The sequence below is a fragment of the Streptomyces sp. NPDC047108 genome, assembly GCF_040643575.1.
Taxonomy (GTDB): Bacteria; Actinomycetota; Actinomycetes; order Streptomycetales; family Streptomycetaceae; genus Streptomyces.
Map to the genome: position 1 here is coordinate 57,001 of NZ_JBEYUP010000013.1, position 110,307 is coordinate 167,307.

A 110,307-nucleotide genomic window follows, 5' to 3' on the forward strand; every position below is an offset into this window, starting at 1 on the left:
CCGTGCGATCCCCGGAGACGTCATCTGTGCCCGATGGTCTCGGCTGGAACCGGGAAACAGCGACCCTGGCGCTCCTGTCCTTCGCCATGCTGATCGTCTCGCTCGACCAGTACATCGTCGTCGTCGCACTCCCCGACATCGCACGCGATCTCGGCTATTCCACGCAGACGCTGCAGTCCGTCATCAGCGCCTATGCCGTGGCCTCGGCCGGCTTTCTGCTGTTCGGCGGGCGCGCGGCGGATCTGCTCGGCCGACGCCGCATTCTGGCCACCGGCCTCGCGCTCTATGCGGGGGCGGCACTCGTGGGAGGGCTCGCCACCAGCGCCGGAATGCTCCTGGTCGCCCGCGCCGTCCAGGGACTCGGCGGAGCGCTGGTCTTCCCCACCACTCTCGCCCTCATCAACACCACATTCGCCGAAGGCCGAGCCCGCAACCGCGCTTTGGGCGTCTGGGGAGGGGCGGGCGCGGCAGGACTCGTCATCGGTGTGCTGCTCGGCGGATTCCTGACGCAGACCTTCGGCTGGGAAGCGGTTTTCCTCGTCAATGTCGCGCTGGCCGGCCCCGCGCTGCTGCTCGCCTTTGTTCTGATCCCCCGGGACGGAGAACGGGAAAAGGGCCGCAAGTTCGACCTGCCGGGTGCGCTCAGCGTCACGTTCGGCGTCACGTTCATCGTGTTCGCCCTCGTGCAGGGCCCGGGGCTGGGCTGGCTCTCGCCCGGCATCCTGATCAGCGCGGTGGCGGGTCTCCTGCTGATCGGTGCCTTCTTCGTCATCGAGCGGCGCAGCGACGACCCGCTCATGCCGCCCCGGCTCATGGCCAACCCCAACCTCATCACCGGCGTCGTCATCACGTTCATGTTCATGGCGACGTTCGGCTCCGTGCTCTACTTCCTGTCCCTCTACTTCCAGGAGATCCTGGGCTACGACGCTCTGGAGACCGGCGCCGGCTTCCTCATCCCCACGGTCGTGGTGGTGGCCGGGTCGACCGGTGCGGGCCGGCTCGTGACGCGGTTCGGCCTCCGGCGCACGTTGGTCGCGGCCCTCGCCATCGGTGCGCTCGGCGCGGTCGCCCTCGGCCTCGCGATCTCGCCGGACGGCACCTACGCCGAACTCGTCCCCGGCCTGGTGGCGCTCAGCATCGGCGACGGCGTCGTCTTCACCACCATGTTCATCGCCGCCGCCACCGGCATTCCCGACCGCCGACAAGGCATCGCCTCCGGCATCGCCTCCACCGGATCGGGCGTGGGCGCGGCCGTCGGCCTCGCCGTCCTCGTCCTGGTGGCCACCGCGGGGCTCGACGACCTCTCCGGCGAACAGCTGCGGATCGAAACCGCCGACGGAATCAGCACCACGCTCTTCGTCGTTGCGGGCGGCATCGCGCTGACCTTCCTCGTCGCCCTGAGCCGGTGCCCGACCCCCGCCGAGCCGGGGCCGGCGCCCGTCCCGTACCAGGCCCGTCGCTGCTGACCACGGCCATCGCACACCCCGCACCACCGGCTACTCAATATCCAGTGCGGCGCTACTCAACCGGGCTTGGAGCTGATCTGCTGGAGAAGGTGCCCTGCCGGCCCGCGGAAAGTCCGTTCGGGTGACCTGGTGGGAGGTGTGCGGTGGCGAAGTCGGAGGGATCGCCCGGGTGGTTCGCCCGGGTGGTGTGCGGCGTACTGGCTGCGTGCGCGGCGGCGAGCGCCGCGGCAGGAGTGGCGACGTGGCACCGGTACGAGCTGCTGGTGGAGCTGCCGCCCGAGCACAAGCCCTCTGGCACCGAAGCGCTGCTCATGGCGGACATGTGGTTCGGCAACCTGATGGGGTGGCGGACGGCGATCATCATCGTGTCCGGACTGCTCTTCGTCCTCTGGCTCTACACCATGCGGGACGTCGCGGACGGGCTCTGGCCCGAGGGGCAGCGGCGGAGCCGAGCCTGGTTGATCTTCGGGTGGATCGTCCCGGTGGCGAACCTGTTCGTACCCAAGATGTTCATCAATGACCTGTGGGCCGCCGGCCGGCCCCCGCATCGGCGTGAGCGGGGCCATTGGCTGCTCACGCTGTGGTGGCTCTCGGTGCTCGCGGCAACCGGGACCTTCGGCAAGAAGCCGGGATGGGGGCGGGAGGCTGACCGCGCGGGTGAGGCCGCTGACGCGATGTGGCGGGTGCTCATCGGCAACGGCGTGTCCATCGTCACCGCGCTGTTGACGATCGCCGTGGTCTGGCGTCTCAGCGGCATGCTGGAGCGTGCCGTACGAGGCGTCGCGATCTAGGCGTGTCCGCACGCCTCAGCACCGGCTCGCAGGCGCCCTCCTCCTGTCGACGTACGCGTCCCCAACGGGAATTGAGCAGCAGAGCCCCTTGATACGCTGGGCCGATGCCATCGGTGCAGCAGTTCCAAGTCACTTTCGACTGCAGAGAACCTGAGCGCGTCGCTCGCTTCTGGTGCGAGGTGCTGGGGTACGTCGTGCCGCCGCCACCCAAGGGGTTCGCCACGTGGGACGAGTACACCCGCTCGCGGCCGCCTGAGGATCAGGATTCATGGTTCGCATGCACTGATCCTTCAGGCGTGGGTCCGCGACTGTTCTTTCAGCGCGTTCCGGAGGGCAAGGTCGTCAAGAATCGGGTGCATCTCGACGTGCGGGCCGGTGCCGGGCTCGTGGGTGACGAACGCCTGGCCACGCTCGAAGCCGAATGCGCACGACTGGTCGCGCTGGGCGCCGTACGCGTGCAGCTCCTGCTTGCTGATGACGAGAACGAGTCCTGCATCGCGATGCAGGACATCGAGGGCAACGAGTTCTGCCTCGACTGAGGACTCCCCGCGACGGCGAGGGGGAGCCGTTGCCCTCGGGCCTCTGTCGATGAGGTCCGCTCAGGGCACCAGCGCTGGTTGATCCCCCTCCGCGGGGCTCGCCGTCGGCGTCCCCTCGACGTGCTGCGCGGGCCGTTTCGGAAGAGCGAACATCAACAGGAAGATCAGGCCCAGCACGCCGGCGACCCAGGCCAGCGCATGGCGGAAGGCGTCACCGTAGGCCGGGCCGATCTCCGCCGGGCTCAGGTGGTCGCCGATCACGCCGAAGAACACCACGGACACCAGGCCAAGTCCCAGGGCGCTGCCCATCTGCTGAACGGTGTTGATCAGTCCGGACGCAGCCCCCGCGTGCTTCCGCGGCACCTCGGAGAGCACGGCATCCGTCAGCGGGGCGATGATCAGGCCCATCCCCACGCCCATCACGACGAGCGGCATCGCCATCTGCCAGGAGGTGATGCCGATGCCGTAGCGGTCGGACTCCCACATGTAGAGCAGCACCCCGGCGGCCATCACCAACGCGCCCGCCTGGAGTACCCGGCGTCCGAAACGCGGGACCAGCTTCTGTACCGACAGCCCGGCCGCCGTCGACACCGCGATCGAGAACGGCACGCCGGTCAGACCCGCCCGAAGCGGGCTCCAGCCGAGCCCGACCTGCATGTACAGCGTCCAGACCAGGAAGAAGACACCGAGCACGACGCCGAAGACGGTCTGCACCGCGATGCCGGCCGCGAAGCTCTTGACCCGGAACAGCTCCAGCTCGATCAACGGAGACCCGTCGCGCGCGGTCTTCCGTCGCTCGTAGGACACCAGCGCCGCGAGGACGACGAGCGAGCACGCCATCGAGACGTACCCCCACAGCGGCCAGCCCAGCTCGCGGCCACGGGTGAGTGGATAGATCAGCATCAGCAGGCCGAGAGTGACCAGGACGACGCCGACCACATCCAGTTTGAGGGCGTGTGGGGCCCTGGACTCGGTGATCACACGGCTGCCCAGGATCAGGCCGGCGACGCCGACCGGCAGGTTGATGAGGAAGATGGGCCGCCACGTCAGGTCGAAGAGGTTCCACTCCGTGAGCAGGGCACCGAGCAGCGGCCCCGAGACGGTGCCGAGACCGATGACCGCACCGAACAGCCCGAAGATCTTTCCCCGTTCGTGCGCGGGGAAGGTGGCATGCACGATCGACAGCACCTGCGGCACCATGAGCGCCGCCATGGCGCCCTGGAGGATGCGGGAAGCGACCAGCATCTCCGGGTTGACGGCGAGTCCGCACAGCGCGGAAGCGGCGGTGAAGCCGCCGACGCCGAGAAGGAAGATCCGCTTGCGGCCGTGGATGTCGCCGAGCCGGCCACCGGTGATCAGACCTGCGGCGAACGCGAGGGCGTAACCGGCGGTGATCCACTGAAGTTGGCTGAACGAGGCGCCTTCGTCCCGTTGTATCGACGGGATCGCGATGTTGACGATCGTGACGTCGACGAGATCCATGAAGGCGGCGGTCATCACGATCGCGAGGGCGAACCACCGGCGGCGGTCGCCGCCGGTGGGCCGGTCTGTCTCGAATATGGGTTCGGTGCTTGCCATGGCCGAAAAGTTAGTCGGGCATGCGGACATGTCGCGACCTCATTCCGGCGCGAGGTACCCCAACGGTGTGCGCACGGCGATCCACCAGGACCCGGAGGGCAACGAGATCGGCTTCGGCAGCGGGCCGGCCGAGGCCGGGTGGACCGCACCGCGGAGGGCGCGCGGGTTCCGCACCGAATGCCTTCGGCGCGGAACCCGTGATGCCTTGCCTCTCCGACGACGAGGCTGATGGCGTCATGCGCCGCCGCGGCCGGAGGCTGTACGCAATCCGGACAGCGTGGTGGCCAGCGCCTGGCCCAGGCGCGTGGCCGATGCCGGGTTCTGTCCCGTCACCAGGCGGCCGTCGACGACGACATGGGCCTGGAAGTCGGGGGCCGCGGTGTGGCGGGCACCGCGCTCCTCGAGCTTGCTCTGCAGAGCGAAGGGCACCTCGTCCGTCAGCTCGGCCGCCTCTTCCTCGGAGTTGGTGAACGCGGCGACCTCCTTGCCAGCCACCAGGTACGAGCCGTCAGAGAGCGTCAGGTTGACCAGGGCCGCCGGGCCGTGGCAGACCGCGGCCACCACACCTCCGGCCTCGTAGATGTCCCGCGCGATGCCGGCCAGTACGGCATCGTCGGGGAAATCCCACATCGTGCCGTGGCCGCCGACGAAGAGGATCGCCTCGTAGTCGCCGGGTACGACCTCCTCAGGGCGCCGCGTGCTGTCCAACTTGACGGCCATGCGGCGGTCTTCGAGGAACGCGAGCTGCACAGGGTCGGAGGTGTCGCCTCCGTCCATCGGCGGCCGGCCGCCCTTCACCGACACCAGGTCCACCTCGAAGCCGGCATCGGTGAGAGCCTTCCAGGGATGTGCGGCCTCGGGAAGGTAGAAGCCCGTCGCCCTGCCCGTCCCGCCGAGGGTGTCATGGCTGGTGAGAGCGAACAGGACTTTGCGAGCGGCATTCATGGGAACTCCAGGTGGTGCGTTGCGATCGTGGTACGTCGCCGGCGAGTGAAGACCTCCGGCGACGTCAACCTTTGATCCCTTCCGCATCGGAGACCAAACCGGGAGGCCCGTCCGCCCGCTTCCGAACGCGCCTGCCGTCCCGCTGCGTTGGAGGCATGGGGCGCACCGTCTTCCCAGGTCACGTCCGCTGCCGAACGTCCTCCGACCTGGGCGGCGCCCGAAGCGCCGGCACTGCTGTTCACAAAGACACGTGGTGAATGCCGGAGCGGCCGCGCGGCCTGGTACGCCGAGGGCACTCCCGTCCCGCTGCTGCTGCGGTCACGTCGCCTGGCGCTGCGCTCGGACGGCCTTCATGAGGTCTTCGATGGCGGACTGGGTCTCGGCGTCACGTGCGTCATCGATCGCTTCGAGCGCGGCGGCCGCGGCCTCCCGGACGGTGTGGGGAAGACCGTCGGCGGCCGTGAGGCGGTAGGCGGCCTTACGGCGCGCCGCGCGCTCGGCGGGGTCCACCGCGTCGGGGCCGGACAACGGGAAGACGGAGGTCCTGTAGGCGGATATCTCCAGGACCACCATGTCCGCGATTCCGTCGGCGTACCCGAGCGCTGCCGCCTTCCCCTGTCCTTCCTGGATGGAAGCGATCATTTGGCGGCGGGACAGGAACGTGCCCAGGGCCGCGCCACCGCCCAGGGACAGGGCGCAGGTGACGGCGAGGAACGGTCCGCTCCAGACGAAGCCGGTGATGGCTCCGAGGCCCGCGAGCGCGACGGTCCATGCGGCCGCGGTCCGGGAGCTCATTTGCTCGGGTGTGGGGTGCATGGGGGAAGTGTCCCAGCCGGTATCGACGGCACCGGCGCGGGGTCGGCCACCTGACACAGGCAGCGGGCAGCCGCACAGGCGTCGTTGCTGCCCGGCCGAACTCCACGCGGGACGTCAGAGCCGGCTCGATTGTGCCGCCATGGAGCGCGCGATCAGTCCGCACGTCGCCGCCGCCATGCCGGCCAGAACGAGCAGCCACGGCCAGGCTGCGTCGAACCCCAGCACCGCCGCGTCCCGAATGCAGCGGACGCCGTAGGTCACCGGGTCCAGCCAGGACAGCCACCGCACCAGGGGGGCCATCCGGTCCGCCGGGTAGAAGGAGGGACTGGCGAAGAGCAACACGGGGGCCAGCACGTTGATGGTGACCGTGAAGCGTTGGAAGTCCTCGAACAGGGTGGCTAGCAGGAGATACATGCCGTTGAACGCTGCCGAGGCGACCACCGTCGCACACACGACCGCGGCCCAGTTCGCCGCCGGCCAGTCGAAGTCGAAGACCAGAGCGGCAACCCCGAGAGCCGCCAGGGTCTGCACCAGCACCAACGCCATGCTCACGGCGAGCTTGCCCGCCACGTAGCTGCCACGCCCCAGCGGATGGGACCACATCTCCACGTCCATCCGGCCCAGACGCTCCTGGAACATGGAGGTGCCGGACGTGGTGGCGGCAGCGAGCATGGAGGACAGCAGCAGAGCGGGGACGGTGAACTCGGCGTACCCGATGCGGCGCCCCGCGTACTCGACTTCACCGACGAGCTCGGCGAGCGATGTGGCGAAGAGCAGCAGATACACCGCGCTGGGGGTGATGGCGAGGAGCAGGTTGGTCCGGTTACGGGTGAGCAGGCAGTACTCGCGGTACATCGTGGCGCGCAGGCCACTGGGGAGCGCCGGCCACCACCCGGGCCGAACCGGAGTGGGGGCGCTGTGTGCGGCGCTGGTCTCGGCACTCATTCGCTCTTCTCCACAAGTTCGACAAAGGCGTCCTCCAGCGAAGGGGCCCGGAACTCCGTGCTCACCACGTCGATGCCTTCGGCCTTCGCCTCCATCAGCGCGGTGGGCAGCAGTGCCCGGACATCGCCGCTCACCTCCACCAGCCCTTCGCCGGCACTGACCTGCAACCCGCAGGAACCGATGAGTTCCGCCAGCCGGACCGTGTCCCGCGCGGGATGCGGCCGGACGATCGCGCTGTGCCGGCCGTACTTCTCCGCGATGTCGGCCGGCGCTCCCTGCTCCACCAGGCGACCCTGGTCCACGATGAGCACCCACCGGCAGTTGCGCTCCAGCTCCTCGACGTAGTGGCTGGTCCACAGCACCGTTGTGCCGTGCTCACGGCGTAACGCGTCGAGTACCGACCACACCTGGCGGCGTCCGCCGACGTCCAGGCCGGCCGTTGGTTCATCGAGGAGCAGCAGTGGGGGATCCCCCAGGAGCGCCCGGACGACCTGCAGTCGGCGCATCTGGCCGCCGGACAGGGTGAACACCAGCTGGGAGACGGATTCCTCGAGGCCGAAGACTGCGAGGAGTTGCTCCACGCGGTGGTGGATCCGCCGCCAGCGCAGCCCTTTGAAGGCCACCGCGATCCGCAGGTTGTCGAGGACGGAGAGCATCATGTCGAACGGTGCGGACTGGTGGACCACGCCGATGCCACGCTTCGCTCGGCCGCCGTGGGCGTTCGGGTCGTTGCCGAAGACGGTGATCCGGCCGCTGTCGGGCGCGGCGGCACCGCAGATCAGCTTGGTGAGCGTGGTCTTGCCGGCACCGTTCGGTCCGAGCAGCCCGACGACCTCGCCCGGCTCGATGGCGAACGACAGATGGTCCACCGCGTAGGGGCGCCGCATGCCCGCATAGCGTTTGACCACGTCCTCGGCCAGGACCGCGGCGGTCACGACCGCGCTCCGCTCAACGGCGCGCCGGTCAGGTCGGCAACGGCGGCGAGCGTCTGGGTCGTGCCCAAGGGCTGCAGGGGCTCGCCGAGGCGTACATGGAAGTGGGCTGCTTCGACCGGCAGTGCAGGCACGACAGGATCCGGCGAAGCCACGTCCGCCGGGGATCCGAAGGTGTGGCCCACCAGGATGCCCACGGGCCGCCCTTGCGCCGCTGCGAGGATCTCGCCCAGCGCGCTGCCGGGCAGGGCGCCGTACGGGGAGATACCGATCATCAGCTCTCCGGGAACGGGAGGCCACGGCGCGCGCAGCACCTCGAACCCCTTGACGGCTGCTTCCCGGAAGAGGGCCGGTCCCGGCACCAGGACCCGGACGCGCGGAGGGCCGCTTCTCGCAAGGCCCGTGACGTCCGGGCGGCGGGAGGGCACCGGCCCCTCATGCCCGGAGACCAGCCCGAGGTACTGCTGTGGGCCGACGGGCGGATCGAACAGCGGAAGGTTGTCCCCGAGCGCGATCACCGCGGATCGGGTACGTACAGCCACCCGGTGCACGATGATCCGGTTCCCCAGTGCGTAGGCGATCACCTGACCCGGCCGGACCTCGTCGAACGGGTGAGCCGTGACCGTGAGCGTCGTGCCGGGGCCGATGGCAGGCAGCATGCTGGTCCCCTGAGCGCGGATCCGCGCCCGCCCGCCGGCCGCAAGTGCGGTGCGCAGCAGCGGGCCTGGCCCCTCGCGCTCAGTCACGTGCCGCATGCGTACCCGCCAGACCGTCCTCGGTCGTGACGACGAGCCCTTGGGCCACCAGTTCCGTCACGAACTCCCCGACGTCGCGGGCGACCATCGCGTTCTGGGCGGGGCTGCCGTCGGTGAATCGCCCGGCCAGTTCCGTGACGATGGCATCGACGGACCGGTTGTCGGCGAGTAGCAGCCAGATCTGTGCACCGGTGCTGTTGAGGGTGCGGAATTCACCGGCTCGGTGGTCGTATACACGGACCTCGTCACCCGAGGAAATCCAGGTCACTTCCGGATCGATCGAATGGCTCATGGCACTCCTTCAGTTGGCAAGAGGGAGCAGACGACGGCCGCCGCCGGCGGGTTTCCAGTCCTCGTGGACCGGGTGCACGGAGTCGTCACGGACGAGGTACGGCACGAACATCTCGTCCTGGTTCTCGCTGAGCCGGCGCCCGGAGACACCGCACGACCGCCAGAGACCGGAGACCATGGAGTGACGCAGGATCCGGCACAGATGCCGGCCGTTGCGGTGCACGTCTCCGGTCTCGGCCATGTGGTAGGCGCGGCATCCGCCGCCGCACGCGCCACGGATGTAGCAACGACGGCAGTCCTGTAAGTTCTCGCCGGCGAAGACGCTGTTGCCTCGCATGTCGGCAAGCATCGGATGCTCGAAGATCTCGGCCAGACGCTGATGACGAATGTTCCCCGCCTTGTGCTGCTGCTCGGTGACGAGCTTGCACGGGTAGACGTTGCCGAGTGAGTTGACGTAGATCTCGTTGCCGCCCATCCCGCAATTCCCTTTGATGGAGCAGGGCTTGGCGGCTTTGGGCCCTTCGGGCAGGAGGCGGTCGGCCATGGGGTGGGTCCAGAAGAACTGTTCCGTCTTCTGGTAGTCCGACCAGCCGAAGTCGTAGTCATCGGTGACGGCGCGGCCGAGTTCGGAGTGGTACATCAGGCGGACCCGATTGATCTTCAAGTCGTCGACGAATTCACAGAGGCGGTCCAGGGCGTCGACGTTCTCGGATGTCACGACGTGATTGATGGTGGGGACGACGCCGGCCTCGTTGAGGAGCCGTAGTCCCTGCGCGGTGCGGGCGAAGGTGCCCTTGCCGCGGGTGCGTTCGTGAAGCTCGGCGTACCCGCCGTCGACGCTGACCGTCACCAGGCTGAAGATGTCGGCGATCCGTCGCGCGGTCTCGGGCTTCCGGATGGTCGTGCCGTTGGTGATCATATGGACCGCCATGCCGCGGGTCCGTGCGCGTTCGGCGATCTCGAACAGGTCCCGGCGGAGCGTGGGTTCACCCCCAGTGAAGATCATCTGCTGGACCTTCATGTCGGCGATCTGGTCGACCAGGTCCAGGGACTCGGCGGTGTTCAGTTCGCCGGGCAGAGCCTTCTCCGAGGAGGCGTAACAGTAAGGGCACCGCAGATTGCAGCCGTCGGTGATGGCGTAGTAGACGGTGGTCAGTCGTGGTTCCGGAGCCCGGATCGCCGGGCGGTGCCCGGGCAGGTAGACGATCCAGTTCAGCACCAGCTTCGCCAGAACGCGTTCGACATCGACGCCGTGCCCCGCGGGAGGCCCGCCCTGGGCCAGAGCGACGAGCACGTCCAATTCCGGCACGGTCAGCGTGCACCAGGCGGACAGTGCAGGGTTGACCACCAGGCGGTCGGCGTCGTTGCGGAAGTAGACCAGGTCCTCGGGGACTTCGAGCCCGTCCCAGTGCTCCAGTAGTTTCATCCCTCACCTCGCTGATGAAGGGGTGGCGCCGGGCTCAGCCCCGGCGCCACCCCGGAGTTCAGTACCGGTGTGCGACGCGACTACTAGCTGAGGACGGTGCCGGAGCCGGCGCCCGCTCCGCCCATGCAACCGCAGGCGCACCCCATGTCCGCCTCGAAGTCGGTCGGGGTGATCTCGGGCTTGACCCAACTGGTGTTTTCCATAGGTGCATTCCTTTCTGTCGGTGGTACGCGGTGGAACCTGACAGTGAGCGCACAAGGAGCGAACGCCGAAGGCCTCACGACCCCCTGGACCAGGGAAGGCGTCGACTCGCACAGGGCCTCGCCCACCCGGAGACTTCCGGGGGACATCTGGTGAGACATCAGCCTTTTTGTGCGCTCGTCTCGGCGTGCGGACAAGCATCGGCGCCAGGCCGAGAACATGTCAACGGGGTGTGTCGGAATTATGGAGCACATGTGGTGATGCCTGATCGGATTCCACAGGCGACCGTTGCTGCGCGACGTCGTCACCGAAAGGGGGAAAGCGATTTCCTGGCCGGAGGAAACCACGGAGAGGAATTCGGAATTCCCCTTGGGGGTGTCGGCGGTCTCGAGGTTCCTTTCCGGCCTGTTGGCTGAATAAGTGGCAGCACGTACAGGTCAACCGGTCATGTGCCTCGTCACCGTGCGGCGTCCGGCCGGTGCACGGTGAGCCCGCCGTAACGGGACAGGGCGTCGGCCGGGCTGCCGGACTTGGCCCGCAGGATGGGGTCGAGGAAGGCGAGGGTGGTGGCCGCGGTGATCCGGGGGCCTTCGGTCCGGTCCTGGGTCCCGACGACGGCGGGCACCGGCGGCAAGTACAGCGGAGCGTCCGTGAACGTCACGTGCGCCGAACCAGGGACCGTGAGCCGGTAACTCGTCGCCCGGCTCACGTCGAGGGTCTTCGTCAGACGGTCGATGTACTCGGGGTCGCTGTGCTGGTCGACGTCGTGGGTCAGCGCCAGCACCGGCTGCCGGATGGCGCGGGGGGCCGGGCCGTGGGGGAAGCCGTCGATGTCGACGGCGGCCGCGAACCCGCGGTCCCGAGCGGCGGCTTGCAGTGCGGCCGCCCCACCCAGGGAGTGCCCGGTCACCGCGACGCGACCGGTGTCGAGCCGGCCGCGCAGCGGTCGTGAATTCGTTGATGCGGTGGACGATGTCGAGTCGGCGGTAGGCGACGCCGGCGATGGCCTCGACGGTGGCCATCAGCGGGAAGCCGACGGGGACAGTGATCCAAACGCATCCCCGGTCCACGGGCATCCGACGCCGGGGTCGACGCCTCGATCGACCGGCGGCAGGGTGGATAGGGTCGGGAGCCCATCCTCTGCACTGACGTTGGAATCACCGTGTCGACCGGACAGCCGCGCCCCACCATCCGCCCTGCCACCGGGGAGGATCTCGCCGATCTCCAGGCTCTGGCGCGTCGCGCGATCGATACCTGCTACCGCGGGTTCCTCGGCGACGAGGCAGTGGACTGGTTCCTCGGCAGTGGTGCGTCGGACGCGCACGTGAAGAGTCACCTGGAACGGGGTGGCGTGCACTGCCTCATCCAGGACGGCCGGATCGTCGGCCTCTCCATCCTCGACGGCCCTACCGTCGATCTCATTATGGTCGATGCGGATCATCACCGTCGGGGGCTCGGCCGCCTCCTGCTTCGGCACGCGGAGGAAACGCTCCTCGCCCGGTACGCGACCATCCGGCTGGAGACGTTCCCCGGCAATACCAGGGCCATCTCGTTCTACGAGGCGTGCGGCTGGGTGCCCGGGGATCGTCTGGAGGGGGAGGGGCCGGCCAGGCTCGAGTACACCAAGAGCGGCACGGACGGCTGAAGTCTGCCCGGTGACGGGATGCGGTTGCCCGCGCGCACAGGCCGCTCATCCCTTGAGGTACGCCAGCACCGCCAGCACCCGCCGGTTGTCCTCCGGCGACTGCTCTATCCGCAGCTTCCCGAAGACCGACGCGATGTGCTTGGCCACCGCGCTCTCGCTGACGTGCAGGGTCTGGGCGATGGCGGTGTTGGAACGGCCCTCGGCCATCAGGGCGAGGACCTCGTGCTCGCGGGGAGTCAGGGCGCTGATGCGGCCCCGCTTCTCGCTGCGCGTCAGCAGCTTGGCGATGACCTGGGGGTCCATGACCGTGCCGCCCGCCGCGACCGTACGCAGGGCGTCGATGAACTGGGCGGTGCGCGTGACTCGGTCCTTCAGCAGGTAGCCGACGGCGCCCTCGCCGGAGGCGAGAAGTTCGTGGGCGTAGAGCTGCTCGACGTACTGGGAGAGGATCAGGACGGGGAGTGCGGGGCGGCTGCGACGGGCCTGAAGAGCCGCCTTGAGACCTTCGTCCGTGTGCGTCGGAGGCAGCCGGATGTCGATCACCGCGACGTCCAGCTCGGTGCGTGCGAGTGTCTGTACGAGCGCGGGGCCGTTGTCCACCGAGGCGACGACCTCGCAGCCGTGTTCGCGGAGGGTGCGCGTCAGACCGTCGCGGAGGAGGAAGAGGTCTTCGGCGAGGACGACGCGCACGGGATCTCCAGGGTTGCGGTGGTCGGTCCGCCCGGCGGGCTGTGCAGGGCGAGTATGCCGTCGAAGGTGGTCAACCGGCGCTGAATACCCGGCAGTCCGGAACCGGCCGACGGATCCGCGCCGCCGTGACCGTCGTCCGTCACGCTCACCCGCAGCACGCTGCCGTCGTGGGCAAGCACGACATCGACGCGGGTCGCCGCCGCGTGCTTGGCCGCGTTGGTGAGAAGTTCCGACACCGCGAAGTAGGCCGCCGACTCGACGGGTGCGGGCAGGCGCGCCCGCGGCAGGTCCGCGACCACGTCCACGTCCATGTGGCTTTCCAGGGCAAGTGAGCGGACGGCGTCGGCCAGGCCGCGGTCCGCCAGGACCGAAGGATGGATGCCGTGAACCAGGTCGCGCAGGTCCTGCAACGCCCGTTCGGAGGCGGTTCGGACGTCGAGCAGGAGCGTGCGGGCGGCCCGCGGGTCGGTGTCCAGCAGGCGGGTCGCCTCGTCCAGGGTGAGCCCGAGGGACACCAGTCGGGCCTGTGCACCGTCGTGCAAGTCCCGCTCGATCCGGGTGAGTTCGGCCGCGTGGACGTCCAGGGCCGCGGACCGCGTGTCGGCCAGCCGGGCCACGCGGCGGGCCAGTTCTGTGCCGCGCGGAGCGGAGAGGAGACGCTGCGTGAGACGGGCGTGCCGCGTCGTCACGGCCGGCGCCAGACACAGCCCCGCGGCCGCGAGGACAAGGCCCAGGAGCAGGGCGGTGACCATGGTGGCCGTCGTCGTCACCGGTACGAAGGCGTACCAGTTGCCGTCGCCCAGCCTGCGCCATACGAAGGGCTGGACGAGCGCGCCGAACAGCCCGTACTCGGTGAGCGCGAGCGGGACCGCCGCGAGTACGCCTCCCGTCCACGGCTCCAGCCATGCCCAGCGCAGATCGTGCCAGAAGCCGTCGTCCCCGAGGATCGCGGCAGCGCTGCGGCGGGCCGACGTGGCGTGGGGGAGGGGATCGGGCGGGCTGAGGGGGCGCCCGGTCCAGCGGGTGGCGCGGTCCCGGTACCGGTCGGACACACGCCGCAGGAGCCGCGCGGCCGGAGGCAGCGCCCAGAAGCCGACCCCGACCGGCAGGAAGAGCAACGCCCCGTTGACCAGCATCCCGGCACCCATCACCGTGAACCCGGCCAGCCCGAGCAACTGACAGCGCGCGAGGGCGACCCACCGCCCGCGCCATGAACGCCGTGCCCTCATGCCCCCCGCCTCGCGCCCCCTGCAGTTTCCATGATCGTAACTCCGGCGGTCCGCCGTACTCGCCACACCCACGGCACCGCCGTCACCGCGCACGCCAGACCGAACAGGACCATGGGTACTGCCCTGCCGGTCTCCTCGTCCATGAACAGGAGCATGCCCAGATTGATCAGGGCGTGGAAGCCGCCCGCGAGGAGCAGGCGCTCAACTCCCCGTGCCGCGTCCAGGGCCAGGCCCAGTACGACGGACATCGAGGTCGTGGCCAGGAGGAAACCCGCAGCGTACGCGGGGCCGGCGGCCATCGCCTGGACGTGCCACAGGCCCCACGCCACCCCGACCGCCGCCGACGCGGTGAACGGACCGAAGCGGGACCGCAGCAAGGGCTGCAGGAAGCAACGCCAGCCGATCTCCTCGCCGCAGGCGCCGACCAGTTGGGCGAGAACGATGAGGAGGAAGGAGTGGTGCAGGGCGCGCGGGTCGCCGGCTTGGGCGGTGCCGGTCAGGAGGGCGTACGAGCCTGCTGACAGGAGGATGATCAAGGGGGCCGTGGCGAGCAACGGCAGTCCAGGGGTGGCCGCACCCCCGGTGGATCCGGCGAGCAGGTCGCGGGTCCGGGACGGCCACAGCAGGGCTGCGACCGCCACTGCCGATGCCGGGCCGAACTGGGTCAGTTGGACGACCACCGTGGGGATGCCGGTCGCCGGCTGTGCCGCTCCCAGCACTCCGGCCGCCACGAAGGCGACCGCCAGAAAGATTCCCGCCTGTGTCTTCCATCGCTGTCTCGTCTGCATGACCTCGACGATGCCGGGCGGCCGGGGCCCGCGGACTGCACCTTCCTGCCCAACGGCACTGTAGGCAGCACCACCCCTGGGGTGACCCGCCGGCGCGGGACCCCGGTATGCGAAGCAAGTACGCGCTGACGCACTTGCCCTGACGAGGCTTCAGCAAAGTGGCGGATCGGGAGATCGTCCCGTCAGGAGTGCGTGTGGGTCAGGGGAGGATGGAGTCGACGTAACCGCCGTCGACCCGCACGGCGCCGCCCGTGGTGGCGGAGGCGTAGGGGGAGGCGAGGTACACGACGAGATGGGCGATCTCCTCCGGCTCGATGAGGCGCTGAATCAGCGACTGCGGGCGGTACTTGAGCATGAACGCGTGCTGCGCCTCCTCCCAGGGCAACTCGTCGCCGACCAGCTCGCGCACGAACCCTTCGACGCCGCCGGTGTGCGTCGGCCCGGCGATCACGGAGTTGACGGTGACTCCGGTGCCGGCGGCATCCTTCGCGAAACCGCGGCTGACGGCGAGCAGCGAGGTCTTCGTCATCCCGTAGTGGATCATCTCCGCCGGAATGACGACGGCCGAGTCGCTGGCGAGATTGAGCACGCGCCCCCACCCCTGCTCTTTCATCCCGGGGAGGTAGGCCCGGATGAGACGTACGGCGGAGAGGACGTTGATCTCGAAGTAGCGACGCCACTCGGCGTCGTCGATCTCCAGCGGGGGCGCGGAGCCGAAGACGCCGAGGTTGTTCACGAGGATGTCCACCCCGGGGACGGCGTCGAGGACGGCCCGGGCACCTTCCTCGGTCGCCAGGTCCCCCACCGCGCCCGTGACGTCAGCGTCGCCGGTCCCGGCGCGGATCGTACGGACCGCTTGCTCGACGCGCTCCTCGCCGCGGCCGTTGACGACGACGCGAGCACCGGCGCGGGCGAGCCCGGTGGCGATGGCCGCTCCGATGCCCTGGGTGGAGCCGGTGACCAGGGCGGTCCGGCCGGAGAGATCGATCTGCATGGGGGCGCCCTTCTCGGTGGCTGTGCGTCGATGATGCGTTCCCTGCACTGGAGCTGAACACGGACGCCACCGCAACTCGCCACGCGGACCGCTGCCGGTGGGGTCTGTATCAGCACGGGAGCCGGCTCTCGTGCTGCTGGGATGCCGCGGTCACACCCCGCTCCGTTACACGGTGGTCCCGATGCGGGCGGCCAACTCGCGAGGAGGGAACGGGAGATACCGGCGCGTGAGTTCGCCGCGCGGGTGGGCAGACCCCATGCCGTTCACGAGCGTTCCCTCCGGGCCGGGCAGGGCCGGTGTGCGGGGATCCGGTGTGCGGGGATCCGGTGTGCGGGGATGGTGAGAGGGCCGCGTTCGGAAGGCGCCTCCGTCGCCGACGTGACGTCGCCACGTGAGGGTGGCGAAGTGTGCGCGCGTCCATGCCGGGTCGTCACTGCCCGCTTACGGCAGCGTCCCTGGGCGCAAGTTTGCCGGGAACAGGCATCGCTCGGCGAAGGGCGCGGCGTTTCCGCTGCGTCCAGCGTGTAGATGCTGCCTGAAACCAACGTTCTCCGCAGGTCGTGAGGGCGTTTCCAAGAGGAGGACCTTCTCCCTTGCGTCACGCTTCGGAGGCGTCTCACGGCGTTCGGTCACCAGGAGCCGTCTCGGGGTAACGGTCACGTCACGCTCGCTGGCGCTTTCCCGATTACTCGCCGTTATGTGATTTGAGCCACTAAAGAAAAGGCAAAGGGCGTGTTAGAACTGCCCAACTCCGTGCCACGCCAACCGCCGTGACGTGGCACGGAAGGCCGGTACGCACCGGCAGCACGTCCCGGGCGACCAGGTTCGACTCTGCGGACCGAGATGCCCCGGGTCGCCGATCGGACAACGGCGTTCGCTCCATTGCCCGCACTTCGACCGACGCATCGCTCCGCGCCGGTCCTGCGTCACGAGGTAGTCACTGTGTCTCTCGACTCCATCACCGAATCCGTGGACAAAGCCGTCAGCGGATTCTTCGAGCCCATCGCCACCTGGCTCGGGGAAGTGGTCTTCTACGCCGTCCCCGTCGCCGGGACGGAACTGCCCCTGATCGTCGCCTGGCTCGTCGTCGCCGGCCTGGTCTTCACCAGCTGGTTCGGGCTGGTCCAGATACGTAAATTCCGGCTCGCGGTCGACGTCGTGTGCGGCAAGTACGACGAGAAGGGATCTGCGGGCGAGGTCAACCACTTCCAGGCCCTGACCGCGGCTGTCTCCGGCACCGTCGGCCTCGGCAACATCGCGGGTGTCGCGGTGGCCGTCTCCATCGGTGGCGCAGGCGCCACCTTCTGGATGATCCTCTGCGGTCTGCTCGGCATGGCCACGAAGTTCGTCGAGGTCACCCTGGGCGTGAAGTACCGCGAGGTGCACGCCGACGGCACGGTCTCCGGCGGCCCCATGCACTACCTCCCCAAGGGCCTGGCCGACCGCTTCGGCAAGAACGGCAAGACCCTGGGCAAGGTCCTCGCGGTCCTCGCCTCGGCCATGGTGCTCTTCTTCGGACTCTTCGGCGGCAACCTCTTCCAGGTCAACCAGAGCTACGCCCAGCTCGTCACCGTCACCGGTGGCGAGGACGGCGCGCTCGCCTCCTCCGCGGGAGCCCTGCTCTTCGGCGTCCTGATCGCCGTGCTCGTGGGCATCGTCCTGCTCGGCGGAATCCGCTCCATCGCGAACGTCACCAGCAGGCTGGTCCCGGCCATGGCCGGGATCTACATCGCCGCGTGCCTGACCGTCATCCTGGTCAACGTCACCGCTGTCCCGGACGCCATCGCCACGATCGTCGAGGGCGCCTTCAACCCGGAGGGCGTCGCCGGCGGTGTGCTCGGCGCACTGATCATCGGCTTCAAGCGGGCCGCGTTCTCCAACGAGGCCGGCCTGGGCTCCGCCCCGATCGCGCACTCCGCGGTGAAGACCAAGCACCCCGCCAGCGAAGGCCTGGTCGCGCTGCTGGAGCCGTTCATCGACACCGTGATCATCTGCACCATGACGGCGCTCACCATCGTGATCGCGAACCCGGCGAGCTGGGCCAAGGCCCGGACGGACGAGTCGATCGGCGGTGTCACGATCACCTCCGACGCGTTCGGCACCGTGCTGCCCTGGTTCCCGTACATCCTCACCGTCGCGGTCCTGCTGTTCGCCATCTCGACCGTTCTGACGTGGGGCTACTACTGCCTCAAGGCATGGACTCACCTGTTCGGCCGCAGCAGGACCAGTGAGCTGACCTTCAAGGTGCTCTACACGGTCTTCGCCGTCGCTGGGTCGCTCCTCACCCTGCAGACACTGATCGACATGGCCGACGCGGTCCTGTTCATGCTGGCCGTCATCAACATCATCGGTCTCTACCTGCTCGCACCCGTCGTCAAGCGTGAACTGAACTCGTTCCTGGAGTTCGTCCGCGCCCGGAACGCCGGCGAAGCGGACGACGCCGACGAGGACCAGGAGTCGGTGAAGACCACCGTCTGACCGCCCCCCGGCGGCCCGGCTCCGGAGAGGGCCCGCACAGCGCTCGCGCCTTGCGCCATGCGGGTCCTCTCACCCTGTCCGTGCAGGTGAGGTGCGCTCTGGTGACGGCGCCTCCCTCTGGTTAGGGTGTTAAGAACGCGTCAATGCGACGCGGGGTGTGCCGGGAAGTCTGGTCGGCGTCCGAGGGCGAAGTGTGCCCGCTCCATCGACGGCCCCGGAGGCCCTTCCTCATGACAGACGCTCCGCGTCAGCGCACCACGTTCCTCGGTCTGCTTCCGTGGCCGGAACGCAAAGCCGTGGCCCAGGCGCTGCGGACGGAAACGGTGGGCGGTCTCGTGCTGCTCGCCGCGGCCGTGGTGGCGCTGGTGTGGGCCAACAGCCCGTGGAGCGGCGTCTACGAGCAGATCCGCGATTTCCACTTCGGCATCCCCGCGCTCGGCCTGGACCTCTCGGTCGGCCACTGGACCGCCGACGGACTGCTCGCCGTGTTCTTCCTGGTCGCCGGGATCGAGCTGAAGCGAGAGCTGGTGGTCGGCGAGCTGCGCAACCCCGCCACGGCGGCACTGCCCGTGATCGCAGCCGTATGCGGCATGGTCGTACCCGCCCTCGTCTATCTGGCGACCGTCTCGGCCGGAGGGGGAAGCGCCGACGGCTGGGCCGTACCGATGGCGACGGACATCGCGTTCGCGCTGGCGGTCCTGGCCGTGCTCAGCTCTCATCTCCCCGCCGCCCTGCGGGCATTCCTCCTCACCCTCGCCGTCGTCGACGACCTCGGCGCGATCCTGATCATCGCGGTCTTCTTCACATCCGATCTGAACCCCTGGGCGCTCGCGGGCTCCGGCGCCGGACTCGTCGTCTTCTACGTCCTGCAGCGGCTGCGGGTGCGCGACTGGTGGTGGTACGTCCCGCTCGGTATCGCCGTCTGGGCGCTGATGTACAACGGCGGGGTCCACGCGACGGTCGCCGGGGTCGCCATGGGCCTGATCCTGCGCACCACCCGCGACAAGGGCGAGGACGCCTCGCCCGCCGAGCGGACCTCGCATCTGCTGCACCCGGTCTCCGCGGGAGTGGTGGTGCCGCTGTTCGCCCTCTTCGCAGCGGGGGTCGGCGTCTCCGGCGAGGCGCTCGGTGAGGTCTTCACGCAGCCTGCCACCCTCGGAGTCGTCTTCGGCCTCGTCATCGGCAAGACCGTCGGCATCTTCGCCGGAACCTATCTCGCCGCCCGCTACACACGCGCCCGTCTCAACCCCGATCTGGAGTGGGCGGACGTCTTCTCGCTGTCGGTCCTGGCCGGGATCGGCTTCACCGTCGCCCTCCTCATCGGGGAACTCGCGTTCCCCGATCCGTCCGAGGCCGAACACATCAAGGCAGCGGTTCTCGTGGGGTCGCTGATCGCGGCGGGCCTGGCCGCCCTGCTGATCAAGCGCCGCAACGCGATCTACCGCCGGTTGTACGAGGAGGAGACCCGTGACGACGACGCCGACGGCATTCCCGACATCTACCAGCGAGACGGCTCCGACCCCAGCCTCATGGGAAAGGACCGCTAGCCGGCACTCGGCGTGGGTGGACCGGAGCCGACACCCACGGCGCCGGGCGCGGCCGAGCAGCGTCCGCGTCAGGGCCGATCGGCTTGATGGGCTCGTCGCGCTCCACGGCTGGAAGATCGTGGTGTCTGTGGCGGGAGCGGTGTAGCGTTCTGTTCCAGCTGTCGTGGTTCCGAAGTTCTCCGCCCGTGATCAGTCGATGCACGGGCGGTTTTGCTGTTCAGGTCAACGAAGGACCAGGGCGATCACCTCCGGCTTCCGCGCGGTGCGGGAGCCGATTTCGAGTCCCTGTGGAGGGCATGCATGGCTACCGGAACCGTGAAGTGGTTCAACTCGGAAAAGGGCTTCGGGTTCATCGAGCAGGACGGTGGAGGTCCGGACGTCTTCGCTCACTACTCCAACATCAACAGCTCCGGCTTCCGTGAGCTGCAGGAGGGGCAGAAGGTGAACTTCGACGTCACCCAGGGCCAGAAGGGCCCCCAGGCGGAGAACATCACCCCCGCCTGACCTTGACGTGCCCCAGTGGCCCCGCACCCGCCACCCGGGAGCGGGGCCACTGCGCGCAGCCGGAGCCCGGCGTGCGCGAGGCTGCAACTGCCCACGAGAAGCCTGTTACGAGGGGCCTTCCCGCGGAGATAATGGCGCACATGCATGCATCGATGCTGCCCGAGGGCTCCGTCGTCGCGACGGGGACCGGCTCTGCGTGCCCCCTGAGTGCGTCGGACGCCCGAAGCGCGGTTGAACGGTTGCTGGGTACGCGGTGTGGAGCGTCGCTGCGCGAGACCGCGGTGATCGACGCCTTGCTGGCAACGTCCGAGCTGGTGACCAACGCGATCCGGCATGCGGGCGGTGTGACCGGCTTCGTCGCCCACCTCACGAGCGATGGCCGGGGCCTGGAACTCGGGGTGAGCGACGCCAGCGATCAGGAGCCGGTCACCGGCGGGCCACCGGAACCGGGTACGCCTGGTGGCTTCGGCTGGCCGATGATCCTCCGGATCTGCCAGGCGGTGCGGGTCCACCGAGAGCCCGGTCGGGTCGGCAAGACCATCGTCGTCCGACTGGCCTTGCACTGACGAATCCCCTCAGCCCGTGCCAGTTCCGGCAGCAGCGGTGCCGGTGCTGCGGTGGCACCGCCCATGGGCAGCCCGTCTCGCCCGCGCCCGCGGCCGAACGCCGGTCATTCCAGGGCTTGTCCGCGTTTCACGTAGTAGATGACCGCGGGCCATTGGCCGGGGGCCGGGGGAGAGGCCGGGGCGGTGTCGGTGGTGAAGAAGCGGAGTGTGCCGGTCAGGTCGAGCACACGGCGCACGATGGGGCTGATCGCTCGCAGGGAGACGGTCTTGCTCTGCCGCCCCGCCAGCTGCCGTACGGCGAGGAGCACCTTCACGCTGGAGCATGCCCAGAAGGAGACCTTGCTGAGATCGATCTCGATTCCGTGGGCGGAGCAGCTCAACGCGTCGGTGAGAGACCGTTCGAGTGCGTCCTCGCAGCCGTGGTCGACCTCGCCGCGTACCACGACGACGGTCTTGTCCGTGCCGGGGGAGCGGTGAACGGTCGTCAGGCAGGGCGGACCCGCCGTGACGCTGACAGATGCCTCGGGTTGCGTCGGACAGCTGCGCCCCCCAGGCGGGTTCTGTCGCAACCGCCTCTTGCCAGCATCCACCCCGCTCGCCTTCCTTGGAGACCTGCCGCCGCCGGAACGTCTACATGCGCAACGTGGTACACGAAATATATGTCATGTATTTGTTGTCGGCCAAGGGGGTTCTAGGATTACCGCATGGGAGTGCCTGACCCTCACAACGGATGGACGTTCATCACCAACCACGCGCGTGTGTTGGCCGCCATCGCCGACGACCCGAACACCCGCATCCGCGACATCGCCGCCCACTGCCGGCTCACCGAGCGCGCCGTCCAGCGGATCATCGTCGATCTTGAGCAAGAGGGTTATTTGTCCCATACGCGCGAAGGTCGCACGAATACGTACCGGATCGAGCCCGGGAAGGTGCTGCGACACCCGGCCGAAGCCGGCCTCTCCGTCGCCGCCTTCCTCTCTCTTCTCGTTCAGGACGAGGCCCGCCGCAGTGGCGAGCCGGCCCCGCGGGCCGACACCTAGACGCGTGGACGCCTGGACCGGACACCGCATCGAGGCTGCCGGTGCGTGTGGCAGCGACTGCCGCTCCCCTCTCTGTCCGTGCCAACACCTCTGCCCCGTACGTACCGAGGGCCTTCGAAGGACTCCTGCACGCGCACTCGGAGGAGCCCCGCGTCATCATCGACGCCCCGCGGCCGGCGACCGTCCTCGCCGAAACGCGGCCCGCTCCCCGTACGTCTCCCCTCGTTCGGCTACGCCCCGCTTCACCCCGCCCACCTGGCGGACAGCGACGGGATCGTGTCCGTCAAGGGCGTCCAACTGGCCCGACTGGCTTCGGCTTGTCAGGGAGTGTCCGCCGAAGTCCCCGATGAGGGTGGGGCGTTGGGTGCCCGAAGGCGGAGTTGGCCTGGCGCACGTACGGCCTTCGGCGGGCTGTGCCACATTGGTGCGCATGTCGGATGCCGTGTACGGACTGGTCGGTGCCCTTGGTGGGTCTCTGGTGACCGCTGCGGTCGCATACTGGGGCCCGCTGCATCAGCAACGTGAAGCTGCCAAGCAGGCGGAGTTGCAGATCGAGGCGGCCCGCGCCCAGGCGGAAGAGACGCGCCGGCACGAGGAGATTCAGGCGGAGATAGGACGGCTGGTCGACGTGCGTTCGACGCTCCGTGCGTGGCAGTTCGTACTTGACGGGGCTCTCGCGGAAATACAGTTGGGCTGCTTCGACCTGGATCGGTTCAGGGATGAAGAGCGGGAGGCAACGGCGAAGGGGCTGAGAGCCCTGGACGAGGTCATGCGCGATCAGTGGTATGTGGGGATCTCGTCGTACGGGGATCCCTACGAGCCTGCCCAACCGACGCACGGATCCTCGGCGCACGGTCTCCTGGCAGAGACATTGAAGGAGTACGGGGCGTGCGTCCGAGCGCTCGGGCTGGCCGGCCGCCCGGCATTGGGCGAGGAGAAGGAGCAGCTGGAGGAGCTGAGGATTCGGGCCGACCAGGAGCGGGGCAGGATGAGTGAGATCATCGAAAGTCGCCTGGAGAGCATCGTGGCTGACCTGCCTCGCGGTTCCGCCCCGCGCCGCAGTCGGCAGACACCTCCTCGGCCCTAGGCCCGATACCGGTGGTTGCTGGTTCGCAGCCGACCTCGCGCCTGTGGTGGCGTCGCAAACCGCGCGGACGGGGCTACCGTTCGGGCGCCAGGCCCGCGGGATGCTGCTGGGGGCATGACCCATTGCTACCGTTTCCTGAGTCCGGCGCCCGATATCTCGTAAGGCTCGGATGCGGTACGTCGGCACGGGTGACGGGGGCCCGCCCTCTCCGTCCCCGCCCGGGAGCGCCAGGCATGAGCAGCAACGAGACCGTCTCCGTGATCCATCCGGCCGCGGCATCGGCGCCCTGGCTGAGCGCCCGGCCCTGGCCGCGTCGATCTCCTCCGCGGTGCTGTTCGCCTGCGTCGTCGTGAACTCACCGCGCCGCCCTGCTCCGCGTACCGCCCGGGCGCCCGCCCGCCCTGTCCTGTGACGCAGGTCACTTCATCCCGTCTGTAACATCGCGCGTCTCGGGAGCGTGTTCATGGCGAGAGAGGTTGTTCACCAGAGACGGGGAGCGGGGCCAAGAGGCGATGTCGAACGAAGCGGAGTTCGACGCCTTCTACGCCGCGACAGCCAAGCGACTGGTCGCCACGGTCTATGCGATGACCGGCGATCTGGCCGAGGCCGAGGACGCGGTGCAGGAGGCGTACGTAAGGGCCTGGCAGAGGTGGGCCCGGCTGTCGGAGGAAGGGGATCCGCTGCCGTGGGTGCGCACCGTGGCGTCCCGGCTCGCCATCAGCACCTGGCGGCGTACGCGCACCCGCCTCCGCGCTCAACTGCGGCACGGACAGGCACCCGACGTCCCGGGGCTCTCCGAGGACCGGGTGGCCCTCGTCGCCGCCCTGCGTGAACTGAACCCCGACCAGCGGCGGGCAGTGGTCCTGCACCACCTGCTCGACCTGTCGGTGGAGGACGTGGCGCGGGAGACGCGCTCGTCGAGCGGTGCGGTCAGGACCCGGCTCAGCAGGGCGCGTAAACAGCTCGGCGAACACTTGACGAAGATCGACACGTACGACGAGGGGGCCATCGCTCATGGCTGAGGTGGAGGAGCTGCTGGACGGAGTCCCGGTGCGGCTCGCGCCCGCTCAGGTCGTACGGGCCCGGGGCGAGCGCCGACGGGCACGGCGACGGTTGGCCGGGGCGGCGGTGGCGGTGGTCGCCGCGGCGGCGGTGGGAATCGGCTCGTGGGCGCAGCTGGCCGACGACTCGCCTCGCACGGCCGACGACTCGCGTGACACCCCCGTGGTCGCGGCCGGGCCGAACCCGTTCGTCAAGGACGGGGTGGTCAAGGTGATGAAGCCCTCGAAGCTGCCGATGAACGCGAGCGTGCACTGGACGGTGGCCGAGGAGGAAGGCCGCGACGGGCGCATGCTTCCGCAAGTGGGCCTGTACGAGGTCTGCAAGTGGCGTGGCGGTGTCCCCGACCCCGCCGAGTACTTCTTCCAGCAGTTCGACGGCAAGGACGGAGCGCGGGCGCGGTACCGCGTCAGCAGGTACCCGAACGTCAAGGTTGCCGGCGAGGTGATGCGGACGCTGAGGGAAACCCTGAACGACTGCGGCCTCACCAAGGTCGACGACAGCCGCTACCAGGGCCGGGCAGGGCATGACGGCCCGTGGCTCGAACTCACCGTGCGGCAGTGGAAGGGGTGGATCGGTGTGGTCGAAACGCAGTTCCCGACCTGAGACCGGCACCGGCAGCGCTATCAGGAGAGCCGGCACATGAGCACCACTCGAGCCCACGGGATCAGCTCCGCGGCCGTCGCCGGGACCCTCGTTCCGGGAATCCGGGAATCCGGGAATCCGGGCAGGGGCCGGGGCCCGCACCGCTCTCACGGGGGCGGACGGCGGTGTCGTGGCGGTGTCGCCACCGGGGAAGCCGAAGGGTCCGGCGCGCCTCGGCTCGCGGCACCAGCAGCAGGTGAAGTTCGTCAGGTCCGCTCTCGGTTCGAAGAGCCTCCCCCTTCCCGCCGAAGCCCTGGATCTGGGCTTCACCACCGGTGCCACACCGCACTCGGAGGCCAACCACCGATCAGCCGCGTGAACAACGCTTCAGGCCAATTCATCTAGGCCCACCCTCCAGACCACCCCCCAGGACCAACCCCCCACAGGAAGATGCGACATGACACGATCCGTTTCGTGGGCTCCGGCGGCCCGATTTCTCCTTATATGGGGCCTGGTGACGGCCCTGACCGGCGTTCTCGCCGGATGCTCGAGCACGCCCTCCTCGCAGCAGAATCCGGCCTCCTCGGAGAAGCGTCGTTCCTCCTCCGAGGAGCGCCCTTCCGGCAGCCATTCCGCGCCGTCCTCGTCGCGATCACCCGGCAAGCGGCAGCCGGCGCCGTGGGCACTCGACCGGATCGACCAGCGAGGCCCTCGGCTTGACGGCTCCTTCCGGACCGAGGCCACCGGTGAGGGCGTCACGATGTATTTCATCGACACCGGCATCGACGCCCGCCACGAACAGTTCTCCGGACGTGCTTCCTGGGGCACGGATGTCATCCGCTCCGACGGCAAGCGCGACTGCCACGACGAGACGGGTCTCGGTCACGGCACATTCGTCGCCGGCATCGCAGGCGGCCGTACCACCGGAGTGGCCAAGAAGGCTCGGATCGTGGAGGTGAAGGCCCTGGAGTGCAGTGAAGGCACCGGTGGCAGGCTGAACCAGCAGCAGCGGATCGCGAAGGTCGTGGAAGCCGCCGACTGGGTCACCGCCCACGCCGAGCGTCCGGCCGTGGTCAACATGTCGTTGAACTTCCGCCGGCCCGCCCCGCGGCTGAGGGCCGCGGTGGAAGGGATGACCCGCGCCGGCCTCACGGTGGTCGTCTCCGCCGGGAACCACGGCGCGGACGCCTGCACGTACCCGCCCGCGAACGTTCCGTCCGTGATCACGGTGGCCGCCTCCGACCAGCGGAGCAAGCACGCCGACGACGGGTTCGTACGCTCCAACGCCGGGGAGTGCGTGGACCTCTACGCTCCCGGCAGCCGCATCACCTCAGCGCTCGCCGAGGGCGGCACCTCCACCGACGAGGACAAGATCGCCACCTCATGGGCGGCGCCCTTCGTCACGGGTACCGTTGCGCTCCGTCTCTCCGAGCACCCGGACGCGACGCCCGCCGAGGTCAAGGAGTGGATCATCGAACGCTCCACCCGCGGAGCGATCGAGAACCCCCCTCCAGGCACGCCGAACCGCCTGCTCTACGCGGGAGGTCTGTAGCGCCGAGACGTCCTCGGCGACCCGACGCAAGGCGCCGCAGCGGGCCGGACCATGACGGCCTGAACCGCGCAACGAGGATCAGCGCTCGGGATCAGCGGGCTTCCCCGTGCCCTCCCGGTCCATGGTGGCGTTCGCCGTGTGGGGGCACCTGGCCCAGGGTCGGCACTCGGATTCCATGCCCGAGGGGCGGTCGCTCCGGGCGTTCGGAGATGTCACAGACGGGGACGGCTGTCTCGTCCTACGAGGTGGTGCAGGCAAGCCTCGATCAAGGAGTGGACGATGAACCTCGCGCTGTGGATCGCTGCGGGTCTCCTGGCCGCAGTCGCTCTGACCGGCGGCATCAGCAAGGCATGCGTGCCCAAGGAGAAGCTGGCCGCGGCCAAGGGCGGGGGATGGACCGAAGACGCCGGCGTCGGCTTCGTGAAGACCCTCGGCGTCCTGGAGCTCCTGGCCGCGGCGGGCCTGATCCTGCCCGCCGCGCTCGACATCGCACCGGTGCTCGTGCCGGTGACTGCCGTGTGCTGGGTCCTGCTGATGGCCGGCGCGATGATCACCCACGGCCGACGCGGCGAGTCCCCGTTCGTGGTGCTCAACCTGGTCTATCTCGCGCTCGCAGTCTTCATCGCGTGGGGCCGCTTCGGCCCCGAGTCCTTCACCGGCTGACTCTTCGGGCCCGGCCCACCGGTCCCCGCCCGCCGGGGCCGTGTCGTTCACGCGGACACGGCGGCCGTTCCCGGCCGGCCGCGGCGCCTCGCCGTGTGAAGCACCACCGGCAAGGCGTCGGGTCGAAGCGGACCGGTCAGGATGCGCGGATTCAGCGCGGGGGGCCTTCCGCTTCGGGGCGCGACAAGAGCCACGGGGAAGAGACAATTGGGCAACAATCGGGCCACCTTCGCTCGTCCGGGGACGGCACGGGGTGTGAGGGTGAGCTGCATGAAGTCTCGTACCGCCTTGCCTGCCCTCGCTGTCTGCGCTGTCTGCCTCGTGCTCGCTCCGCTCACCGGATGCAGTAGTGGCGGGACGGACCACGAGCCCTCCTCGAGCAAGGGGACCAAGGCCGCCGGGGTGCCCGGCGCACCCTCCGAGAGCCGGGCGCCGGCCTCCGGCAAGGGGTCGAAGGACCCCGAGGACATCAACGGCGACGGGCACCGCGACCTCGTGATCCCCGCCGGCGCGGGCGGCGACCAGCAGAACCCGGGCGGCGACGGACGGATCGCTGTGGTCTACGGCTCGGCCAAGGGCCTCGACCCCTCGACACGCGCCGTCTACGGGCGTCGCGACCTCGGCCTGCCCGAAGCGGGGGAGGGCGCCGGCGAGCCCGACGCGGTCCCCGCGGAGGGAGTGGTCCACGCCGATCTGGACGGTGACGGCTTCCCGGACTTCATCACGACCGTCGAGGGCAAGCGCGCGGATGACGGGCACGTCTCCGCTCCCGCCACCGTCCCGTACGTGACCTGGGGCGGGCCCAAGGGACCCGAGGCGGGCGCGGAGGCTGCGCCGGTGCGGTTGCCGCGGAGCGCCTCGAAGCTTGGCGTGGAGTCCGTGGTGAGCGGTGACTTCGACGGGGACGGGCATCACGACCTCGCGTCGCTCGCGCAGAACGAGTCGTCCATGGTGCTGCTGTACGGCCCGTTCGAGCGGTCGGGTGCGCCGTCGCGTACGGACACCGACCTGCCCTGGTCGGACGGCGAGTTGATCGCGGACGACATCGACCCGTCCGGCAAGCCCCGGGCCACCTCACTTCTGCTCCACGGCGTGAGTGACGGTGAGCAGTCCGGCAACACCCTCTACACGGCCCACCGCGCCAGCGGCCTGTCGAAGAACGGGAAGCGACTGCGCTCCGGGAACGCGCACACGTTCGGAGACTTCGACGGGGACGAACTGCGCGACGTGGCCGTCGGGGACGACGGCAGCCGCAACGACGAGCCCGGCTACGAGACCGAGGCACCCGACGTCGACGGCTCACTCGCCGTGTACCCGGGTGACGGCGGCGAACCGATCACCCACCGGCTGCCCGAGGCGTCCAAGGAACCAGGCAACGACTTCGGGCCCGGCCCGTTCGCGGCCGCCGACCCGGACGGCGACGGCCGCGACGGCATCCTGGTCGCCACGTACGAGGGCGCCACACTCATCGACGGCGACGAGCGCACCACGGTCCTGCGCGAGGGGCCCGCGAAGGCGGACGGCGAGAAGACGCCCGCGAAGTGGCGGCACGCCCGGCCCGCGGGAGCCGCCGACTTCGACGGCGACGGCAAGGACGAGCTGATCCTGCACTGGGCGCCCGGCATCCTGTTCGGCCTCTACGGAGAACACCCCACGCACTGGTGGATCACCAACGGCACGACGTCCCGCGACCAGACGTCCTTCAACACGACGGGATTCGCGCGCCGAGCCTCGTGAGGACTGCCCCGACAGCGCCCGTGCTGCAACCGGTCGTCCTCCTCCTCGCGGACCGCGGGAGCGGCGGAACTCCCATGCGTGGGTGCTCGTACGCTGTCCGGCGGCAGCTCCCGATCGGGTGTTCGTTGCAGGGTGCTGCACCAGAGGCGATGCCCGGCTGGAGGCCCAGGTGAAGAGCCCCGACTTGTCCCGTGGTGCTCGTCTGGCCGCCCACGGTGCCGTTGCCACATCGCTGGCGCTGTGCAGCGATCGCAGGCTGCACGATCTGGTGGACGCCGCGACACCGATCGGCTCCGGGATCGGTGGGAAGACAGCGCTGCTGGAGGTCGACGGAACCTCGGTCTTCGTCAAGCAGGTACCCCTGACCGATCTGGAGCGACGACCGGAGAACATTCACTCCACGGCGAACCTGTTCGGGCTCCCGGTCTTCTGCCAGTACGGCATCGGCAGTATCGGCGGCCCAGGGTTCGGAGCCTGGCGCGAGCTGGCCGTGCACACCATGACGACGAACTGGGTGATCGCGGGGGACTACGCGGGTTTCCCCCTGATGCACCACTGGCGGGTGCTACCCGGCCCTGGTCTGCCACTTCCCGAGGAACTGGCCGATGTTGAACGGGCCGTCGCCTACTGGGGCGGCGCTTCGGAGGTACGCCGCCGGGTCGAGGCGCTCCAGCAGTCGTCGGCAAGCCTCGTGCTGTTCCTGGAGTACATCCCGCAGAACCTGCACGACTGGTTGGGCGTTCACATAGGGGCCGGTGGCGAGGCGGCCGAGCGCGCCTGCGCGATGGTGGACGCCGAACTGGAAGCCGGCGTCTCGTTCATGAACGCCCGTGGGCTGCTGCACTTCGACGCCCACTTCCAGAACATCCTCACCGACGGCCGGCGGCTCTTCTTCGCCGACTACGGCCTCGCGACCTCCTCACGCTTCGAACTCACCCAGGACGAGGCCGACTTCTTCGACCAGCACCGCACCTACGACCGGTGCTACACCGTCACGCATCTGGTGAACTGGCTGGCCTTCGCGCTGTACGGGCACGGACCGGCAGAGCGCGCGGCGTTCGTGCGCGCCTGCGCCCAAGGGGTGCCCCCGGGGGACGTTCCAGCGGCGGTCGCGTCGATCCTTCTCCGATACGCGCCGGTCGCCGACGTCATGGGCGACTTCTACCGCCGATTCCAGCAGGAGAGCCGGGCAACCTCCTACCCGCTGGAGGCGATCCGCAGGATCGGACAGCCAGGACGGTCCGGCTGATGCGAGGACGGGCTGCCCTCTGCCACCCACGGCCAACCTTCGGCCGGTTCTCCCGCTCATGGCTCCACGACACAGCCCGAACCGCCCGCACGCCGGGCTGACTCGGCGCCCGAGGAGGCCGAGTCGGAGACTTCGGCACTCACGCGCCCGCACCGGACGGGATCCGGAGAGCCGTCAGGCTGCCACCGCCAGAGCCACCGCGACGGGCAACAACGCACACTGCCCGACGAGGAGAGCCTTACGTGCAGGGCGGTCCACCACCCGCGCGGGCAGGAGCAGTACTGCGAGGCCGAGCACCCCGGAGCCGAGCAGCATCCAGATGCTGATGTCGTAGAGGACCGTGGACCGACCGCCAAGGGCATCATCAATGGCCATGATGAAGATCACCACGAACAGGACAGGCAGGAGAGCGAGACCCGTCCCGGAGGCGATGCGCAGTCTGCTCTTGCCGCGTGTGCGCGGAAGTACACACAGGACGGCGAGGGCCGTCCAGGAGGCCAGGTGCCGGCCGCGTTGGCGGGGTGTGTACGGGGCGGCCTCGGGGCCTGTGTCGTCGGTCGTCACAGCAGGGAGTCAAACACCACGAGGGACGGGCCTGGTATCCGTACTCCTACTCACCGAGCCGGCCACTGTGCTCTGTGGCTCGTCGTGATGCGAGGTCCAGGGCGTGCTTCTTCTTGCTCTCGCCGCGCGCACCCGATGCGCGTAGCCCTGCCCCTTTCAGGGCCGGCGGGCCGGCCGAGGCGAGCCGCATCATCCGGCTCTGACCAAGGCCGCCTCGGAGGGCGCTCCGGCTTGGCTGGGTTGCCACTGATGGCGCTGCGGATCGGGGTCGTAAGGTACGGCCCATGCACCAGCGCGAAGACGACGACGAGAAGCTGATCGGCATCCCTGCCGACGACGTGGAAACAGCCGACGAAGAGCCGGAGGACGAGCCGGCCGACGCATGGTTGATCGTCGACGGCGACGGCGGCAGCAGCTGGTAGAGCCGGTGAAGGAGTGGGCGAACCGCGATCTCCCCGGGATCAACGCCTCCCGACCTGGATGAACGATTCCGGAGGCAGATGCAGCGTGGACTTGACGACCGCGGCGAACGCGGCCTCCTCGTAGTCGCGCATGAGCAGATGTTTGCGCTCGAAGCGAGTGCCGAGCATGAACTGCCGGGTGATCAGATGCATGTCATGCACGACATGGAGCAGGTCACCGTCATCGCTGCGCATACGTTGCCCGTTCCACCACCAGAGCTTCGGTTGCAGATCCGGATGCGACGCCCCTGCGACGCCGTTGACGATGGCCTCGATCCACAGCGCGAACGCGGCTGGGTCCTTCTTGCGGACGGCGCAGCTCAGGCCGAAGGCCTGGAGCAGCGGATTGGGGTCGGTGGGCTTGATCCGGAACAGCGCGCGTGTGGCCAAGGTGTCGATGGACGTCCAGCCGAAGGTGTCGGTGACCTTCCTGACGAACGCGTGGTAGTCCTCGAAGCGGCACAACAGGCCGATGGATTCGAGCGCATCGACCATCCGGACGAAACGCCAGCCGGGGTGGATGTCCTTCCACCGCATGTCCTTCCGCCGCCACGTCCGCTTGCGCAGGCAGGGAAAGATGTCGGACCAGAACGCGACCTCGGTCAGGGCGAGTACGGTTCTCACCACGTGGCCGGTCGGGGCGTCCGGAAACTTCTCGCGCACGAGCTGGTAGGCCGGACGGTAGTCGCCGACAAGCGTGCTCTCGTCGAAGGCGTCGTAGTCGGCGCACGCCTGTAGCGTCGCAGCGCACTCGGCGACGCGGTGCGCGCCGAACGGTTCACCGTCCACCAGCGGCTGGACGGGTTCGTCCATGATCAGGCCCCGGACGGTGGGTTTGGTGTTCGGGAAGCGCAGAAGGGCGGTGGGGTCGCTGCGCATCCCCTCGAGCGTCATGAAAGCCGACGCCAGTTCGGCCGGGTCCTGCCGCGCGTCGAATCCCTCGAGTGCGGCGACCATGTCCTCGCCGGCCAGCCAGCGCCGGAACATGGACAGCGAGAGCATCCCCCACTTGGTGTTCAGGTCGAGGTTGGCGCGCAGCCATTCGAAGAAGGGCATCGGCAGAGTGCGCGGTGGCAGAGCGGGCATTCCGTAGTCGTCGGTGAGGCCGTCCACGATGCCCTGGCAGACTGCCCGGACCACGCTGGTCTGGGCCTCCTGGGCGCGTACGAGGTACATCCCGTACGGCGTGCAGGCGTATTGGAACCAGTGCGCGAACTCGTGCAGTGCGGTCTTCGCGTAGGCCTCGGCCGCATGGCCGGCGAACGACTCGTCCAGGATGGTCTCCAAGGTCACCCCGGACGGCACGCGGATGTCGACGACGCAGCCGCGCAACTGGAACGACGAGCCGTACAGCCCCAGCGGGGAGGTCGGTGACCGCTCGGTGAGTGTCCGCAGGCGCTCGACCTGCTTGGCGAGGATGGCCAAGTTGAAGGACAGCACCCGGAGTTCGTCGTCGCTCAGTGGACGCCCGGCCATGTCAGGAATCGCCGTCGTCGGTGACGCGAAGATCGGCCAGGCGCTGGGCCAGGTACTCGTGCATGACCTCCAGACAACGCTGCACTTCCGCCTCGCTCAGGCCGTGCAGCGGATTGGGCTCGGGGCGCTCACGAAACCGGTTCACCACGGCCTTGATGCCGCTGTAGGCGGCGTTGCCCAACACGCCGGAGGCCACCGCCAGCCCCATCCAGGTCAGTGCGTCCAGGTACATCGCCGAACGCTTCGGCGGTGCCGTGGCATCCAACCGGATCGGGGTGATCACGCCGGCCGCGGGCGTCTCTCCGTACTGCGCGAGGTACGCCGCTTCCATGGTGCATCGCTCCACCACGTAGGGCGCGGTGTTGCGTGCGCCGGGGGCACCGAACAGTTCGGTGTACGGATGGCCTGCGGTGCAGAAGCGCATCCCCCACAGGGCCGTGCTCAAGTCACCGAGTTCCGTTGCCCGTCGGGTGACGCCGAGGAGCCAGTCTTCGTAACTCCCGTCCTGACAGCGTGGGCACAGATAGCCACCAAGAAGCGTCATGGCAGCCAGGCTACCGTTGGTGCCACCAACTCACCGCGCATCCACGGGAGTTGTGAATCGGGGCTCCGGCTTCGCAGCGCCCAGCCGCGCTGACGAGCAGCCCGCGCACAGGAACTAGAGCCGCACACCTGCACCGGCGTCAACCGGCCTCCGGCGCAGCGGGATTCCGCGCCGTGAACCAGGACGCGACCTGTGCCCGGGAGGTGAATCCGAGCTTGCTGAGGATGTGCTCCACATGAGCCTCGGCCGTGCGCGGTGCGATCACCAACCGAGAGGCGATGTCCTTGTTCGACAACCCTTCGGCGACCAGCGCGGCGATCTCCCGTTCCCTCGGCGTCAGGCGGCTCTCTTCCTCGCCGGTGGGAGTCGCCCCGGTGGGAGTCGCCGTCCGCGTCGGCGGCGTGCTCTCGAGCGCGTAGTTCACCGCTTCCTCCGCCGAGATCCGGTAGCCGCGCCGGAAGGCGAGGTCGTAGGTCTTGTCGCCGATGGCCGCTCGCGTCCTGTCCATGTACTGGTGGCGGATGTCCTTCATGGGCGCGTAGTGGTCCGGGGACGATCCGATCGCGTCCCAGAGGGCGGCAGCGGCACCGAACAGCGTTGCCGCGCGCTCGTGCCTGGCCTGCTGGGCGTTGACCCAGGCGAGGGTGTCGATGACGAAGGCCGCCCCGCCCTTGTTGCGCATCCGGACGTGGATGTTCAGTGCCTCTTTGGCCGCCGTCTCCGCACGGCGCGCGTCGTGGTCGACCTCGAGGAACGCCAGGGCCCACAGGGCCCAGGAGCGCCAGAAGGCCTCCCCGCGTTCGGACGCCTCGGCGAGACACTCATCGATCTGGGCCAGGCCTCGCCGGCGTTCGCCCCCCAGGCCCAGGGCGAGACCGAGCATGCCCATCGCGAACAGCTCGCCACGGGCTGCCTTCGCGGACCGGAACCCGCAGAGAGCGTCGCCGAGCAAGGACGCGGCGTCCTCCAGCATGCCGGTGAAGAGAGCAGCCATGCCGTTGATGAGTGTGACGAACGCGGTCCTGCCCGTACCGCCCAGCTGCGAGGCGAGTCGGTCGGCTTCGGCCAGCCGCGGCGCGGCAGCATCGAAGTCTCCCTGCAGCAGCCCGTACCAGGCGTTGAGGCACAGCGCGGAGACGCGTTCGGGCGTGGGCTCCGCGGATGCTCCGAGCGCTTGGTCGAGCCAGTAGCGCGCTTCCGTGTTGATGCCGCGGATGCTCCAGTACTCGTCGATCTTGGTCGCCATGCGGAGGGCGACGAGGGCCTCGCCCGGCTCTGTGATGCAGAAGTCGAGGGCCACCCGCAGATTGGCGTGCTCGCGCCGCAGACGGCGGACCCAGGTCTCCTGCTCCGGTCCGATCCACTCCGCCTCGAACCGGTCGAGCAGCCCCGCGTACCAGTCGCGATGGCGCCGGCGTACCGCGGTGTCCTCGCCCGCCGCCCGGAGGCGTTCCAGGCCGTACTCCCGCATCGTCTCGAGCATGCGGTAGCGGACCACGCCGTCGGCCTCGTCCCGCATCAGGACGGACTTGTCGACCAGCGAGCGGATGGTGCCCGGTACGTCTTGGGGGTTCACTCCGTCGCCCCCGCTGACGTGCTCCACCGCCGCCAGATCGAAGCCTCCGGAGAACACGGACGCGCGGGCCCAGATGCGCTCCTCCGGTGTCGAGCACAGGTCGTAGCTCCAGTCGACCATGGCACGCAGCGACTGCTGGCGCGGCGGCGCCCCCCGTGGCCCCGCGGTGAGCAGGCCATAGCGTTCGGAAAGCCGCTCTTCGATCTGCTCGAGGGAGAGGGCGCGCAGCCACACCGCTGCGAGTTCGATCGCGAGCGGGATGCCGTCCAGCTCACGGCACAGGCGTGCGAGCGCCGCGCAGTTCTCGTCGTGCATGTCGAACTCGGGAAGGACGGCCTTCGCGCGATCGGCGAACAATTGCACCGAGTCGTATTGCTTCAGAACGCCCGGAACGTCGTCGCCGGAGCCCGGTACGGACATCGGCGGGACCACCAGCGTCGTCTCGCCGTAGATGCCCAGCGACTGCCGGCTCGTCGCCAGGATCCGTACCTCGGGACAGGTCCGCAGAATGCGGTCGACGAAAAGCGCGCTGTCATGGATCAGATGCTCACAGTTGTCGACGACGAGGAGCAGCTGGCGCGATTCGAGAAAGGCGGTGATCGTGTCGACCGCGGGGTGCGACGGCTGATCCTGCAGACCGAGTTGCTGGGCCGCCGTGTAAGCGAGGAGGGACGGGTCCCGCAACTCCGCGAGTTCGACAAAACGCACTCCGTCACGGAAGCTGCGCCGTGCGGCATCGGCGACGCGCAAGGCCAGGCGGGTCTTGCCCACCCCGCCGGGGCCGGTGAGCGTCAGCAGTCGCGCGTCGGACAGCAGTCGCTTCGCCTCGGCAACCTGACGTCGGCGCCCGACGAAGCTGGTGAGCTCGGTGGGCAGCCGGGAACCGTCCCGAGTGCCCGGTACAGGCTGGAATGTCATGTCCAAGCGAGCCTTTCATGCCATTCCGTATCAGCCTACGCGGAAGCCGCATTCCCGCCACCAGCTCTTACGTAGACGCCTAGGTATTTCTCCCGTCCCGGGGGGAGCGCCGCGCGGAGCAAGGTGAACGCGGTCCTGTCGTGGACCCTGTCGAGCTCCTGGAAGCCTCCCTATGCAGCACTTCAGTCTCACGCTCACCTCCGAGCGCTCGTCGGTACGCGAGGCGAGGGCGACGATCCGCCTGCACCTCGACGCCTGCGGTCTGACGCCCTACTCCGACATCACGGAGCTGCTGGTGAGCGAACTGGTCACGAACGCGCTGTGTCACGGCTCGGGAGCGATTCGTCTGTCCCTCTCGATCCGGCCCCGCACCCTCCACTGCGAGGTACGGGACGGGAGCCCGAGGATCCCCGGCGTGCGCACGGCCCGGCACGACGAAGAGAGCGGCCGGGGCCTGTTCCTGGTCCAGGAACTCGCCCATGAGTGGGGGAGTCAGGTCTCGGACACGGGAAAGGCGGTCTGGTTCAACCTTGAACTGTCGTCGCCCGCCGGGCGAGGTGAGAGCGCTCCGTCATCATCCGATCGCCCCTGGTGAAGTACACGGAACGATCTTGTGGGAAGGACCTCGCCGTCATGCTGATGGAGCGGGACGCCGAACTGAACCGGGCCGCCGGGGCGCTGCGGCGCACACAGGACGGTCGCGGGGCGTTCATCGTGATCCGTGGACCGCTGGGGATCGGCAAGTCGGCGCTGCTGCACGAGATCGGTGTACGAGGTGCGTGGCTCGACGCCACGGTTCTGCGGGCGGGCGCCGCCCCCGTCGAGCGGGACTTTCCTCTGGGGGTCCTGCGTCAGCTCCTGGAACCGGCTCTGCGGCGTGCTCCGGAGGGCAGGGGCGAGCGCTGGACGGCGGAAGGGGCCCGGGGAGCCTTCTCCCCACTGGGGGACGACGCCTTCGGGAGCTGCTGGGCGGGCCCGGTCGGCGCGGCGGATCCGGTCGGCGCGGTGGACGCGGTGGACGCGGTGGACGCGGTGGATGCGGTGGACGCGGTGGATGCGGTCGATGCCGGGACCTTGCTCAGGTCGACCCGGCTGGTCGAGAACATCTCCCGTGACCGACCGCTGCTGCTTCTGGTCGATGATCTCCACTGGACGGATGCGGCGACGCTGCGCTGGCTGCGGCACCTGGCCGAGCGGGTGGACACCATGCCGGTCGTACTGGCCTGCACCGTCCGAGACGGCTGCCGGCATGCGGGGCGGGCGACGGTACGTGAGCTGACGCGCTCGGCGACGCACACACTCCGCCCCCGGCCGTACGGGCTCCGCGCCTCCCAGGCGGTGATCCGGGTGGGGACGGGGGAGCCCGCCGACGAGGAGTTCGCCGCCGCCTGCCACGCCGCCTCCGGTGGCAATCCGGCGCTGATCGCTTCGATCGTCGAGGAGTCGGTGGTGCGGCGGCTACGGCCGCTGGCCGCGAACGTCGAGTCCCTGGCCGGGCTGAGGCTGTCGTCCCTGCGCGTTCGTGCGCAGCAGTGCCTGGAGGAGCAGAGCCCGCAGGTGCTGCGGCTCGCGCGGGCCATGTCCGTGCTGGGCGAGGACGCCGATGCGGAACTGCTGGGTGCGCTGGCCCTGTTGGACGCGGGAGATCGGGACGACAGCATGGCAGCGCTGACCCGACTGGGATTGGTCACCCATGGTGCTCCGGCGCGGTTCGTGCATCCCGTGGTGGGGGAGGCGGCCCTGGAGGGGATGCCGGCCGCGGATCGTACGGCAGCGCACGCCCGTGCGGCGGAACTGCTCCACCGGGCCGGACGCCCCATCGAGCGCGTGGCCGACCAGCTCATGGACGTGGGGGCGCCGCAGGACGCCTGGGCGCGGCAGGTGCTGCGCGCCGCGTCGGAGAGTGCCCTGCACCGGGGTGAGGCCGAGGTGTCCGCCCGCTACCTGCGGTGTGCGCTGCTGGACAGCTTCCCGCACGGTACGGACGGCTCGGACCGTGGTCACCTGCTGGTCGACCTGGCCACAGCGGAACGCAGTTTCGCCCCGCTGGCGGCGGTCCGGCACATGACCCAGGCCGTACCCCTGCTGGAAACGCCCGCCGACCGTGCGGAGGCCATGACCCGCTTGTCCCCGGCCGTGCTGGCTTCGTCCCTTCTCCCGGTCCCCGACCTCCTGCGGCGGGTCGCCGACGGCCTGGGCGACGAGCGGCAGTTGCGCGGACGCGAGCGGGAACTGGCCCTGCGGCTGGAGGCGCGGATGCGTCCCATCTGCAGCCCGGACCCGCTGCTGCTGTCCGACTCCGTGGTACGCCTGAAGAGGCTGGGTCCGGATCCCGCGATGGACACCGGCGGGGAACGCGAGTTGCTCGCGATGCTGCTCGCCTCGGCCACCTGCGCCAACGCCCTCCCGGCGGCCGAGATCGGCGGCCTGTGCGAGCGCCTTCTGCAGCGGGAACCGGCCGACCCCTCGCATGTGCACACGTCCATGCCCATGGTCGTCGCGACCATGGTCGCAGCCGACTCCGCCGACGCGCTCGTACCCTGGCTGGAGTCGGCGCGGGACGAGGCCGCCCTCGGCGAGAACCCCGTCGAACAGGCCCTGATCCGCAGCGAGCAGGCCCTCGCCGCCCTCGCCCACGGCCGCCTCCACCACGCACGAGCCCACGCGACCGAAGCCTTCGAGATGACAGGCTCCGAACACGACGGCGTCGGCGTCACCGCCGCCGTCTCACTCGCCCTGGTCGCCATCCACGCACGCGACATGACCCTCGCCCAACAACTCCTCGGCGGCCGGTACCGCGCCACGGACGAGCGCTACCTGTGGGCCCTGCTCACCGTGCTCGATGCCACTCTCGCGATCAGCCGAGGCGAACTGCGCACCGCACTCGGCCATCTCTACGACGCCGGGCACCGCATGGAACAGTACGGATGGCGCAATCCGGCCCTGCTGCCCTGGGCTTCCCACGCCGCCGTCGTCCACCACCATCTCGGCGAACACGAGCGTGCCGCCGACTTGAGTCGTCGCGAGGTCGAACTCGCCGAGCTCTGGGGCGCCCCCTCCGCGCTGGGCCGGGCTCTCACCGCGCAAGGCCGGGTCACCCACGGCCCGTCGGGCCTCGCCGTGCTCCGTGACGCCGTCGACGTCCTGGAAGGATCGGCCAACCAGTTCGAGATGTCGCGCGCCCTGCTGGCACTTGGCGACCGCATCGGTGCCGGCACGACGGAAGGCGAGTCGGCGCTCCGCAGATCCCACACCCTTGCGATGGCCTGCGGAGCCACCAGGGTCGCCGGCCAGGCCGCCTCCCGGCTCGGAGGCGCGGTGCCCAGCCGGCAGGACATGCCCGCCCGCTCACGCCTGACGCCGGCCGAACTCAGAGTGGCGAAGCGGGCCGCTGTGGGGCTCAGCAACCAGGCCATCGCCGACGGCTTCGGCATCAGCTGCCGCGCCGTCGAGAAGCACCTCACCAACTGCTACCGGAAGTTGGCCATCACCGGCAGATCGGTCCTCGCAAGCGCTCTGAGAGGACCTGGCCCGAACTGAGGACCAGTGAATGCCCCGGCCATCGGATCGGGCGGCATTGAGGCCATGGTGGGACGTCAACGAGACGCACCTGCGCGACTGGTACCGGCCGCGCGATCTGCTGCCGGGCCGCATCGAGACCGTCATCGGCGCCGGCAGCACCCTGCGCGAGACCGTCGACCGCATCATGCTCGACACCGGCCTGGCCCGCCTGCCCGCGATGGACGGCTGACCGGGGCGCGGCGCGCCGTTACGCAAGAGGCGCGCCCGTGACGGCTGTTGAGTCGCAGAGGTTTCCCCGGATCGTCCATGCCCTGCCGGCCGCCGCGGAGTTGCTCGTCGGCTGCTCACTCCGCCCCCTTCGTCACACTTCCGGCCGGCCGAGACTTTCCTGAGGAGGCTGCCGGCGACGGTGGCGGGATGCGGCGTTCTCGGCGGGGATGCCGCATCGCCGATGCGGCGTGACCGAGGGTGATGCTTTGTGGCGGTATGTGTGACGGGGGTCGCCTTTTCCGGGTCGGGAGTGGCAAGCTGCACGGAACGGATCTCAGGGTGTATATCGCCGCATGGGGTCCCTGTCTCCTTCATGTGGCTCTGCTGAGGTTGGCACACATTGTTGAGAAACTTGATCAAGCTCCGAGGAAGCGGTGCGCTGCGCGAGTGGGGTTGGTTCACCCCGCCTCCGCGCCGGAGCGCGAGGCACCGCGCACAGAGCGCGTCCCCGCATGGGCAGTGGACGTCCGACCTGGTTCCCGAGCGGAACGGCGGCTCGAATTCCCACGAGGCGCCCCACCTCTCGCACGTCGCGGACCCCTCGCCGGATTTCGTGCCCCAGCCGCGGACCCACGAGGGTCGCCCGGCGTGGTCGGCTCAGGACCCCGCTTCTGCCGACGCCGGGTACCGCACGGCCGACGCCGTGCAGCAGCCCTCAGAGGCGCCCGGCCCCGGTGACCCCGCACCACCCCCCGTCGATTCCGGGGCCGACGCCGGAGCGGCCGATGCCCCGGCGGAGAGCAGCTCCGGCACCCGCTCCGCATCCCCCTCGCCGGACGCGATTCTCATCCGCCGCACCCTGGCCGAGATCGAGCCCGTCGCGGACAAGGTCATCTCGTACTTCTACGCGATGCTCTTCGTCCGGCACCCCGAGGTGCGCGCGCTCTTCCCCGCCGCCATGGACACGCAGCGTGACCGCCTGCTCCGCGCCCTGCTCACCGCCGCCGAGCACGTCGACGACGCGGACACGCTCACCGAGTACCTCGTCGGCCTCGGCCGCGGTCACCGCAAGTACGGCACGGTGTCCGACCACTACCCGGCCGTCGGCGAGTGCCTGCTGCTGGCGCTCGAGCGCTACGCGACCGCGACCTGGGACGCGGCGACCGTGGCCGCCTGGGTGCGCGCCTACAGCGCGATGTCCCAGATCATGATCGACGCCGCGGCCGCGGACGAGGCCAAGGCTCCCGCCTGGTGGGAGGCCGAGGTCGTCTCCCATGAACAGCGCACCTCCGACATCGCGGTCGTCACCGTGCGGCCGAGTCGGCCCTACCCTTTCCGGGCGGGGCAGTACACGATGCTGGAAACGCCGTGGTGGCCGCGTGTCTGGCGCCACTTCTCCTTCGCGTCCGCGCCCCGGCCCGACGGTCTGCTCACCTTTCAGGTCAAGGCACTCCCGGCCGGCTGGGTGTCCAACGCCCTGGTCCACCGCGCCCGTCCGGGCGATGTCATCCGCCTCGGCCCGCCCGTCGGCTCGATGACCGTGGACCACGACACCGACAACGGCCTGCTGTGCCTGGGCGGCGGCACCGGGATCGCGCCCATCAAGGCGCTCGTCGAGGACATCGTCGAGCACGGCCGAAAGCGCGCGGTCGACGTCTTCTACGGCGCACGCACGGGCCATGAGCTCCACGACGTCGATGCCTGGCTGCGGCTGGAGCAGGCGCACCCATGGCTTCGCGTCCGCACCGTCGTCGCCGAGGGGCCCACGCCGCCCGGGGCCCTCAGGGGTCTGCTTCCCGAGACTGTGGCACGGTTCGGCCTCTGGGAGACGTACGACGTCTATCTCGCCGGCCCGCCCGGCATGGTCAGCAACGGCATCGACACCTTGGGCGGTATCGGCATTCCGCCCCACCGGATCCGTCACGACTCCATCGCGGAGCTGCACGCTTCCGTGCGTGGTCAGGGCACCTGAAGCGAGGAGGCCGACGGCTGATGGCCGCGCGGGATCCACGTTGATGCGGGTCGCCAACGGGGCGACGGGCACGGTCCACGGGGGCGTTCGCTCCTGCGGGGACGCCGTGAGGACGGCACATTCGCACGGCGTGAGGACGGCACGTTCGCCACGCCGTGAGGGGCTTCGGGTCACCGTGCGGGAGGCGTGCCTGGCGCCTTCCCCCGGCCGATGCTGTGTCCGTTCGGGGCCTGCTGGCCGACCGTGAGGCGAGCGATGCCTGGTGGGGTGTTGCCGTGGATGCTCACCGCACCGCCAGGGTCCGGTCTCCGGGGGCACCGAACCGACGGCTCTCCGCCGGTACGGGCACGGGAGCGCCGGCCAGGCCGAGCGTCCCGGCCACAACGACGTAGGCGAGTTCGCTGCGACAGCCGCCGCTGCCGTGGACACCGGTGAGGCCGCGCATCGCCTCGGTCAAGATCTCGTGTTCATACCGCAAGGGCCGAGTGGGCCGTGACCGTGGTCATCGCTCCAGGTGCTCCTTGAGCGCGGTGAGCGTGGCGCGCATGGACGCTTCGTTGTGGTCGGCGCGCGGTCCGGTGCGCAGGAAGGCTTCGCTCAAGCGGCCCGTGAGCATTCCCAGCGGACCCACGCGCAAGTCGTGCCAGGTCTGTTCGACGAGGGTGCCCTGTTCGGTGGGGGTGAAGGTGAAGGACCATCGGGCGAGGGGTACGCCTCGTTCGACGTGCCAGGCGAAAGCCTGACCGGGGCGGGCGTCGGTGATGGTGCAGCGGGTGTTCCAGCGGATTCGGCCCCTGCGGTTGACACCGACGAATCGAGCGCCCGTGGCCGGTTCGGCCGGCTGACCGATCCATCTGGCGCCGGTGCACTCCGGGCTCCACTCGCCCATCCGCGTCACGTCCGCGACCGCGGCCCACGCCTCGTGGGGCGTCACTGCCATCTCCTGGCGCACGCTGACGGTGCGTCGCTTTCCCTCTGGAGTCCGTGCGGGATCAGCGGCCCCGGGGGTACGGGGGCGGGCCACTACCTGGGCCCGCTTCGCCGGCAGGAAGGTGACGTGCCGCATCCGGTGCTTCTCCGGAGCGGGGTCGGGTGCAGTGAGTTCCGTCCGCTGCAGGACTTCACGGATGATCACTTTCATCTCCAGAAGCGCCAGTTGTGCACCCACGCAGTACCGGCGGCCACCGCCGAACGGCATCCACGCCTTTTGAGCGCGTGCTGCCTCGTCCCCCAGGAAGCGTTCCGGCCGGAACTCCGCGGGGCCGGGGAAGGCCTCGGGGTCGTGATGGATGAGGGTGATCAGCGGTGCGGCGAACCAGCCGGCCGGTATTTCGTACTCCGCGAGCCGCAAGGGTGCGTCGAGCAGCCGTGGCGCGTCGTACACGACGGTTCGCGCGCGCAGCGCCTCTTTCACCACCGCCTCCAGGTATCGCTCCTCGCCGATCTCCAACTCCTTGCGGAGGGTGGCCAGTGCCTGAGGTGTGCGGAGCAGCCGCTCGAACGTCCACGCCAGCGCGGTGGCCGTCGTCTCGTGCCCTGCTTCCAGCAGCGTGATCAGCTCATCGCGCAACTCCTGGTCGCTGAGCGGCTGGTCATGTTCGTCGCGGGCCTGGAGAAGACGTGACAGAACGTCCGTGGCGCCGGGGACGGGGTCGGCTCGGCGACGTGCGATCTCGTCGAAGAGGATGTCGTCCACGGCCGCACGGGCCTTGTGGAAGCGGGTCGAGGGCAGGAACGGGATCCGCAGAGCCAGCGGCCGCCGCGTCCATTCCCGGACCTGAGGGGGCGTCATCAGCATCACGGCCGATCCGCCGAGGTCGACCAGCTCGGGAATCGCCGCCCGCAGTTCGATGAGCCGTTCCGTGTCGCGAATGCCGAAGACCAGCCTCAGGATCACCTCCAAGGTGATGTCCTGCATGCGGTCGCGCAGCGCGAAGGTACGGCCCTGCGGCCAGCCGGCGATGTTCTCGGCGGCGATCTCGGCGATCTCGTTGCCGTACTGGGCGATGGCTTTGCCGTGCAGAGGCGGGCTGAGCAGCCTGCGATGCCGCCACCACGGATCGCCGTCCAGACTGAGCAAGGAGTTCTGGCCGACCAGATGCTCCATGAACTGGCGGCGTACCTCACCCGCCCGGCCACCACCCGCATCGACTTCGTACACACGCTGGGCCAGCTCAGCGGTCGTCACGAACACCTGCCGCGGAAAGCCCAGGAACTTCACCCGGAACACGGGCCCGTACCTGCGCCGGGCTGCTTCCATGACCCGCCTCGGAGCTACGACGACGAGCGCCGTCTGCAGGGAGGCTGGAAGGCGAGGGCCTGGAGGCAGGCAGGCGGATGTCATCGGCTGCTCCTGTCACGGGACGGCTCTGAACGCTTGTACTGTACGAATGTGCAACACGTTTGTATAGTCTGTGGACATGCCGAGGAATGAACCCATCACGCAGACCCACCGAGACAAGCTGCTCGACGGAGCACTGCTCTGCCTGCGCGAGAAGGGATACGCGAACACCACCGCTCGCGACATCGCCGAAGCCTCCGGTGCCAGCCTCGGCTCGATCGGCTACCACTTCGGCGGCATGGAAGCCCTGCTGGACGAAGCGCTCGGACGGTGCTTCGACGTCTGGATCCAGCGCGTTCAGCAGGCGGTCTCCGGCACGGCAGCCGATGGACCGCGAGCCCAGCTCGAAGCCGCACTCGTCGCGCTGATCGACTCGTTCGAGGACCTGCGCCCCCTGGTGATCTCCTGCGTGGAAACGTTCCCGCCGGCCATCCGCTCCACCGCACTGCGCGAGCGCCTGGCCGCCGGATACGCCGAGGCGCGCCGCGCCGGCAACGCCATGACGGCTGAATCCTGCGCCGAGTTGGGGATCGAACCGCTCCCCGGCGCGGAGGCCATCCCGTCCCTGATCATCGCGATCTGCGAAGGTCTCATGCTCCAATGGCTCGTCGACCCCGACAGCACCCCCAGCGCGCACGAAGTTCTCGACGCCCTGACGGTCCTTGGGCCCTTCCTCGCGCCGACGGCCTGATCAACAGCCCATCCGCGCGGGGGTAGCCGCTGCGTCCCGTACAGGCAGGGTGGTCGGCGCTGGTCGGGGGTCGGCATGATGGTTCTGAATTGCCCTACCAGATGGGCGCGTTGAAGGCCCATCGCTGCACGGAGGAGAACTCATGGCGCGCATGCCCGCGTATCGCCTCGACCCCTCTGGCCGCGACATACGGAGCGAGGCGGCGCACCTGCGATCCCTCGGGGATCTCGTCCTGGTCGAGTTACCCGGTGAGATTCGGGCCTGGTATCCCACCCGGCAGGCCACCCTCGAACGACTCGTCACCGACAGCCGGGTGAGCAGGAACCCCCGGCACTGGTCGTCATGGCCGGAGGCGATCCTCGCGAATCCGGCCGCGCACTGGATCCTGCCGTACATCGGTGTGACGCACATGATGAGCACTGAAGCGGAGGACCACCGGCGTCTGCGGAACCTCGTGGCGCCCGCGTTCTCAGCCCGTCGTACCGCCCTGATGAAGCCCGTTGTCGAGCGCGTCACCGAGGACGTGCTCGACGCGATGGCCGCCCGTCCCGCCGGTGAGCCGGTCGACCTGCGGGAGGCCTTTGCTCACCCGGTGCCGATGCGCGTGATCTGCGAACTCTTCGGTCTCGACGATGGCGAGCGGGAGCGGGTTGCCGCGTTCATCGAGGCCATCATGAACACGTCCGGCGTCGGCTCCGAGAGCGGTGAGGAGATCCTCGCCGCCGTCCGCGGCACATTGAGTGGTCTCGTCGAGCGTAAGCGCGCCGCTCCGGGCGACGACATGACCACGGATCTGATCGACGCCCGCGACAACGAGAGCCGCCTGAGCGAGGGAGAACTCGTCGACCAGCTCCTGCTCATCCTCGGTGCCGGCCACGAGACCACGGTGAACCTCATCGCCAACGCCGTCGTAGCGCTTCTCGACCACCCCGACCAACTCGCGTCGGTCCTCCGCGGCGAGGTGCCGTGGAGCAACGTCGTGGAGGAGACGTTGCGCTGGGCCGGCCCGGTCGCGTCCATGCCCCTGCGGTTCGCCACCTCGGACCTCGAGATCGGGGAGAACCGCATCGCCAGGGGCGAGGCCGTCCTCGCTGCGTGGGCCACCGCCGGATGGGACCCTCGAGCTCACGGCCCGGAATCCGACCGGTTCGACATCACCCGGAAACCGGGCAAGCACCTCGCATTCGGGCACGGCGTTCACCGCTGCCTGGGAACCGCCCTGGCGCGCACCGAAGCACTCACAGCGCTCCCCGCCCTCTTCGAACGGTTCCCCGACCTGCGCCTCGCCGTCCCGGGCGCGGAGCTCGACCGCTTCCCCTCCTTCGTCACCTTCGGCTACCGCTCCCCGCGGGTGCGCCTTACGCCCCGTGCTCCACACACTCGTCACACCGGGCACTGAGGCCGCAGGCTCTGAACGAGGTCGCGCGGCAGGCCGTGCGTGTCGTGGAGGTAGCGGAAGTCTTCCTCCTTCAGCCGGCCTCGGAACCGGGGCCGGGCCAATACGCGGCGACCGTGCTCCAGGAGCCGACCGAACCGGCGCTCCTCCTCGAGCAGTTCGCGTCGGAGGTCGTCCGGATCCGACTGCTGGCGGAAGTGGTGCAGGGTGTGTTGGATCAGTTCGTGCGGGAGGTCTCCGAGACTGTGTGACGGGTCGTCCCGCCACAGCCGGGTGAGCACGCGTCGTACCAGCCGGCGGAGTACGTATCCGCGGCCGGTGTTGGCCGGGTGCACGCGGTCTCCGATGACGACGAGGGCCGACCGCAGGTGGTCGCAGACGAGCCGAAGCGAGGCGTCGTCCAGCTGCCACAGATCGAGGAGGGGACGGCGCCAGGGGACGAGGACGTCGCAGTCGAACACCGACGTACCGCCCTGCAGCACCGTGGCCAGCCGTTCCAGGCCGAGCCCGGTGTCGACGTTGCGCTGGGGGAGGGGCACGAGGGAACCGTCACCGAGGCGTCGGTGGCGCATCATCACGTGGTTCCACACCTCGACCCAGCGGTCGTCACCGGTCGGCGTCGACTCCGGCGGGCCATCGCCCGTCCACAGGAAGATCTCCGAGTCGGGGCCGCACGGGCCGACCGGCCCGTTGGACCACCAGTTGTCCTCGACGGTGAGCTCCACCGGAACTCCTCGCTCCTGCCAGAGCTTCAGTGAATCGGTGTCCGGTCCGGTCCGGTCGTCGCCGCCGAAGACCGTGGCGTGCAGCAGACCTGGTTCGATGCCGAATCCCTCGGTCAGCAGTCCGTACCCCCAGTCGAGACTGAGCGGGCCTTCGTAGTCGCCGAGGGACCAGGTGCCGAGCATCTCGAAGACCGTGAGGTGGGTGGTGTCGCCGACCTCGTCCAGGTCCGTGGTGCGCAGGCAGCGTTGCACGTTCACCAGTCGCCTCCCCTGGGGGTGGGGGCGTCCCTCCAGGTACGGGGTGAGGGGATGCATGCCCGAGGTGGTGAAGAGGACCGGGTCGTCGGGCGAGGGCAGCAGTGTTGAGCCGGTGATCCGGCGGTGGCCGCGTTCCTCGAAGTACTCGGTGAAGGTGCGGACGATCTGCTCGGTGTTCATGGGTGGCTCCTTCGCGGGGAGAGCGGAAGAGGCACCGGACAACGGTCTGCACGATCGACCTGAAGAGGGGGACCACGGCGTCATCGGCGGACCGTTCCCGGTCGCCGATGGCAGGAGTGCGTCAGGCGGCGGCAACCGGCGAGCTGGTCGCTCGCGCGGTCGCGGTGGTGCTTCGGCCTGTGACGTTCATGGGGCGACCGTAACGTGACCGGGTAGATGAGACACCCGATTTTCTGCCGGGCCGAAGGCGCCCACCCCGGCAGCGGCCGACGGATACGGCCCCGGGAGGCGCCCCATGGCGCAGCCGGCGGGAACCGGTCGGGCAGGGACGGCGTCCACTCCGGCATCACGTACCGGCACGTCGACCCGGGGCGGCGGGGGGCGTCGCGTTCGGCGGCGGCTGATCAGGAGAGGGAGGACGCGGTGTCCGGAGGTTGTGATCGGCGGCAGGTGATCGCGATGCTGCGCGAGCACCCGGAGCGCTACGCGTCCGAACCGGCGGAACCGCATCCGGGGGCAGCCGCGCTCGTGCTGCCGAACGGGGCGCCCGCACCGGACTGTCTGCGGGAGTGGGCGGCCTTCGACAACCGCTTCCCGATGCCCGGGCGCCGCACCGGCATGCCGGTCGCCGGCACGGACGGGGTGCTGCTGGTGGAGCCGATGGAGACCGTACTGCGACGGGTGTGCGTCGACTCGGTCGCCGAGGAGCTCGATGACGAGGACGTCCCCGGCCTGGGCGCGTACACGGAAGGGCTCTTCGCCGAGTACGTCGAGGAGTTCCCCGGCTACGGTGTGGTCCTGGTGGAGGAGTATCCCGACCCGCTGCTGTGGATCGCCCCGTCGGGGAGCGTGACCCTCATCTGGTACGAGCGGGACGAGTTCTGGCGCCGGGCGACCTTCGACCAGGCGGTCGAAGGCTTCCGCGACTTCTGACAGCCCTCGGTGTCACGCCCGGCCCCCGGTGCCACGACGCGTCACCGGCGATCGACAGTGGTTCGCAGCGGCTGCCCTCCGCGCGGTGGCCGTGGGGTCGCCGTCGCCGCGGCGAACGGGCCGGCCCGCGGCCGTCGCGTCCCGGCGCGCAGCGGGGGACGCGGTGCCGTCTCGCCCGTCACGGCGGTGTATCTGGTGCAGTCCGGCCCCGAAGCGGAGGCCCGGCGGAATCAGTAGAGGGCCGCGCAGAGCATGCCGCCATCGACCACCAGGTTGTGGCCGGTGATCCACCGGGATGCGGGGGAGACCAGGAAGAGGCAGGCGTCCGCCACGTCCAGCGGCTCACCCACACGCTGGAGCGGAACCTTGGCGCGCCATCGGGCCACGCCCTCGGGCCAGTCGTGTTCCAGATCCGGCCGGTTGATCAGTCCCGGGGAGACGGCGTTGACCCGGATGCCGAACGCCCCCAGCTCCTGAGCACTCGACCGGGCCAGCATGACGACGGCCGACTTCGCGCTGTTGTAGTGGCTGTGCCGGAGAGCCGGACTCAAGGCCGCGATCGAGGCGATGTCGACGATGGCACCTCCGCCCGCCTTCCGCATCGGACCGACCGCCTCCTGGGTGCAGTGCAGGACCGACGTGACGTTGCTGGTGAACATCGCATCCCACTCCCACCGTTCCATCGCCGTCAGCGCCTTGGTGGGGAACGTCCCGGCGGCGTTGACGACGATGTTCAGCCGTCCCCACCGGGCTGTGGCGCTGTTCATGAGAGTGCGCACGTCGTCGGGGTCCGACAACTCGGCCCTCACAGCCATGGCTCTGCCGCCCGTCGCCTCGATCGAGGCGGCGGTCTCTCTCGCGCCGCCGCGGTTGCCCCGATAGTGCACCGCGACGGACGCGCCGGCTTCCGCCAGCCGGCGGGCGACAGCGGAGCCGATGCCCTGGGAGGCACCCGTGACGACAGCCACCTGACCCGCCAGGTCCAGCAGACCGCCCGTACCCGGCCGAGGAGTCCCCGCCGCGGTGTCAGTCCGAGACATGGTGGAATCCGTCGAACGTACGGCCTTCGAGGACGCACACGTCACGCAGCGAGCGCGCGTAGAACTTGACGTTGGTGTGGTCGGGGAAGGTGATGTAGTACGGCTGGCAGTACGGCCCTTGGTCCTGCCTGCCGGTGATGTTCCCCCGATGCGCGTTCGCGAACTCTTCCAGCTTTTCGCCGATCACCACGCCGATGTGCTCGAGCCCCATTTTGTAGGTGCTCTGGTGGACAGGGGGAATCAACTCGATCATGGAGACTCCGATGCCGGGCGCGGGAAGCAAGGGCTCGGACAGGATGATTTTCGAGATCCGGCGGCCGTTCCAGATGGTCTCCGCATTCGATGTGGCATGGCGTTCCAACGCCTCCCGGACCTTGACGTACTCGTCGTTCGTCTCCGTTCGGAAAGCGAAATGACTCAGCGCATATCCCGCAATATCGATGCCCATCGCGCGCAGGCGCTGCTCCTGAGTGCTGAAGAACCCGGAAGGGTTCCCCAGGATGCGCTCGACCGCGCTGCCGAACTCCATGATCGCTCCGATCTCCCGAACATTGCTCACCGGTGACGGGACGATGTTCCGCGGCCTTGCGCGGGAGGCGCTTCCAGGATCCTGCGCGTATCCGACATGCAGCCGCCTTTCCGGCGGGCGGATGGCAGTCCGCACGATGTCCGGGGAAGGGCCCGAGCGGACAAATCGGGAAGGGGTCATTCTCCGGTCGCGCCCGGTATCGTGCACGGGTGACCGGATTCCAGCCCGATCCGCTATCGGTCAGGACGCTGACCGACGTCGACGGCGTACGGGTGGCGGACGTGCGGTGCCATGCGGCGGTCTCACCACCGGGTGCGGAGGAGACCGACGGCCTGCGCCGCGTCGCCTTCCCTGTGCGGGGAGTGTTCTCGTGCGTGAGTTCCACCAGCACGCACATCGCGGAACCGGGCTGCGCGATACTGCTCGAGCCGGGGGAGTCGTACCGTTTCGGCCACCCGGTGGGCGGGGGTGACGCCTGCGTGGTGATCGGACTGGATCCCGGGCACTGGGCGCAGATCGTTTGCGCAGGTCACCCGCTCGCACGCACAGGGCGCCTCGTGATGCCCGCGCGCCAACTGCTGGACACGCTGATCTTCCGGGCCTCCGCCTTGCGCCATGGCGACGACCCCCACGCCATCCGCGAGTTGGCCATGATCCATCTCGGAAACATCACCTGCGCACACCAGGCGACCGACGGTCGGACCGCGCCGATTCCCCCCTCGCGGCACAAGGCAGCCCACACCGCGGCCGCCTTCGTGGCCGAGTACTACGCCGAGCCGATCCCCAGGCTGCTGGACGCCGCCGCGGCAGCCGCGGGATGTTCGCCGTACCACCTGGCGAGAGCCTTTCGCTCGGTGCACGGCGTGACCATGCACGCCTATCGCGAACGTCTGCGGGTTGCCGCCGCCCTGCGGGCCCTCGCCGACGGCGCGGACAATCTGGCCGACCTCGGCACGTCACTCGGCTACGCCAGCCACGGCCACTTCTCCGACCGTCTGCGGCGTTCGGCAGGCGCACCCCCGTCACGCGTGCGCTTGCTCCTGCGGGAGGCAGCGGCCCCCGCGCATCCCTGACACCGCCAGTCCGGTCGATGGTGGTGGGCGGGCTTGTCGCGCCGGAGCGAGGTCCCGGGGACTATCCTCTCGGCGCGAGGCAACCTTGGCGTGGTTGACGCGTGTATCTCGTGAGGGTGGGTTGTCTTCCCGCTCCGGCTCGGTCCGTGTTGCCATTCGAGCCCCTCGGCGTACTACCGGCCCGCCACCATTCCCCCTCCGGAACTCAGCCTTGTGTGAGGTATCCGCCATGACAACGTGCCACGACGCGGGCAAGCGACAGCACCGTCCCGCCCGCCGCTCCCATCGCGTGCTGCGCCTGGTCTCCGGCATCGGGATCGCTCTCCTGCCCCTCGCGCTGTACGCATGGGTGGCCCAGTCCATGTACATGGCGGACGCCTACGGCGCTTCGGCCCGCCCCGACAACGGCGGGTGGCTGGCCGTCGCCTCCGGGGTGGTCGGTATCAGCGCACTGGTCCTTCCGGCGCGCGCAGGCACATGGAAACCGCGCGTCGTGCTCATGGCCGGCCAGTTCCTGCTGTTGGCATTCGCGTTCGTCTCCATCGCCGTGGTGTAGCGGTCAGCCGCCGAGGTGACGGTCGGCGTGCGGCTTCCTGCCGGACTCGCCGTTCTGGTACGCCTGATCACCCCGTCGAGTGGCATTGCTCGTCCGACGCGACCCCCGTCGAGCGCGGCGGCCGTTTCGCATGATCATGCGTTCTGACACGGCATCACGTTCATGATGGAGGACACCCTGCTGGGTCTTGCGGACGGCTAGGGTCACCACCCATGACAGCAGAGTCACCGGCGCAGACTGTGCAACGCTTGTTCCCGCTGCTCGCGGAGGGAAGGAGTGCGGACGCGGCGGCACTGTTCGCCGATTCGGTGTCGTTCTCGATCCCGCACCCGCCGGGCATTCCCTGGGTACCGGAGGTCGACTCGGCGGTGGGCATGCGGACGTTCTTCGAGCTGCTGCAGGCTCATGTGCAGACCAAGGAGTTCGACCTGCGCCACGTCATCGCCGAGGGCGACGATGTGGTGCTCATCGGGCGCATGGTCTCCGAGGTCAAGAAGACAGGCCGGGACATCGACACCGCGTTCGCCCTGCACACGACGGTCCGGGACGGGCGGATCACCCGCTACCACCTCTACGAGGACAGCTACGCCGTCGCCCAGGCCTACTTCGAGGACTGATCGTCCGGCGGGCTCGCTCGGCCTGCCGGCAAGAAGTCGTACGGCCGTCACCCTGTGACGGATCGTGCGACGGGGATCGGTAGGGGGCCCAGCAACACCCCTGCTGGCATGCCAGCCACCTTGGAAGCGCCGGACCGGCCCGAGAAGGCTGGTCCCATGACGATCAACGCCCGTAAGGCTCTCCTGGCCACCCTCTCCGTGACTGCGGTTGCCGCTGCCCTACCCGCGAACCTGGCATGCACAGCCGAGGACGAGGATGTGCATGCTGCGCGAGGCGCGGGTGCCACTGCTCCCGTTGCACCGCGCATGAAGTGGTCACCCTGTTCCCAACAGGGCGCTCTCCGCGGTCAGGAGTGCTCCACGCTGAAGGTCCCGCTCGACTACCGCCATCCGGACGGCCCGCACGCGACGCTTGCGGTGTCACGTCTTCGCAGCCAACAGCCCGACGAGCGACGCGGGACGCTCCTGCTGATCCCCGGCGGCCCGGGTGACTCCGGGGTGGCGCTGTTGTCCCGGATGGGGACGGATCTGCGTCAGCGGATGGCGGGTGCCTACGACATCGTCAGCCTCGACCCTCGCGGGATGGGCGGCAGTACCAAGGCACGCTGCGGCCTCCCGGAGAGTGCCCGTCAGCAGATGGCTCTCAATTCCTGGCCGGCGCCCGGCGGCCGGATCGACGAGAACATCGCCGGGGCCAAGAAGGCTGCCGCCGCCTGCGCCCGCAACGGGGGCCCCGTGCTGCGCAGCTTCTCCACCGCCAACGAAGTACGCGACATCGACCGCTTTCGGCAGGCACTGGGAGAACAGCGGCTCTCCGCCCTGGGAATCTCGTACGGAACCTATGTCGGCGCCGTGTACGCGCAGAAGTACCCGCAGCACACGGACCGGTGGGTGCTGGACAGCAGCGTCGACCCGACGCGCAGCCACCCGGGCTGGCTGGCGAACGCCGCTCCCGGAGTCGACGCCCGGTTCGACGACTTCGCCGTATGGGCCACCGACCCGTCCCGCGAAAAGGAAGGGTTGCGGCTGGGCAGGAAAGCCGGGGAGATCCGGCCGTCCTTCCTCGCGATGGCGGAAAGGCTCGACAAGCACCCCAGGAAGTCGACCGTCGACGGCATGCCGCTCACCGGCAACATACTGCGGCAGATGCTCTGGAAAGCGCTGTACGACGACGCCACGTTCCCGCAGATCGCCAAGCTCATGCGGTCGGTTCAGCAGCCGGACGGAACACCGGAGTTGCCGCCCCAGTTCACGCGCGCCATACCGGACGAGGCCGTGGCATCGATCGCCGGTCCGATGTGCAACGACGCTCGCTGGCCGCATTCGGCTGCCGCCTACCGTCGCGCCGTGGAAGCCGACCGGAGCCGGTACCCCCTCACCGCCGGAATGCCGCGCAATGCGCTCCTCTGCGCGTTCTGGAAGGACCGGCCGGCGACGAAGCCCACCAAGATCACCGGTGATGGCCCGAAGAATGTGCTGATGATTCAGAACCGAAGTGACCCTTCGACGCCCTACTTCGGCGCGCTGAAGATGCGAAAGGCGCTCGGTGACCGGGCCCGCCTCGTGACCGTCGAGGCAGGCGGGCACGGTGTCTACCTCAACAACGGAAACGCCTGTGGCGACCGCAGGGTCACCGAGTTCCTGACCAAGGGCTCACGCCCGACGCGAGACGTGCGCTGCCCCGGCTGACCCCGCAACGCACCGAGGCGCACCCGCCGCCGGCAACGTCCCGAGACGGGCGCAGCCGAAGTCCGTTGCGGGTGGCCGGGGCACTTGGGGAAGAGTCCGGCGGTACGGAGTTCTTCTGCGCGGAGCCCGAGGTCCACGCGTGGGAGTTCGGCGGACGGCGGTGACGTGGCCTGTTCGCAACCGGGCGCGCCCAGCACCTCGGCACGGCTGCCGAGCGCGCCCTCTGCACGCAGATGACCGGCTGGATGCACGTGGATCATGCCTGCCTCGCCGGGCAGGTCTTGATGAACGCTTACTCAACTCCGTGACGGGGCGCGGCGTTTTGCGTCACTCTCGATGCCGGGTGCCTGCCCGGTTCTGCGCCTCGCGTCGTTCCCCGTACGTCATCGTGGTGAGCCATTGGCCGCCGCTGCTCGTTCGCGGGCTCAATGGGGTGGAAGGCTCACGGGTGCGCGCTCCCCGTCAGGCCGCTCGGTTCTCGGGGCGTCCGGGTCCGGTAGGAGTGCCCGAGTTCCGGGCCGAGTCCGAAGTAGTGGCGGAAGTTGTAGACGAGGGGACTCCAGGCGGCGGGGTCGATGTGGTCGGTGCCGGGTACGACCACGCGGGAATCGGCGTGGACCTTGCATACGACGGCCTCGACGATGTCGAAGGCACCGGTGAGGTCCGGCTGCACCCGTTCGGCGCGGGCTTCCAGCTGGATCGGGCACTCCGCGACGCGCGGCGGCCGGACCAGGTGGGACGCTTCCCCGGTCAGCCCGGCTGCGCCGAACTTGTCAGGCTCGAAGCGGCACCCCTCGGCCTTGGTCGAGGGGACCGGATTCCTGCCGGTCAGGGGCGCCAGCCGTTCCACCGCCTGCCACTGGCCGGGAGCGGGCAAATTGATCACCAGGTCGCGCCGGCTGCTGAGGTTGTACGCGCTCTGCCCGTCGCGGCCGAGTCCGATCACCACCGTGCGTCCCAGCGCCCACGCGGAGGAGACGGGGGCGAGGTTGAACGAGCCGTCCTGGTTCTCCGTCGACAGGAGCACCACCGGAGTGCCGAAGTACAGAATGCTCGGCTCGATCTCCAGATGCGTGACGGCAGATTCCGCAGGCAGGACAGGGGGCGGTGCTGGCTTCATGGCGGGCAGCCTAGAGTCCGGTCGTTTCGGTAGCGGCCGAAGTGTCGCGGGCGGCGATGGAGCGTGTGGACACGCAGCGTGCCCGTGGGACCGGCGTCGATCCGGCAGCCGTGTGAGAGCGGCACGGCCGCCACCCCCTCCGGCAGCCGTGTGAGAGCGGCGCGGCCGCCACCCCTCCGTACGTCTGGCCGGTCCGCACGCCGGAGGCCTGATCGAGAGCCTCGCCGCGATGGCGCCCCTGCGTACCGCCCGCGCCCCCGCCCCTCGTCTGCGGTCGGCCCCTGACGGACTCTCACCTTGACGCCATATCGTTTTTCGATAGCATCGAAAAACGATATGGAAGAGAAAGGCGGAGGACCTGTGCTCACCACCACCCCGTGGACTCGGCTCAAGAGCCGCACACTTGAACTCGTCATCGGGCTCGGCCTGTTGCTGGTGCTCATCACCGGAGTCGTATATCCGCTCGACGACACCGTCGGTCCGGCGGCCGACGGCACCCGCCAGTTCCAGGGCCGAACCATCGCGTTGCTCCCGCTGGGCGGCAGTAGCCTCTACCAGCTCAGGATCCCTGACCCTGACATCACCGAGCGGATACTCCTGATCCTGCCGAGGCTGGCGGAGGGCTTGCTCCTCATCGTGGCCCTCGCCCACCTGTTCCGGTTGGCGCAGACCTTCCGCACGGGTGACTACTTCACTGCCCGCAACACGCGGCGCTTGCGCGTCATCGCCCTGACCCTCGCTCTGATCGGGGCCGCCGTCCCCGCGTTGAGTGTGGTCACCACACAGCTCCTCATCGACGGAAGCCCCTTGATGCCGGCCGCCTGGATCACGACCTACTACCCGAAGCTCAGCATCGTCCTCCTGGCCCTCCTCGTCGCCGCCGCGGCCGAGGCGTTCCGCCGTGGCACCCACCTGCGCACCGACACCGAGGGACTGGTCTAGTGCCCCCGGAAGAGCCGCACCACATCACCTGCCACCTGGACCGACTGCTCAAGGAACGGCAGATGACGCTCATCGAACTGTCCGAACGGGTCGGCGTCACCGTCGCCAACCTCTCCATCCTGAAGAACGACCGCGCCAAGGCCATCCGCTACAGCACCCTCAGCGCCATCTGCCGTGAACTCGACTGCCAGCCAGGAGACCTGTTCTCCTGCGCCCGCGAGGCCGTCGAACCAGGGACATCCTGAACGCCCCCGTGCCGAGACAGCAGCAGCGCGGCACGTCGCCATGACTCCGAAGAGCGGGCCAGGTGCACACGGATCCGGGGCAGCACGGCCCGGTCGCGGTGACGCGCCTCGGCGGCCTGTCAGGTGCGGCTCGGCGCCGACTGGGGCTCGGAGAGAGGCGTTGCGGCGCGGCGGGGGAGCAGCAGCGGGGTCGCCAGCAGGAGGACCCCGGCAAGGCCGATGGCCGTACGCGGACCGAGCAGGCTGCCGAGCACGCCCCAAGCCGCGGTCAGGAGCGCGGTCGTGGCCTTGGTCGTCACCGCCCAGGCGGACAGCGTGCGGGTGACCCGGTCGGTCGCGGTGCGCTCGAGGCGGCAGGTGGCGTGGACGGGGTTGAAGACCCCGCAGCAGAAGATGAGCCCGAGTTCGACGGCCATCACCCACAGCAGCCCGCCGGTGCCTGGCCCCAGGAAGGCCAGGCCGGCGGGCCAGAGCGCTCGCAGCGTCCCGAACACGACCAGGACCTGGTGCTGTCCGGAACGGGTGACGAGCCGTCGGGCCAGCCGCGCACCGAGCAGCCCGCCGATCGAGGGAGCGGCGAAGGCGAGGCCGTACTGCCACGGTGCGAACCCGAGTTGGCCGAGCATCAGGACGGCCAGCAGTGGCGAGATCGCCATCACCAGGCCGTTGAACAAGGCGGTGTTGAAGAACAGCGGACGCAGCGTCGTGTCGGCGAGGATGTACCGCCAACCGTCGAGCAGGTCCACCGCCCGCAGGCCCGCGGCCTTCCGGCGCTCGGGCGGCCGCTCGTGCCCGCCGATCGCGCGGATACCGAAGGCCGAGAGCAGGTAGCTGACCGCGTCGGCCACCACCGTCGCCACCGGACCCAGGAGCCCGATCGCAGCGCCGCCCAGCGGCGGTCCGACGATCGTGGTCGTCCAGGCCGTGGATTCGAACCGGGCGTTGGCGACGAGCAGGTCCTCGGCCGGCAGCAGCGTCTTCAGGTACGCGCCGGAGGCGGCGCGGAAGGTGATGTCGGCCGCCGCGACGACGACCGAGACCAGCAGGAGCTGAAAGAAGGTGAGCCCGCCGAGCGCGTACGCGGCGGGGATCGTCAGCAGCGCCGTGAACCGCACCAGATCCATCGCGATCAGCACCGGCCGCTTGCGGCGGAACTCCACCCACGGGCCGAGCGGCACGGCTACGGCCGCCCCCACCGCAGCCCCCACGGCGGAGAGCGCGGCGACCTCGGCCGGTCCGGCGTGCAGCACCTGGATGGCGATCAGCGGGAACGCGCCGAAGGCGAGCCAGGTGCCGAGCGCGCTGGTTCCGTACGCTCCCCAGAGCCACGCGAACTGCCGCCCTGGCCGAGGGGCGGACCGATGTCCCAGCCGATGCCCGCGCCGCATGCCCCGTCGCCCCTCGCCACTCACCCGCGCAACCGATCCGCCATCGGACACGTCAAGCGACGGATGACGCTACCCGCAGGGCCTGACACTCCGGCCGAAGCCCTCTAGGAGAGCACAGCTCCGAGCCGGTGAGGCAGATCCGTAGAGTCCGTCCGATCGTGGACCGGGTGTGCCGTTGACCGGCGCGCGGAGGGCGCGGATCCGAGCCATCCCGAGCACCGTGTCCCCGTGAACGACCCGTGGCAGTGGTCCCCCACACGGCATGTCGGAGGCGCCGCATACGATCAGCCGGTGCCTGCCCGTCAAAGGAACCCTCGGTGACTGCCGTCCTCCCTCCGCCCCGCACCTCGACGGGTCTGCTGACGTTGCGCCGGCTGACCCGCACGGAGTCCGGCGACCGGCTGCAGGCCCTGCTGTGGAAGCCGTGCGCCGACTGGCGCATGGTCAGCAGCGCGGTGCTCGGCGGAGGTATCGCGGACCGCGCCTGGGTGCTCAACGCCCAGGTCTCCCACGGCTACCGGCGCACCGATCCGGAGCGCCATCTCGCCGACCTGGCCCGTGACGCGGGCGCGCACGGACCGGGTGTCGGGCTGATGACGGCCGCCGACGTCGGAGCATTCGGCCGCGGACAGGACGGCGGTGCGGAGGCGGTCGTCACCGCCGGGCTCGGGGTCAGGGGGTGGGCCGCCTCACCGGCCGAGGGCACCTCCGCGCCGGCCGGGCCGGGCACGATCAACATCATCGCCGCGCTTCCGGTGCCGTTGACGGATGCCGCACTGGTCAACGCCGTGGCCACCGCGACGGAAGCCAAGGTGCAGGCCCTCATCGACACCGGCTACGACTGCTCGGGCACCCCCACCGACGCCGTGTGCATCGCCGCGCGCATTCCCCGTTCCGGTGAGGAGCCCCATTCCTTCGCCGGACCACGCTCCTTGTGGGGTGCCCGCCTGGCCCGGGCGGTCCACTCAGCCGTATGCGCTGCCACACCTGAGCCATGACCACAGGCGCGCCCCGAGAGGGAATGCAAAGGGCTTGGGAAACCCTAGATTCGACGATCCGGCCTTGACCCTCTCCTGCTCCGCGGCAGTAGCGTCGGCGAAGGACCATGCGTGTATTTCCTCCATTCCGCCGCGGCCGCAGGACCCAATCTCGGCACGGAGTTCTCGGCGTTCCGCGGAATCAGCCCCGCCGGCCCAGGAGATATCGGTGACAGACACTCGACCCGCGCACGAGTCGGCTCCATGGGACCCGTCCATGCCCGAATCCCCGCCCCGGCCCGTACCCAAGCCGGGGTTGATGGGGCTGAAGGACATGCGCGAGGCCACCAGGAACACCCCCCGCTTTCTGGTCGGCCTGCGGGACCGGCACGGGCCGGTGGCCCGCGTCCCGATGGGAAGAACCAACGCCTTCCTCATCAGCGATGCCGACCTGGCGCAGGACGTGATCATCGCCTCCAGCCGCCGTTTCGCGAAGAACCGCCACTCCGGCCTCGAACGCATCGTGGGCCAGGGCCTGGCGACCAGTCTCGGAGCGTCCCACCGCAGACAGAGACGGCTCATCCAGCCCGTCTTCCACCATCGCCGCATCGAGGGATACGGATCCGCCTTCGCAGCCATTGCCGATCAGGCGTCAGCCGGGTTCACCGAGGGCTTCCGATTCGATTTCCACGAGGCCATGTACGAACTCGCGCTGGGCATGGTCACCCGCACCCTCTTCGACGTGTCCATCGACAGCGAGGCCGCCGCCCGTATCCGAACGGCCTTTCCCCGTGAAGGCGGGCCCGCGCGCTGGGAGTTCAGTCCGCTCGGGAAGATCCTGCTCCGCCTGCCCCTGCCTGCGAACCGTCAGTTCACCCGCGGCATCAGGACCATCGACGACGTCGTCCACTCCATGATCGAGGACCGCCGCGGGGGCTCCGGTGAGGGCGAGGACCTGCTGTCCGTGCTGCTCACCGTCACCTACGCGGACACCGGCGAGCACCTCACCGACCACGAGCTGCGCGACCAGGCGGTCACCCTGCTGATGGCCGGGCACGAAACCTCGTCCTCCGCCCTGACCTGGGCGTACTACCTGCTCGGCACCCACCCCGAGGCCCGGACGCGGATGCACGAGGAGATCGACGCGGTCCTGGGGGACCGGCTGCCCACCGTCGAGGACCTGCCCCACCTGACCTTCACCGACGGGGTCTACTCCGAGGCCCTGCGCCTGTACCCGCCCGCCTGGGTCCTCGCCCGGCGGGCCCTGGAGGACTGCACGGTGGGCGGCTACCGCATCCCCCGCGACAGCCTCGTCCTGGTCAGCCCGTACGTCATGCACCGTGACGTCACCTGGTGGCCCGAACCGGAGCGCTTCGCACCCCAGCGGTTCCTGCCCGAACCCGACCCGTCCGACCCGCTCACGGGCCACGCTCATGCCGAGGACCGTCCCAAGCTGGCCTACTTTCCCTTCGGCGCCGGGCCCCACCAGTGCATCGGCAACGCCTTCGCCCGGTTGGAAGGCGTGATGGCACTGGCGACCCTCGGCCGGCACTGGGAGTTCGTGCCCGCCGGCGATCCGCCCGGGGTCATCAGCGACTTCGCCCTCCGCCCGCGCGGCGGCCTCGACATGGTCGCTCACCGGCGGCCCTGACCGGGGCCCGAGTCCGCCGGCCCCCACCGCGATCGGCCCCCGGGGAGCCGGTGGTCATGGCAGAGGGCGGGCGGTCACAGCAGAGCCTCCAGGGCCTCGGCGGCTCGTACGGGACCACCGGCTCGTTGCATCAACTCCGGCATACGCCCCACGCGTTCGCGTATGCCCTCGTCCGCCGCCGTCCGCTCGACCGCCGCCAGCAAGGTGCCGGCCGTGACCTCCGCGGGGGGCAGCAGCGTGGCGAGCCCCAGCTCCACGGCCCGGTTGGAGAGAACCCGGGTCTCCGGTACTTGCGGTATCACGACCGGCGGTGTGCCCGTGTACAGCGCGTCCATCAGGCTGCCGAGCCCCGCGCCGGTGACGAAGACCGCGGCCTTCCTCAGCGCCGCCAACTGCGGGATCCACTGGTGCACTTCGACGTTCGGGGGCAGCGGGCCCAGCTCACCCGGGTCCGTGCCGTGGCCGACGGTGATCACCGCGTGCCAGGGCTGCCCTTCGAAGGCGCGAACGCAGGTACGGAAGAACTCGGGCTGGTGGTTGTAGAGCGTGCCCATCGAGAGCACGACGAGGGGCAGCCCGTCCTCCGCGTCCTCCCAGACACCCTTCGTGTACGCCGTGGAGTGGCAGGAGCCGACGAACGTCGTCTCCTCCCCGAACGTGTCCCCGGCGGGCTGGAACTCGCGGGGCGCGTAGACCACGCTCCTGTCGGCGCGCCAGTCCACCAGGTACTCCGGAGTGGCGTCGAGGCCCAGATCGGACGCCAACTGCTTCGCCCGGCTGAGGAGTTCGACGACGGCCGGGTGCTCGAACGGCACACCGGACTGCTCCGCGACCGCCAGCACCTGCGAGTAGTGGTCATTGGACGCCATGGAGGGCGTGGACTGCACCGCGGGACGGTCCCAGAGCTGTTCCAGGGCCCTTCCCGCGGGTCCCGTGATCATGTCGTAGAAGATCAGGTCCGGCACGTCGTCGGCGAAGAGCTGCCGGGCAAGCGTCACCAGCTTCGCGCTCTCCTGGAGAAACAGTACGGCCGACCAGGCCAGCATGTCGGGGGAGAGCGTCCGGTACCTCCCGGGACCCAGGACGTCCGTCAGCAAGGTGTCGTAGGTCAGCGCGGTGGCGCCCGCGGCTCGTACGGCGGGCGCGAAACTCTCCGTCGTCAGGAAGCTGACGCGGTTGCCTCTTCGGACGAGTTCCTCGGTGACCGACAGCGCGGGATGCATATGTCCCTGTGCCGGAATGTTGAGGATGACGATGTGGCCGGGCATGTGGGCCTCCTGGGGCGGATGCGGCAAGGACTGCTCAGTCGGACACCGGACGGCTCGAGGGCTCCGGCCCCGACGTGCTGGGTGAGTTCGGGCGGCCCGGCCGGCGTCCGGCGGCGCTCATCGCGGACCCACCCGGACCGGGACGCTGATGTGGCCGCGGATGTTGCGCGTACGGCGCAGATGCGGCTCGCCGGTCATCTCCAGCCGGGGCATGCGGGTGAACAGCCGGCGCAGGGCCACTTCGGCCTCGAGCCGTGCCAGCCCGGCTCCGAGGCAGTAGTGGGCACCGGACGAGAACGCCAAGTGGTCCCGGTTGTTGGTGCGTTGAGGGTCGAAGCGGTGCGGGTCGGCGAAGACCGCGGGGTCGCGGTTGGCCCCGGCGACCACGATCGCCAGCATCGCTCCCGCCGGCAGGGCCGCTCCGCCGAGCGTGACCGGCTCCCGCGCGCAGCGCATCAGCACCTGCACCGGCGGTTCGAAGCGCAGCGTCTCCTCGACCACCTCGGCGGCACACCCCGGGTCGTCGACGAGCACGGCCTTCGTGTGGGGCCTGCGCATCAACTCGACGGCCGCACCGGCGATCACGTTGACCGTGGTCTCGAAGCCTGCGATCAGCAGCGTGCCGACGAGCGCGATGAGGGCGCGCTCCTCCACGGGCCTCCCGTCCGGTTCGGCCGCGGCCAGCCGGCTGAGGACGTCGTCCCCCGGCTTCCCGCGCCGTTGCCCGACGAGGGTACGAAGGAAGTCCGTCATCTCGGCCAGGACGGACCGTACGGCACGGCGTTCGCCGAAGGTGCGGATGCCGTCCAGCGTGTCCGACAGCACCGTGCCCCAGCGGACGAACGTCGCGTGGTCGGCGTCCGGGATGCCGAACAGCTCGCAGATCACCTGGATGGGGATCCGCCGTGAGAAGTCGCCCACCAGGTCGAAGCGTTCGCGGCGTTCGACCTCGTCCAGGATGCCGCTCACCACCTTCTCGATGCGGGGCGCGAGGTCCCGGACGGCGTGCGGGGCGAAGAGCGGACTCGCGGCGCGGCGCAGGGCGGTGTGCTCGGGCGGATCGAGGACGAGCAGGGACTCCTCGAGCGGATGGATCAGCCGTTCCTCGTCTCCGGAGAGGACGTTCCAGTCGATGCCGCCGCGCTGTGTGGCCGGCCCCACGCCCAGCCGGGGGTCGGACAGGGCCGCCCGGCTGATGGCGTGGTCGGCGGTGAGGTACAGCCCGATGGGATGGCGGCTCATGGGGCCTCGCGCCCGGATGCGTTCGTACTCCGGGTAGGGGTCCGGCATGGCGCGGGGTGCCAGAACACGCATGAGCGGATCGCCCATCAATGCCAGGGTGCGCACCGTGGCACGGGTCCTGAGCGTGATGGCTCCCGCACGAATCTCCTTGCCGGCCCGCCTCGTACTGATGCGCATGAACCTCTCCCGTATTGCCGTGGAGCCCCGTGTCACCGCGCCGAGTCCGGTGTTCGGATTCCGCTGATGAGGTCGATGCGTGCCGTGCCCGCGACATCGGGGTCGAATGCGGGTGGCACCGGTCGGCCGCACTCATGGGCAAGATCGGCGATGCTGTGGCCGTCGGCGGACCAGCCGTGCGCGGCCAGCCAGGTAAGGGGATCCGCCGTCCGCTCATTGCGCCACAGCGAGGCGAGCATGTGCATGGTGTCGGACTCGGCGGTCCCGGACAGCGCGGCCCGGGTGCCCTCCGAGTCGAACATGGCCAGGCTGCCGTACTCGAGAGCCAGCCGGCTGGACGGCGCGCTGAGCTCGTCGATGCGGGCGAGCACGTCGTCGCCCTCCCGCTCGGTGAGGTAGACGATGATGCCCTCCATCAGCCACGCGGTCGGCACGCTCGCGTCGAAGCCGTGCGAGCGCAGTGCGCTCGGCCAGTCGTCACGCAAGTCGCCGACGACCGCGGTCCGTTCGCAGCCGGGCATCGGGACCCGGCCGTCGACGATCCGGTGCTTGAAGGAGAAGACATCGGGCCGGTCGAGTTCGAACAGCCGGACTTCTGCGGGCCAGTTCAGGCGGAAGGCCCTCGCGTCCAGGCCGGCCGCGAGCACGACGACCTGACGGCAGCCCGCTTCGACCGCCTGGAGCAGACAGGTGTCGAAGTACCGGGTACGGAGCGCGAAGTAGTCGCCCGTCGCCATCCGTACCAGCTCTCCCTGGGCGCCCGTCCAGGCCGCGAGGCCGGACCCCGCGGCCACCGTGCACTGCACCGCGACCTGGTCGTCGAACAGCCGGTCAGGGCGCCCGCTCTCCAGCGCGCGGGCGGCCGCGACCCCCAGCGCGGTGGAGCCGACGGCTGACAGCGCGCTGCCCGTCGCCGTTCCCGCGTCCCGTCCGCCGTTCTCGCCGTGGCCGGTGTCCGGAGCCTCGACCCAGGCCCTGCGGAAGGCCTCGCGATCGAAGGGGATGCCTTGGCGCCAGATCCGCCGGATGGCACGGGTGGTGGTGATGTCCACGGTCGGGTCGCCCTCGACGAGAAGGAGGTCGGCCCGGAGCCCGGGGGCGATCCGGCCGCGGTCGTGCAGGCCGAACAGGCGGGCCGGTGCGGAGGTTGCGGCCTTCAGCGCCTCCTTCGGGGGGAGGCCGGCCGCGGTCAGCAGTTCCAGTTCGCGGTGCAGCGCCGCTCCGTGGACGACGGGGCAGGCCCGCCCCGGGCCGCTGTTGGCGTCGGTCCCCGCCACGAGAGGCACTCCGGCGTCGTGCAGGCGCCGTACGGTCTCGAGTGCGTGGCCGAAGTCCAGGCCGGGGGAGGGGACGGTCACGGAGAGGCCCTCGGCACCGCTGCTGATCGCCGCGACGGCGTCGGCCGGGAGGTGGTCGGCGATACGGTCATCGGCGATCAGGTCGCGGCCCCCGCGGGCGCCGCTGGACATCTCCATCATGGCCAAGGTGGGTATGAAGAAGCGGCCGTCCGTCACCGCCCGGCGCACCAGAGCCTCGGGGATCGGCTCCTCCAGCGGAACGTGGGTCAGCGCGTCGACCCCCGCGGCCAGCGCACCGCGGACGGTCTCGGTATCGGCCACATGGGCCACCGTCAGCAGACCGGCCGACCGTGCCGCCGCCGTCACCGCCGTGGACGTCGCTTCGTCCAGCGTCGGCAGGTCGGCACCATGGTGTCTTCCGTCGTCGAACATCAGCTTGAGGTAGTGCGCGCCTTCCTTCTGGCGCGCCGTCACGTACTCATCGGCGTCCTGCGGTCCCGACAGCGACGGGATGAACGGCATCGAGGCCACGGGATGGCCGCCGGTCGGGCAGGCCACCGTCCCGGAACTGCGCAGGTCGGCGACGTCGTCGGTCCGCGCCGCCGTTTCGCAGAGCCAGGCGGTGAGGTCGGGCGGGAAGCTGAACATGTCGAGCTCGGTGGTGACCCCGAAAGCCAGGGCGAGCCGGAGGTTGGACAGGGTGCCGACGACGTGCGTATGTCCGTCGATCAGCCCGGGCAGGAGCGTGTGGCCACTGGCGTCGACGATCTCGTCCGGTGCCCGGGAGCCCGCGGTGGCCTCCAGATCGCCCGGGGGTGCCACGCCGGTCACGATCCCGTCCTCGACGAGCACGGAGACCCCGTCCAGCACGCGCTCCCCGTCGAAGACTCGAGCGTTGTCGATACGGATCATGAATGGCACCCTTCGACGACGACCCGCCCCCGAGAGAATCGGGGACGCGACGGCACATTGCTGCGAAACCGAGGGCTCGCAGAGCGATCGCAACCTTTTCGCCGCTCACCCATCGGCCATTCCTGACCCGTGAAGCCGTCTCGGCACATCCCGCGGTCCTGCGCCGCGGGACGATGCGGAACGGATGATGCGGAACGGGGTAATGCGGAAAAGGAGGTCACAACCCTTTCAGCGGTCTGCAGCAGCCGTGAAATCGATGCTAGGGGCCGGGCCCGCGGTGTCGGGCCGGAGTGGGCAAGGACTGAAAGAACAACCAGTAGGCGAGCTGAAAGAACAACCGGGGGAGCGGGCTGAAAGAACAACCGGTGGGCGGGCTGAAGAGAAGGACCATGGACGGCCCGCATTCCGGGAGTTTCGTGTTCGGAGGTCAGCCGGCTGTGCTCAGTGGGAGAGTTTCATGTACTCGGTCACGGCATCGATGCTGTAGTCGATCATCTCGTCCGCGAGCCCCGGATGGACGCCGATCCAGAAGGTGTGCCCGGTGGTGATGTCACTGTTGGCGAGGGTTCCGCTGACACGGCAGGTGCGTCCCTCGTAGGCGGGGTGCCGCGTCAGGTTCCCGGCGAAGAAGCGGCGTGTGGCGATCTTGCGGGACTCGAGGTGATCGATGAGCGCGGCCGGTGCGAACGGTGCGTCCGGCCTGACGGTGATGGCGAACCCGAACCAGCTCGGGTCGCTGCCGGGCGTCGCCTCCGGCAACAGCAGGTGGGGCAGCCCGTCCAGGCCCTCACGCAGCCGTGCCCAGTTGCGCCGCCGCGCCGCACCGAAGGCGTCGATCCGGCCGAGTTGCTGCAGCCCGAGCGCTGCCGAGACATCCGTGGCCTTCAGGTTGTAACCGACGTGCGAGAATATGTACTTGTGGTCGTAGCCGTGCGGCAGCGAACCCATCTGGTGCTCGAAGCGCCTGAAGCACCGGTTGTCCTCGCCGGGCTTGCACCAGCAGTCGCGGCCCCAGTCCCGCAGTGACTCCACGATGCGGGCCAGCGCCAGGTTGTCGGTGAGCACGCACCCGCCCTCGCCCATCGTGATGTGGTGCGCCGGGTAGAAGCTCTCCGTCGCGAGGTCGCCGTACGTGCCGGTGAGCCGTCCCCGGTAGGTGCTCCCGAAGGCGTCGCAGTTGTCTTCGATCAGGAACAGGCCGCGATCCTGGGCCAGTTGGGCGATCTCCTGCACCCGGAACGGATTGCCCAGTGCGTGCGCCATCATGATCGCCCTGGTCCGGGGGCCGATGGCCCGCTCCACACGCTCCGGTGTGGTGTTGTACGTGCCCAGTTCGATGTCCGTGAAGACCGGCACGAGGCCGTTCTGCAGGATGGGGTTGACGGTCGTGGGGAAACTCGCGGCGACCGTCACCACCTCGTCGCCCGGGACCAGTCGGCGGTCCTCCAGCTGCGGCGAGGTGAGGGAGCCGACCGCGAGCAGATTCGCCGAGGATCCGGAATTGGTGAGGTGCGCCTTGCGCAGTCCGAAGTACTTGGCCAAGCCGTGTTCCAGCTCGCGGGCGCTGCGACCCGCGGCGATCCGCAGATCCAGGGCGGCCTCGACCATGGCGACCCTGTCGTCCTCGGTGAGCACGGCACCGGCGGCCATGACCGGCGTGACACCTGGCACGAACCCCGTCGAGACGTTCTTGCGGTGGTAGTCGCGCACCAGGTCCAGAATCTCGGTCTTGTCGTTCCCCATGGGCTGACGGCCTCCTGTGTGAGCCAAGGGGGGACGAGCCGTACGGTCGGCTCACGGCTGAAGAGGTCCCCACGCCCGTACCGATGCGATCGATCGGGTCCCAGATCAGCACGTGAGCCCGGTGGCGTGCCAGCGATGCCGGGCAAGTCTAGGGATCCGTATGCACTGCGGCGCGGGGCCGCCCGGGGAGGTCTCCACGCCGGTCAGGTCTCCGACGGCGCCGGAGGGCGAGGACCGCATCCACGGGCGTGCCTCCCGTTGCCCCCTGGCCGGCAGACTTCTCCGCCCGGCACGGCGAGGTGGGTGCAGTCGTGGTGCGCAGCACAAGAGTTGAGTAGGTACGCGCGGCAACGGCCTCCGATCGAGTGCGGTCCTTCGACGAGGGTTCCCGAGCCACGAGGCGACACCTCGAGGCTCGTTTCCGCGCCGACCCATGAGAGGCACGCACGTATGACACATCCCTGGGCCGACACGCCCCATCCCGCCCACCCCGCCCGCCCTCCTTCGATCCCCGCCACCGCCACCGAGCCCCCGCCGTACCCGGCCGCGGCCGCAGGTCCGGCCGCGGCCGCAGGTCCGGTCTCGGCCGCCGGCCAGGGGCCGGGGCTCGCCTACCATCGCCTCGCCCGTACGAGCGCCCACTACCGGTGGTGGCGCCCCCTGGTGGGGACCGGCGTGGTCATGGTCGGCGCCATGCTGGTGACCGGCGCCCTGATGGGATCAATCGAGGTCGCCGGGAACCTGCTGAACCGCCCCGAGGACTCCGAAGGATTCTCCAGCTGGGGCGTCATCGGTGACGCCGCGGTCTGGCTCCTGCCCCTCGCGGTCCTCATCCCCGTCGTGCTCCTCGCCACCCGCTGGGTCGGCCGACGCCCTGCCGGCACCGTGTCATCGGTCGCCGGCCGGGTGCGGTGGAGCTGGCTGGCGGTGTGCCTTGCCGTGGCGCTGCCCGTATCCGCCGGCACCCTGGGACTCAGCGCATTGCTCTCGAGCGACGCGACCGGAACGCAGGACGTGGAAATGGCGAGCCTGTCCTCGCTCCTCCTCGGCCTCGCGATGGTGCTCGTCGTGGTGCCGTTCCAGGCAGCGGGCGAGGAGTACATGTGCCGGGGATGGCTGCTGCAGGCCGTGGGCGCCTGGTGCCGCTCACCGTGGATCGCGATCGTGCCCCAGGCCCTCCTCTTCGCCGGCGCCCATGGATGGGGGACCCCCTGGGGCTTCGCCGACCTGACCGCCTTCGGTCTGGTAACGGCCTTCCTGACCGTACGTACGGGCGGACTCGAAGCCGGTATCGCGCTGCACACCCTCAACAACGTGCTGGGGATGGGCATCGCCGCGCTGACCACCGACGGACTCGCTTCCGATGAGACCGCCGCCGACCTGGACTGGCTGACCGTGGCCATCGACGTACCGATGATGCTGCTCTACGCGGCCGTCGTACTCCGGCTCGCCCGGCGCCGGCGCCTCGGCACCGTCATGGTGCCGGCTGCGCACCACGCGCCTGTGCCCACGGTCCACGCGCCTCTGCCGGGGGCCGCACGCTGATCCGCGAGGGCCGTTCCGCCCTTCGGCCGGGCGGCCCTCGTCGTCCCTCGGGGCGCGGGGGCCCGGGACTTTCGGACTCGCGGCGCGGGGGAGGGGCCCGGGCTTGGGACTCGGGGCCGTTCGTGCGCTCGTCCGGAGAACTGGACAGGAGGTTCACGGTCCCGGGGCCTGGCGGTCAGGGCCGGTCACCCGCCGCCGCCGGCCGACTGCCCGACCTTGTCCAGCCGCACGGTCCGCCGCACCGCGGAAGCGGGCCACTGCGCGCCTGTGAGCCGGTGCATGTCACGGCGGATCCGTTTGGCGCCCCCGGAGCCGGGACAGATCCCGCCGTCCAGATCGATCGCGGAGACCAGGCCGGCGAGCATCCGGCTGCGCCGGTCGGGGAACCGGACCTTGCCGGCGGAGCGGAGACGAGCGACAGCAGGCGTGGACCAATCGGCCCCGGCCGACGGATAGATGTGGTAGCCGAAGAACAGAAACGCACGGCGCTTCTCGATGCGAATCGCACCGCGTTGTGCCAGGCGGTACGCGCACTCCTGCTCGATCGGCCCGGCCGAGCCGCGGATCCAGCGCTGGATCCGCACGCCCCTGCTTTTGCGGGGATCGGGCAGGCTCGCCAGAGCGTCGTCGAGCAGGGGGTCGCCGATGGGCACCGGATTCGCCAGTGCGATCCGGCCGTGATCCTCGACGATCCGGCCGGCCGCCTCGAGCTCCGCGAGCACGGCCCCGGCCAGACCGTACTGCAGAAACCGCGGTCTGCAGCGCGGTCTGCCCGTGGCCGGATCGAGGGCAAGGAGCAGCAGCTCCTCCGCGAGGGTGACGCGTGCGTCCATGGCCGCTCCCGCCGTAAGCATCCCGGTGATCAACGGAGAGGCTACGAGTGGTCGGCTCGGGAAATTACTCGAGTTTCGCCGCCGATCGGACGGTGGGCCCGTGCCCCCGCAAGAAAGGCGGGCAGGGACTGATCAGCGAGGGGCCGCGGCGGTGAGGCGTCGCAGCGCCTCATGGGCGGGTGGGCCCCAGGTGGGTTTGCCGCCGGGGCGGCCGTGGACGCCGGCGTCTCCGATGCGGATGCCGGCGAGGGCTCGGAGCACCGCCCAGCCTCGGGCGCGGCGCAAGGTCGCGGCGTCCGGGGTTGGTTGGTAGGCCGCATGGAAGTGGTCGGCGGCGTTCTCCGGCAGCAGCGCCCAGGGGGCGGCGAGGTCGCAGGCCGGGTCGCCCGCGCAGAGGTCGCCGAAGTCGATCACGCCGCAGAAGGTGCCGTCCGTGGTGAGGACGTTGGCGGGGTGCAGGTCTCCGTGGAGCCAGAGTGCGGGGCCCGCCCAGTCGGGTGCGGCGGCGGCGTCTTCCCAGACCGCGCGGACGGCGTCCGGGTCGGGGACCAGCCCCAGTTCGGTGGCCGAGGCGAGCTGCCTGGCGAACTGCTCCGCATGGTGAGCCAGGGGCCCTCCGCGATCACGTCCGCTGGGCGCCCCGGTGGGAGCCGGTTGGTGAAGAGCCGTCAGGAAGGCGGCCAGGGCGTCGGCCGCTTCCGCGCCGCGCGTGGCGGGGGCACGGTCGGCGGGCCGGCCCGGCACCCAGGTGGTGACGATCCAGGGTCGCGGAAACCGTTGGGAGGGCTCGCCGAGGCGCTGCGGGACGGGGATCTGCAGCGGGAGTTGCGGCGCGAGGGCGGGCAGCCAGGCATGCTCCTTGCGCAGGAGCGCGTCCGCGGACTGCGTCGCCCAGGGCAGCCGGACGGCGAGGTCGTCGCCGAGGCGCCACAGCTGGTTGTCCCAGCCCCGTGCGCCGAGTCTCAAAGGGCGACCGGCCAAGTCGGGGTGCTGGTCGCGCAGAAGATCCCGGATCAGCTCAGCGGTGATCTCGATGTCGGTGTGGGTCATGCGCAGCAACCGTAATCGGGCCACTCCTGGCGTCCGGCGCCGCCGGCGCGTTCCCGCGTCGGGAAGCAGAAACACCTACCAACGGCATGTGTTGTGGCGGGCATGGAGTCGCGGTCGCCGATGACGGTTCATCACATAGCGGAAGACGATGCCGTGTTCCGGCTCGGCGGAGGACGAAAAGGGACCGAAGAGGAACGCGCGGCTGTCATGTGCACCGGCGGGCCTGGCGCTGCGGCGGCGTCTACCGAGTCGGCTGGGGATCGTCACCACGCGACAACTGCCGCTCGTCGAACTCGGCTTGTTCGGCCGCGCTCATGGCTCGCCACTGCGCACGATCGAAGACAGTTGCGTCATCAATCGAAGTCGGTACCGTACGACGCTGTTCGCGGTCGGCACGAACCGATCGACCCGATCGACGGCGAGGGCGTCGACCGACGACCCAAGCGATCAGTAATCCTGCCTGAGCCACCAGAAGCAATGCGGCAGCAAGGCGCATCGAAGTCCCCCGTCCTGCATGTGTGTGAATGCCATGAAACCGCATGTGGCCGACTCAAGGGAGATGTGTGGCCGGAGTGTGAAGAAAGCGAGGGGCGTAGTGGAGCACGAGAGCGGGAGCGAGTGCGTGAGCATCGACTACTCATGATCCACTCGCTCGTCAGGAGAGGCACCCGCCACCCGGCCGCATGCAGTCACTGCGGTCGGCGTCAGTACGACAGGCCGTTGCTTCCTCCGTTCCGTGCAGGCCTGAGTTGAGCGACGTGACGCTGCAACGGGCTGGTTGGTCAGCGGGAGATGGGGAGTGGGGCACAGCAGCAGCGTCGTGAGATGTGCGAGGCGATGCCGTTTCATGCCTCCACCTTCTCCCGCTCCCGATCCGCGCCTGAGTAAGCGGGCAACGGGCTTGAGTGTCCGCCACTCAAGCCCGTTGCCACTTTCGGTGGCACGGATTGCGCCGGGCGCGGCAACGGTGATGACTGCGGCGCCACCGGACGTGTCGACGAGCGGAACGGTCCGGCTGCCCTCGCCGCTCGAGGCGTTGGGTGACCGTGCTGGTGGGGACCACCGCGCCTCGTGAGGGGGCATCGCAGAGGCAGTCGAAGACCTGCCCGCCGCGGTGGAGGCAGTGGTGAGAAGACGGCGGTGGTGCGGCCAGGGGGCTGCGCCGTCAGCGGGTAGGCGGCGCAGCCGGCGGCGTCCACCTTGCCATGCGCCGGAGGACCGGTCCGCCGGCGCGAAGGCCGGTACTGAAGGAACGCGGCGCGTACGTGCGTCTACGCGGTTCCGAGGGCATCGCGAAGGAACGAGGCAGCCTGGTCCACGGCTGCTCGGGTGGCCCTGGTCCGGCTGAGAGAGTTGATCATCATGAAGTCGTGCACCGCGCCGTCGTAGCGCACCGTGGTGACCGGGACGCCTGCCGCGCGCAGCTTGGCGGCGTAGGCCTCGCCCTCGTCCCGCAGCACATCGGCCTCGTCCACGATCAGCAGGGCGGGCGGCAGGCCGTCGAGTTGCTCGGTGGTGGCGCGGTTGGGGGGAGGCGGTGATCTCCTCGCGTTGCCTCGGGTCGGTGGTGTAGGCGTCCCAGAACCACTCCATGGCCTTGCGGCTGAGGTAGTAGCCGGTGTCGAACTGGTCGTAGGACGTGGTGTCCATGGCCGCGTCCGTGACCGGGTAGTACATCGACTGCTGCACGAAGGTGACGTCTCCGCGGTCCTTGGCCATCAGGGCGAGCGCGGCTGTCATGTTCCCGCCTACCGAGTCTCCGGCCACAGCCATGCGCCGGGCGTCCAGCCCCTTGGACGCTCCCTCGCGCGCGATCCACTGCGCCGTGGCGTAGCCCTGCTCTATGGCCACGGGGTAGTGGGCCTCCGGTGACGCCGCGTACTCCACGAAGGCCACCGCTGCACGGGCACCGACCGCCAACTCCCGTACCAGGCGGTCATGGGTGGCGGCGTTGCCCAGCACCCAGCCGCCGCCGTGCATGTACAGCACGACGCGCAGTGTCCCCGTGGCGCCCTGTGGTTTGACGATGCGCACCCGTACGTCGCCCACGGAGGCCGGTACGGTGATCCACTCCTCGTCGACCGGCAGCTTGTCGACCGGCGCGGCCTGCAGGTCGTCGAGGACCTTGCGTGCTTCGACCGGCTCCAGCTCGTACAGGAACGGATGGGTCGAGGTCGCGTCGGCCAGCTCCTGCGCCGGGCGCTCCAGGACGATCGAGGCGGAATGAGCAGTCATGACAACGCTCCTAGCAGTGCTGAGAAGCCCAACGTGATGAGGGAGCGCGCGTGGTGACTGCCCTGGGGGCGTCGACGCCGCCCCGCGCCCGGGCCCCGGGCCGAGCCCGGTCAAGCCCTCGATGGGGCGCTGTGACCATCCTAGTCGCGGGCCTTGCAACTCTCGACTTCGGACGCCGGACGCCGGACGCCGGAAGCGGAGGAGGGTTCGCGAGCTGCAGAGGCAGGCGTGTGTCAGCACGGCTCCCCGCTCCAGCCGGTTCACTGCACAGTTTCCGTCTCACCGATATCCGTGGTGTTGATCTGCGGGGCGGGACGCGGCGGGAGAGCGGGTGTCGTTGTGGCGGAGCGCGTGGGACAGCTGCTGGCGGGTGGTGACTCCGAGTTTGGCGTAGGCATGTTGAAGGTGGTTGTCGACGGTGCGGTTCGAGAGGTGAAGCGTTGCGGCGATGGCCTTGCTGGGGGTGCCGGAGGCGGCGAGGTGAGCGATCTCCCGTTCCCGGCGGGTGAGTTGGGCGGTGGCCTGAGGCGCGGCGAGCAAGGGCGTACGGGCGCCGGGGCAGCGGGCGGCCTCGGCTTGAGCGTGGAGGGTGGCTGCGGTGGCTCGGCGGGTGTCACCGGTGCGCTGCCAGGTGGCGGCGGCTGTGGTGGCGGCTTCGGCGGCGAGCAGGTGGGCACCGAGGGCATGGAGCTCTTGTGAGACGGCAAAGAGTTGTTCGGGGTCGTCGACGGCCAGGGCGGCTGCCAGGTGAGCGCGGGCGGGGGCGAAAGCGCCGTCGCACGCGTGCGCCAGTTCCGTGAGACGGGCCGTGACCTTCCCGGCTCCGCCCAGGCGTGCGACATCGGTCAGCAACAGCATCTCGGAGGTCACGTGTCCGGTCGTACGAGCCTTGTCCGCTGCCCGGGCGAGGATGTCGCGGGCGCGGGCGAGGTCGCCCTTGGCTGCGTACAGCCACGCCTGGCCGAGGTCTTCCTCCCCGGTGCTGTGCCCCATCGGGGGATAGGCGGACATCTCAGCCAGTGCCTCCTGGACGGCGCCGAGATCGCCCAGGACCGCCGCGGCAGCAGCCAGCCCCGCCCACGCATCGAACAGCGGCGTCATGTGGTTGCGGGCCCGGGCCTCTGCGACCGCTTCGGCGTGCCAGCGCCGGGCGGCTGCGACGTCACCCGCCAGCCACTCCACCCGCCCCAGGAAGTGCATCGCCCACACGCGGGAGGCTATGTGGGCTCTTGACATGGTCTCGGCGAGCACGCGTTCCGCGGTCTGACGGGCTTCGGCCAGCTGACCGGCGTCCGCAAGCGAGAAGCTCACCGGGTTCAGCTGACCGACCGGGTCCGATCCGATCTGCTGCTCCTGTATCCGCAGATGGCACGCGTACGCGTGCATACCCCACGCAACGGCTTCGTCGGTTCGTCCGAGGTACGCCAGCCCACCCGTGCGACACAACGCGGCAAGGGCCCAGGCGTCCGGGTTCGGTGCCTGCTCAGGGTCGGTCTCCAGATCCTTGAGCAGCTCCACGCCCCTGGCGGGCTGACCGGACACGGCACGTATGGCCCCCTCGTTGAGCGTCAGCATGCGCCGTGTCTCAGGTCCGGTCACCCGGCGCAGCGCTGCCTCGTTCACCCGGAGGGCAGGCTCGGTGCGGGCGGCGAACCAGAAGAGGTTCCAGGTGCGCGCCAGCGAAGCGGCGACCTGGTCGGGTTCGGCGTCGGCGCGCTCCTCCGCCTCGGCCAGCATGACGTCCGCGGGCTCCCACCGGCCCAGCTGCGTCAGAGCCTCACCGTGCAGCAGGCAGCTGATCCGGGAGTGCTCACCCTGCGGAACCGCCTCCATCAGCTGAGCGACCTGGGGGTAATCGTGGACATGACGGGCCAGGACCGCCGCCCTGATCAGCAGTGCCAGGTCGGCGGTGCCGGTGGCCGCCAGCTGCCACAGCGCCAGATGCATGGTGTCGCCCCGACGCCGCGACCCGTGTGCGGAGACCCGTTCCACGTGCTCGAGCAGGAGGGCGCGTCGGCGCAATGCCGGAAGACCGGCCCGGAGCGTTTCCCCGTAGAGCGGATGGGCCAGTACGAGGGCATGGCGGCGGCGGTCCCTCAGGACCTGGACCAGCCCGGACTCCTCCAAGGCGGCGAGATCCCGCAGACCGCACATGGCCTCGGCGTCGGCCAGCGACACCGGCTCACAGAGGGCGAGCAGCCGGAGCACGTCGCGGGTTGCCTCGGGGGCCGCGTCCAGCCGCTGGGCGATCAGCTCCGACAGCCGCGGCGTGCCCGGCAGCGCGCCCTCTCTCAGCTCCCAGATCTCCCCGTCACTGGCCAGCGTCCCGGCCTCGAGCGCGCCATGGACCAGCTCGCTCAGATACAGCGCGTTACCGCCCGACGCCTCGAACAGACGGTGCACCGTACGCCGGCCCACCGGACCACCCAGACCGGCCCGCAGCAACCACTCGGTCTCCCGCGGGTCGAACGCGTCCAGGTCCACCCGGTGCACCCCGTTCCCCCACGCCAGAGCCTCCACCGCGTCACTGACCGGCTCGCCATTGCGCACCGTCGCGATGAGCCGCACCACCCCGGCTTCGGTCAGCTGCTGCAGCAAGACCGCCGATGCCCCGTCCAGCAGATGCAGATCATCGACCAGCACCGCCCACCGCTGGTTTCCCTTCGGCCCGCTCAAGGCCGATGTCACCGCCGCGAACACTCTCACCGGATCCGAAAGGTCTGTCCCGGCCGGGACCAGCTGGGCCACCGCCCCGAGGGGCACCCTCGCCGCCGCCGAACTCGCAGTGGCCCTCGCGCCCCGTACCCCACCGTCGGCGACCGCGCGGCGCAAGAACTCGTCCGCCAGCCGGGACTTGCCGACGCCCGCAGCTCCGAACACCACCACCGCCCGGCACTGCCCCTCCGCCCACACCCGCTCGAAAGCCTCCAGCTCACCGTCACGCCCTACCAGAGGCCACCCTCGATCCGGCTTCTCCAAGGCCACCGCAACCTCCCACGCGCAGACGGGCGGCCCACACGGCAACCAATGCGCAAACCACCCAATTACTCATAATACCGACATGGACCTGGATGCCTGGTGGCGTCAGGAGCCGGGCTTCCGGCGGTCTGAACGCGATGCGCCGGGCCGGGTCGGTCGCTGTGATGCCGCGTCGCCGCAGGGAGGGCTCGGTTGAGGCGGAAGCTGCAGGATCTTGGCCCCGCTACGGGCCCCACATCCCCCGCCTGAGCCACCCGCACGGGGCGGCGCACACCTCCGCGCTGGGGGGCGAAGCGGGGCGCGGGATCCGGGAGTAGGGGGAGTGTGCGCAGGGCCGTACGGCGCGAGGTCGTCTGCGCCAACTGCGCCCCTTGTTCGCACAGTTGGAGAACGGCCCGTCCGCGCGCTCAAGACTGCTCGCATAGCGTCGCCCCGATTCCCAGTTTAGTTAAAGTATGGAATCATCTGCTGCGGGTCCTCACGGCGGCCAGGTCTGCGCGTTCCGACCCGAACCGTGACGATGAGCGGTTCAAAGGGGAGTCGGGCGGCATGCGCGGCGGCCGCGTCGCTGGCACCGGGCGCGGAGGGGGAGTGCGAGTGGGCGAAGAGGACTGACTGCGCCGCCAGGCGGGGGTCTACGGGATGGTCCGCGGCTGTGGCTGCTCGCCGGATATCCCGCAATCGGACTCGCTCAACTCCGCCATCGGCGCAACCGCGACCCGCAGTGAGCGTCAGATCATTCCGTCATTCATTTCGTCGTTTTCGAACGGCCTTGGAAAGGAACCGCGATGAGTCGTTGGTGTGCCGAACGCCCACCGGGGAGGGTGACCCGTCGACTGAGACGTGCTGCGGGTGGTTCAGCACTCGTGGTGCTCGCCGGGACGCTGATCGTTGCGCCTGACGTGGATGCGAGGGCAGGTGAACGTTTCGCGCATGGCGCTTTGGCTGTGGCGCGTAACGGTGATGGACGTCTGGAAGCGTTCGCTTCGGATGCGAACGATCACATGTGGCACCGCCGGCAGGTCTCGGCTGACTCCCAGGAGTGGAGCGAGTGGAAGCCGTTCGGCGGCGCGCTGCGTTCGGTGGCGGCGGAGGCGAATGAGGACGGTCGTCTTGAGTTGTGGGGTGTGAACAGCTCGGGGGAGACTTTCCACCGGTGGAAAACAACTGCGAACAGTGACAGCTGGAGTGCCTGGGAGAAGGTTCCCGCGTCTCCGTTGAAGTCGGTCGCGCTCGGCCGTAACGGGGATGGCCGTCTGGAAGTCTTCGCCACGAACGCGTCTGCCGAGACCTTCGCCATGTCGCAGGTCCGTAAGAACACCAACGTGTGGTCCGGTTGGAAGCCTTTTGGGGGAGCCCTGCGCTCCCTCTCGGTGGAGCGACGGGCTGACGGACGTCTGGAGCTCTGGGGCATCGACAACTCGGGCAAGGCTTTTCACCGCTGGAAGACCAAGGCGAACACCGGCGACTGGAGTGCGTGGGAGCACATGCCGGCGTCCCCGCTGACCTCGGTGGCGGTGGGGCGGAATGCCGACGGCCGCATGGAGACATTCGTTACCCGAGACGACGAATCCCTCTTTCGCGCAAGGCAGACTTCTGCTGACGCCAACACATGGTCCGAGTGGCAGAATTCCACCGGCAGGATGCGTTCCGTGGCCGTCGAGGGCAACAAGAACGGCACCATGACGCTGCTGGGCGTCGACAAGGACGGGGCGCTCCACCAGGACGTGCAGAAGAGCCCCTCGGCCGACGACTGGTCGGGATGGCAGAAGCTCCCCGGTGCTCTCAACGCCAGGACCACGGTAGAGATCACTTCCGATGACCAGGTCGACGCGTTTCTGGACGCGATCAAGGTGCAGGATGCCGAGGTGAGGATCAGCGCCGGTGTCAACCTGGACCTCAGTGGCCTCCAGGACCTTCTCATCGCTCCGGGGGTGCAGATCATCGGTGAGCGGACCAAGGAGTTCCCCCGCGGGCCGCGCATCTACACGACAACGTTCCCCGAGGTGTTCCTGAAGATCGGCCGGGACTACGAGGGGTACCACCTGACAGCGGACAACGTGCGGATCAGCGGGATCCGGATCGACGGCGGACTCGGAACGCGCCAGGCGGAGGAGGAGGAACCGCACTCCATCGGCGTGCAAATCGCATCCAGTCGAGGCGTCACGATCGACCACTCCGAGTTCTACGGGTGGAGCAACATGGGTATCCAGGTCCGGGACGAGCAGAACCGGCTCGATATCGACAGGCGGCAGGAGCTTCCGCACATCACGGACAGCTACTTCCACCACAACCAGCACCAGACCGGCGACGTCTTCGGCGGTGGACACGGTGGCGGCTACGGCGTCGAGGTGACGTACGGCGGCACCGCTCTGATCGAACGCAACATTTTCGACCACAACCGGCATGCCGTCGCGGGAGACGGCAGGGAGGGTAGTGGTTTCCTGTTCTACCGCAACATCGTCGAAGCCGGCGGCGGATGGAACACCAACGTCTACCACACCCACCAGATCGACATGCACGGGCGTGACAACTGCGGAGTCTTCGGCTCCTACAACTGCGGTCTCGCCGGAGAGTACATGGACGTCGCCTACAACTGGATCAGGTACACGGCCGGTACCGGAGTCAAGCTGCGAGGCACCCCGACCATCGGCATGACCGTGCGTCACAACCTTTTCGCCCACAAGAACAAGTGGACGGATTTCATCCTCCGGGACGGCGCCTTCGACCAGACCGAGAAAGGCCTCAAGGAGTCGAACAACAAGTTCGGCGTCACCGCCGAGCCGATGATGACCTCGGTGTGCGACTTCAACGGTGACGGGACGAAGGATCACTTCCGAGCCAACGGCGTGACCTGGTGGTGGTGGGATTCACAGGGAATTCAGCACTATCTGAACCAGTCCCCACTGAAGTACAAGGACATCACGGAGTACCGCGACTACAACGGGGACGGCCGGTGCGACGTCATCGCCGGCAGCAAGATTTTCATCACCCCCGCCGATGACTAGACGCTGAGCCTTCCGACTTCGGCCACCGATCGAGTGCCATCAGGAGGGCCGGGGGAACGGGTGGAGACCCGGGGCTGCTGTGCAAGGTCACGCCTGCTGGCACAGCAGCCCCTCTGTCCCGGTGGAAGACCTTCGCTGTCTCCTCGGCTTCGAGGCCCGCACCGCGAAAGCCCGCCACCCCAGCCTGAATGACGCGTCTCGACAGCCCGCGCGGATGGCAAACGCCGCCTTCCACGTCTGTGGCGAAGCCGATGAAGCGGTGGGCCTCGCCGGAGTCGGTGCGGTAGATCGCCAGACCCCCGGGCTCGCTGTGGTGGAGGGTGGGGCCGGCCTCCAAATCGAAGCCGGCGCGGCCGCGGCCGCCTGGGGTTCAGCGCCCCTTGTGGCTACCGGTAGATGCTGCCGGTGCTTCGGGAAGCATCGACGGCCTGGCACTGGGTGCTCGCGCGTCCTCCGGAGAGTGTGAGGTCGAGGTTGTTGGGGTTGCCGCAGTTGTTGCTCTGGCGGCCGTCCTGGGCGGTGTTCTGCTGGAAGAGGGACCCGCCGGTGCTGGAGCCGCCTTCCGCGGTGGCGCGGCCGCCGATCTCTGTGGAGCGGACGGTTGCGGAACGGTCGAGGGTGCCGCATCGGGTCTCGGCTCGCCCGCCGGTCAGTGTCACATCGCCCTCATTGGGGTTGGCGCAGTTGTTGTTCTGCCGCCCGGACTGGGCGATGTTCTGCTGGTCCTGGTCGACCTCGAGTCCGCTTGAGCCACCCAGGGCCTGCGAACCGCCGCCCTTGGACCACGTTTGGCGGGCGTAGGAGAGGTCCTTGTTGCTGCAGTGTCCGTTCACCGCACTGCCCGCCGCGTCGATTCCCACACTGTTGGGGTTGGCGCAGTTGTTGTTCTGCCGTCCCTCTTGCGCGATGTTCTGCTGGTCGATATCGGCATCCCCGGATCCGCCTTCGGCCACGGCGCCTCCGCCATGGTGCCTGGTTTCCTTCCGGAGGGAGAGGTCCGTGTTGGCGCAGCCGCCGCTACTACGGCTCCCACCGAACGATTCGATGCCGAAATCGGTCACGTTGGGCGACGCGCAGTTGTTGTTCTGCCGTCCCTCCTGAGCGATGTTCTGCTGACTCAGAGACCCAATTGCTTCACTACTCGCCGAGCCACCGCTTGCCTCCGCGCCGTCACCACTGTCCCGGGTGTGTGTGTTGATGGATCCGTCCGTGTTTCCGCAGCGTCCCTCGAGTCGGCTTCCCGAGGCGATGATGAAGGGAGACTGGGCGTCGCCACAGTTGTTGTTCTGCCGGCCTTCCTGAGCGATGTTCTGCTGACGAATCCCTCCGGCTGTCGACCCTCCTTCGGCCCGGGCACCGCCGCTGTCGACCCAGGCGTGCTTGCTCGCGGAACGGTCCTTGTTCCCGCAGCGCGCCTCCAGCCGGCTGCTGTCGAAGGTGTCGAAGAACAGAAGGTTGGGGTTGGCGCAGTTGTTGTTCTGCCGCCCGGTCTGGGCGATGTTCTGATCTTCTCGAGAGCCCGCCCCGCCCTGGGCGGTGGCCCCCCTGCCCCTGGTGTAGGTGTGCTCGCTGAACGAAACGTCCTCATCCGTGCACTGGCTCACGAGCCGGGACCCAATGATGCCGTCGACGGGATCGTCGACATCGTTGGGGTTGGCACAGTTGTTGTTCTGCCGACCACGCTGCGCGACGTTCTGCTGAGTCAGGGAACCGTCGAGCCTGCTGCCACCCATGGCATCTGCGGATCCGGTGTGAACTTCGGAGAATTTGTTGAGCGAGCCGTCCGTTGTGACGCAACGCCCACGAAGTCTCCCACCAGCAAGGTCAAGAGCAGAGTCGGCTTCGTTGACGCTGGAGCAGTTGTTGTTCTGGCGGCCGTTCTGGGCGGCGTTCTGCTGAAAGAGGCTGCCTGTGGTGGAACTGCCGCCGTCGGCGGTGGCCCGTGGATCGTCGGCGACTGCCGGGCCACAGGCCATGGACACCAAGCCCCCTGCCGTGGCGATCGCAATGGCTGCTGCTCTCATTGTTCCGCGGTTCATCACGCCTCCAGCCGACGGGCTCCGGAAAGGGTATTTCGCTCGGTACACCCAACGACCCGAGCAGTTGAGGGACATGGAGCGGCGGCAGGTATTGCCCCGGATAGCCGAAGGCCGGGTCAATGGCTGCCTTGCTCGTCATGACCGAAACGTAAGCGGCGGGCCCCGCTGCGGCGGCGGGCCCTTGGTGTCGCCTGGAGGACGGCTGCTGAGTCGCGTGTGTCGTCTGCCTGGCATGTGAACGTTCAGCCCGAAGAGCATTCCTGTGCGCTGTGATGCTGCGGCGCTGAGGTGACCGTTATGGAGTGATCGGCCCGCTGATGGGGGACGCGTGGCCAGCACCCGCTGAAGACCGCCCAGGCCGACGTCACGCGATCGGGACACGCCCTGGGGCCGCCGCCCGGCGTCCAGCTGAGCTGCGATGCGCATGATGGTCCGGGAGTTGTCCTCGAACAGGTCGCCTGCATGCCGCAGCCTGGGTGACTTCGACGTTGACTGCAAACATCATCGATGATCAGTCAGTCTTCCGGCAGCACGTTTCTAGCTGGCGCACCGGGCCTCGAGGGCACGCAGTTCGGGCTGCTCGATGCCGATCTCGTGGGAAAAGACGATCTGCGGGTTCAGGCGTGGACGCAGTCCTGAACGACCTGGCGGGCCAGCCGGCGCTTCGATTCACGGAGTTCGTCCTCGATGGCATCCAGCCTGGCCGCATCGAGGGTGACCTCAGCGGGCTGTGCTGCCCCAAGGGACAGACGCGCAACACGCAGGCTGTTGGATGGAAGGCCGTGCAACTTGGCTGTGCTGGCTGATGAATCAGAGTCTGCAGCTGTCACGTTGGTGGGTTCGGCATTGTGGAGCCTCTCCCGTTCGCTGTTGGGCATTGCTGCGACGTGTGCGGCAACCTTGGCCCAGAAGTCCGGATCCGTGTTCTGCGCAGCACGGGTCCGGCTGAAAGTATGTGCGGCAATCGCCAGTCGGTTCATCTCGACGTTGACGACATCGGCGAGCTGTCGGTCACGTAGGGCGGAGACAGCCGCCTGGGTGGAGCCTATTCGGGCGGCCACGGCATCCGCGTCGAACTCCGCGCGTCGCGCTCCCGGCAGCGTGAGCCGGACCAGCAGCCAGGCCGTGCCCTTCACCGCCAGTCCTGGAATGGCCAGGGCCCAAGTCCCCAGCTTCCCACGGGCATTGAAGCGAACCATGTACTCAGCCATCTTGTCGGCATGCTGGAAGAGCAGGGGGTTGGGGACGGCCGACTTCGCCGTGACGTGCCCTGGCTCCATCAGTTCCGCCCCGCCGGCCAGTGAACCCAGGGCGATACCGACCACGGCCCCACGCCGGATATCACGAGAAGCGAAATGCCCACATTCATGCGCGATAGCAGCGACCCGCTGCTGCGGTGCAAAGGTCAGCCAGAGGGGGAGGCCGAGCTCCAGCCGCCGCCTGCGCCGGATGCCGTAACTGGAGACCCGTACGGCAAAGTCCGTGGTGACCTGCACCGCATCGAGACGCCGCACCCCGGCCGTATCGGCTATGTCATCCAACAGCCCGTACAGGACCGGCGCGTCCACCCGCCTCAGCGTGGGCAGGTCGGGATCAAGTCTGCCCAAACGAGGCCGCAGTAGGACAGCTAGTGCGAGCAACATCAGTCCGATCAGCGGCTGCACCACCGTCTTCAAGCCGAGGACGACCAGCAGCAGACCGCCGATCAACGACCCCGCCATCAGAAGATGCACCAGACACGCGACGCCATAGGCGGAAACCGTCGCCAAGCCCGCCCGGTCGGGCGTAGCTACCTCTATCCCAGGGGAAACCCTCGGTCCTCGCATAGAATCTCCCCCGGTTGATCACTGAACACAGGTAAGAACCGACCGTCGAGAAAGTCAGCGGCGCTTTCCGAATCCGTGCCATACAGCGTGCAGTATGCCTGCCTCAAGGGAATTCGTGACCACGCGGGCATTCAGGACTTCTTCTAGAAGTGGTGCGACCGGTCTCTCGCCCGGTCGCACTCCAGACGGCGTTCATTCAATCTGCGATCACTCCTGCTGCCCACTGTCATCGTCTATCGATGTCGGTCCGTCTCGCGGACGGCCGGAGACGGCTCGGCGGGGAAGGTCGCTCAGTCACGGCAGCTGGCGCAGTCCGATGACGTTGCCGTCCGCGTCCTTGACGGAGGAGACCATCAGGCCGCCGCCGACGTCGTGCGGCTCTTCGTCGGACTCGGCGCCGGCGGCGAGGAGGGCTTGGTGAGCGGCGGCGATGTCGGGCACGTCGCGGAAGCAGACCGGGCCGGTGAAGCCCCGTTCCTTGGCGTCAGGAACGAGTCCGATCTGCTGGCCGTCGAACTCGAAGCCGACGTAGTACGACGAGTCCGTCGACGGCTCGACGCCGAGGAACGTGCCGAAAAGCGCCTTGGCCCGGTCCAGGTCGGCGACGTGGTAGATGACCGTGTTGATACCACTGCTCATGGCGTATCCACTCCTATATCTGAGAGAACTGCTGCGGTTGCCCTGCGTTTCCGCGGGTGATCCCACAGTAGGCACGGAGAGCGGACGGCCGCGTCTCCGAAACTCACCCATCAGCCGGTGCGCCTGAGTCGCGGGAGGCAGCCCGATGGCGGCCGAGCTCATGGTGATGGGCCCAAGCTCACGACTCCCCGGTTGCCATCCTGAAGCCTGAGCGCCCCTGCCGGAGGCATGTCCGACGTGGGACAGGCTGACGTCTCCTGGGTCGTCCTGGCCGACCCGGCGGGCAACGACTCCCGCGTCCTCGGCTGGGCTGACGCGGAACTCTGTCCGCTCCCTCATGGCGGTGCGGCAATGCGCGGCACCGGGCCCCGATCTCCCCGGCCGCAAAATTCACGCACCGTTTCGTCCGGCCCCGGTTCCATGGTCTTCGAGCGCCGACGCGGCGACTAAGGCACGGTCACTATCGACACGGGCGAATAGCCGGGAGGTGACGAGGCCGAAGAACAGCCTGGCCGCGCCTCGCCATTGCGAATTGTCTGTTGCCGACGAGGAAGATGGTGAGTATTGAGACACCCAACCCCGTTGCGTAAAGCGACATTTCATGGCTTGCTCCATGTGTCGGTACGGTCGGATTCATGGAGTGGAGTTTTCAGACGGCCGAAGAACTCGCGGCTGCTTTGCGCGCGAGCGAAGTGACCTCGGCGGAACTGACCGACGAGGCGATCGACCGTATCGAGCGGGACGACAAGGCGATCAACGCGATCTGTGTGCCGGACTTCGACCGTGCACGGGCCGCCGCGCGCAGTGCCGACCTGGCTCGCGCCCGCGGTGAGGATCGGCCGCTGCTCGGCATTCCGGTGACGGTCAAAGAGTCCTACAACATCGCCGGGCTACCCACGACCTGGGGCATGCCGCTCCACCGGAACTACGTACCGGCAGAGGACGCGGTGCAGGTGGCGCGGCTCAAGTCCGCAGGCGCGGTGGTGCTCGGTAAGACCAATGTGCCCTTGGGTCTGCAAGATGTGCAGAGCTTCAACGAGATCTACGGCACCACCAACAACCCGTGGGATCACGGCCGCACGCCGGGGGGATCCTCCGGCGGATCAGCGGCGGCCCTGGCCTCCGGATTCGGAGCGCTGTCCATCGGCTCCGACATCGCCGGTTCGTTGCGCACCCCCGCACAATTCTGCGGTGTCTACGCACACAAGCCGACACTCGGGCTGGCGGCAACCCGCGGCATGGTCCCGCCGTCCGAGCCGGCTTTGCCGGTCGACCTCGACCTCGCCGTCGTCGGTCCGATGGCGCGCGCCGCTCGCGACCTCACGCTCCTGCTCGACGTCATGGCCGGACCGGACCTGCTGACGTCCGGCGTGGCACACCACGTGACGCTCCCGCCCGCGCGCCACGAGCGGCTCCGCGACTTCCGGGTCCTGGTCCTCGAAGAGCATCCGCTCATTCCGACCGGGTCCGCGGTACGAGCGGGCGTGAACCGGGTGGCCGACGCACTGGTCGACGGCGGCGCCCGCGTCGAACGGAACAGTCCGCTGCTCCCCGATCTGACCAAAGCCGCGACGCTCTACACGCAGCTGCTGTTCTCGTGCTCCGTTGCGCGCTCTCCCGTCGAGGCGTACGAGCAACTGCGAAACCGCGCTGCCGGACTGAGCGCACACGACCAGAGTCTCGACGCGGTGCGGCTGCGCGGCATGGTGTTCAGCCACCGGGACTGGATCGAGGCGAACAACCGTCGCGAGCTCCACCGCCACGGCTGGCGGCAGCTGTTCGCCGAGTTCGATGCCGTGGTGTGTCCGATCACGCCGACCCCCGCGTTCCCGCACGACCACAACCCCGATCTGCTGGAACGCCGGATCGACATCGATGGCGTCGCCTACCCGTACCTCGACCAGCTCGTCTGGGCCGGTCTGGCCACCATGCCCGGCCTACCCGCCACCGGCATTCCAGCGGGCCGGTCCCCCGAAGGCCTGCCGGTGGGAGTGCAGCTCATTGGTCCGATGTTCGAGGACCGCACCCCCCTGAGGCTGGCCGAACTGCTCGAGCAGAAGATCGGCGGCTTCCAGGCAGCGGCAACGCTGACCCGTGCCACTGAGCCCGCGGAGGCCTAGGAGATCATCGCCGACGCGCCGCCTCCCCACGTCTGGGGCAGCCCCGTCTACGGCGGCTTCTCCGGATCTGGCTGTCCGCTGTACGTCCGGCATGCCGTTCGGGTGTCGTGCTGTCGGGTTCGTGTCCGGCACACGTTTGCTGTGTGAGGGATGAGTTTGGGCAGCGGACCGGGTCTTCCCTTGTATGACTCGCACCATCGCCGGCATCTCGGTCTCCCCGGGCGGCTTCGTCACCGGGCCCGGCCCCCGCCCGGGCAGCGGCAGGACCTCGACGTCGTCCTCATCGGGTGGCGCCATGGTCGGTTCGGCGCTCGAGGCGGCCGGGTTGGTCGAGGTGCTGACGCCGTACATCGCGCACCCTGGTGCTGGGTACCGGGACGACACCGTTGACCGGCGAAGCGCCGCGCACGCTGGTGCAGCGGAGGGTGACCCGGACATCGTCCGGGACGCACCTGACCTACGACGACGTTCTGGGGTGATCTGATGACCACGGTCAATGCCAATGGGATTGCCATGGGTGTCGAGTCGTTCGGTGATGACGACGCGCCACTGGTCCTGCTCGCGGGTGGGACGACGATGCTCTCCTGGCCCGACGCGCTGTGCGAGGCTCTCGCTGCCGGCGGACGACGCGTGGTGCGCTACGACCTGCGCGACAGCGGGGAGTCGAGCACGAGTGACCCGGAGGCGCCCGCCTACACCCTGCGCGACCTCGCCGCCGACGCGGCGGCCCTTGCCGCCGCGCTCGGCGGAGGGCCTGCGCACCTCGCGGGGATCGGCGTCGGTGGAATGGTCGCCCAGGTGGCCGTGCTCGACCATGCGGGCGCGTTCTCGGCGCTGACCCTGGTGGGCACCCGCGCGGTTGCGCCTGGCCCGCCTGACGACGACCTCCCCGACCATGACCAGGCGACCATGCGCCGGCTGTTCGCGCGTCCGATGCCCGACTGGACCGACCGCGAGGCGGTTGCGGAGTTCGCCGCCGGCGGCGCGGAGATCCGCGGCGACGACCCCGCCGTCGCGCGCGAGATCGCTGCGCGCATCTGGGACCGCACGCCCGGCACCGCACCCGCGGTCCAGATGGCCAACCAGATGGGCATGGTGTTCGCCAGGATCGACTGCACACCCCGCTGGCGCGAGCGCCTGCCCGAGATCGAGGTCCCCACGCTCGTCGTCCACGGCCACCGCGACCGGTTCTTTCCCGTTGGCAACGGCGAGGCGATCGCGCGCGAGATCCCCGGGGCGCGGCTGCTCGTCCTCAAGGAGGCCGCCACTGCGATCCCCGATGCGGCGGTCGGCGAAGTCGCCGAGGCGATGCTCACGCTCGGGTAGAGAACGCGAGGGCTCTTCAAGTACGGGTCACCCCTTACAGAGGGCCGAGCGCCGTTGTAGGAGCAGTCGACGGAACGCTCGAAACGGCCAAGTGGCGCGCTCGGTCACAAGGGACGAGAGCTGAGCCACCGTCAGTTGTGTCAGCCCTGTAGTGGCCCCTGCCTTCGGCCGGTTGGTCTTCACGGCCACCGCGACGAGCGAGCGTCCGGTTCCGAGGCCGTTGGCGTAGGTCTGGCGGCGTGCGTCGTCCGCTGTGAGGCGCCGGTTCCAGGCTTCAGCGAAGTGGGACGACGCGGTCGGTGCCGAGGCTTGCTCATCCATCGCTCGCTCTGGAGACGCTTGACGACGCCAGTCTCATTGAGTTACAACTCAGTGAGTCAGAACTCAGTGAGGAGGATGATGTCGAGTCGCGTGGAGCAGAAGGAAGCCACAAGGCGCCGCTTGATCACCCAGGCCGTCCGGCTTGTGGGTGAGCAGGGCTTTGCGCAGACCCGCACGGTGGATGTTGCGAGGGCTGCCGAGGTGTCGCACGGCACCGTCTTCGCGCATTTCCCTTCACGGGAGGACCTTGTCCTGGCGGTGGCCGGGCACATCGGCCGGGAGATCACTGACCGTCTTCATGAGCTGGCCGGCTCGGGCAGTGGACTCCGGAGAGTCCTTGAAGCGCATCTGCGGTGCCTTGAGGAGTACGAGGGCGCCTACCGGCAGCTGGTGGTCGAGACGCCTTCGATGCCGAAGGATTTCCGCGCCACCTGGGTGGGACTGCAGTCCGCGGTCGCCTCCTACCTGTGCGCCGCAGCCGAGGCCGAAGCGTCGCAGGGCCGGATCCGGACGCTCCCCGCGCATCTGGTGTTCAACACCTGGATCGGCTTGGTGCACCACTACATGATCAACAAAGACCTGTTCGCCCCTGAAGGATCCGTCATCGCCGTCCACGGCCCGACGCTGATCGAGCACTTCATGACCCTGCTGCATACCTGAAACCGACCAAAGGGAGACACGCCATGTCCCGGCACGACACCCGAACCTGCATCAGCTGCGGGATGCCCATGCGCACCGTCGAGGAGCACGCGGCAGCTGACCCGTCGAAGGACTACTGCCGCCACTGCGCACACGAAGACGGCCGTATGAAGAGCTACGACGAAGTCCTGGCCGGCTTCGCCGGGTTCCTCCAGCACACCCAGGGCCTGCAGGAGCAAGTGGCTCGCGACACGGCCGCGCAGATGCTGACCAAGCAGCCTGCCTGGAGCGATCGCTGACCCTGGCGGCAACGACCGTGTCCTGTCCCCCCCCAGGAGGGGGCGGCCACTGCTCTGCTCATCATCCCGCGTGGGTGCCGGGTGGTTGTCGTGGGGGTGAAGGGTGTCAGCGGTGAGGGCCTTGCGCGCGCATCGTCCTCAAGAGGCGCCGCGTCCTGGGTGGTCCATCTCGTAGTTGTTCTGCTCGCCCCCGCTGCCTGACCGTCAGGAGACGACTGCTCCTGTCCATCTGCGGCGTGGCTTCCCTTCAACAACGAATCGGGGCCGCGCGGCCTCTACGGTGAACCGTATGGAACAGCGCATCACCCTCGTCACCCTCGGCGTCCGCGACCTCTCCCGTGCCCGGCGCTTCTACGAGGCACTGGGCTGGCGGGGACAGGAGGTGGAGCGAACCGTTTTCTTCCAGGCCGGCGGCCTCGCCCTGGTGTTGTGGGACCGCGACCTCCTGGCCGCGGACTGCGGCCTGCCGCCCGGATCGTCGGGGCGGGGCGGCCCGGACGCCGTGGGGTTCGGCGGCATCGTCCTGGCCCACAACGTCCGTTCGCGGGCCGAAGTGGACGATCTGCTCGCAGCGGTGGAGGTGGCTGGTGGAAGCATCACCAAACCAGCCGCCGTCAATGCCATCGGGTTCTACTCCAGCGCGTTCACCGACCCGGACGGGCACGTCTGGGAGGTTGCCCACAATCCGGGCTTTCCCCTCGCCGCGGATGGCTCGCTGACTCTGCCCGACTTCGGGGCCGACCCTGGCCAACCCGAGGGAGAAAGCGGCTCCTGAGGCACGGGGACATCTGCCGGCCCCGGGGCATCCGCAGCGAAGTGGGGGAGTCGACACCCCATCACCCCATGGGGACTTTCACCCACTTGCACTCGTCCTACGCCGGTGACGCCGGCTGGCGCTTCGCTCAGCCTGGCCTCAGCGTTCGTAGGACACCTCTGCGCCCGCCCCACGGTCACCAGCCGCGACGTCGTCCTGCTCGCACGCCTTCAGCGTGATGTGCCCGACCTGGGCGATCCACCGGGCCGTTCCCTCTGACGGTCAGCCGGCCCGCGGACATCAGTCAGCTTGCCGCAACGGCTCGACGAGGTCAGCCCGCCAATGGGGCGATGGATCTGATCCCAGCTCGGTCCAGTACTCCCGGGCAGCCTTGATGCCGCCTTTGCGCACCGTCCAGAACGAGGCGACGCGATGCACACCCATCGTTTCGTGCGGAACTTCCACCTCGGAAACCACTTGATCGCCGTCGGCGACGACTCTCAGCACGCGGATCGACCACCCCTCCGGATACTCGGCGTTGATCCGGACGTAGTTCGCCCGTCCCACGATCCGCTCGCCGCTGACAGGCCACTCGACCACCAGGTCCGCGGCAAGCAACTCACCCACCCCGTCCCAGTCCCGGGCCTCGATGCGCGCCCACAATGCCTCAACGATCTCCGAAGGCTCCATGACCGCATCCTGACAGCCCCCACCGACAAACCAGGAACGATCAGTCTGCGCAGGTCCCGCGCTCCCTCCCCTCCCACCACACTTCAACACGCTCTGCGCCGCCCAGGACCATCGAGGACAGCCGGCTCTACGACCAGCTCGCCGAGACCTTGAGCAAGAGATCGCCGAGCTGAAGCCGGGGGACAAGCTGCCCTCCGCCCACACACTGGAGATTCCGCCGGGCAACTCGATGGGGTGGTCATGCGTGCCAGGGGCTTCCTCCCCTCCGGTACCTGCTCGTACCGTTCCACCCCGAACGCTGCGTACGCCGCAATCCGCGTCGAGCAGCATGAGTTGGGAGAGGCGACCACGACGTGCACGGCGAATCCGACTGGAGCGAACGAGCCATCTGCCGGACGACGGATCCGGACGAGCTGTTCGTGGAGGGCGCGCAACAGAACCGGGCCAAGGCCACCTGCGTAGGTTGCCCCGTGCGTACCGAGTGCCTTGCGTACGCCCTCGACCATCGCATCGAGTTCGGTGTCTGGGGTGGCATGACCGAGCGTGAGCGGCGGGCTCTGCTGCGCCGGCGGCCCACGGTGTCGTCCTGGCGGCGGCTGCTGGACACGGCACGGGCAGAACACGGGAAGGCCCACCCCCGCGCGGCGGAGCCCGCCCCGGCCTCCGCGGCGGGCTGAATCCCGCGCGGCTCAGAGAACACGGGAGGCGTGGCCGCGCGAACGTGCCGCCTTCATCCTTGCGCGCGGGAGTGAGGTGCGTGCGCGGCAGATCGCCGGGTATGCGCCGGGTACGGTCGTGCCAGCCATGCCCGGTCGTGCCAGCCACGCCGTCGATGAGCGCACGCTCCGAAGGAGAAACGGTCCATGACACAGGGCGAACCGGCCACAAGGAACCCGGACAAAGGCTATGTAGCGCTTCTTGGCTGGAGTCTCAATGCGGTGGAAGCCCTCGACCGGTTCGACCGGCGATACGTGGTCGTGGCGCCGGAGTGGGCCGAGAAGTACTGCGTCGAGCACGACATCCCGTACGTGCTGTGGGATTTCGAACGGCTCAACGACCGCTCCATGGAGATCGCCGAGACTCTGCAGAAGATGGGCGTCGACGTCGCGATCCCGCTGTTCGAGGAAACGGTCGAATGGGCAGGGGCCATCAATTCCCTTCTGCTGGACAATCCGCGTCTGTACGGCCAGTCCCTGCTGCTCCGGGACAAGGCACTGATGAAGCGCCGCGCGCAACTCGGCGGCATCCGGGTCGGGATCTTCGAGGAAGCCCACGACCGGGACGACGTGATCCGCTTCCTCAAGCGCGTCAATCAGACCCTGCTCAAGCTGGACGGTGACCCGAACGACCCGATCCATCTCAAGGCGTTCGACAAGGCAGGGTGCCTCGGGCACCGCGTCATCCGTACCCCGGACGAGGTCGACACGATTCCGGACGAGGAGTTCCCGGTTCTCATGGAATCGCACCTCGATGGCTGGGAGTTCGCGGTCGAGGCGTGGGTGCACAACGGGAAGATCAAGTTCCTCAACATCTCCGAATACGTCACTTTGGGATATTCGGTGTTCGTGCCGGCGACCCCGGAACTGGAGCGGTACCGCCCGCAGATCACGGCGCAGATCGAGAAGCTCATCAAGACGTTCGACATCGAGTTCGGCTTCGTGCACCCGGAGTATTTCGTCACCAGTGACGGCGAGATGTACTTCGGCGAGGTGGCCTACCGGCCGCCGGGCTTCAAGGTGTTCGAGCTGCTCGAGCGGGCGTACGGGTTCAACGCCTACCATGCCCTCGTGCTGGCCTTCGACCCGAAGACGACCGAGGAGGAGATCGACGCCTTCTTCCCGCGCGAGGTCGTCGACGCGTCCGGGGTCGCCGGCTGCTTCGGTGTCTACCCGCGTCGCCGCGTCGTCAGCCACCTGGAGATCCCGGAGGAGACCGAGGACGACGACTACTACGAGTCGCACGACCTCTCGACCCCGCTCGAGGAGACGGTCACCAAGAGGACCGCGTTCGGCACCCACTGGGGTCTGGTGTACTTCTTCGGTGAAGACCCCTACCGGATGCGCGACCTGTTGAAGAAACAGGAAGAGCTCGACTTCTACGTCTGACGACCCCGCGGACGCAGGAGACCAACCCGAGGAAGACCCTTTGAAACCGACCGCCGACGCCAGCGGTGAGGTCACGACGCTGGACAAGCGCGTGACCTCACTCGACGACGCCATCCAGGCCATGGCCGAAACCCGCGACTTCGGCAAGCACACGAAGCTGCGGCGGGTCCTGGAAGCACTGCGGCGGGTGCTCATGCAGCCGGGCGGCGCCGCGGCGGTCCAGGCCAGGGCGCAGGCCCTTGAGGAAGCCGGACTTTTCCGGGAGACGGACTGGGCGTCACCGGAGATCCTCATCCCGTCGCTGGTCGGCCCGAGCCTGCACAGCGCAGACGCGGACACCGTGGTCATGGAGGCGACCAGCGAGCTGCGGATGCTCGCCGTCGTCCGCGGCGACTTCGCGCACCCGACGCTGCCCGCCGAGGACGCCCGCCAGTTCTTGTCCCAAGTACTGGCAACGAACCTGGAGTTGCTGTTCACCGCGCCCAGCGAGGCGGAGCGGACCCAGCAGGGCCGGACCGCACAGCTCGTCCGGGACCTGTTCCGCCACCTCGTCGACGAGATCGGCTACGACAGCGTGATGGACAACCTGGTCGACGAGATCTGGCGGATCCTGCGCCAGCGTCCGATCCAGGTCGAAGCCGTGCAGGCCCTGATCACCCGGATCGCGACCTACCGCGCCGACCCCGACGTCGCGCTCGGCGTATCGTCAGGGCAGGGCATCGACCGGCTCATCACGAGCCTGTTCGGGACCACCGAGGCATGCCGGGACGACCCGGGCATCGACGTCTTCCGCTCCCGACTCGAGGCGATGGACACCGTCGGGCTGCAGTACGAGGCGACAGGGTTCGCGCGGGCGATGCACGACACCGGCCTGGTGTCGCCGTACCACGCCGAACTGCTCCGGTTCCTCCTCCACGAGAGCGACTACCTCCTCGGTGAGGCCCTCGGGCTGTCCGACACCGGCCGGAACTGCCTGCTGCGCTACAGCCAACTGGTACACCGGCTGATCGAGGTGGCCGTGCACCCGCAGACCGCGCAGAGCATCTACGGGCTGGCGCTGCTGCTCGACCGCGGCATCCTGTACGAGCCGCCGGTGGTGCCCGCGCTGTGGCGCCAGCTGGCACTCGAGCTCTCCCCGGCCGCGCGGGAGCGGTTGACGACGGTTTTCGGGGATGTGCCGGGACCGGAGGCGCGGCTCGTCGCGGGGGTGCTCTCGATGCTGGGCCAGCCGCTCGGGGTCGGACAGGGCGACAACCCCACCTGCCAGTCGGCCCGCGCGCTGTCGATGTGGTCGTACAACGACCCGGACTACCTGCTGCAAGTGGTCGTCTGGGCGGCCCGCGACGACGAGATCCTCATGCACTTCGAGGGCCGGCCGATCTCCTCGAAGGACAGCGCGACCGGACTCGCGAGCACGCTGCCGATGGACCTGGACCCCGTGTCGCTGCTCGTAGTACCGCACCTGGACCGGATCTACGCCGAGATGGGACGGCGCTGCGCAGCGCGGCCAGGGGACCCGCACCGGTGGGTCAACCCGGAGTTCCACGGCTGGTGGGCGGCTCGTGGGTTCCACATCAACGTCGACGTCGCGACGGGAAACCTGGTCGACCTCGATGACTTCCTGCGGCAGTTCCACGCCGGTTACCACCCGTCCTACAACGGCGATCAGCCGCTGATCCATCCGCAGCCGGCCGGTGTCGCCGTCACGGACAGCGCGGCCCGATACGTCGGCTGGCACGCGATCACGATCCTGCGGACCGCGCCGGACCCACAGGACGTCATGCGGGTGTATTTCTTCAACCCGAACAACGACAGCGGCCAGGACTGGGGCGACGGCGTCGTCGTCTCCACCGCCGGCAACGGCGAGCGGTTCGGCGAGGCCTCACTGCCGTTCGACCAGTTCGCCTCGCGGCTCTACATCTTCCACGCCGATCCGCTGGAGCGCGGCGAACCGGAGCGGGTGCCCGCCGAAGACGTCGCGCGGATCATCGGCTACATCGAGCGCAGCTGGGGCAACGACCGGCTCCCCGCGGGGACGCTGCAAGCCCTCGACAGGCCCACGAGCTTGTGACCCAGGTGGAGAGCCGGGGCTCGAGGCGGAGATCGTCCCCGTACGCCCGACCTCGACCAGCGCTCTGAACGCGTCCCTGTACGGACTGGGTCGCATGACCCTCGGCGACGTCCCGGTCATCGACCTCCCCGAACCGCACACTCAGGGGCGGTTGCGGTCGCGGTGGCGCGCCACCGCGGCGTTGTTCGCGCAGCGGACGGTGCAGTAGGCGCGTCGTCCGTTGCGTGAGGTGTCGACGAAGGCCAGGTTGCAGCGGCGGCAGCGCCCGAGGCGGTCGGCGCCGGACCCGCACACGATGGAGGCGAGACCGCCGGCGGTTCGTGCCTGGATACGGGCTGCGGCATCGGCGTCCGGGGCGTCGTAGTGCAGGTGCGGATGACCGTCGTGCAGGGAGATGTGAGGCGGTGTGCAGCCTGCGGCCAGGAGCGAGTTGACGGCGCGGCAGCGGGCTGCGAGGGACTGCGGGCCGAAGCAGGGGGCGAGGTGTTCGCTCCAGGCTTCCACGGCGGCCGCCTGCGGTTGGTTCAGGTGCGAGGCCACCACGTGATGGTCGTCGAGCAGGGGTTTCAGCGTGTCGGGCGTGAACGGGGCGGGCAGATTGACGAGCCCGGCCGCCAGCAGCGCGGCTTCGACGCCGTAATGGTTGAACTGCATAAGGCCATGACATCAGGGTTGACCGTGCGTCGCGCAAGCTGCCGGACGGGACAGCGTCACCGGAGGTGTGTCCGTTCCGGGGGAGTGGCGGGTCGCAGGCGCACCGGATTCTCCTGACGGCCCTACCTGGAGCAACGCATGTCTCGTGTGACCCTTGAAGACCTTCGTGAGGCCCGGAGGAGGATCCAGGGCGTTGCGGTGCGTACGCCGTTGCTGCCCTGTGCGTGGGCCTCGGACGGCGAGCGGTCGCTCGTGCTGAAGCCCGAGAACCTGCAACGCACGGGTGCTTTCAAGATCCGCGGTGCCTACAACCGCCTGTCCGCGCTGTCGCCTCATGAGCGTGCCCGGGGAGTGATCGCCCAGTCCAGCGGCAACCACGGGCAGGCACTGGCCTGTGCGGCGCGGATGCTGGGCGTCACGGCGACGGTGGTCATGCCGGACACGGCGCCGGCGGTGAAGATCGAGGCGACTCGCGCGCAGGGAGCTGAGGTCGTGCTCGTAGCGCCCGAGGACCGCGAGAGGGTCACCGGGGAACTGGCGGAGGAGCGGCGACATGTGGTGGTGCCCCCGTTCGATGACCCCTACGTCATTGCAGGGCAGGGCACCGTCGGCCTGGAGATCGCTGAGGACGCCGCGGCGCTGGGGCTGGAGTTGGACACGGTCCTGGTGCCGGTCAGCGGTGGCGGTCTGATCTCCGGTGTCGCGGCGGCGGTGAAGCTCTCCGGGCCCGGGGTCCGGGTCATCGGCGTGGAACCGGAACTGGCCGCGGACGCCCGGGAGAGTCTCCACCGCGGAGAGCGAGTCAGCTGGCCGGCCGCCGAGACGGGCCGGACGATCGCCGACGGTCTGCGCATCAGCTCCCTGGGCGTACTGCCCTTCGACCACATCCAGGCCTACGTGGACGACATCATCACGGTCCGCGAAGCCGACATCCGGGCCGCGGTGGCGGTACTCGCCATGCAGGGGCACCTGATCGCCGAGCCGTCCGGCGCCGTCGCGTTGGCGGCCTATCTGTACCAGCAGAACGCCCTGCCGCCCGGCCGCGTGCACGCCTGCGTGATCAGCGGCGGCAACATCGACCCCGCACTGCTGGCGGACCTGCTCGCGCACGGAATCACGGCTTGACCTGCCGGCTCGGGACCCGGGCCTGGTGCCGTGCCCACGGCGGGTGAGGGTCTTCGTGCGCGGCCGCGGCCGCCCCGGGAAGTCTCCGACGCACTGATTCGGACCGCGAGGATCCGGCGGTGCCCGCCCCCGCGATCGGCTCGCCGGTCCGCACCGCCTGTTGGGCAGTCCCTGTACCCAGTTCAGCCGAGCCGGTGCCGTCTGCGCCCCGCGGCTCCCTGGAGAGCGGGAGCCCAGGGAGGTGTCACGTCCGGCGTCATCCGGTGGCAGCCGATTCGCGGTGGGTGGCGAGATAGGCCACGGCGCTGATCACGGGGACGGTGGACAGTACCCACCAGACCCGGTGGTAGCCGCCCAGGATGGTGTCGCTGGCGGGAGTTCCGAGGACGGCCACGAACAGGCTGACGCCGAGGAGGGCGCCGAGTTGCCGGAAGCTGTTGTTGATGGCGATGCCGACACCGAAGCGTTCGGGTGGCAGCGCTTTCGCGGCGGCGCTGTTGAGGGTGGAGAGGGCCAGGCCGACCCCGATGCCGTTGAGTACGAGGGTGGGCAGCCAGTGCGCGGCCCAATGCGGTGAGGAGCCGGTGCGCAGGGCGAGAACGGCGGCGCCGGTGGCGTAGAAGAGGGCGCCGGTCACGAAGACCACGCGGTAGCCGAATCGCTCGGCCAGCCGGCCGGCTGAGGGGGCCACGAGCGCGGTGACGAGAGCGCTGGGGCTGACGGCCAGTGCGGACTTCAGCACGGAGTAGTGCCAGACGTTCTGCAGGAACAGCAGGCTGGAGAGCAGGACGGCGAAGAAGGCCACGGAGAAGATCAGTGTGGCGATGTTGGACGCCTGGAAGTTGCGGATCCGGAACAGGCTCAGATCGAGGGCCGGCCGTGAGGCGTGCCGCGACCGGCGGATCAGTGCGGGGATGAGGACGACACCGGCTACGGCGGCGGCCAGGACGCGCGGATCGCCCCACCCCAGGCGCGGACCGTAGATGACGGCGAAGCTGAGCAGAGCGGGCGCGGCGGCGCTCATGGCGACGCCGAGGGGGTCGGGGAAGCCTCTGCTGCGGATGTTGCGGGTCTCGGTCAGCAGGCGTGCGCCCCAGGCCGCGGTGAGCAGACAGATGGGGACATTCACCAGGAAGACCCAGCGCCAGGTGATGTATTCGACCAGGAGCGCGCCCAGGGTCGGTCCGATCGCGGTGGCGACGGCCGCCATGGCGCCCCAGGTGCTGATCGCCGTGGCCCGGCGCTCACGGGGGAAGGCCGGCAGGAGGAGCGCGAGTGATGCCGGGACGATGACGGCGCCGAAGACGCCTTGGGCGGCTCGCGCCGCGATGAGGACGCCGAGGCCGGGAGCGAGCCCGCACAGGGCGCTGCTGAGCGCGAAGCCGACGAGACCGATCTGGAAGAGACGCTTGGGACCGTAGGTGTCGGCCAGTTGCCCGGCCGGGATCAGGAACGCCGCGAAGACCAGGGTGTAGCCGTTGAGGACCCACACGAGGCGGGCGATGCCGGCGTCGAAGCTGTGGCTGATCGTGTCGAAGGCGACGTTCACGATCGTGGTGTCGAGGAAGACGATGAACACGCCGAGGCTGGTCAGGGCCAGGATGCGGCGGGCCTCCCCTTGCGGGACGGACGCGGAGCGGTCGACCGGCGCCGCTGCTTCCGGGACAGGCTGAGTGGACATCGGAGAGCGACTCCTCACACGGCTATCGGCTATCGGCTTTCGGCGGGCTGCGGGCCCCGTCTGCAAGGCCCACGACACGGGCGCGGCGACCGGCCCGCCCGGGTAGGGGTCAGCTCCACATACGGATGACCAGGGCGAACAGTGCGGTGAAGGCCACACCCAGGAAGATCAGGTACTGCGGGAAGAAACGCCGCCAGCGCTGGGTGAGCACCCCGATCAACGTGAGCACCAGGCCGACGACGACGATGCGCTGACCGCGAGCGAGAGCGGAGCGCAGCACCCAGTCGCCCGCGGGGACCCCGGCGCGCCCCGCCTCGGCCGCGTACACCTTGTAGGGGATGCCGCTGGCGGGCTGGTGCCGTACGGCGGCGGCGCCCTCCTGCCGGATCTCCTGCCGCGCCGCGGTGTGCATGCGTGGGGTGGTCAGCGGCTGGGGCAGGCCGACTTGGGTCGCGGAGTACAGGGCGAGCGCGACCAGACCGCCGACGACGCTCGCCGCTGCGGCGCCCGCGGTGAGCCGCGCCCCCGCCCTCGGCGCGGCGACACACAGGACGGCCAGCGCGACCTCCGGCAGCAACGGCCAGCTCAGCGCTTCGGCGAAGGACCAGGCGCCGACCAGACCCAGGCCCCATCCGGAGACCGCCAGCCGGGCCGCCCGACGCCGGATCCGGCTGTCGCGAGACCGGCACTCGGCCAGGAGCGCGAGGACCTCCCTGCGAGCGGTGCCGGCGTCGGCATCCGCGAGTGGCCGCCCCACGCGCACCTGGACTGCGTGCGGACGCAGCCGTCCTCCCTTGGGCAGCAGTTCGAAGGTGCCGGACAGGGCGACGGGGACCACCGGCACATGGTTCGTGGCGGCCAGTTCGACGGCACCCCGGTGGAACCTGCGGACCTGGCCGTCTCCCCGGGTGCCTTCGGGAAACACGACGACCGCGTGTCCGGCCCGCAGCAGGGGACCGGCGACGTCCTGGAGGTCGCGGTAGCCGCCGCCGTGGCGGCGCACGGGAAAGGCGGCGGCCAGGACCGAACACACCATGCGGCGCATCCCGTTCCGGAACCAGTAGTCGGCGGCGGCCGCCACCCGGGGGGCGTGGGCCGCGTCAAGTGCGGCGAGGAGCGCCGCCGTGTCCGTGTGCGAGGAGTGGTTGGCCACCACCACACAACCGCCGCGCGGCAGCTTCCCGTTGACCGTGATACCGCCGGTGAGGACGAGGAAGGTCCGCCAGAACCGCCGGCGGAGCCACGCAGCGACCAGTAGCCGCACCGCGGGTCGTGCGCTCCGCCCGGCGGTCTCCGCTCCGCGCGTGGTGGACCGCTCGGGCCGCACCAAGCCCCCCGAACGCCTCACCGTGGTCAACCGTCCGGTTGCCGCATGCTTCGTCATGGCATGGCTCCCAACAGGAGAAGGGTGACGAGAAGGGAGTCGATGCGGTCCAGGAGCCCCCCGAACCCGGGCAGCCAGCGGCCCGCGTCCTTCACCCCCGCGCCTCGCTTGATCATGGACTCGAGCAGGTCACCCAGTACGCAGCCGCAGAGCACGGCCAGCCACCGCAGCGGGGTCCAGGCGTCCATGACGCCCAGCGCCAAAGCGGACAGGGCGCCTGAACCCACAACTCCGCCCCAGGTCTTGGCGGGTGAGAGGCCGGACAGGGGCAGGCTCAGGGGGCCGGAGCGCCCCAGTGTCCGCCCTCCACACCAGCCGCCCACATCGGCGAAAGCCACGCTGACGCAGATCGCGATGGCGGTCTCCTCCAGGGACACCAGTCCGGTGAGGGCGACGGGCAGCCAGAGGAGACCGAAGGCCGTCCTGGCCGCACGGGCGGCACCCTGGGTGAGGTCCTGGCCGAGCAGAGGCGGTAGTACGGCCGCGCAGAACAGGGCCCCGGCCATGGGCAGGGTGAGCAGCCCGGGGCGCAGCCAGGCGCCGAGCGGCAGGAGTACCCCGGCGCAGAGGAGCACGGCACCGTCGGCGGAGCGCAGGCCCACCATGCGCGCGTACTCCACGGATCCCACCACGCCGAGCCCGGCCGCGAGCAGGACGGCTCCGGGCGGGCCGAAGGCCAGTGTCCCGCAGAGGATCAGGGCAGTGACGCACCAGGTCCGCCAGCGGCGGCGCAGTTCGGCGTTGTGGACGAAGACAAGGACGAAGCCGCTCACCATGAGCGTCCCGGCGAGGAAGGGGACGGCACGCGCCATCTCCGGCGACAGCGGAACTGCAGAGGGGATCATGACCGGCCGCCCACGGCATCGCGACCCTCACCGACACGGCCGTTGCACAAGGCCCCCACCTGGAACAGCCGCAGCCCGGCCGTCAGTACGGAACCGGCAACCACCACTACGGCGGCGGGCGCATACCAACCGGTCGCCGCGGCGACCGCGATGACGAGGCTGCGTTCGGTCTTCCCCATCGGGCCGCCGTTGATTCTCCGCACCCCGGCTGCCGCCCCGGCGATGGAGATCCATGACGGTGCGGAACCGGCCAGCATGGCACCGAGAACGAGCGGAAGCGATGTGTGCGGCAGAAGGCCGAGAATCATCACGAGATCCGCGGCTCGATCACCGACTTCATTGAGGACCGAGCCCAGGCGTGTCTGCTTTCCTGATGCCCTGGCAATGGAGCCGTCAAGATTTGCGCAGGCCAACCGCGCCGTCAGAAATACCACAACGGGTAGGACGGCCCAAGGGGCGGGCAACATGGCAAGGGATATCGCAGCGGCCCCCGCGCACAGTATTCCGGCGAAAGTGACCACATCGGGAGAAACACCGCCCCGAAGCAACCGCCGCTGCAGCACTGCCAATCGGCGGGTGAACCACGGTTTGAGCGCGTACAGCCCCTTCACGGTCGGACGCTTACGGGCGCGGAGTCGAGGGGCGCGGAGTCGAGGGGCGCGGGGGTGGCGCCGGACGCCCGGATGGCCTCTTCGAAGCCCCGCGGCGAGAGAAAGCTGACGCGGTGGCCCCTGCGAACCAACTCCTCCGTCACCGCCAGGGCGGGTCGCATGTGACCCCAGGCCGGGATGTTGAGCATCAGGATGTGGTTCGACATGGCGAATCCTCCTGCCGAGTTGTGGTTCCGGACCGGGCGTGTGCGATGCGTACGGCGGGACGCTCGGTCCGTGGTGCACTGCGATGACGCGGGTGACGCGGATGACGTGGTCACCGCCGCCATTTGCCTCGGATTGTGCTGCGGGGATCCGGCTCCGCGAGTCCGTCAAGTGACTGCACGGCGCGGTACGGGTGTCGCTTCAGCCGGACTCAGTCGTCCGGCATGGCGAGGCGGTCCGGTGTCGCGTCGGGCACTCAGGCCGGGGCGCGGAAGGCGGCGGCCCGATCGAGGGGTGCTGGTGGTGCGTGTCCGCTGGCCGGGGGCCTGTCGTGTGGCTCGTCAGGACCTGCACGCTTGGAGTGCACACGCCGCGTATACATGGCGTGTATACGCGGCGTGTATAGTCACGGGTCATGTCCATCGGTCACACCCTTTTAGGGCTCCTGGAGGCCGGCCCGCGCCACGGCTACGACCTCAAGCGGGCTTTCGACGAGAAGTTCGGCCACGACCGGCCGCTGCACTACGGCCAGGTCTACTCGACGATGTCCCGGCTGCTGAAGAACGGTCTCGTCGAGGTCGACGGGATCGAGGCGGGCGGCGGTCCCGAGCGTAAGCGCTACGCGATCACCGACGCAGGCATCACCGACGTACAGCGGTGGCTGACGACCCCGCAGAAGCCGGAGGAGTACCTCCAGTCCACCCTCTACACCAAGGTCGTCCTCGCCCTGCTCACCCGGCGCGACGCCACCGGGATCCTCGACACCCAGCGCTCCGAGCATCTGCGCAGCATGCGGATCCTCACCGACCGCAAGCGCCAGGGCGACCTGGCCGACCAACTGATCTGCGACCACGCCCTGTTCCACCTGGAAGCCGACCTGCGCTGGCTGGAGCTGACCACCGCCAGACTCGACAACCTCCGTAAGGCTGTGACCCCATGACCACGTCACCCCCCGATTCCCTGCTCGCCGCGCACGACCTGCGCAAGGCGTACGGCCCGACCCACGCGCTGGACGGCGCCGAGTTCTCCATACACCCCGGCGAGGTCGTCGCCGTCATGGGCCCCTCCGGGTCCGGCAAGTCCACGCTGCTGCACTGCCTCGCGGGGATCGTGCCGCCCGACTCCGGGTCGATCACCTACAACGGGCGTGAACTGACGAAGATGAACGATGCCCAGCGCAGCGCGCTGCGCCGCTCCGAGTTCGGATTCGTGTTCCAGTTCGGTCAGTTGGTGCCGGAGCTGACCTGTGCGGAGAACGTCGCCCTGCCGTTGCGGCTGAACGGCTCCTCCCGCAAGGACGCCGTGCGGACCGCGCTCGGCTGGATGGAGCGCCTGGAGGTCGACGACCTGGGGGCCAAGCGTCCCGGCGAGGTCTCCGGCGGCCAGGGCCAGCGCGTCGCCGTGGCCCGTGCGCTGGTCACAGGACCGCGCCTGCTGTTCGCCGACGAACCCACCGGCGCGCTGGACTCCGTCAACGGCGAACGCGTGATGGAACTGCTGACCGAAGCGGCCCGCGCGACCAACGCCGCCGTCGTCCTCGTCACCCACGAGACACGCGTGGCCGCCTACTCCGACCGCGAGATCGCCGTCCGCGACGGCAAGTCCCGCGAAATGGAGCGCGCCGTATGAGTCCTCGTCAGTGGGCCAGAGACCTGGCCATGGGGGCCCGTTTCACCGTCACCGGCGGACGTGAGGGCTGGGTCCGGATGACGCTCACCGCAGTCGGTGTCGGCCTCGGCGTGGCACTGCTCCTGCTGTGCACCGCACTGCCCAACGTGTTCGCCGCCCGCACCGAGGTGGAGGACGCCCGCTACGACAACACCTTCTCCGAGAAGGCCCCGCCGAAGGCGGACGACACCTTCCTCATCGCCGCCACCGACACCGCCTGGCACGACGACGACATCCGCGGCCGGCTCCTCGAGCCCGAGGGCAAGCAGGCACCGTTGCCCCCGGGGGTCGACAGCTTCCCGGGCAAGGGCGAGATGGTGGTCTCTCCCGCGCTGGGGGACCTGCTCGCCTCGGACGACGCCAAGCTGCTGCGGAAGCGGCTGCCCTACAAGATCACCGGCACCATCGGCGAGAGCGGACTCATCGGCTCCCACGAACTGGCCTACTACGCGGGCGCCTCAGGGCTGAAAATCACCGACTCCTCCCCGGTGCACCGGCTGGCCGAATACGGCAAGCCGGACGAGACACCTCAGAAGACCGACCCGGTACTGCTGCTCATGGTCCTGGTCGTGTTCGTGGCGCTGCTGACACCGGTCGCCGTGTTCATCGCCGCCGCCGTCCGCTTCGGCGGCGAGCGCCGCGACCGCCGGCTGGCCGCGCTGCGCCTGGTGGGCTCGGACCGCCACATGACCCGGCGGTTCGCAGCGGGCGAAGCACTCGCCGGATCCGTGCTCGGCCTGGTCATCGGCACCGCCTTCTTCCTCTTCGGCCGACAGACGCTGGGCTCCACCGAGTTGCTGGGCGTGAGCGTCTGGCCCAGCTACCTCGACCCCACCCCCGCGCTCGCCGCGCTCGTCGCCGTGGCGATCCCGGTCTCGGCCGTACTCGTCACACTGCTCGCGATGCGCGGCGTGGTGGTGGAACCGCTCGGCGTCGTACGCGCGGCCAAGCAGCGCCGCCGCCGGCTGTGGTGGCGGCTGGTGCCGCCACTGGCCGGCCTCGCGATGCTCTACCCGCTGATCGGCAAGGGCCGCAAGAACGGCGACTTCAACCAGTACCTCGTCATCGGCGGCGTACTGCTGCTGCTGATCGGCATCACCGCGCTGCTCCCCTGGGCCGTGGAAGCGGCCGTCGTCCGCCTCGGCAAGGGCGCGCTGTCCTGGCAGCTCGCGGTACGACGACTGCAGCTGAGCAGCGGAACAGCCGCACGCATGGTCAACGGCATCGCCGTCGCGGTCGCCGGGGCCATCGCCCTGCAGATGCTGTTCACAGGGACGCAAGCCCAGTACACCAAGGCCACCGGCAAGGACCCCAGCCGGGTCCAGATGCAGGTCGAATTCAGCGACCGCAAGCCGCTGCCCGGTGTCGAGCGCGACTTCACCGGCACCAAGGGGGTACGGGCCGCAGTGGCCCTGGCCGTCTCGGAGTACGGGGACGCGCGTCGCGACCCGGAGAACAGCAACGGCCTGACCGTGGGCAGCTGCACCGCCCTGCGCGAACTCGCCACCCTTCCCTCCTGCAAGGACGGCGACGTTTTCGTCACGCGAACCAGAAGCCACTACGTCTCTCCCAGCAACGCCGCCGAAATCGCCCTGGTGAAGCCCGGCCGGCAGCTGTACGTCGACCCGTCCTACGGCGACGCCGCCGAACGCGGCGTCGAGGCGCCCTGGACCGTCCCGGCGAACGTGCGCGTGGTGGACGCACGCGAGGACGCAGTGCAGGACTCCAACAGCCTGCTGGTCACCCCTGCCGCCCTGCCCGCCAAGGCCGCGCCCGCGTTGTTCTCGGACGGGGTCTATCTGCGCCTGGACCCGTCGGTGCCGGAGTCACGGGAGTACATACGCAACGCCGTCGCCCGGATCGACCCCCTGGCAAGCACCTACGGCTGGTCGTCGACCCAGGAGGACGCCAAGTACACCTCCATCCGCACAGGCCTGTTCGTCGGCTCCTTCTTCGTGCTGGCACTGATCGGCGCGAGTCTGCTGGTCTCCCAGCTGGAGCAGCTGCGCGAACGCAGGAAGCTGCTCTCCGCGCTGGTCGCCTTCGGCACCCGGCGCCGCACGCTGAGCCTGTCGGTGCTGTGGCAGACGGCCCTACCGGTCGGACTCGGCCTCGCACTGGCCACAACGGTGGGTATAACCCTCGGCTCGGTGCTGCTGAAGATGACCCGTACCCCGGTGGCCATGGACTGGGCGAGCGTCCTGACCATGACCGGCGTGGGCGCGGCCGTGGTCGGGGTGGTCACGCTGCTCAGTCTGCCGCCGCTGCTGCGGATGATGCGCCCGGAAGGCCTGCGCACGGAATAGCCCCTGACAGATCCCCCGAAGTGGGCTCCTCCTGCCAGGAGGAGCCCACTCCTGCACGCAGGCGCCCGGTCGGCATCAGCACAGTCACCGTCAAGGCAACCTCGGCGCACAGCGGGATCCGCAGCCGAGGCGAGCACACCATCGGACGGCGTCGGCCGGGAGCCTGCCGTACTCCTCGCCTTCGTCGGCCTGGCGGCGCTTGCCATCGGATACCGCCGTCTCGTGAAGAACAGCCGATGGTCCGGCGCGCAGATCCCCTGCGAACCTTTTCGATACGTCAGGCGCAGAACAGGGCAACCCCCGCCCGCCTGGGGGCCGCCGAGCCCAGCCCGGCCGTCGAAGCAAGCTGACACCAGGCTCTCGGGAAGTCCGGAGCAAGACATCCCCGAGGCCTTTGGCGACCCTCGGCGGGGGAGTGCAGGTGATGCTGCGGGAGACTGCATCGGGGCGTCGTGGGGTCACGGGCCATCGAGGGCCGGTGTACGGGTCGCGGCCCACGCACTACTGGTCCGGTTCGATGGTCATGCCGAAGTCGTAAAGTTCGGGACTGCCCCGGGCGGTACAGGTGTCCGGCCGACTAGACGATTTCGATGCTCAGTTGGAAGCCCAGTTCTTCAAAGCCCAGTGATGCTGCAACGCGGCGGGAGGCGAGGGGCCGGGCCCGCCACTGAGGTAGCAGCCCGGTGGCGAGGGCGTGTACAACCGCCGCGGAGGCTGTGATCCGCGCCAGTCCTTGTCCGCGCTGCGCCGGTGCGGTCAGTACGCCGATGTGAGCGGTGAGACTTGGCCAGCCCCGATAGCCGGCAGCGGCGACCACTTGGTCATGCTCGCGGACGACGAAGGCGGGCGAGGTGATCTCGTCCATGCCGGCTTCCCCGGCGTCCTCCTCGCCGGCCGATTCCTCCAGCCGCCGCAGGTCCGGGTGGCCGGCCGGTAGTTGCTCCAGCGTCCGTGTCCCGGTTTGCACCGGGCGGAATCCGTCTGCGGAGACATACGACAGCGCTGCCGGTCCGAGCGTCCTCGCTATGGGAAGCACCGTGCGGACTGACGTTCCGTCCACGATGGCTTGTGCCGGCAGTCCGACCAGTGCATCGCGAACGAACGTGGCGGTGCTCTCGGTCGGCACGGTCACGATGGCTGATTCTCCCAGAGCCACCATCCCGACCCATCCGGCTGGGCACAGACCTGATTCGGGGGAGACCGCCACCTTCACACCACCCGCCGGCGGGAACGACACCGGCACGTGCGCCAGGTCCTCCCACAGCCCCCGCGCTCTGGACAGCAACGGATGTATCGACATGGCCCGATCATGACAGCCGGGGCCGGGACGCCGCGGCGTCCCGGCCCCGAGCGTCGTCCTCGCCGACGACTCGGTGGGGTGGGTGGGGGTCTTGAGGACCCGGGAGTGATGCTGCCGGTGCGGGCGCTGGACGGTTGGTGGTGGTGGTGCGGCGGCTTGGTCGTGAGGGGTGGCCGAGACCCGGAACGGTGGGTTAGGTTAGGCAAACCTAAGTTGCTCTCTGTTCTGGGGGTCCGGATGCGTTCCTCGAGTGCTCGTGCCATGGCGCCGACAGTGGCTGAGCGGGTTCGCTCGGTTCTGGCCGCTGCGCATTCGATGACGGTGGTGAGTGACGGGTTGTGTGCTGAGGTCCGCCGGCTCGATGGGGAAGGAGCCATGGGCCACTTCCACCTGCATTCCTCGATCGAGGATGGTGGGATGCAGGCTGTTGAGCGTGTTCCGGTTCGGCTTGAGTTCACCGATATCGCCCCGACTCCCGTGCGTGACCGGTTGCGCGCCCGTGTCACCCTGACCGGACTTCTGGCAGCCCCCTACGACCACGGTTCCACCGAGAGTACGTGCATGGAGTTCGGCCAAGCGCTCCTCGAGAACGCCGAGGAGCGCTCTCACGTCACCTATCAGGAGCTGGAGGCGGCCGAGCTCGACCCGATCGCAACGAGCGAGGCGAGCATGCTCACTCATCTCCTCGACGACCACCGCGACTTGGTTCCCCTGCTGCTCCGCCTCGTCCGTCCGCGTCCGGATTCGGACGTCCTGCGGGTGCTGCCGGTGGGTGTCGACCGTTACGGGCTGACTCTGCGTCTGGAGCGCCTTCGCACCCACCGCGACGTCCGGCTGCCGTTCCGCAGGCCTGTCACCCACATCGACCAGACCGGCCCTCAGATCCGTGCCCTCCTGTCCGCCGCGCGTCGTCTCTCCCACACCGGCCGTCTGCTGGCCTGAGCGGGCGCAACTCGCCCCCAGGGCAGGCCCATTGAGCGGCAGTTGAGAACAGACTGCGGTGGGTGTGGTCGTCTCACCGGCATCGAAGGGTGCAGCCCCGAGTGCGCTCCTCTGACCTGTGACGTTGCAGGAGCTGGGACGACGGTGCCGCGGTGGCCCGGGGTGGCGCGGGGTGGTGTGTGCCGGATTCACCGCGGCCGTGACGCCGAAGACCCCTGCGGGGTGATGTTGTTGTGCAGTGGGGCGTCAGCTATGGGTCAGGTGGGGTCTTACTGGTTGTGCCGTCCCTCGGGCAGTCGCCGCAACTGGAACTCGTCGCTGCGTGTTCCGTTCAGGAGTAGGTCGAGCCGTCCGGTGAGGATGTAGGGGCCTTGGGGGCTGGCGGTCAGTGTCGTGGGGGCGGGGTCGGGCCACGGCACGGAGCGCAACTCCCGCGCGCTGGACCAGCCGTTGGTGGAGCCGAGTTCGATGACCCGGTTCTTGCTGGTGTTGTCGATGGCGTAGAGGGTTCCGGTGCGGGAGAGCAGCAGACCGTCCGGGCTTCCGATGGGCGCGCTGAGCTCTACACGCCGGAACGTCTGCGGTTGGTCGAGCGGGATCTTGACGAGGGCTCCTTCCGCGGACAGGGCGGCGATGAGGTAGCCGTCGGGGTGCAGGACGATGCCGTTCAGGCCGAAGCCCTCGGTGGTTCCGGCGAGCCGGTCGTCCTGGACCAGGACCGATGCGCGCCCGTGCGGTGTCACCTTGTAGATGGCGCCGCTGAGGGAGTCGGTGACGTAGGCGTTGCCGGCTGGGTCGAGGGCGATGTCGTTGGCGAAGTGCTGGCGACCCGGCAGTAGCCGGCCCAAGTCGGTGTAGTGGAGGCGGCGACCGTTTTTCAGGTCGTAGATGCCCAGGCCGGCGAGGCGGTTCTCGGTCTGCGGGGTGCTCCGGTCGGCGACCCCCAGGTCGGCGTTGGTGACCAGGATGCGTCCGCGTCGCTGGTCGACGGTCAGGCCCATGGTGGTGACGAGCTTGAGGTCCTTGACCAGGGTGCGGGCTGAGCCGTACGGGGTGACCAGGGAGGCGGTGCCGTGTGTGACGGATCCGACGAGGAAGGCGTCGCGTCGGGCGTCGTAGGCGATGCCTTCGGGGTGCAGGGAGGGCGCCGAGCCGTGGATCACGTCCGGGTGCCGTAAGGATGTTGCGTCGGCTGCGGGGGCTGCTGAGGCCGGGGACACCACGCCGGCGATGGCGGCGGCTAGGAGCACCCCCACCGCCCGCCTGCTCCAGGCTCGTTGACGCTGGGACGAATGGATCGCACGCATCCGATCTCCTTGTGTAGACGTCCTGGGTAAGAGCGTGTTTCTCACCGCGCGGTTCCGCTCCACCGCAGAACGACGCCGGACGAGGCGCCGGGTGTGTTGCCGGGGGCCTGGGACGCGCGGTGCGCCGCAGGTGGTTCGCCTACGCTGCGCAGCGGGTCGTCTCCGTGGGCTTGGCGGCGCCTGTTGGGGTATGCCTGCGGCGGCCGTCTGTGTGGCCCTGACGTCACCCCGTGCTTCCGCCGGGCACGCTCGTCCGGTCACATGCATCGACGCATCGTAGAGGCGCAGTCAGTACGTGCGGGTGACGTCGCCTACTGCGTATGCGTCCCACCGCATGGGCCGTCTGCTCGGACTTCCGGCTTCATTGCATGGCGCGGATCGGGGTGCGCCCTGCACCGGCGACGTCGGGGCTCTCGCTGATGGAGCGTGGAGCGTGTGCACTAGGTTGGGGCTGCATCGATCAAGAAGAACTCAAGAGGGGGATCCGTGGCGTCCGTACGCCTACCTGCCGTAGCCGTTCTCGCTGCCGTCGCCTTGCTGGCGGGATGCAGCGGTGGCAGCGACGAGAGCAAGGATTCAGGGAAGATCGCCGGAGCCGAGGAGTCGGGCAAGAAGCCGTCGCCTACGGAGTCTTCCCAGTCAGACTCCGTCGACCGGCCGAAGATCAAGGTACCGGGCGATCTGTCTTACGTCTTTGACTGGCAGAAGACCGGTGACAAGGACAAGGACGCCGTGCTCGCCGACACCGAGCAGATGATCAGAGCCGTGGACATGGCCATCGCTCGCCAGAGCCCCACCCATGCGGCCTACCGCTTCTACACGGAGGGGACAGCGGCGGCCGGAAGCGAGCAGTTCATCCAGTCGTTCGTGGACAACAAGATCCGTATCACCGGGACCAAGCGGTTCTATAACGCCAAGGCTCAGGTCAAGAAGGACAAGACCGCGTCTCTCGTGTACTGCGAAGACCAGCGCAAGGCGTACAACAAGAGCCTCAAGACGGGGAAGACCAGCGTGACGGAACCGTCCAAGAACGACTTTGTCATCTACGCAAGCCGACTCCGCGCGAACGATCAAGGCGTCTGGATCACCGAAGAGTTGACGTCCCAGAGGGGTAGCGCCGAATGCCAGGCCTGAATCTCAGACGCCCTCTGGGCATGGGCACGGCGGCATCCGTGACAGTCGTTGTGCTGGCCGCGGGCCCGGCCTGGGCCGGCTACGGCGACGGGGGAGCCACGAACGGGGGAACGCACACCTCCGGCGACGCCGGTGAAGACGGCACGGTATCGGCCACCGCAGGCGGCATCGTCTACGACCACTCGAAGAACGGCTCCGGGAACAACGCAGGTGCTCCTGCACCGGTCGGGAACTGGTCGCCACCGGCATGCTGGTACGCGCCCAAGTACACGCCGAAGCAGTTCAAGAAGTACAAGGAAAAGATCTGGGAGGTGGACTCCACCAGCCCCCAGTGGGACTTCGAGGAGCGCAGGCGATACGTCAACGGCGGACCGTACAAGAACTTCAACCTGGCCAAGTCCGGCAAGGGCTACTGGTGGGACTCCTACTCCGCGTCCAACTACCCTCCAGGGTGGGACAAGTGCAGCAAACCGCCGTTCTGGGTCGACAAGGGTGACCCGCCTCCGGCCGACACCCCGGAAGCCGTCACGCCCGAGATCCTCGCCCAGCTCGCCTATGCCGAGATACGCCTTCCCGATACCAGACTTGAGCTCAACCCCGAGGGCGGGACGAAGGTCAACCTGCCCACGTGGGCGTGGCTGGACAATGCCGCGTTCAGGCCCGTCTCGGTGACAGCGTCCGTCCCTGCCCTGAACATCCAGGCGACGACCACAGCCGAACCCGTTTCCCTCCGCATCGAGCCGGGTACCGACGACGCCCAGACCTACCCCGCCTCCGGTGAGTGCCGCATCGAGGACGGCCGCATCGGCCAGCCCTACACCAAGGGCCATGCGAAAACCGATCCACCGTGCGGCGTGAAGTACCTGCGTTCCAGCGGCGATGGCACCTACCCGCTCAAGGCCACCATCACCTGGAAGATCCACTGGACCGGCACCGGAACAGGCGGCGGCGGGCTCCCCGACGGGCACTTCGGCACCACCCAGGACATCACGGTGGGCGAGATCCAGGCGATCAACCGCTGAGTCGTCGCCACCTGCGCGATGGGGGAGGGCTGTGGGTCGTTTCGGGCACAGCCCCTCCCCGCGGTGTACTCCACCAGGCCCTTCATGCCGGGGTAGGCGGAGCAGACCGCTGAGCCGAGTACTCTCCGTCGATCTGGGTCACAGGTCGTGAGTGTCCGCGGGTTTGGGGGAGGCTGATGTGAGGGCTTGTGGCGATTCTGGGGTGGTTGATGTGCGTGTGCGTCTGGCTGTTGAGGCCGATGTGGCTGCCTTGGTCCGTGTCCGTGATGATGCGGCGCGTTGGATGTTGGCGCGTGGCGTCTCTGGGCAATGGCGGCCGGGTGAACTGGATGATGGTCACTTTCGCCGAGTGATGGCGTGTGGGGAGGTCTGGCTCGGGGAGGTGGGTGGGCGGCTTGTCGGTGGCTGGGAGTTGTGGTGGGAGGACGAGGCTGCCTGGGGTCGGCAGCCGCCGGTGGCCGGTTACGTGCACCGGCTCATGGTGGACCGGAGTGCCGCGGCGCCGGGGACGGGGCGGCTGTTGCTGAGGGCTGCGGAGCGCCGGGTTGCCGCGGTGGGACGGACGTGCGTGCGCCTGGACTGCTTGGCGGGCAATGCGCGGCTCAACAGCTACTACCAGGACGCCGGTTACCGCGTCGTGGGCCACAAGGAGGGCAAGCCTCAGCCGGGTGGTGCGCCGAAGTCCTTCACTCTGCTGGAGAAGGAGCTTCGGCGGGCGGGGGAGGCCGGGGCGTGACCGTTGTGAGGTGCCCGGCGGGCTCTGGTCGGCGTCGTGCGGCTGATGGGTCACGGCGGGGAGCCGCAGCGTCGCCGGGCGTTCCCGTGTCGAGACCTTCTGCTCGAGCACGCTTGCGACGAGCGATTCCATCACCAGCCCCGTACGGGCCAGCCGCAGCCCAGGATGGCGGTGCAACGTGTGTGCGACGATTCGGTGCTGTGGCCGGGACGCGGTTGGGTCATCGTCGGTGCCGAGCAGCGTGGGCGACGTTTCCAGGGCCTTTCGGTTCCCGGTCTCCGGGCTTCACCTTTCAGCGCGTCGGCATCTGGTCCGATCCGTAGGGTGACCGGCCCCTGCGGGGTCCGGGAAGCGCGCCAGAGCGCGCCGCGGTCCCAGGGGAAGGCGGGGTCGCGGCCGCCGCGCTGCAGCACCCTCAGGGTGCGGCGCAGATCGTAGGGCCCGGTGGGGCCCAGCGGCGGACCGGCATCCCCGTCATGCTACGAGCTGCGATCGGGTCTTGCTCCGCGATGTCCGCCGGTCTGGACGGTCGCCAGGCCAGTGCTCATGGTGACCTCACGCGGGGGCGCCGAGCGGC

95 protein-coding genes and 3 pseudogenes are annotated in these 110,307 nt (G+C 69.2%); 51 read left to right on the forward strand and 47 right to left on the reverse strand.

Going from position 1 to position 110,307, the window contains the following annotated elements; genetic code table 11:
• The first annotated feature begins 2 nt into the window (after nt 1-2).
• The 3 genes from ABZ822_RS23270 to ABZ822_RS23280 all read left to right on the forward strand — a co-directional run bounded on the left by ABZ822_RS23270 (nt 3) and on the right by ABZ822_RS23280 (nt 2,796).
• Nucleotides 3-1,466, forward strand: a complete 1,464-nt coding sequence (locus tag ABZ822_RS23270; RefSeq protein WP_360857369.1) for an MFS transporter — start codon at nt 3-5, stop codon at nt 1,464-1,466.
• A 143-nt stretch (nt 1,467-1,609) separates the two neighbouring features.
• The gene (locus ABZ822_RS23275) at nt 1,610-2,257 is read left to right on the forward strand and encodes a DUF4328 domain-containing protein (protein ID WP_360857372.1); all 648 of its coding nucleotides are present in this window, start codon (nt 1,610-1,612) and stop codon (nt 2,255-2,257) included.
• Between the two features lie 104 nt (nt 2,258-2,361).
• The gene (locus ABZ822_RS23280) at nt 2,362-2,796 is read left to right on the forward strand and encodes a VOC family protein (protein WP_360857375.1); all 435 of its coding nucleotides are present in this window, start codon (nt 2,362-2,364) and stop codon (nt 2,794-2,796) included.
• Nucleotides 2,797-2,856: 60 nt separating this feature from the next.
• On the opposite strand, the gene ABZ822_RS23285 is transcribed toward ABZ822_RS23280, so the two are convergent.
• The 11 genes and pseudogenes from ABZ822_RS23285 to ABZ822_RS23335 all read right to left on the reverse strand — a co-directional run.
• Entirely contained in the window at nt 2,857-4,374 is a 1,518-nt protein-coding gene (locus tag ABZ822_RS23285; RefSeq protein ID WP_360857379.1) for an MFS transporter, read from the reverse strand.
• A gap of 234 nt (nt 4,375-4,608) precedes the next feature.
• Nucleotides 4,609-5,319 (reverse strand): type 1 glutamine amidotransferase domain-containing protein, encoded by a 711-nt coding sequence (locus ABZ822_RS23290; RefSeq protein ID WP_360857382.1) that lies wholly within the window; start codon nt 5,317-5,319, stop codon nt 4,609-4,611.
• A 318-nt stretch (nt 5,320-5,637) separates the two neighbouring features.
• Nucleotides 5,638-6,114 (reverse strand): hypothetical protein, encoded by a 477-nt coding sequence (locus tag ABZ822_RS23295; protein WP_360857385.1) that lies wholly within the window; start codon nt 6,112-6,114, stop codon nt 5,638-5,640.
• A gap of 135 nt (nt 6,115-6,249) precedes the next feature.
• Nucleotides 6,250-7,080, reverse strand: a complete 831-nt coding sequence (locus tag ABZ822_RS23300; protein WP_360857388.1) for an ABC transporter permease — start codon at nt 7,078-7,080, stop codon at nt 6,250-6,252.
• On the reverse strand, nt 7,077-8,015 hold the full coding sequence (locus tag ABZ822_RS23305) for an ABC transporter ATP-binding protein (RefSeq protein ID WP_360857391.1): 939 nt from the start codon (nt 8,013-8,015) through the stop codon (nt 7,077-7,079). Before ABZ822_RS23305 ends, ABZ822_RS23300 begins: the two co-directional genes overlap by 4 nt.
• On the reverse strand, nt 8,012-8,758 hold the full coding sequence (locus tag ABZ822_RS23310) for a S24/S26 family peptidase (protein WP_360857394.1): 747 nt from the start codon (nt 8,756-8,758) through the stop codon (nt 8,012-8,014). Before ABZ822_RS23310 ends, ABZ822_RS23305 begins: the two co-directional genes overlap by 4 nt.
• Nucleotides 8,751-9,059 (reverse strand): PqqD family protein, encoded by a 309-nt coding sequence (locus tag ABZ822_RS23315; RefSeq protein ID WP_360857396.1) that lies wholly within the window; start codon nt 9,057-9,059, stop codon nt 8,751-8,753. Before ABZ822_RS23315 ends, ABZ822_RS23310 begins: the two co-directional genes overlap by 8 nt.
• A gap of 9 nt (nt 9,060-9,068) precedes the next feature.
• Nucleotides 9,069-10,484 carry a StsB family radical SAM/SPASM domain sactipeptide maturase gene (gene stsB / locus ABZ822_RS23320; RefSeq protein ID WP_360857399.1) on the reverse strand — a complete coding sequence of 472 codons (1,416 nt, stop codon included), beginning with the start codon at nt 10,482-10,484 and terminating at the stop codon, nt 9,069-9,071.
• Between the two features lie 83 nt (nt 10,485-10,567).
• A complete protein-coding gene (stsA, locus tag ABZ822_RS23325; protein ID WP_360857402.1) occupies nt 10,568-10,687 on the reverse strand; it encodes a StsA family sactipeptide RiPP in 120 nt (39 codons plus the stop codon).
• A 455-nt stretch (nt 10,688-11,142) separates the two neighbouring features.
• Nucleotides 11,143-11,628: an alpha/beta fold hydrolase gene (locus tag ABZ822_RS23330; RefSeq protein ID WP_360857659.1), complete on the reverse strand. Its 486-nt coding sequence runs from the start codon at nt 11,626-11,628 to the stop codon at nt 11,143-11,145.
• 4 nt (nt 11,629-11,632) lie between these two features.
• Nucleotides 11,633-11,737, reverse strand: a pseudogene (locus ABZ822_RS23335) (LysR family transcriptional regulator); the annotation flags it as partial.
• 110 nt (nt 11,738-11,847) lie between these two features.
• Between ABZ822_RS23335 and ABZ822_RS23340 the strand changes: the two are divergent.
• Complete coding sequence (locus ABZ822_RS23340) at nt 11,848-12,330, forward strand: GNAT family N-acetyltransferase (protein ID WP_360857405.1); 483 nt, start codon at nt 11,848-11,850, stop codon at nt 12,328-12,330.
• A gap of 45 nt (nt 12,331-12,375) precedes the next feature.
• Here the strand turns inward: ABZ822_RS23340 and ABZ822_RS23345 are convergent, their stop codons facing one another.
• The 4 genes from ABZ822_RS23345 to ABZ822_RS23360 form a co-directional block, all read right to left on the reverse strand.
• Nucleotides 12,376-13,020 (reverse strand): response regulator transcription factor, encoded by a 645-nt coding sequence (locus ABZ822_RS23345; RefSeq protein ID WP_360857409.1) that lies wholly within the window; start codon nt 13,018-13,020, stop codon nt 12,376-12,378.
• Nucleotides 12,972-14,249: a sensor domain-containing protein gene (locus ABZ822_RS23350; RefSeq protein WP_360857412.1), complete on the reverse strand. Its 1,278-nt coding sequence runs from the start codon at nt 14,247-14,249 to the stop codon at nt 12,972-12,974. The genes ABZ822_RS23345 and ABZ822_RS23350 overlap by 49 nt, the downstream gene beginning before the upstream one ends.
• A complete protein-coding gene (locus ABZ822_RS23355) occupies nt 14,246-15,037 on the reverse strand; it encodes a CPBP family intramembrane glutamic endopeptidase (RefSeq protein ID WP_360857415.1) in 792 nt (263 codons plus the stop codon). The genes ABZ822_RS23350 and ABZ822_RS23355 overlap by 4 nt, the downstream gene beginning before the upstream one ends.
• 199 nt (nt 15,038-15,236) lie before the next feature.
• The gene (locus ABZ822_RS23360) at nt 15,237-16,031 is read right to left on the reverse strand and encodes an SDR family oxidoreductase (RefSeq protein ID WP_360857419.1); all 795 of its coding nucleotides are present in this window, start codon (nt 16,029-16,031) and stop codon (nt 15,237-15,239) included.
• Between the two features lie 942 nt (nt 16,032-16,973).
• Between ABZ822_RS23360 and ABZ822_RS23365 the strand changes: the two genes are divergently transcribed.
• The 4 genes from ABZ822_RS23365 to ABZ822_RS23380 all read left to right on the forward strand — a co-directional run bounded on the left by ABZ822_RS23365 (nt 16,974) and on the right by ABZ822_RS23380 (nt 21,126).
• Nucleotides 16,974-18,509, forward strand: a complete 1,536-nt coding sequence (locus tag ABZ822_RS23365; RefSeq protein WP_360857422.1) for an alanine/glycine:cation symporter family protein — start codon at nt 16,974-16,976, stop codon at nt 18,507-18,509.
• Between the two features lie 230 nt (nt 18,510-18,739).
• On the forward strand, nt 18,740-20,056 hold the full coding sequence (gene nhaA, locus ABZ822_RS23370) for a Na+/H+ antiporter NhaA (RefSeq protein WP_360857425.1): 1,317 nt from the start codon (nt 18,740-18,742) through the stop codon (nt 20,054-20,056).
• 300 nt (nt 20,057-20,356) lie between these two features.
• The gene (locus tag ABZ822_RS23375; RefSeq protein ID WP_360857342.1) at nt 20,357-20,560 is read left to right on the forward strand and encodes a cold-shock protein; all 204 of its coding nucleotides are present in this window, start codon (nt 20,357-20,359) and stop codon (nt 20,558-20,560) included.
• A gap of 131 nt (nt 20,561-20,691) precedes the next feature.
• A complete protein-coding gene (locus ABZ822_RS23380; protein ID WP_360857428.1) occupies nt 20,692-21,126 on the forward strand; it encodes an ATP-binding protein in 435 nt (144 codons plus the stop codon).
• A 104-nt stretch (nt 21,127-21,230) separates the two neighbouring features.
• Here ABZ822_RS23380 and ABZ822_RS23385 read toward each other — a convergent pair whose 3' ends face one another.
• On the reverse strand, nt 21,231-21,716 hold the full coding sequence (locus ABZ822_RS23385; RefSeq protein ID WP_360857431.1) for an STAS domain-containing protein: 486 nt from the start codon (nt 21,714-21,716) through the stop codon (nt 21,231-21,233).
• Nucleotides 21,717-21,830: 114 nt separating this feature from the next.
• Here ABZ822_RS23385 and ABZ822_RS23390 point away from each other — a divergent pair, with 114 nt between their 5' ends.
• The 9 genes from ABZ822_RS23390 to ABZ822_RS23430 all read left to right on the forward strand — a co-directional run bounded on the left by ABZ822_RS23390 (nt 21,831) and on the right by ABZ822_RS23430 (nt 30,098).
• Nucleotides 21,831-22,166, forward strand: coding sequence for a helix-turn-helix domain-containing protein (locus tag ABZ822_RS23390; RefSeq protein WP_360857434.1), 336 nt, complete (start codon nt 21,831-21,833; stop codon nt 22,164-22,166).
• Between the two features lie 430 nt (nt 22,167-22,596).
• Entirely contained in the window at nt 22,597-23,253 is a 657-nt protein-coding gene (locus tag ABZ822_RS23395; RefSeq protein WP_360857437.1) for a hypothetical protein, read from the forward strand.
• A 512-nt stretch (nt 23,254-23,765) separates the two neighbouring features.
• The gene (locus tag ABZ822_RS23400; RefSeq protein ID WP_360857440.1) at nt 23,766-24,275 is read left to right on the forward strand and encodes a SigE family RNA polymerase sigma factor; all 510 of its coding nucleotides are present in this window, start codon (nt 23,766-23,768) and stop codon (nt 24,273-24,275) included.
• Nucleotides 24,268-24,918: a hypothetical protein gene (locus tag ABZ822_RS23405; RefSeq protein ID WP_360857443.1), complete on the forward strand. Its 651-nt coding sequence runs from the start codon at nt 24,268-24,270 to the stop codon at nt 24,916-24,918. The genes ABZ822_RS23400 and ABZ822_RS23405 overlap by 8 nt, the downstream gene beginning before the upstream one ends.
• 169 nt (nt 24,919-25,087) lie before the next feature.
• A complete protein-coding gene (locus ABZ822_RS23410; protein WP_360857665.1) occupies nt 25,088-25,276 on the forward strand; it encodes a hypothetical protein in 189 nt (62 codons plus the stop codon).
• 135 nt (nt 25,277-25,411) lie between these two features.
• Nucleotides 25,412-26,449 (forward strand): S8 family peptidase, encoded by a 1,038-nt coding sequence (locus tag ABZ822_RS23415; RefSeq protein WP_360857446.1) that lies wholly within the window; start codon nt 25,412-25,414, stop codon nt 26,447-26,449.
• Nucleotides 26,450-26,728: 279 nt separating this feature from the next.
• Nucleotides 26,729-27,112 carry a DoxX family protein gene (locus ABZ822_RS23420; protein WP_360857450.1) on the forward strand — a complete coding sequence of 128 codons (384 nt, stop codon included), beginning with the start codon at nt 26,729-26,731 and terminating at the stop codon, nt 27,110-27,112.
• 270 nt (nt 27,113-27,382) lie between these two features.
• Nucleotides 27,383-28,849 (forward strand): VCBS repeat-containing protein, encoded by a 1,467-nt coding sequence (locus tag ABZ822_RS23425; RefSeq protein WP_360857453.1) that lies wholly within the window; start codon nt 27,383-27,385, stop codon nt 28,847-28,849.
• A 169-nt stretch (nt 28,850-29,018) separates the two neighbouring features.
• Nucleotides 29,019-30,098 (forward strand): protein kinase family protein, encoded by a 1,080-nt coding sequence (locus ABZ822_RS23430; RefSeq protein WP_360857455.1) that lies wholly within the window; start codon nt 29,019-29,021, stop codon nt 30,096-30,098.
• 174 nt (nt 30,099-30,272) lie between these two features.
• Here ABZ822_RS23430 and ABZ822_RS23435 read toward each other — a convergent pair whose 3' ends face one another.
• Nucleotides 30,273-30,662 (reverse strand): hypothetical protein, encoded by a 390-nt coding sequence (locus ABZ822_RS23435; protein WP_360857457.1) that lies wholly within the window; start codon nt 30,660-30,662, stop codon nt 30,273-30,275.
• A 284-nt stretch (nt 30,663-30,946) separates the two neighbouring features.
• On the opposite strand from ABZ822_RS23435, the gene ABZ822_RS23440 reads away from it, so the two are divergent.
• Nucleotides 30,947-31,084: a hypothetical protein gene (locus tag ABZ822_RS23440; RefSeq protein WP_360857460.1), complete on the forward strand. Its 138-nt coding sequence runs from the start codon at nt 30,947-30,949 to the stop codon at nt 31,082-31,084.
• A gap of 39 nt (nt 31,085-31,123) precedes the next feature.
• Here ABZ822_RS23440 and ABZ822_RS23445 read toward each other — a convergent pair whose 3' ends face one another.
• From ABZ822_RS23445 to ABZ822_RS23455, 3 genes are all read right to left on the reverse strand, one after another.
• Nucleotides 31,124-32,599 (reverse strand): hypothetical protein, encoded by a 1,476-nt coding sequence (locus ABZ822_RS23445; RefSeq protein WP_360857463.1) that lies wholly within the window; start codon nt 32,597-32,599, stop codon nt 31,124-31,126.
• Between the two features lies 1 nt (nt 32,600).
• Nucleotides 32,601-33,143, reverse strand: coding sequence for a hypothetical protein (locus ABZ822_RS23450; RefSeq protein ID WP_360857466.1), 543 nt, complete (start codon nt 33,141-33,143; stop codon nt 32,601-32,603).
• A gap of 139 nt (nt 33,144-33,282) precedes the next feature.
• Entirely contained in the window at nt 33,283-35,637 is a 2,355-nt protein-coding gene (locus ABZ822_RS23455; RefSeq protein ID WP_360857470.1) for a LuxR C-terminal-related transcriptional regulator, read from the reverse strand.
• Between the two features lie 172 nt (nt 35,638-35,809).
• Between ABZ822_RS23455 and ABZ822_RS23460 the strand changes: the two genes are divergently transcribed.
• The 4 genes and pseudogenes from ABZ822_RS23460 to ABZ822_RS23475 all read left to right on the forward strand — a co-directional run bounded on the left by ABZ822_RS23460 (nt 35,810) and on the right by ABZ822_RS23475 (nt 41,341).
• Nucleotides 35,810-36,232, forward strand: a complete 423-nt coding sequence (locus tag ABZ822_RS23460) for an ATP-binding protein (RefSeq protein WP_360857472.1) — start codon at nt 35,810-35,812, stop codon at nt 36,230-36,232.
• 38 nt (nt 36,233-36,270) lie between these two features.
• A complete protein-coding gene (locus tag ABZ822_RS23465) occupies nt 36,271-39,177 on the forward strand; it encodes an AAA family ATPase (RefSeq protein WP_360857475.1) in 2,907 nt (968 codons plus the stop codon).
• Between the two features lie 52 nt (nt 39,178-39,229).
• Nucleotides 39,230-39,388, forward strand: a pseudogene (locus ABZ822_RS23470) (kinase); the annotation flags it as partial.
• Between the two features lie 684 nt (nt 39,389-40,072).
• Nucleotides 40,073-41,341 (forward strand): globin domain-containing protein, encoded by a 1,269-nt coding sequence (locus ABZ822_RS23475; RefSeq protein WP_360857478.1) that lies wholly within the window; start codon nt 40,073-40,075, stop codon nt 41,339-41,341.
• Between the two features lie 283 nt (nt 41,342-41,624).
• Here ABZ822_RS23475 and ABZ822_RS23480 read toward each other — a convergent pair whose 3' ends face one another.
• Complete coding sequence (locus ABZ822_RS23480; protein WP_360857481.1) at nt 41,625-41,798, reverse strand: hypothetical protein; 174 nt, start codon at nt 41,796-41,798, stop codon at nt 41,625-41,627.
• Nucleotides 41,799-41,843: 45 nt separating this feature from the next.
• Nucleotides 41,844-43,685 carry a cytochrome P450 gene (locus ABZ822_RS23485; protein WP_360857484.1) on the reverse strand — a complete coding sequence of 614 codons (1,842 nt, stop codon included), beginning with the start codon at nt 43,683-43,685 and terminating at the stop codon, nt 41,844-41,846.
• 76 nt (nt 43,686-43,761) lie between these two features.
• Between ABZ822_RS23485 and ABZ822_RS23490 the strand changes: the two genes are divergently transcribed.
• Together ABZ822_RS23490 and ABZ822_RS23495 are read left to right on the forward strand one after the other, a co-directional pair.
• Nucleotides 43,762-44,373, forward strand: a complete 612-nt coding sequence (locus tag ABZ822_RS23490) for a TetR/AcrR family transcriptional regulator (RefSeq protein ID WP_360857487.1) — start codon at nt 43,762-43,764, stop codon at nt 44,371-44,373.
• Nucleotides 44,374-44,515: 142 nt separating this feature from the next.
• The gene (locus tag ABZ822_RS23495; RefSeq protein ID WP_360857490.1) at nt 44,516-45,772 is read left to right on the forward strand and encodes a cytochrome P450; all 1,257 of its coding nucleotides are present in this window, start codon (nt 44,516-44,518) and stop codon (nt 45,770-45,772) included.
• Here ABZ822_RS23495 and ABZ822_RS23500 read toward each other — a convergent pair.
• Complete coding sequence (locus ABZ822_RS23500; RefSeq protein WP_360857493.1) at nt 45,757-46,932, reverse strand: alanine--tRNA ligase-related protein; 1,176 nt, start codon at nt 46,930-46,932, stop codon at nt 45,757-45,759. The two genes, ABZ822_RS23495 and ABZ822_RS23500, sit on opposite strands and share 16 nt — an antisense overlap.
• A 423-nt stretch (nt 46,933-47,355) precedes the next feature.
• Between ABZ822_RS23500 and ABZ822_RS23505 the strand changes: the two genes are divergently transcribed.
• A complete protein-coding gene (locus tag ABZ822_RS23505) occupies nt 47,356-47,865 on the forward strand; it encodes a hypothetical protein (RefSeq protein ID WP_360857496.1) in 510 nt (169 codons plus the stop codon).
• A gap of 230 nt (nt 47,866-48,095) precedes the next feature.
• Here the strand turns inward: ABZ822_RS23505 and ABZ822_RS23510 are convergent, their stop codons facing one another.
• Together ABZ822_RS23510 and ABZ822_RS23515 are read right to left on the reverse strand one after the other, a co-directional pair.
• Nucleotides 48,096-48,905 (reverse strand): glucose 1-dehydrogenase, encoded by an 810-nt coding sequence (locus tag ABZ822_RS23510; protein WP_360857499.1) that lies wholly within the window; start codon nt 48,903-48,905, stop codon nt 48,096-48,098.
• Complete coding sequence (locus ABZ822_RS23515; protein WP_360857502.1) at nt 48,892-49,434, reverse strand: VOC family protein; 543 nt, start codon at nt 49,432-49,434, stop codon at nt 48,892-48,894. The genes ABZ822_RS23510 and ABZ822_RS23515 overlap by 14 nt, the downstream gene beginning before the upstream one ends.
• Before the next feature lie 209 nt (nt 49,435-49,643).
• Here ABZ822_RS23515 and ABZ822_RS23520 point away from each other — a divergent pair, with 209 nt between their 5' ends.
• The 4 genes from ABZ822_RS23520 to ABZ822_RS23535 all read left to right on the forward strand — a co-directional run bounded on the left by ABZ822_RS23520 (nt 49,644) and on the right by ABZ822_RS23535 (nt 53,369).
• Nucleotides 49,644-50,507, forward strand: coding sequence for an AraC family transcriptional regulator (locus tag ABZ822_RS23520; protein WP_360857505.1), 864 nt, complete (start codon nt 49,644-49,646; stop codon nt 50,505-50,507).
• Nucleotides 50,508-50,736: 229 nt separating this feature from the next.
• Nucleotides 50,737-51,063 carry a hypothetical protein gene (locus ABZ822_RS23525; protein WP_360857508.1) on the forward strand — a complete coding sequence of 109 codons (327 nt, stop codon included), beginning with the start codon at nt 50,737-50,739 and terminating at the stop codon, nt 51,061-51,063.
• Between the two features lie 239 nt (nt 51,064-51,302).
• A complete protein-coding gene (locus tag ABZ822_RS23530; RefSeq protein ID WP_360857662.1) occupies nt 51,303-51,680 on the forward strand; it encodes a nuclear transport factor 2 family protein in 378 nt (125 codons plus the stop codon).
• 306 nt (nt 51,681-51,986) lie between these two features.
• Nucleotides 51,987-53,369 (forward strand): alpha/beta hydrolase, encoded by a 1,383-nt coding sequence (locus tag ABZ822_RS23535; RefSeq protein WP_360857511.1) that lies wholly within the window; start codon nt 51,987-51,989, stop codon nt 53,367-53,369.
• A gap of 442 nt (nt 53,370-53,811) precedes the next feature.
• Here ABZ822_RS23535 and ABZ822_RS23540 read toward each other — a convergent pair whose 3' ends face one another.
• Nucleotides 53,812-54,489 carry a flavin reductase family protein gene (locus tag ABZ822_RS23540; protein WP_360857514.1) on the reverse strand — a complete coding sequence of 226 codons (678 nt, stop codon included), beginning with the start codon at nt 54,487-54,489 and terminating at the stop codon, nt 53,812-53,814.
• Between the two features lie 360 nt (nt 54,490-54,849).
• Between ABZ822_RS23540 and ABZ822_RS23545 the strand changes: the two genes are divergently transcribed.
• Nucleotides 54,850-55,431, forward strand: coding sequence for a DUF2975 domain-containing protein (locus tag ABZ822_RS23545; RefSeq protein WP_360857517.1), 582 nt, complete (start codon nt 54,850-54,852; stop codon nt 55,429-55,431).
• Nucleotides 55,431-55,676: a helix-turn-helix transcriptional regulator gene (locus tag ABZ822_RS23550; RefSeq protein ID WP_360857520.1), complete on the forward strand. Its 246-nt coding sequence runs from the start codon at nt 55,431-55,433 to the stop codon at nt 55,674-55,676. The genes ABZ822_RS23545 and ABZ822_RS23550 overlap by 1 nt, the downstream gene beginning before the upstream one ends.
• A gap of 119 nt (nt 55,677-55,795) precedes the next feature.
• Here the strand turns inward: ABZ822_RS23550 and ABZ822_RS23555 are convergent, their stop codons facing one another.
• Nucleotides 55,796-57,064, reverse strand: coding sequence for an MFS transporter (locus ABZ822_RS23555; protein WP_360857523.1), 1,269 nt, complete (start codon nt 57,062-57,064; stop codon nt 55,796-55,798).
• A gap of 317 nt (nt 57,065-57,381) precedes the next feature.
• On the opposite strand from ABZ822_RS23555, the gene ABZ822_RS23560 reads away from it, so the two are divergent.
• Nucleotides 57,382-58,062, forward strand: a complete 681-nt coding sequence (locus ABZ822_RS23560) for an adenosylcobinamide amidohydrolase (protein WP_360857526.1) — start codon at nt 57,382-57,384, stop codon at nt 58,060-58,062.
• 208 nt (nt 58,063-58,270) lie between these two features.
• Nucleotides 58,271-59,692 carry a cytochrome P450 gene (locus ABZ822_RS23565; RefSeq protein ID WP_360857529.1) on the forward strand — a complete coding sequence of 474 codons (1,422 nt, stop codon included), beginning with the start codon at nt 58,271-58,273 and terminating at the stop codon, nt 59,690-59,692.
• A gap of 74 nt (nt 59,693-59,766) precedes the next feature.
• On the opposite strand, the gene ABZ822_RS23570 is transcribed toward ABZ822_RS23565, so the two are convergent.
• The 4 genes from ABZ822_RS23570 to rfbH all read right to left on the reverse strand — a co-directional run bounded on the left by ABZ822_RS23570 (nt 59,767) and on the right by rfbH (nt 66,332).
• Nucleotides 59,767-60,960: a macrolide family glycosyltransferase gene (locus ABZ822_RS23570; RefSeq protein WP_360857532.1), complete on the reverse strand. Its 1,194-nt coding sequence runs from the start codon at nt 60,958-60,960 to the stop codon at nt 59,767-59,769.
• A gap of 117 nt (nt 60,961-61,077) precedes the next feature.
• Entirely contained in the window at nt 61,078-62,379 is a 1,302-nt protein-coding gene (locus tag ABZ822_RS23575) for a cytochrome P450 (protein ID WP_360857535.1), read from the reverse strand.
• Nucleotides 62,380-62,411: 32 nt separating this feature from the next.
• The gene (locus ABZ822_RS23580) at nt 62,412-64,589 is read right to left on the reverse strand and encodes an SAM-dependent methyltransferase (RefSeq protein ID WP_360857538.1); all 2,178 of its coding nucleotides are present in this window, start codon (nt 64,587-64,589) and stop codon (nt 62,412-62,414) included.
• A gap of 441 nt (nt 64,590-65,030) precedes the next feature.
• On the reverse strand, nt 65,031-66,332 hold the full coding sequence (gene rfbH / locus ABZ822_RS23585) for a lipopolysaccharide biosynthesis protein RfbH (RefSeq protein ID WP_360857541.1): 1,302 nt from the start codon (nt 66,330-66,332) through the stop codon (nt 65,031-65,033).
• A gap of 450 nt (nt 66,333-66,782) precedes the next feature.
• Between rfbH and ABZ822_RS23590 the strand changes: the two genes are divergently transcribed.
• Nucleotides 66,783-67,877 (forward strand): type II CAAX endopeptidase family protein, encoded by a 1,095-nt coding sequence (locus tag ABZ822_RS23590; RefSeq protein WP_360857544.1) that lies wholly within the window; start codon nt 66,783-66,785, stop codon nt 67,875-67,877.
• Between the two features lie 185 nt (nt 67,878-68,062).
• On the opposite strand, the gene ABZ822_RS23595 is transcribed toward ABZ822_RS23590, so the two are convergent.
• The 4 genes and pseudogenes from ABZ822_RS23595 to ABZ822_RS23610 form a co-directional block, all read right to left on the reverse strand.
• Complete coding sequence (locus ABZ822_RS23595; RefSeq protein WP_360857547.1) at nt 68,063-68,710, reverse strand: GPP34 family phosphoprotein; 648 nt, start codon at nt 68,708-68,710, stop codon at nt 68,063-68,065.
• 132 nt (nt 68,711-68,842) lie between these two features.
• Nucleotides 68,843-69,760, reverse strand: coding sequence for an aminoglycoside phosphotransferase family protein (locus ABZ822_RS23600; protein WP_360857550.1), 918 nt, complete (start codon nt 69,758-69,760; stop codon nt 68,843-68,845).
• Between the two features lie 1,271 nt (nt 69,761-71,031).
• Nucleotides 71,032-71,995 (reverse strand): annotated as a pseudogene (locus ABZ822_RS23605) (alpha/beta hydrolase).
• A 279-nt stretch (nt 71,996-72,274) separates the two neighbouring features.
• Nucleotides 72,275-74,980, reverse strand: a complete 2,706-nt coding sequence (locus tag ABZ822_RS23610; RefSeq protein ID WP_360857553.1) for a LuxR C-terminal-related transcriptional regulator — start codon at nt 74,978-74,980, stop codon at nt 72,275-72,277.
• An 860-nt stretch (nt 74,981-75,840) separates the two neighbouring features.
• On the opposite strand from ABZ822_RS23610, the gene ABZ822_RS23615 reads away from it, so the two are divergent.
• The gene (locus tag ABZ822_RS23615) at nt 75,841-77,982 is read left to right on the forward strand and encodes a tectonin domain-containing protein (RefSeq protein ID WP_360857556.1); all 2,142 of its coding nucleotides are present in this window, start codon (nt 75,841-75,843) and stop codon (nt 77,980-77,982) included.
• A 386-nt stretch (nt 77,983-78,368) separates the two neighbouring features.
• On the opposite strand, the gene ABZ822_RS23620 is transcribed toward ABZ822_RS23615, so the two are convergent.
• From ABZ822_RS23620 to ABZ822_RS23630, 3 genes are all read right to left on the reverse strand, one after another.
• A complete protein-coding gene (locus ABZ822_RS23620) occupies nt 78,369-80,006 on the reverse strand; it encodes a hypothetical protein (RefSeq protein WP_360857559.1) in 1,638 nt (545 codons plus the stop codon).
• A 632-nt stretch (nt 80,007-80,638) separates the two neighbouring features.
• On the reverse strand, nt 80,639-81,790 hold the full coding sequence (locus ABZ822_RS23625) for a M48 family metallopeptidase (RefSeq protein WP_360857562.1): 1,152 nt from the start codon (nt 81,788-81,790) through the stop codon (nt 80,639-80,641).
• A gap of 351 nt (nt 81,791-82,141) precedes the next feature.
• Nucleotides 82,142-82,486 (reverse strand): VOC family protein, encoded by a 345-nt coding sequence (locus ABZ822_RS23630; RefSeq protein WP_360857565.1) that lies wholly within the window; start codon nt 82,484-82,486, stop codon nt 82,142-82,144.
• A 635-nt stretch (nt 82,487-83,121) separates the two neighbouring features.
• Between ABZ822_RS23630 and ABZ822_RS23635 the strand changes: the two genes are divergently transcribed.
• From ABZ822_RS23635 to ABZ822_RS23655, 5 genes are all read left to right on the forward strand, one after another.
• Nucleotides 83,122-84,606, forward strand: a complete 1,485-nt coding sequence (locus ABZ822_RS23635; protein ID WP_360857568.1) for an amidase — start codon at nt 83,122-83,124, stop codon at nt 84,604-84,606.
• Nucleotides 84,607-85,089: 483 nt separating this feature from the next.
• Nucleotides 85,090-85,932 carry an alpha/beta hydrolase gene (locus ABZ822_RS23640; protein ID WP_360857571.1) on the forward strand — a complete coding sequence of 281 codons (843 nt, stop codon included), beginning with the start codon at nt 85,090-85,092 and terminating at the stop codon, nt 85,930-85,932.
• Between the two features lie 411 nt (nt 85,933-86,343).
• Nucleotides 86,344-86,913 carry a TetR/AcrR family transcriptional regulator gene (locus ABZ822_RS23645; RefSeq protein WP_360857574.1) on the forward strand — a complete coding sequence of 190 codons (570 nt, stop codon included), beginning with the start codon at nt 86,344-86,346 and terminating at the stop codon, nt 86,911-86,913.
• Nucleotides 86,914-86,936: 23 nt separating this feature from the next.
• On the forward strand, nt 86,937-87,191 hold the full coding sequence (locus ABZ822_RS23650; RefSeq protein WP_360857577.1) for a zinc ribbon domain-containing protein: 255 nt from the start codon (nt 86,937-86,939) through the stop codon (nt 87,189-87,191).
• A gap of 289 nt (nt 87,192-87,480) precedes the next feature.
• Nucleotides 87,481-87,966 carry a VOC family protein gene (locus ABZ822_RS23655; protein ID WP_360857580.1) on the forward strand — a complete coding sequence of 162 codons (486 nt, stop codon included), beginning with the start codon at nt 87,481-87,483 and terminating at the stop codon, nt 87,964-87,966.
• A gap of 279 nt (nt 87,967-88,245) precedes the next feature.
• Here ABZ822_RS23655 and ABZ822_RS23660 read toward each other — a convergent pair whose 3' ends face one another.
• Nucleotides 88,246-88,635, reverse strand: a complete 390-nt coding sequence (locus ABZ822_RS23660) for a nuclear transport factor 2 family protein (RefSeq protein WP_360857583.1) — start codon at nt 88,633-88,635, stop codon at nt 88,246-88,248.
• A 353-nt stretch (nt 88,636-88,988) separates the two neighbouring features.
• On the opposite strand from ABZ822_RS23660, the gene ABZ822_RS23665 reads away from it, so the two are divergent.
• The 3 genes from ABZ822_RS23665 (at nt 88,989) to ABZ822_RS23675 (ending at nt 92,811) form a co-directional block, all read left to right on the forward strand.
• Complete coding sequence (locus ABZ822_RS23665) at nt 88,989-89,312, forward strand: WhiB family transcriptional regulator (RefSeq protein ID WP_360857586.1); 324 nt, start codon at nt 88,989-88,991, stop codon at nt 89,310-89,312.
• A gap of 186 nt (nt 89,313-89,498) precedes the next feature.
• Complete coding sequence (locus ABZ822_RS23670; protein ID WP_360857589.1) at nt 89,499-90,740, forward strand: carboxylate--amine ligase; 1,242 nt, start codon at nt 89,499-89,501, stop codon at nt 90,738-90,740.
• Nucleotides 90,741-90,780: 40 nt separating this feature from the next.
• The gene (locus ABZ822_RS23675) at nt 90,781-92,811 is read left to right on the forward strand and encodes a hypothetical protein (protein ID WP_360857592.1); all 2,031 of its coding nucleotides are present in this window, start codon (nt 90,781-90,783) and stop codon (nt 92,809-92,811) included.
• 141 nt (nt 92,812-92,952) lie between these two features.
• On the opposite strand, the gene ABZ822_RS23680 is transcribed toward ABZ822_RS23675, so the two are convergent.
• Nucleotides 92,953-93,465 (reverse strand): CGNR zinc finger domain-containing protein, encoded by a 513-nt coding sequence (locus tag ABZ822_RS23680; RefSeq protein ID WP_360857595.1) that lies wholly within the window; start codon nt 93,463-93,465, stop codon nt 92,953-92,955.
• Nucleotides 93,466-93,603: 138 nt separating this feature from the next.
• Between ABZ822_RS23680 and ABZ822_RS23685 the strand changes: the two genes are divergently transcribed.
• Nucleotides 93,604-94,590, forward strand: coding sequence for a threonine/serine dehydratase (locus ABZ822_RS23685; RefSeq protein WP_360857598.1), 987 nt, complete (start codon nt 93,604-93,606; stop codon nt 94,588-94,590).
• 256 nt (nt 94,591-94,846) lie between these two features.
• Here the strand turns inward: ABZ822_RS23685 and ABZ822_RS23690 are convergent, their stop codons facing one another.
• From ABZ822_RS23690 to ABZ822_RS23710, 5 genes are all read right to left on the reverse strand, one after another.
• Complete coding sequence (locus ABZ822_RS23690; protein WP_360857601.1) at nt 94,847-96,271, reverse strand: MFS transporter; 1,425 nt, start codon at nt 96,269-96,271, stop codon at nt 94,847-94,849.
• Between the two features lie 109 nt (nt 96,272-96,380).
• Nucleotides 96,381-97,655, reverse strand: a complete 1,275-nt coding sequence (locus ABZ822_RS23695) for a lysophospholipid acyltransferase family protein (protein WP_360857604.1) — start codon at nt 97,653-97,655, stop codon at nt 96,381-96,383.
• A complete protein-coding gene (locus ABZ822_RS23700; RefSeq protein ID WP_360857607.1) occupies nt 97,652-98,500 on the reverse strand; it encodes a phosphatidate cytidylyltransferase in 849 nt (282 codons plus the stop codon). Before ABZ822_RS23700 ends, ABZ822_RS23695 begins: the two co-directional genes overlap by 4 nt.
• A complete protein-coding gene (locus ABZ822_RS23705; RefSeq protein WP_360857610.1) occupies nt 98,497-99,111 on the reverse strand; it encodes a CDP-alcohol phosphatidyltransferase family protein in 615 nt (204 codons plus the stop codon). The genes ABZ822_RS23700 and ABZ822_RS23705 overlap by 4 nt, the downstream gene beginning before the upstream one ends.
• Nucleotides 99,108-99,317, reverse strand: coding sequence for a glycosyltransferase (locus ABZ822_RS23710; RefSeq protein ID WP_360857613.1), 210 nt, complete (start codon nt 99,315-99,317; stop codon nt 99,108-99,110). Before ABZ822_RS23710 ends, ABZ822_RS23705 begins: the two co-directional genes overlap by 4 nt.
• Before the next feature lie 413 nt (nt 99,318-99,730).
• Between ABZ822_RS23710 and ABZ822_RS23715 the strand changes: the two genes are divergently transcribed.
• The 3 genes from ABZ822_RS23715 to ABZ822_RS23725 are packed head-to-tail and all read left to right on the forward strand — an operon-like array spanning nt 99,731 to nt 103,289.
• Nucleotides 99,731-100,255: a PadR family transcriptional regulator gene (locus ABZ822_RS23715; protein ID WP_360857616.1), complete on the forward strand. Its 525-nt coding sequence runs from the start codon at nt 99,731-99,733 to the stop codon at nt 100,253-100,255.
• Complete coding sequence (locus ABZ822_RS23720) at nt 100,252-100,944, forward strand: ABC transporter ATP-binding protein (RefSeq protein ID WP_360857619.1); 693 nt, start codon at nt 100,252-100,254, stop codon at nt 100,942-100,944. Before ABZ822_RS23715 ends, ABZ822_RS23720 begins: the two co-directional genes overlap by 4 nt.
• Nucleotides 100,941-103,289 (forward strand): FtsX-like permease family protein, encoded by a 2,349-nt coding sequence (locus ABZ822_RS23725; RefSeq protein ID WP_360857622.1) that lies wholly within the window; start codon nt 100,941-100,943, stop codon nt 103,287-103,289. The genes ABZ822_RS23720 and ABZ822_RS23725 overlap by 4 nt, the downstream gene beginning before the upstream one ends.
• 577 nt (nt 103,290-103,866) lie before the next feature.
• Here the strand turns inward: ABZ822_RS23725 and ABZ822_RS23730 are convergent.
• Nucleotides 103,867-104,589, reverse strand: coding sequence for a GNAT family N-acetyltransferase (locus ABZ822_RS23730; protein WP_360857625.1), 723 nt, complete (start codon nt 104,587-104,589; stop codon nt 103,867-103,869).
• Between the two features lie 237 nt (nt 104,590-104,826).
• Between ABZ822_RS23730 and ABZ822_RS23735 the strand changes: the two genes are divergently transcribed.
• Nucleotides 104,827-105,531, forward strand: a complete 705-nt coding sequence (locus ABZ822_RS23735; RefSeq protein WP_360857628.1) for a DUF2470 domain-containing protein — start codon at nt 104,827-104,829, stop codon at nt 105,529-105,531.
• A 269-nt stretch (nt 105,532-105,800) separates the two neighbouring features.
• Here ABZ822_RS23735 and ABZ822_RS23740 read toward each other — a convergent pair whose 3' ends face one another.
• The gene (locus ABZ822_RS23740) at nt 105,801-106,694 is read right to left on the reverse strand and encodes a hypothetical protein (RefSeq protein WP_360857631.1); all 894 of its coding nucleotides are present in this window, start codon (nt 106,692-106,694) and stop codon (nt 105,801-105,803) included.
• A 630-nt stretch (nt 106,695-107,324) separates the two neighbouring features.
• Between ABZ822_RS23740 and ABZ822_RS23745 the strand changes: the two genes are divergently transcribed.
• The 3 genes from ABZ822_RS23745 to ABZ822_RS23755 all read left to right on the forward strand — a co-directional run bounded on the left by ABZ822_RS23745 (nt 107,325) and on the right by ABZ822_RS23755 (nt 109,730).
• Nucleotides 107,325-107,972 carry a hypothetical protein gene (locus ABZ822_RS23745; RefSeq protein ID WP_360857634.1) on the forward strand — a complete coding sequence of 216 codons (648 nt, stop codon included), beginning with the start codon at nt 107,325-107,327 and terminating at the stop codon, nt 107,970-107,972.
• Nucleotides 107,960-108,994, forward strand: coding sequence for a hypothetical protein (locus ABZ822_RS23750; RefSeq protein WP_360857638.1), 1,035 nt, complete (start codon nt 107,960-107,962; stop codon nt 108,992-108,994). The genes ABZ822_RS23745 and ABZ822_RS23750 overlap by 13 nt, the downstream gene beginning before the upstream one ends.
• Before the next feature lie 202 nt (nt 108,995-109,196).
• Nucleotides 109,197-109,730: a GNAT family N-acetyltransferase gene (locus ABZ822_RS23755; protein ID WP_360857641.1), complete on the forward strand. Its 534-nt coding sequence runs from the start codon at nt 109,197-109,199 to the stop codon at nt 109,728-109,730.
• The last annotated feature ends 577 nt before the right edge of the window (nt 109,731-110,307 follow it).

Bases quoted from the DNA above. Each gene is read 5' to 3' on its own strand.
- ABZ822_RS23685 (WP_360857598.1), top strand. From the start codon at position 93,604: ATGTCTCGTGTGACCCTTGAAGACCTTCGTGAGGCCCGGAGGAGGATC.
- ABZ822_RS23535 (WP_360857511.1), top strand. From the start codon at position 51,987: ATGAAGTGGTCACCCTGTTCCCAACAGGGCGCTCTCCGCGGTCAGGAG.
- ABZ822_RS23695 (WP_360857604.1), bottom strand. From the start codon at position 97,655: ATGACGAAGCATGCGGCAACCGGACGGTTGACCACGGTGAGGCGTTCG.
- ABZ822_RS23595 (WP_360857547.1), bottom strand. From the start codon at position 68,710: ATGGACGCACGCGTCACCCTCGCGGAGGAGCTGCTGCTCCTTGCCCTC.
- ABZ822_RS23360 (WP_360857419.1), bottom strand. From the start codon at position 16,031: ATGCAGATCGATCTCTCCGGCCGGACCGCCCTGGTCACCGGCTCCACC.
- ABZ822_RS23640 (WP_360857571.1), top strand. From the start codon at position 85,090: ATGACCACGGTCAATGCCAATGGGATTGCCATGGGTGTCGAGTCGTTC.
- ABZ822_RS23525 (WP_360857508.1), top strand. From the start codon at position 50,737: ATGACAACGTGCCACGACGCGGGCAAGCGACAGCACCGTCCCGCCCGC.
- ABZ822_RS23590 (WP_360857544.1), top strand. From the start codon at position 66,783: ATGACACATCCCTGGGCCGACACGCCCCATCCCGCCCACCCCGCCCGC.
- stsA (WP_360857402.1), bottom strand. From the start codon at position 10,687: ATGGAAAACACCAGTTGGGTCAAGCCCGAGATCACCCCGACCGACTTC.
- ABZ822_RS23630 (WP_360857565.1), bottom strand. From the start codon at position 82,486: ATGAGCAGTGGTATCAACACGGTCATCTACCACGTCGCCGACCTGGAC.
- rfbH (WP_360857541.1), bottom strand. From the start codon at position 66,332: ATGGGGAACGACAAGACCGAGATTCTGGACCTGGTGCGCGACTACCAC.
- ABZ822_RS23710 (WP_360857613.1), bottom strand. From the start codon at position 99,317: ATGTCGAACCACATCCTGATGCTCAACATCCCGGCCTGGGGTCACATG.
- ABZ822_RS23680 (WP_360857595.1), bottom strand. From the start codon at position 93,465: ATGCAGTTCAACCATTACGGCGTCGAAGCCGCGCTGCTGGCGGCCGGG.
- stsB (WP_360857399.1), bottom strand. From the start codon at position 10,484: ATGAAACTACTGGAGCACTGGGACGGGCTCGAAGTCCCCGAGGACCTG.
- ABZ822_RS23390 (WP_360857434.1), top strand. From the start codon at position 21,831: ATGGGAGTGCCTGACCCTCACAACGGATGGACGTTCATCACCAACCAC.
- ABZ822_RS23655 (WP_360857580.1), top strand. From the start codon at position 87,481: ATGGAACAGCGCATCACCCTCGTCACCCTCGGCGTCCGCGACCTCTCC.
- ABZ822_RS23465 (WP_360857475.1), top strand. From the start codon at position 36,271: ATGCTGATGGAGCGGGACGCCGAACTGAACCGGGCCGCCGGGGCGCTG.
- ABZ822_RS23580 (WP_360857538.1), bottom strand. From the start codon at position 64,589: ATGATCCGTATCGACAACGCTCGAGTCTTCGACGGGGAGCGCGTGCTG.
- ABZ822_RS23495 (WP_360857490.1), top strand. From the start codon at position 44,516: ATGGCGCGCATGCCCGCGTATCGCCTCGACCCCTCTGGCCGCGACATA.
- ABZ822_RS23425 (WP_360857453.1), top strand. From the start codon at position 27,383: ATGAAGTCTCGTACCGCCTTGCCTGCCCTCGCTGTCTGCGCTGTCTGC.
- ABZ822_RS23735 (WP_360857628.1), top strand. From the start codon at position 104,827: ATGCGTTCCTCGAGTGCTCGTGCCATGGCGCCGACAGTGGCTGAGCGG.
- ABZ822_RS23420 (WP_360857450.1), top strand. From the start codon at position 26,729: ATGAACCTCGCGCTGTGGATCGCTGCGGGTCTCCTGGCCGCAGTCGCT.
- ABZ822_RS23650 (WP_360857577.1), top strand. From the start codon at position 86,937: ATGTCCCGGCACGACACCCGAACCTGCATCAGCTGCGGGATGCCCATG.
- ABZ822_RS23660 (WP_360857583.1), bottom strand. From the start codon at position 88,635: ATGGAGCCTTCGGAGATCGTTGAGGCATTGTGGGCGCGCATCGAGGCC.
- ABZ822_RS23300 (WP_360857388.1), bottom strand. From the start codon at position 7,080: ATGAGTGCCGAGACCAGCGCCGCACACAGCGCCCCCACTCCGGTTCGG.
- ABZ822_RS23750 (WP_360857638.1), top strand. From the start codon at position 107,960: ATGCCAGGCCTGAATCTCAGACGCCCTCTGGGCATGGGCACGGCGGCA.
- ABZ822_RS23700 (WP_360857607.1), bottom strand. From the start codon at position 98,500: ATGATCCCCTCTGCAGTTCCGCTGTCGCCGGAGATGGCGCGTGCCGTC.
- ABZ822_RS23600 (WP_360857550.1), bottom strand. From the start codon at position 69,760: ATGACCCACACCGACATCGAGATCACCGCTGAGCTGATCCGGGATCTT.
- ABZ822_RS23570 (WP_360857532.1), bottom strand. From the start codon at position 60,960: ATGCCCGGCCACATCGTCATCCTCAACATTCCGGCACAGGGACATATG.
- ABZ822_RS23315 (WP_360857396.1), bottom strand. From the start codon at position 9,059: ATGAGCCATTCGATCGATCCGGAAGTGACCTGGATTTCCTCGGGTGAC.
- ABZ822_RS23290 (WP_360857382.1), bottom strand. From the start codon at position 5,319: ATGAATGCCGCTCGCAAAGTCCTGTTCGCTCTCACCAGCCATGACACC.
- ABZ822_RS23715 (WP_360857616.1), top strand. From the start codon at position 99,731: ATGTCCATCGGTCACACCCTTTTAGGGCTCCTGGAGGCCGGCCCGCGC.
- ABZ822_RS23295 (WP_360857385.1), bottom strand. From the start codon at position 6,114: ATGAGCTCCCGGACCGCGGCCGCATGGACCGTCGCGCTCGCGGGCCTC.
- ABZ822_RS23485 (WP_360857484.1), bottom strand. From the start codon at position 43,685: ATGACATCCGCCTGCCTGCCTCCAGGCCCTCGCCTTCCAGCCTCCCTG.
- ABZ822_RS23730 (WP_360857625.1), bottom strand. From the start codon at position 104,589: ATGTCGATACATCCGTTGCTGTCCAGAGCGCGGGGGCTGTGGGAGGAC.
- ABZ822_RS23670 (WP_360857589.1), top strand. From the start codon at position 89,499: ATGACACAGGGCGAACCGGCCACAAGGAACCCGGACAAAGGCTATGTA.
- ABZ822_RS23725 (WP_360857622.1), top strand. From the start codon at position 100,941: ATGAGTCCTCGTCAGTGGGCCAGAGACCTGGCCATGGGGGCCCGTTTC.
- ABZ822_RS23285 (WP_360857379.1), bottom strand. From the start codon at position 4,374: ATGGCAAGCACCGAACCCATATTCGAGACAGACCGGCCCACCGGCGGC.
- ABZ822_RS23455 (WP_360857470.1), bottom strand. From the start codon at position 35,637: ATGACATTCCAGCCTGTACCGGGCACTCGGGACGGTTCCCGGCTGCCC.
- ABZ822_RS23280 (WP_360857375.1), top strand. From the start codon at position 2,362: ATGCCATCGGTGCAGCAGTTCCAAGTCACTTTCGACTGCAGAGAACCT.
- ABZ822_RS23490 (WP_360857487.1), top strand. From the start codon at position 43,762: ATGCCGAGGAATGAACCCATCACGCAGACCCACCGAGACAAGCTGCTC.
- ABZ822_RS23515 (WP_360857502.1), bottom strand. From the start codon at position 49,434: ATGGAGTTCGGCAGCGCGGTCGAGCGCATCCTGGGGAACCCTTCCGGG.
- ABZ822_RS23690 (WP_360857601.1), bottom strand. From the start codon at position 96,271: ATGTCCACTCAGCCTGTCCCGGAAGCAGCGGCGCCGGTCGACCGCTCC.
- ABZ822_RS23380 (WP_360857428.1), top strand. From the start codon at position 20,692: ATGGCGCACATGCATGCATCGATGCTGCCCGAGGGCTCCGTCGTCGCG.
- ABZ822_RS23720 (WP_360857619.1), top strand. From the start codon at position 100,252: ATGACCACGTCACCCCCCGATTCCCTGCTCGCCGCGCACGACCTGCGC.
- ABZ822_RS23620 (WP_360857559.1), bottom strand. From the start codon at position 80,006: ATGAGAGCAGCAGCCATTGCGATCGCCACGGCAGGGGGCTTGGTGTCC.
- ABZ822_RS23450 (WP_360857466.1), bottom strand. From the start codon at position 33,143: ATGACGCTTCTTGGTGGCTATCTGTGCCCACGCTGTCAGGACGGGAGT.
- ABZ822_RS23635 (WP_360857568.1), top strand. From the start codon at position 83,122: ATGGAGTGGAGTTTTCAGACGGCCGAAGAACTCGCGGCTGCTTTGCGC.
- ABZ822_RS23555 (WP_360857523.1), bottom strand. From the start codon at position 57,064: ATGCGGCGCGGGCATCGGCTGGGACATCGGTCCGCCCCTCGGCCAGGG.
- ABZ822_RS23405 (WP_360857443.1), top strand. From the start codon at position 24,268: ATGGCTGAGGTGGAGGAGCTGCTGGACGGAGTCCCGGTGCGGCTCGCG.
- ABZ822_RS23350 (WP_360857412.1), bottom strand. From the start codon at position 14,249: ATGAGGGCACGGCGTTCATGGCGCGGGCGGTGGGTCGCCCTCGCGCGC.
- ABZ822_RS23445 (WP_360857463.1), bottom strand. From the start codon at position 32,599: ATGGCCGGGCGTCCACTGAGCGACGACGAACTCCGGGTGCTGTCCTTC.
- ABZ822_RS23355 (WP_360857415.1), bottom strand. From the start codon at position 15,037: ATGCAGACGAGACAGCGATGGAAGACACAGGCGGGAATCTTTCTGGCG.
- ABZ822_RS23460 (WP_360857472.1), top strand. From the start codon at position 35,810: ATGCAGCACTTCAGTCTCACGCTCACCTCCGAGCGCTCGTCGGTACGC.
- ABZ822_RS23510 (WP_360857499.1), bottom strand. From the start codon at position 48,905: ATGTCTCGGACTGACACCGCGGCGGGGACTCCTCGGCCGGGTACGGGC.
- nhaA (WP_360857425.1), top strand. From the start codon at position 18,740: ATGACAGACGCTCCGCGTCAGCGCACCACGTTCCTCGGTCTGCTTCCG.
- ABZ822_RS23575 (WP_360857535.1), bottom strand. From the start codon at position 62,379: ATGCGCATCAGTACGAGGCGGGCCGGCAAGGAGATTCGTGCGGGAGCC.
- ABZ822_RS23440 (WP_360857460.1), top strand. From the start codon at position 30,947: ATGCACCAGCGCGAAGACGACGACGAGAAGCTGATCGGCATCCCTGCC.
- ABZ822_RS23540 (WP_360857514.1), bottom strand. From the start codon at position 54,489: ATGAAGCCAGCACCGCCCCCTGTCCTGCCTGCGGAATCTGCCGTCACG.
- ABZ822_RS23375 (WP_360857342.1), top strand. From the start codon at position 20,357: ATGGCTACCGGAACCGTGAAGTGGTTCAACTCGGAAAAGGGCTTCGGG.
- ABZ822_RS23395 (WP_360857437.1), top strand. From the start codon at position 22,597: ATGTCGGATGCCGTGTACGGACTGGTCGGTGCCCTTGGTGGGTCTCTG.
- ABZ822_RS23500 (WP_360857493.1), bottom strand. From the start codon at position 46,932: ATGAACACCGAGCAGATCGTCCGCACCTTCACCGAGTACTTCGAGGAA.
- ABZ822_RS23400 (WP_360857440.1), top strand. From the start codon at position 23,766: ATGTCGAACGAAGCGGAGTTCGACGCCTTCTACGCCGCGACAGCCAAG.